82 protein-coding genes and 1 pseudogene are annotated in these 93,517 nt (G+C 36.5%); 11 read left to right on the top strand and 72 right to left on the bottom strand.

The features are described 5' to 3' along the window. On the bottom strand, positions 1–1,826 hold a 1,826-nt coding region (locus RK02_RS04070), incomplete at its 3' end, for a mucin-binding protein (protein ID WP_016182988.1). A gap of 495 nt (positions 1,827–2,321) precedes the next feature. Here RK02_RS04070 and RK02_RS04075 point away from each other — a divergent pair. Further along, the gene (locus RK02_RS04075) at positions 2,322–3,827 is read left to right on the top strand and encodes a helix-turn-helix domain-containing protein (protein ID WP_016182989.1); all 1,506 of its coding nucleotides are present in this window, start codon (positions 2,322–2,324) and stop codon (positions 3,825–3,827) included. Positions 3,828–3,887: 60 nt separating this feature from the next. Here the strand turns inward: RK02_RS04075 and dnaJ are convergent, their stop codons facing one another. From dnaJ to hemW, 6 genes are all read right to left on the bottom strand, one after another. Further along, complete coding sequence (gene dnaJ / locus RK02_RS04080; RefSeq protein WP_016182990.1) at positions 3,888–5,036, bottom strand: molecular chaperone DnaJ; 1,149 nt, start codon at positions 5,034–5,036, stop codon at positions 3,888–3,890. A gap of 129 nt (positions 5,037–5,165) precedes the next feature. Beyond that, positions 5,166–6,998: a molecular chaperone DnaK gene (gene dnaK / locus RK02_RS04085; protein ID WP_016182991.1), complete on the bottom strand. Its 1,833-nt coding sequence runs from the start codon at positions 6,996–6,998 to the stop codon at positions 5,166–5,168. Positions 6,999–7,049: 51 nt separating this feature from the next. After that, positions 7,050–7,637, bottom strand: coding sequence for a nucleotide exchange factor GrpE (grpE, locus tag RK02_RS04090; RefSeq protein ID WP_281168771.1), 588 nt, complete (start codon positions 7,635–7,637; stop codon positions 7,050–7,052). Between the two features lie 5 nt (positions 7,638–7,642). Further along, complete coding sequence (gene hrcA, locus RK02_RS04095; protein WP_016182993.1) at positions 7,643–8,680, bottom strand: heat-inducible transcriptional repressor HrcA; 1,038 nt, start codon at positions 8,678–8,680, stop codon at positions 7,643–7,645. 130 nt (positions 8,681–8,810) lie between these two features. Beyond that, positions 8,811–9,731 carry an NlpC/P60 family protein gene (locus tag RK02_RS04100; RefSeq protein WP_016182994.1) on the bottom strand — a complete coding sequence of 307 codons (921 nt, stop codon included), beginning with the start codon at positions 9,729–9,731 and terminating at the stop codon, positions 8,811–8,813. A gap of 21 nt (positions 9,732–9,752) precedes the next feature. Further along, the gene (gene hemW / locus RK02_RS04105; RefSeq protein ID WP_016182995.1) at positions 9,753–10,901 is read right to left on the bottom strand and encodes a radical SAM family heme chaperone HemW; all 1,149 of its coding nucleotides are present in this window, start codon (positions 10,899–10,901) and stop codon (positions 9,753–9,755) included. Between the two features lie 87 nt (positions 10,902–10,988). Here hemW and RK02_RS04110 point away from each other — a divergent pair, with 87 nt between their 5' ends. After that, complete coding sequence (locus RK02_RS04110) at positions 10,989–11,180, top strand: hypothetical protein (RefSeq protein ID WP_016182996.1); 192 nt, start codon at positions 10,989–10,991, stop codon at positions 11,178–11,180. Between the two features lie 17 nt (positions 11,181–11,197). On the opposite strand, the gene ribF is transcribed toward RK02_RS04110, so the two are convergent. The 9 genes from ribF to RK02_RS04155 all read right to left on the bottom strand — a co-directional run bounded on the left by ribF (position 11,198) and on the right by RK02_RS04155 (position 18,876). After that, positions 11,198–12,133 (bottom strand): riboflavin biosynthesis protein RibF, encoded by a 936-nt coding sequence (gene ribF / locus RK02_RS04115; protein ID WP_016182997.1) that lies wholly within the window; start codon positions 12,131–12,133, stop codon positions 11,198–11,200. Next, a complete protein-coding gene (gene truB, locus RK02_RS04120; RefSeq protein ID WP_016182998.1) occupies positions 12,120–13,067 on the bottom strand; it encodes a tRNA pseudouridine(55) synthase TruB in 948 nt (315 codons plus the stop codon). Before truB ends, ribF begins: the two co-directional genes overlap by 14 nt. Before the next feature lie 193 nt (positions 13,068–13,260). After that, positions 13,261–13,608, bottom strand: coding sequence for a 30S ribosome-binding factor RbfA (rbfA, locus tag RK02_RS04125; RefSeq protein ID WP_016182999.1), 348 nt, complete (start codon positions 13,606–13,608; stop codon positions 13,261–13,263). 20 nt (positions 13,609–13,628) lie between these two features. Further along, entirely contained in the window at positions 13,629–16,172 is a 2,544-nt protein-coding gene (gene infB / locus RK02_RS04130) for a translation initiation factor IF-2 (RefSeq protein WP_016183000.1), read from the bottom strand. Positions 16,173–16,190: 18 nt separating this feature from the next. Then, positions 16,191–16,490: a YlxQ-related RNA-binding protein gene (locus RK02_RS04135; protein WP_016183001.1), complete on the bottom strand. Its 300-nt coding sequence runs from the start codon at positions 16,488–16,490 to the stop codon at positions 16,191–16,193. Beyond that, positions 16,480–16,779: an RNase P modulator RnpM gene (gene rnpM, locus RK02_RS04140; protein WP_016183002.1), complete on the bottom strand. Its 300-nt coding sequence runs from the start codon at positions 16,777–16,779 to the stop codon at positions 16,480–16,482. Before rnpM ends, RK02_RS04135 begins: the two co-directional genes overlap by 11 nt. 19 nt (positions 16,780–16,798) lie before the next feature. Continuing rightward, positions 16,799–17,929 (bottom strand): transcription termination factor NusA, encoded by a 1,131-nt coding sequence (gene nusA / locus RK02_RS04145; protein ID WP_016183003.1) that lies wholly within the window; start codon positions 17,927–17,929, stop codon positions 16,799–16,801. Positions 17,930–17,950: 21 nt separating this feature from the next. Further along, positions 17,951–18,424 carry a ribosome maturation factor RimP gene (gene rimP / locus RK02_RS04150; protein WP_016183004.1) on the bottom strand — a complete coding sequence of 158 codons (474 nt, stop codon included), beginning with the start codon at positions 18,422–18,424 and terminating at the stop codon, positions 17,951–17,953. A 182-nt stretch (positions 18,425–18,606) separates the two neighbouring features. Then, positions 18,607–18,876, bottom strand: coding sequence for a hypothetical protein (locus RK02_RS04155; protein ID WP_016183005.1), 270 nt, complete (start codon positions 18,874–18,876; stop codon positions 18,607–18,609). 441 nt (positions 18,877–19,317) lie between these two features. On the opposite strand from RK02_RS04155, the gene RK02_RS04160 reads away from it, so the two are divergent. Next, complete coding sequence (locus RK02_RS04160; protein WP_016183006.1) at positions 19,318–20,460, top strand: M56 family metallopeptidase; 1,143 nt, start codon at positions 19,318–19,320, stop codon at positions 20,458–20,460. A 162-nt stretch (positions 20,461–20,622) separates the two neighbouring features. Here RK02_RS04160 and RK02_RS04165 read toward each other — a convergent pair whose 3' ends face one another. From RK02_RS04165 to RK02_RS04175, 3 genes are all read right to left on the bottom strand, one after another. Then, complete coding sequence (locus RK02_RS04165) at positions 20,623–20,898, bottom strand: hypothetical protein (RefSeq protein WP_016183007.1); 276 nt, start codon at positions 20,896–20,898, stop codon at positions 20,623–20,625. A 216-nt stretch (positions 20,899–21,114) separates the two neighbouring features. After that, complete coding sequence (gene thrS, locus RK02_RS04170; protein ID WP_016183008.1) at positions 21,115–23,052, bottom strand: threonine--tRNA ligase; 1,938 nt, start codon at positions 23,050–23,052, stop codon at positions 21,115–21,117. 525 nt (positions 23,053–23,577) lie between these two features. Then, complete coding sequence (locus tag RK02_RS04175) at positions 23,578–23,757, bottom strand: 2-hydroxymuconate tautomerase (protein ID WP_016183009.1); 180 nt, start codon at positions 23,755–23,757, stop codon at positions 23,578–23,580. A 202-nt stretch (positions 23,758–23,959) separates the two neighbouring features. On the opposite strand from RK02_RS04175, the gene helD reads away from it, so the two are divergent. The 3 genes and pseudogenes from helD to RK02_RS04190 form a co-directional block, all read left to right on the top strand. Then, on the top strand, positions 23,960–26,227 hold the full coding sequence (gene helD / locus RK02_RS04180; RefSeq protein WP_016183010.1) for an RNA polymerase recycling motor HelD: 2,268 nt from the start codon (positions 23,960–23,962) through the stop codon (positions 26,225–26,227). Positions 26,228–26,446: 219 nt separating this feature from the next. Then, entirely contained in the window at positions 26,447–26,647 is a 201-nt protein-coding gene (locus RK02_RS12515; RefSeq protein WP_016183011.1) for a hypothetical protein, read from the top strand. Between the two features lie 12 nt (positions 26,648–26,659). Further along, positions 26,660–27,892: pseudogene (locus RK02_RS04190) on the top strand (MFS transporter); the annotation flags it as partial. 53 nt (positions 27,893–27,945) lie between these two features. On the opposite strand, the gene RK02_RS04195 reads toward RK02_RS04190, so the two are convergent. The 29 genes from RK02_RS04195 to RK02_RS04335 form a co-directional block, all read right to left on the bottom strand. Then, positions 27,946–28,938: a P1 family peptidase gene (locus RK02_RS04195; protein ID WP_016183013.1), complete on the bottom strand. Its 993-nt coding sequence runs from the start codon at positions 28,936–28,938 to the stop codon at positions 27,946–27,948. A 164-nt stretch (positions 28,939–29,102) separates the two neighbouring features. Further along, complete coding sequence (locus RK02_RS04200; protein ID WP_016183014.1) at positions 29,103–29,822, bottom strand: YebC/PmpR family DNA-binding transcriptional regulator; 720 nt, start codon at positions 29,820–29,822, stop codon at positions 29,103–29,105. A gap of 113 nt (positions 29,823–29,935) precedes the next feature. Continuing rightward, positions 29,936–31,123 (bottom strand): nucleotidyltransferase, encoded by a 1,188-nt coding sequence (locus RK02_RS04205; protein ID WP_016183015.1) that lies wholly within the window; start codon positions 31,121–31,123, stop codon positions 29,936–29,938. Positions 31,124–31,174: 51 nt separating this feature from the next. Further along, on the bottom strand, positions 31,175–31,903 hold the full coding sequence (locus RK02_RS04210; protein ID WP_016183016.1) for a class I SAM-dependent DNA methyltransferase: 729 nt from the start codon (positions 31,901–31,903) through the stop codon (positions 31,175–31,177). Next, a complete protein-coding gene (gene rsfS, locus RK02_RS04215) occupies positions 31,893–32,246 on the bottom strand; it encodes a ribosome silencing factor (protein WP_051074601.1) in 354 nt (117 codons plus the stop codon). Before rsfS ends, RK02_RS04210 begins: the two co-directional genes overlap by 11 nt. A gap of 27 nt (positions 32,247–32,273) precedes the next feature. After that, positions 32,274–32,816 carry a bis(5'-nucleosyl)-tetraphosphatase (symmetrical) YqeK gene (yqeK, locus tag RK02_RS04220; RefSeq protein WP_425387155.1) on the bottom strand — a complete coding sequence of 181 codons (543 nt, stop codon included), beginning with the start codon at positions 32,814–32,816 and terminating at the stop codon, positions 32,274–32,276. A gap of 34 nt (positions 32,817–32,850) precedes the next feature. Further along, positions 32,851–33,486, bottom strand: coding sequence for a nicotinate-nucleotide adenylyltransferase (locus RK02_RS04225; RefSeq protein ID WP_016183019.1), 636 nt, complete (start codon positions 33,484–33,486; stop codon positions 32,851–32,853). A 15-nt stretch (positions 33,487–33,501) separates the two neighbouring features. Next, entirely contained in the window at positions 33,502–33,813 is a 312-nt protein-coding gene (gene yhbY, locus RK02_RS04230; RefSeq protein ID WP_016183020.1) for a ribosome assembly RNA-binding protein YhbY, read from the bottom strand. Between the two features lie 12 nt (positions 33,814–33,825). After that, the gene (gene yqeH, locus RK02_RS04235) at positions 33,826–34,938 is read right to left on the bottom strand and encodes a ribosome biogenesis GTPase YqeH (protein WP_016183021.1); all 1,113 of its coding nucleotides are present in this window, start codon (positions 34,936–34,938) and stop codon (positions 33,826–33,828) included. After that, on the bottom strand, positions 34,935–35,462 hold the full coding sequence (locus RK02_RS04240; protein ID WP_016183022.1) for a YqeG family HAD IIIA-type phosphatase: 528 nt from the start codon (positions 35,460–35,462) through the stop codon (positions 34,935–34,937). Before RK02_RS04240 ends, yqeH begins: the two co-directional genes overlap by 4 nt. Before the next feature lie 172 nt (positions 35,463–35,634). Continuing rightward, positions 35,635–37,107: an amidase gene (locus tag RK02_RS04245; RefSeq protein ID WP_016183023.1), complete on the bottom strand. Its 1,473-nt coding sequence runs from the start codon at positions 37,105–37,107 to the stop codon at positions 35,635–35,637. Positions 37,108–37,118: 11 nt separating this feature from the next. Then, positions 37,119–37,640: an acyl-CoA thioesterase gene (locus RK02_RS04250; RefSeq protein ID WP_016183024.1), complete on the bottom strand. Its 522-nt coding sequence runs from the start codon at positions 37,638–37,640 to the stop codon at positions 37,119–37,121. Between the two features lie 298 nt (positions 37,641–37,938). Continuing rightward, on the bottom strand, positions 37,939–38,670 hold the full coding sequence (locus RK02_RS04255) for an amino acid ABC transporter ATP-binding protein (RefSeq protein WP_016183025.1): 732 nt from the start codon (positions 38,668–38,670) through the stop codon (positions 37,939–37,941). A gap of 11 nt (positions 38,671–38,681) precedes the next feature. After that, complete coding sequence (locus tag RK02_RS04260) at positions 38,682–39,371, bottom strand: amino acid ABC transporter permease (protein ID WP_016183026.1); 690 nt, start codon at positions 39,369–39,371, stop codon at positions 38,682–38,684. A gap of 19 nt (positions 39,372–39,390) precedes the next feature. Further along, positions 39,391–40,215, bottom strand: a complete 825-nt coding sequence (locus RK02_RS04265) for a transporter substrate-binding domain-containing protein (RefSeq protein ID WP_016183027.1) — start codon at positions 40,213–40,215, stop codon at positions 39,391–39,393. Positions 40,216–40,450: 235 nt separating this feature from the next. Further along, entirely contained in the window at positions 40,451–41,236 is a 786-nt protein-coding gene (locus RK02_RS04270; RefSeq protein WP_016183028.1) for an acetyl-CoA carboxylase carboxyl transferase subunit alpha, read from the bottom strand. Further along, positions 41,229–42,101 (bottom strand): acetyl-CoA carboxylase, carboxyltransferase subunit beta, encoded by an 873-nt coding sequence (gene accD, locus RK02_RS04275; protein WP_016183029.1) that lies wholly within the window; start codon positions 42,099–42,101, stop codon positions 41,229–41,231. Before accD ends, RK02_RS04270 begins: the two co-directional genes overlap by 8 nt. 12 nt (positions 42,102–42,113) lie before the next feature. Next, on the bottom strand, positions 42,114–43,478 hold the full coding sequence (locus tag RK02_RS04280; RefSeq protein ID WP_016183030.1) for an acetyl-CoA carboxylase biotin carboxylase subunit: 1,365 nt from the start codon (positions 43,476–43,478) through the stop codon (positions 42,114–42,116). Between the two features lie 6 nt (positions 43,479–43,484). Then, positions 43,485–43,904, bottom strand: a complete 420-nt coding sequence (gene fabZ / locus RK02_RS04285) for a 3-hydroxyacyl-ACP dehydratase FabZ (RefSeq protein WP_026231409.1) — start codon at positions 43,902–43,904, stop codon at positions 43,485–43,487. A 12-nt stretch (positions 43,905–43,916) separates the two neighbouring features. Then, positions 43,917–44,405, bottom strand: a complete 489-nt coding sequence (gene accB, locus RK02_RS04290) for an acetyl-CoA carboxylase biotin carboxyl carrier protein (protein WP_016183032.1) — start codon at positions 44,403–44,405, stop codon at positions 43,917–43,919. A 6-nt stretch (positions 44,406–44,411) separates the two neighbouring features. Continuing rightward, positions 44,412–45,647 carry a beta-ketoacyl-ACP synthase II gene (gene fabF / locus RK02_RS04295; protein WP_016183033.1) on the bottom strand — a complete coding sequence of 412 codons (1,236 nt, stop codon included), beginning with the start codon at positions 45,645–45,647 and terminating at the stop codon, positions 44,412–44,414. Between the two features lie 18 nt (positions 45,648–45,665). Continuing rightward, positions 45,666–46,403, bottom strand: a complete 738-nt coding sequence (fabG, locus tag RK02_RS04300) for a 3-oxoacyl-[acyl-carrier-protein] reductase (protein ID WP_016183034.1) — start codon at positions 46,401–46,403, stop codon at positions 45,666–45,668. 9 nt (positions 46,404–46,412) lie between these two features. Beyond that, positions 46,413–47,333 carry an ACP S-malonyltransferase gene (fabD, locus tag RK02_RS04305; RefSeq protein ID WP_016183035.1) on the bottom strand — a complete coding sequence of 307 codons (921 nt, stop codon included), beginning with the start codon at positions 47,331–47,333 and terminating at the stop codon, positions 46,413–46,415. A gap of 142 nt (positions 47,334–47,475) precedes the next feature. Then, positions 47,476–47,712 (bottom strand): acyl carrier protein, encoded by a 237-nt coding sequence (locus RK02_RS04310; protein WP_016183036.1) that lies wholly within the window; start codon positions 47,710–47,712, stop codon positions 47,476–47,478. A 57-nt stretch (positions 47,713–47,769) separates the two neighbouring features. Further along, on the bottom strand, positions 47,770–48,744 hold the full coding sequence (locus RK02_RS04315) for a beta-ketoacyl-ACP synthase III (RefSeq protein WP_016183037.1): 975 nt from the start codon (positions 48,742–48,744) through the stop codon (positions 47,770–47,772). 11 nt (positions 48,745–48,755) lie between these two features. After that, the gene (fabT, locus tag RK02_RS04320; RefSeq protein ID WP_016183038.1) at positions 48,756–49,196 is read right to left on the bottom strand and encodes a fatty acid biosynthesis transcriptional regulator FabT; all 441 of its coding nucleotides are present in this window, start codon (positions 49,194–49,196) and stop codon (positions 48,756–48,758) included. Between the two features lie 201 nt (positions 49,197–49,397). Continuing rightward, entirely contained in the window at positions 49,398–49,628 is a 231-nt protein-coding gene (locus RK02_RS04325) for a YkuJ family protein (RefSeq protein ID WP_016183039.1), read from the bottom strand. 87 nt (positions 49,629–49,715) lie between these two features. After that, entirely contained in the window at positions 49,716–50,591 is an 876-nt protein-coding gene (locus RK02_RS04330; protein WP_016183040.1) for an NAD(P)-dependent oxidoreductase, read from the bottom strand. A gap of 126 nt (positions 50,592–50,717) precedes the next feature. Next, the gene (locus tag RK02_RS04335; RefSeq protein ID WP_016183041.1) at positions 50,718–51,956 is read right to left on the bottom strand and encodes a glycosyltransferase family 4 protein; all 1,239 of its coding nucleotides are present in this window, start codon (positions 51,954–51,956) and stop codon (positions 50,718–50,720) included. 162 nt (positions 51,957–52,118) lie between these two features. Here RK02_RS04335 and RK02_RS04340 point away from each other — a divergent pair, with 162 nt between their 5' ends. After that, positions 52,119–53,090 (top strand): dipeptidase, encoded by a 972-nt coding sequence (locus RK02_RS04340; protein WP_016183042.1) that lies wholly within the window; start codon positions 52,119–52,121, stop codon positions 53,088–53,090. An 89-nt stretch (positions 53,091–53,179) separates the two neighbouring features. Here the strand turns inward: RK02_RS04340 and ptsP are convergent, their stop codons facing one another. The 3 genes from ptsP to RK02_RS04355 all read right to left on the bottom strand — a co-directional run bounded on the left by ptsP (position 53,180) and on the right by RK02_RS04355 (position 55,529). Next, on the bottom strand, positions 53,180–54,907 hold the full coding sequence (gene ptsP, locus RK02_RS04345; RefSeq protein WP_016183043.1) for a phosphoenolpyruvate--protein phosphotransferase: 1,728 nt from the start codon (positions 54,905–54,907) through the stop codon (positions 53,180–53,182). Continuing rightward, the gene (locus tag RK02_RS04350) at positions 54,907–55,173 is read right to left on the bottom strand and encodes a phosphocarrier protein HPr (protein ID WP_016183044.1); all 267 of its coding nucleotides are present in this window, start codon (positions 55,171–55,173) and stop codon (positions 54,907–54,909) included. The genes ptsP and RK02_RS04350 overlap by 1 nt, the downstream gene beginning before the upstream one ends. 170 nt (positions 55,174–55,343) lie before the next feature. After that, entirely contained in the window at positions 55,344–55,529 is a 186-nt protein-coding gene (locus RK02_RS04355) for a hypothetical protein (RefSeq protein ID WP_016183045.1), read from the bottom strand. A gap of 304 nt (positions 55,530–55,833) precedes the next feature. Between RK02_RS04355 and RK02_RS04360 the strand changes: the two genes are divergently transcribed. Further along, positions 55,834–58,059 carry an ATP-dependent Clp protease ATP-binding subunit gene (locus RK02_RS04360; RefSeq protein ID WP_016183046.1) on the top strand — a complete coding sequence of 742 codons (2,226 nt, stop codon included), beginning with the start codon at positions 55,834–55,836 and terminating at the stop codon, positions 58,057–58,059. 261 nt (positions 58,060–58,320) lie between these two features. Beyond that, positions 58,321–58,623 (top strand): DUF1827 family protein, encoded by a 303-nt coding sequence (locus RK02_RS04365; RefSeq protein WP_016183047.1) that lies wholly within the window; start codon positions 58,321–58,323, stop codon positions 58,621–58,623. Positions 58,624–58,734: 111 nt separating this feature from the next. Here the strand turns inward: RK02_RS04365 and RK02_RS04370 are convergent, their stop codons facing one another. From RK02_RS04370 to recX, 6 genes are all read right to left on the bottom strand, one after another. Continuing rightward, positions 58,735–60,315, bottom strand: coding sequence for a peptide chain release factor 3 (locus RK02_RS04370; protein WP_016183048.1), 1,581 nt, complete (start codon positions 60,313–60,315; stop codon positions 58,735–58,737). Positions 60,316–60,441: 126 nt separating this feature from the next. Next, the gene (locus RK02_RS04375) at positions 60,442–61,812 is read right to left on the bottom strand and encodes a hemolysin family protein (RefSeq protein WP_016183049.1); all 1,371 of its coding nucleotides are present in this window, start codon (positions 61,810–61,812) and stop codon (positions 60,442–60,444) included. A 132-nt stretch (positions 61,813–61,944) separates the two neighbouring features. After that, positions 61,945–63,027 (bottom strand): AI-2E family transporter, encoded by a 1,083-nt coding sequence (locus RK02_RS04380; protein ID WP_016183050.1) that lies wholly within the window; start codon positions 63,025–63,027, stop codon positions 61,945–61,947. Positions 63,028–63,249: 222 nt separating this feature from the next. Then, positions 63,250–63,783, bottom strand: a complete 534-nt coding sequence (ntdP, locus tag RK02_RS04385) for a nucleoside tri-diphosphate phosphatase (RefSeq protein WP_016183051.1) — start codon at positions 63,781–63,783, stop codon at positions 63,250–63,252. A 105-nt stretch (positions 63,784–63,888) separates the two neighbouring features. Continuing rightward, positions 63,889–65,118, bottom strand: a complete 1,230-nt coding sequence (gene mutY / locus RK02_RS04390; protein ID WP_016183052.1) for an A/G-specific adenine glycosylase — start codon at positions 65,116–65,118, stop codon at positions 63,889–63,891. Next, positions 65,108–65,911: a recombination regulator RecX gene (gene recX, locus RK02_RS04395; RefSeq protein WP_016183053.1), complete on the bottom strand. Its 804-nt coding sequence runs from the start codon at positions 65,909–65,911 to the stop codon at positions 65,108–65,110. The genes mutY and recX overlap by 11 nt, the downstream gene beginning before the upstream one ends. Before the next feature lie 179 nt (positions 65,912–66,090). Between recX and rlmD the strand changes: the two genes are divergently transcribed. Beyond that, a complete protein-coding gene (gene rlmD / locus RK02_RS04400; protein WP_016183054.1) occupies positions 66,091–67,461 on the top strand; it encodes a 23S rRNA (uracil(1939)-C(5))-methyltransferase RlmD in 1,371 nt (456 codons plus the stop codon). A 65-nt stretch (positions 67,462–67,526) separates the two neighbouring features. Here rlmD and RK02_RS04405 read toward each other — a convergent pair whose 3' ends face one another. From RK02_RS04405 to RK02_RS04475, 15 genes are all read right to left on the bottom strand, one after another. Next, entirely contained in the window at positions 67,527–71,864 is a 4,338-nt protein-coding gene (locus RK02_RS04405; RefSeq protein ID WP_016183055.1) for a PolC-type DNA polymerase III, read from the bottom strand. A gap of 115 nt (positions 71,865–71,979) precedes the next feature. Continuing rightward, positions 71,980–73,623, bottom strand: coding sequence for a proline--tRNA ligase (locus RK02_RS04410; protein ID WP_016183056.1), 1,644 nt, complete (start codon positions 73,621–73,623; stop codon positions 71,980–71,982). A gap of 38 nt (positions 73,624–73,661) precedes the next feature. Beyond that, positions 73,662–74,930, bottom strand: coding sequence for an RIP metalloprotease RseP (gene rseP, locus RK02_RS04415; RefSeq protein ID WP_016183057.1), 1,269 nt, complete (start codon positions 74,928–74,930; stop codon positions 73,662–73,664). 325 nt (positions 74,931–75,255) lie between these two features. Further along, on the bottom strand, positions 75,256–76,062 hold the full coding sequence (locus RK02_RS04420) for a phosphatidate cytidylyltransferase (RefSeq protein ID WP_016183058.1): 807 nt from the start codon (positions 76,060–76,062) through the stop codon (positions 75,256–75,258). Further along, the gene (gene uppS / locus RK02_RS04425; RefSeq protein WP_016183059.1) at positions 76,062–76,862 is read right to left on the bottom strand and encodes an undecaprenyl pyrophosphate synthase; all 801 of its coding nucleotides are present in this window, start codon (positions 76,860–76,862) and stop codon (positions 76,062–76,064) included. Before uppS ends, RK02_RS04420 begins: the two co-directional genes overlap by 1 nt. A gap of 170 nt (positions 76,863–77,032) precedes the next feature. Beyond that, positions 77,033–79,621 (bottom strand): GBS Bsp-like repeat-containing protein, encoded by a 2,589-nt coding sequence (locus tag RK02_RS04430; protein ID WP_016183060.1) that lies wholly within the window; start codon positions 79,619–79,621, stop codon positions 77,033–77,035. A gap of 19 nt (positions 79,622–79,640) precedes the next feature. Continuing rightward, on the bottom strand, positions 79,641–81,815 hold the full coding sequence (locus RK02_RS04435; protein WP_016183061.1) for a GBS Bsp-like repeat-containing protein: 2,175 nt from the start codon (positions 81,813–81,815) through the stop codon (positions 79,641–79,643). A 217-nt stretch (positions 81,816–82,032) separates the two neighbouring features. After that, the gene (gene frr / locus RK02_RS04440; protein ID WP_016183062.1) at positions 82,033–82,590 is read right to left on the bottom strand and encodes a ribosome recycling factor; all 558 of its coding nucleotides are present in this window, start codon (positions 82,588–82,590) and stop codon (positions 82,033–82,035) included. A 1-nt stretch (position 82,591) separates the two neighbouring features. Further along, positions 82,592–83,314 (bottom strand): UMP kinase, encoded by a 723-nt coding sequence (gene pyrH / locus RK02_RS04445; RefSeq protein WP_016183063.1) that lies wholly within the window; start codon positions 83,312–83,314, stop codon positions 82,592–82,594. Positions 83,315–83,543: 229 nt separating this feature from the next. Further along, positions 83,544–84,425: a translation elongation factor Ts gene (gene tsf, locus RK02_RS04450; RefSeq protein WP_016183064.1), complete on the bottom strand. Its 882-nt coding sequence runs from the start codon at positions 84,423–84,425 to the stop codon at positions 83,544–83,546. A gap of 126 nt (positions 84,426–84,551) precedes the next feature. Next, entirely contained in the window at positions 84,552–85,340 is a 789-nt protein-coding gene (gene rpsB, locus RK02_RS04455; protein WP_016183065.1) for a 30S ribosomal protein S2, read from the bottom strand. Positions 85,341–85,580: 240 nt separating this feature from the next. After that, entirely contained in the window at positions 85,581–86,534 is a 954-nt protein-coding gene (locus tag RK02_RS04460; protein WP_016183066.1) for a CAP domain-containing protein, read from the bottom strand. Between the two features lie 117 nt (positions 86,535–86,651). Beyond that, the gene (locus RK02_RS04465) at positions 86,652–87,809 is read right to left on the bottom strand and encodes a GH25 family lysozyme (RefSeq protein WP_018451803.1); all 1,158 of its coding nucleotides are present in this window, start codon (positions 87,807–87,809) and stop codon (positions 86,652–86,654) included. A gap of 82 nt (positions 87,810–87,891) precedes the next feature. Beyond that, positions 87,892–89,118: a hypothetical protein gene (locus RK02_RS04470; protein WP_016183068.1), complete on the bottom strand. Its 1,227-nt coding sequence runs from the start codon at positions 89,116–89,118 to the stop codon at positions 87,892–87,894. A 77-nt stretch (positions 89,119–89,195) separates the two neighbouring features. Then, the gene (locus RK02_RS04475) at positions 89,196–90,350 is read right to left on the bottom strand and encodes a GH25 family lysozyme (RefSeq protein ID WP_016183069.1); all 1,155 of its coding nucleotides are present in this window, start codon (positions 90,348–90,350) and stop codon (positions 89,196–89,198) included. Between the two features lie 384 nt (positions 90,351–90,734). On the opposite strand from RK02_RS04475, the gene RK02_RS04480 reads away from it, so the two are divergent. Further along, the coding region (locus tag RK02_RS04480) for a KxYKxGKxW signal peptide domain-containing protein (protein ID WP_016183070.1) at positions 90,735–93,517 on the top strand (2,783 nt) is incomplete at its 3' end.

A 93,517-nucleotide genomic window follows, 5' to 3' on the forward strand; every position in this document is an offset into this window, starting at 1 on the left:
TCGCCTGCACCAGTATAGTGAATCGTTTGGCTCGCTTGTTTGACTAAATCTTGGTAAGTCGTTCCTTGCGGTGTTTGACTGCCAGTTGGATCTTCGGGATTGATCGGTGTTCCAGGAACTCCTGGATGTTCTGGTGTATAGGTCTGCGTTCCATGTTTGAAGATCACATCATAGACTTTGCCAGTATTGTCTTTCCCTAATTCCTTCCCGCCTTCAGTAAAGCCATCATGAACCAATTCATAGCCTTTTTTTACTAGGCTTTCAATCGTTGGCTGAGTGGAGTAAACAATCTTGTCGCCATAAGTCCCACTAATCGTTTCGCCTATACCAGTGATTTCTTGATTTTGATTATCTTGGTCAATATAACGAACGCTTAAAGTGCCAACTTCTTTGTTCCGAATATATACTACCGGTGTATCTTCTGTAGGATTTACAGGTGTGATGGTATTAATTGTTTTGGTATAACCTAAAATATCAGGTGTAGGTTCATCAGGTAACACATTTTCAGGATCGTCTGGATTAGTATGATAACTTGGGGTTGGTGCTGCTGGAATTGGTTGATTTGATTCGTCTACCGGAACAATTTTCCCAACGCGAGCATAATGAAAGATTACTTCCCCACTATCAGGAATAAATGGATTTGGGAAACGATAGCGATCGATAGCCCCGTTGGTATAAACGGCATAATCTGTATATTGTCCAGGTATTAGAGTGGTCGATTTTTGCAACAAATCATTACGATAGATATCTACTCTAAATTTTCCTTGATTATCTAGTAATGTATAGTCCGCTCTAATCTCACTATTAGTTGCCGAGTAAGTAAAATGTCTGGACCAAGTTTGATTCATTTTTTCTGAACTATAGATGGAGACACTTCCTTTGGTATTTCCAGTTGTATACTGATAAACATACCCCTCAATCGAAATTGGTCCCTGAATATCACGACTTTCTCCTGACAATGCTCTTTTTTGAACAGGGGCAACAATATCTGTTTGATTTTCATCAACATAACGGACAGTAACTATGGATTGCTTAGGTAAGATTCCCGTGATTGCATTATATACAGCATTTTTTTCAACAGATGATTTTTCGCCATCTCCTGAATAATCATAAGATAATGCATTATAAGGATGACTAATCGTGTAGGTATCTCCATAATTGATTACCACAGTATTATCTAATTGTTTTTTTGATCCAGCCAGCTGCGTTTGTCGTAAATTCCCATTTTGATCAAAAATAAATAAGACCCCATCATCTTGTTGGCGATTAACTGCGAAATAATAGACTTCTCCTGACCAATTATCAATGACGCTTTTAAAAATGAAATATTTATCTGGATGATAAGCATTTCCAAGTGGTAATGCTGGGTAATCAGCGGGTTCATCAATTGTTATGACCTTTTCAGGTTGATAATCGCTAGTTAAAATAGTCCCTTCTTTTGTTTCTGGTTGATTTGAATTACTATCATCCGTAGAACTTGCAACCGCCTCGCTCGTTTCTTCCATTGGTTGAATCGGTTGTTCTTTAGGCGTTTCCTCTACATCAGTTATAGATAATGCATCAGTGTTTGCGTCTACCTTATCATCATTCACTGACTCAACCGAATCCACCGTTGAATCAGATGCTAAATCAGCTGACGTCTCAGTTAGCGTTTCTGTGTGTTCAACTGAATGAATGCTCTCAGTTTCATCCGCCTGAATACTGCTACCTAATACTAAATATCCTAAAAGGAATAAACAACCAATCCCTACCGAAATAGCCCCCTTGTATCTTTTTGATTTTCTGATTGAATAACGAATCTTTTTTGTCATCACTTGCTTATTCATCTTTTCCACTCCATTTCCCTATCCATTCATTATGTACTTTCACAAACTATAAGAATTTTTTATTTTAAGTTATTTTATAAAATGGATATTTTTTTAAAGCAATAGATTTCTCCGTCTAGATATTTTTACTATATTTTTCTTTCTATACAAACGGCAATTTTTAAAATAACTTATAAAAAACATTTAAATTATAAAATTTATCCATATATTTTTAATACAAAAAAATAAATATATATTAACTTTATTTTTTGAAATTAAAATTTGTAATGCAACCCTCCTTTACTACTTATAAAATACATGAATAAATTTCGGTATTATAGCCTTTAATTGCATTATATAGAAAAAATTCAGAAAATTTTATCAAAAAATATATCTTATTTTTTCTTTTTTTGATAAAATATAAAAAGGCATTTTTTCATTTTTTTGCTAAAATATAAATGACAGGTTTTCGAACTTAAAAAAATAGTTTTTTACTGAAAAGAGAGGGAAATAATCATGGATAGGTATCTTGAAACAAAAATAAAATATAAAATAGAATTATGTACATTTTTATTTAATAATAAAAACGCAAATATAAATAATATAACTTTGTATTTTAATTTTAGTGAAAATTACACAAAAGATCTAATTAAAGAATTGAATATACAACTAGAAAACTTGGCAGAAATTACTATTAATAAGCAAAAAGAGATTCATATTGATTTAAAAAATAATATGACCCAACAACAAATTTTACACAAGATTTATAACGAATCAGCAATATTAAATTATCTACATTTTTTAATTAACAATCACGATCAACAAGCATTTACTTATTTTATTGAAAAAAATTACCACTCAATCGCCAATGCGTATCGAATAAAAAACAAAGCCGAAATGTATTTACAATCTTGTGGTTTAGAGATTAAAAAAAATCAAATTGAAGGACCAGAATATCGTATTCGCTTTTTAATAGCCCTTTTATATAGTAAGTACGGAATCAATTACGAAGAAATCAGACCTGAGGATACCAAATTAGCTCGGAAATTCATTATGCAGACAAATCAAATTGTCGATGAAGTTTTTCTCGAAAGCACACTAGCTGAATTTCAATTTTTTGAGATATTATTGATTTTAACTTGGAAAAGAAAAAATTATTCATTAAATTTTAGTATATGGAAAGAAAAAGAAGCATTAAAAGAGGTCTTTTTTTATCAAAGGCTTAAACAAAATGCCCAAAATATTATAGAAAAGAACTTATCAATCACTTTACAAGAAAGCGATTATGAATATCTGCTACTAACCTTTTGTGCTACTGATAATTGCTTGTATTCCGATGAATGGACTAAAGAAGATATAAAAATGATCCATAATATTGTATTTAACTGTCCTAGAATTCAATTATTAATCGATATTATTCAAAGAAAATTAAATTTAGGTAAGGATATTACCGAAACGCGTAATTTTCGAGTAGCAATTGTTTATTTATATAAACTCTTTATTTTAAACTTACATCCGTTAATCCCTACAAAATATAACGAAATCGGTAAACCACAATCGCTAACTTTACAAAAAACAAGAGATAAAGCTGAAGAAATCCTTATCGAATGGCAAAAGAAAGCAGATATCTTATATGAGATGCCCTCAGCACATGTATTTTCATTAGCATTACACCTAGAGACGATTTATCAGATATTTGTACCTGGCACACCAATAACAATTGTTACAACTACGATTACTGAATACGAGACACTTGCACTTCAATTGGCCACAAAATTTAATACCCACAAAATCAAATTAAACCATATGCTTTTAACTACGATTCAACCTCAAGAGATAGCTAATTTAGCTGGCAATATCATTATTATTAAACCTTCAATGGTCAATTACTTTGAAAAATTAACCTTATCAAAATGCAGTGCCGTCATCTGTGTTTCCATGGCCTTTTTGCCTGAACATCTAGCTCAAATAGAACAGGTTATCCAGCGTTATCAACAAGAACATCTATTAAATTTAATCTAAAAAGGAGTTATCGATATCTGTTAAAATGGATATCGATAACTCCTTTAATTCAATTATTTTTTATTTTTTCTTAAAGGCATCCTTCATTTTATCAAAGAAACCTTCACCTTGTTGCTCAGAAATCTTATGACCACTCACTTCAGCAAATTTACGTAGTGCCGCTTTTTGCTCTTCATTTAAATTCTTCGGTGTAATAATCTTCACTTTAACATGTTGATCACCATTACCGCCGCCACGAAGACGTGGTGCACCTTTTCCTCTTAAACGGAAATTCGTACCCGTCTGCGTACCAGCAGGAATTTTTAATTTTACATTACCATGAACAGTCGGTACGTTGATTTCATCACCTAAAGCTGCTTGGACAAAGTTTAATGGTAATTCATAATAAATTTCTGCACCATCACGATCAAAGATATCACTTTGTTCCACTCGGAAAATGACATATAAATCACCATATGGGCCACCGTTATAACCAGCTTCCCCTTGGTTAGCTAAACGCATTTGTTGACCATCTTCTACACCAGCAGGAACATTTACTTTAACCGTATGTGCTTTCTTTTCACGGCCAGTACCATGGCAAGTTGTACATGGATCTTTGACAATTTTACCGGTACCGTTACATTGATCACAAGCTGAACGAGTCATCACACGTCCTAGTGGCGTTTGTCTTTCAACATTGACTACACCTGAACCATGACATTTGCTACAGGTTTCAGGATGGGTACCTGGCTTGGCTCCGTTCCCACCACAAGTATGACAGAGTTCTTCACGATTATATTTAATATTTTTTTCAACACCAAAAATGGCTTCCTCAAAGCTTAATTGAATGACATATTGTAAATCTGAACCTTGTCTTGGCGCATTAGGGTTACTAGAACGTGTACCACCGCCGCCAAAGAAGGATTCAAAAATATCCTCAAAGCCACCAAAACCGCCAGAGAAACCACCGCCAAAGCCACCAAAACCGCCAGCACCAAAGTTTGGATCATTAGCAGCATGTCCATATTGATCATAAGCAGCTCGTTTTTGTGGATCACTTAAAACTTCATACGCTTCAGAAACCTCTTTAAATTTTTCTTCAGCATCTGCTTCTTTATTAATATCTGGATGGTATTTTTTCGATAGCTTGCGATAAGCCTTTTTGATTTCATCATCAGAAGCCCCTTTACTTACACCAAGGACCTCATAATAATCTCTTTTATCAGCCATGGGCTTACCTCCTAAAATATTTACTCACACTTTGGTATTCTATCATATTTCTATATAAGATACACCCTAAATTTTTCTATCGAAAAGGCCAAAGCAGCTACACTTTGGCCTCTTTAATCGCATTAATGATTATTTATCGTCATCCACTTCTTCAAAATCAGCATCTACGACATCATCTGCGCCACCTTGTGCGGCATTTGGATCTTGTTGGGCTGCTTGTTGTGCTTGGGCAGCTTGCTCATATAATTTAACCGTTAAGTTTTGAACGATTTCATTTAGAGCATCACGTTTTGCTTTCATTTCTTCAATATTATTTGCTTCAACCGCAGCTTTTAATTCGTCACGAGCAGTTTCAGCTTTCTTCACTTCTTCTGCATCTACTTTACCTTCTAGCTCTTTCAATGTTTTGTCAACAGTGAATAATAAAGTATCTACATCGTTGCGTAAATCAGCTTCTTCTTTACGCGCTTTATCTGCTTCAGCATTTGCTTCTGCATCCTTCACCATACGTTCAATTTCTTCATCAGTTAAACCAGAAGAAGATTTAATCGTGATTTTTTGTTCTTTTTGCGTTCCTAAATCTTTAGCAGAAACATTTACAATACCGTTCTTATCGATATCAAATGTTACTTCGATTTGAGGAATACCACGAGGTGCAGGTGGAATATCCGTTAATTGGAATCTTCCTAATGTCTTGTTATCAGCAGCCATTGGACGTTCACCTTGTAATACGTGAATATCTACAGCAGGTTGGTTATCGGCAGCTGTTGAGAACACTTGTGATTTACTTGTTGGGATCGTTGTATTACGATCAATTAATTTAGTAAATACACCACCCATTGTTTCAATTCCTAATGATAGAGGTGTTACGTCTAATAAGACGATATCTTTTACATCACCTGTGATAACTCCACCTTGGATAGCAGCACCCATCGCTACTACTTCATCTGGGTTAACAGATTTATTAGGTTCTTTACCAGTTTCTTTACGAACTGCTTCTACAACAGCAGGAATACGTGTTGAACCACCGACTAAAATAACTTCATCAATATCCGCTTGGCTTAAGCCTGCATCTTTTAATGCTTGACGTACAGGGATCTTCGTACGTTCTACTAAATCAACAGTTAATTCATCAAATTTTGCACGAGTTAATGTCATTTCTAAGTGTAAAGGACCAGCTGCACCAGCTGTAATGAATGGTAAGCTGATTTGTGTACTTGTTACACCTGATAAATCTTTTTTAGCTTTTTCAGCAGCATCTTTTAGACGTTGTAAAGCCATTTTATCAGTTGAAAGATCAATACCATTTTCTTTTTTGAATTCAGCAACTAAATAATCGATAATCTTGTTGTCAAAATCATCCCCACCTAAATGGTTATCCCCTGCTGTAGATAATACGTCAAATACGCCATCACCTAATTCAAGGATTGATACGTCAAAAGTACCCCCACCAAGGTCAAATACTAGGATTTTTTCATCTTTATCCGTTTTATCTAAACCATATGCTAAAGCAGCTGCGGTTGGTTCGTTAACAATACGTTCTACTTCTAAGCCAGCAATTTTACCAGCATCTTTTGTTGCTTGACGTTGGGCATCGTTGAAGTATGCAGGTACAGTAATGACTGCTTTATCAACTTTTTCTCCAAGATAATCTTCAGCAAAGCCTTTGATGTATTGTAAAATCATCGCTGAAATTTCTTGAGGCGTATATTGTTTGCCTTCTACTTCTACCTTGTAACCTGATTCACCCATGTGACGTTTAATTGATGAAATCGTATTTGGGTTGGTAACAGCTTGACGTTTGGCTACTTCACCAACTTGGATTTCACCATTTTTAAATGAAACAACAGATGGCGTTGTACGATTTCCTTCTGGGTTTGTAATAATTTTTGCTTCGCCACCTTCTAAAACAGCAACAGCAGAGTTTGTTGTACCTAAGTCGATACCAATAATTTTACTCATATTAGATTCGCTCCTTTATTCGTTCTTATTCTATAATAATCCATCTTCGCATTATTGAGAAACAATAACCATTGTCGGTCTCAATACACGATCATGTAGTTTATATCCTTTTTGCAATACTTCAACAACAGTATCCGCCGGAAATTCATCTGTAGCAGGAATTGTCTGGACTGCTTGATGTAAGGTTGGATCAAAAGGCTGACCTTTCGCAAGAATTTCTTCAATTCCTTCTTCTTTGAAAGCATTACGCAGACTTTCTAAAACCATTTCCACACCTTTTTTTAGGCTAGCCGCTTGCTCATCATGAACCTCAATTGCCATCGCACGCTCTAAATTATCTACTGAAGTAAATAATTTTTTCGCTAAATCTTGCGAACGATATTTTTGTAATTGCTCGCGCTCATTACGATTACGAGTGGTAATATTCGCAATTTCAGCAGAGGCTCTTAAAAATTTATCTTCCATTTCATCTAATTTTTCCTGGAGGACTTCGACTTCACTTTTGACTGGCTCTTCATCGATAGCTTCATCAGCAACGTCTTCAATTACTTCATCGTTAGCTACTTCATCTAAGATTTCCTCAGTCTGTTTTTCTTTTTCTGATTCTGACAATTGCGTTACGTCCTTTCTTTCTAGTATTACTATTAATGGCGATCAAGCGATCGATAATAGTCAGCTAGCTTCTCACTTAATTCTTGGCGAAAAGCATCAATCAAACCAAATACTTTTGCATATTGCATATTGGCTGGACCTAATAAAGCAATTGTTCCTTGCCCATGGCCATCGATTTGGTAAGTTGCTTGAATCAAACTCATATTTTGAAATAAATCATGACCGATTTCAGTACCGATTCTAATCTGAATCGTTTGATCTGTTGGTACGATTAAACGATTCAGTCCATCGACATCACTCATCAAAGCATACATCGATTTAAACTGCTCGACATCCTGATTCGGTTCAAAATCCAAAATGTTCATTTGACCACTCACATAAATTTTTTCTTCAAACAATTGACTCAGCATACCATCAAACAGCGTTAAAATTCCTTCCGTACTTTGATAATACTTATGCAAAGTCATTGGAATCTCCGTACGCAAGCGATGATATACCGTGAGTAAGTCTTCATTAACCAAACGATCATTAATAATATTAACCATCTTTTCCAAATCTTCACTGTGAACAGATTGCGGAATGGCAAAGATTCTACTTTGGACATTTCCTTTATCAGTGACTAAGATAGCCACAACCTGCTGACTGTTTAATGGAACAATCCGAAAGCCAGTTAGGCGACGATTTTTTACATCTGGACCTAGAGAAAAGGCTGTATAGCTAGTCAACGCCGATAAAATATCTGCAGATTCCTGAATGATTTCGTTAATTTCATGGAAATCACGATGAAATCTTTGACGAATCTTACTCCGATCTTCTTCATCGACTGAAGATGGTTTTAACAAATGATCCACATAGTAACGATAACCGGCAATCGAAGGAATTCTTCCTGAAGAGGAATGAGTTTTCGCAAGTAATCCATAATCCTCGAGAGCTTTCATCTCGTTTCTGATCGTTGCCGAGCTTGCTTCAATGCCATCATTCATCAATTTCTTCGAACCGACTGGCTGACCATTTGTTGTATAGTTTTGGATGATTAATCGCAAAATAGCTTTTTGTCTTTCTGTTAACATTTGCTCACCCCTTATTAGCACTCTTGTATCTTAAGTGCTAATACAATTATAAATATAGCATATTTCATTAGAATGTCAAGAATTTCGCATAAAAAAATTAGCACTCTAAACAAAAGAGTGCTAATCCAAACTAACTAACTACATACCAAGCAATTCCTTCATCGCGCCAGCCCAACGAAAGTAAATTATTTTTTTCAGCTAGCGAAGTCGTAAAATGATGCGCATCGGATTTTCCATTGGCAAATGGATTAAACAATCTATATACAGGGATATTCCCAAAAGATTGCCATGAAACTCCCTCAAAACGCCAACCTATTTCAGAAAGTCTCTCTCGCTCATCCGAACTTACCGTAAAATGATGCTCTCCGCTATATGGATTATACAATCTATATACAGGTGTACCAGATTCTGAAACATTGAAAGCCTCTTTTTCACCATTCCAACCAATTTTAACAAGTGAACGATATTCATTGAGACTATTTGTAAATAAATGTTGCCCATTATTTGGATTATACAAACGATATATCGTATGTACATTTGCCGGTTGCGTACTTATTAAATCATTGGCTGAGAGTACCCTTCTTGCATAATCAGGTTTAAACCACTGAACGTTTGTAACCTTAACAACATCGCCCGGTTCAGTAGCATGAATAAAATCTCCATTACCAAGATAAATTGCATCATGATAACTTTGTCCTTTTATCCCCCAAAAAAGGATATCACCTGGCTGTAATTGATCTAAAGATACCTCAACACCATATTTTTCTTGTGTACTTGTAGGTGACGGAATATTCATACCAATAGCTTGTTGGTAGACATACTGAATTAAACCAGAGCAATCAAAGCCAGCTGGTGTCTTTCCACCCCATACATAGGGAACATTTTGATATTTCAGCGCTTCAAAGACGATTGCTTTTTGTTTAGCAGACATATTTATGTCTATCTCCTCATTATCTCCAAGTGTCAAAGCAGACACAGGAATTGGTCTAAAATTGATACCAATTATAAATAAAACAAAACAAAAAAACATTAAAATAAATTTTTTCATCATATAAAAATCTCCACTATTAAACTAATCAATTAAAAATTTTTCAAAGACATCATTCCCAACAAACAAGCCTTTTTGCGTTAGTTGGATAAACTCCCCTTCATTATAACGAACATAACCATTTGCAACAAGTTCTGTTAATACCGAACCATAGACATCCACAAATTTTGTTTGAAATTTCTTTTCAAATTTTTGAATATCCACACCCGCAGACTTTCTTAATCCTAAAAACATCTCTTCTTCCATCTGTTCTTTTACTGTAAGTTTCTCTTCAGATAAAATCGGTAAGTTCCCAGCCTGTAACGGCTTAAGATAGTGCTGAATTGGTCCATAATTACGGTAACGTAAATCATCAACATAACCACTTGCACCGGCCCCCCAGCCAAAATAATGTTCATTATTCCAATAGACCAAGTTATGCTTAGAATAAAAATTGGGTTTGGCAAAATTACTCACTTCATATTGATCATAGCCTGCTTGTTTCATCGTATCGATTGCTAGTTGAAACATCATCGCTTCTTCATCTTGCGTGGGTAAAGTTAAGTTTCCTTTTCTCACCCAGTTCATAAACATGGTTTTGTTCTCTAAAATCAATGAATACATCGAATAATGAGGTAACTGATAGCTTAAAGCTTTTTTTAGGGTTTCCTCAAAATCCGCTAAGGTTTGGCCCGGTAAAGCATAAATCAAATCAATACTTACATTGTTAAAATCATTCTTAGCTAAAAAGTTTAAGGTCTCTTCAACGTCTTCTGCTGTATGCTTACGCCCAATTTTTTTTAACAGACGATTATTAAAGGTCTGAACACCCATCGAAAGGCGATTCACCCCATATTTTTGTAGTACCCATAATTTTTCTTCGGTCAAATCACCTGGATTTGCTTCAACAGTAAACTCCTCAACTTGGGATAAATCAATCCGTTGTTGAATACGCTCCAAGAGATATTCTAACTGTTCAGCAGAAAGCGAAGTTGGTGTGCCTCCACCGATATAGATCGTCGGAATCTTGATATCCTTATAGCGATCTAGCCATAATTGCATTTCTAGATCTAGCATTTTTAAATAAGTATCAACTGGCTGACCTTCAATAAACACCTTATTGAAATCACAATAATAACAAATATGTTCACAAAACGGAATATGAATATAAGCCGATATACTCTTTGTGCTCATGTACGTTTTCCTTTCAATTGTTCTATTTTATTCATTACTTCCTCCTGATTTTATGCTAGAATAAACAAAAATACGGAGGGAAATGCAATGGAAGAAAATATTTTATTTAATCTCGGCAATCAAATTGCCACTAGTAAAGATGAAAAGGAGCTGATTCGTATCGCCCAATATGATTCCGGTAAAAAACCAGACGAAATATTACCTAATCAATTACCTGCCGGCTATTTAATCATAAAATTTCCAGAAAATCAGCAATATAGCTTACTAAAATTAAGCTGATACCAAGTGTTTCAAAGTTACTCAAAATATTTACGCGTATCCGCCTCATCTTGCTTTAATTGCTCAATTAAAGGGATCGGGCCGGCAAATTTAATTTGTTCACGTAATAAATGATGCCACCTCACGGCTACACATTCTCCATAAATTTCTTGATGAAAGTCTAAAATATAGACTTCAACAGTTAATTTGCGACCTTCACCAAAAGTATCGTTATGCCCTATTGAGCCCATGGCATGATGCCAGGTATTGCCTACTTTTAATTCGCAGACATACACTCCTTCCATTGGCAAGCGAGTAGTTGGCGCAAATTGAATGTTTGCTGTAGGAAAACCTAATGTCCGTCCTCTAGCATCGCCATGCATGACCGTTCCTTCAAAAGTATAGACATAGCCTAATAATTGATTTACCTTTTGCATATTCCCTTCAGCCAACAGATTACGAATAGCTGTCGAACTGATTTTTTGATTATTTTCGGTTAATTGTGCCACTTTTACAACCTCAAAACGGTCATTTGCCAGTTCAACCAAGGTTGCCATATTCGCACTAGCATGATTCCCAAATGTATAATCAAAACCAGCCACCACGACTTTTGCATGTAAACCAACTAAATATTGATCGACAAAAGATTGTGGACTAAGCTTTGAAAATGCCGAAGTAAAATCAACAACATAAAGATAATCTACGCCTAGATTGGCAAAATGTGCGGCTTTTTGCTCAATCGTCGTTAAGTATTTCATGGTTTCTTTTTGAACTTTTTGAAAGACAATCGAAGGATGTTGATTAAAGGTCATCACCGCAAGCTTTAACTTTCGCTCATTTGCCATTTTCTTTCCTGTTTCAATCACAGCTTGATGACCACGATGGACTCCGTCAAAAAAACCTAATACTAATACTAACTCTTCATCAATAATCTGTGCTTTATTATATGGATGTCGTAATTCAATGATTTCCATGTTCATCTTCCTTTAAATTAGTTTGTAACACTTTTTTGGGCTTCAGTAAAAACGACTCAGTTGGATGAGGTTCATAAATACTTAAAACCTTATCCTGATAAAACAACGCCAATGCACGATCAGGTTGGTGCTTAAACCCTAATTGCTGATAGCTTAAACGCATCCCATTACATACTTTCTTGGCTTGTTCATAATTTAAGTCAATCCGCGGAAAATCCTTTACACCATATTCAATCGGCAAAAGAATTTCATCAATTCGCTGATTTTCATAATAATCAGCAACCTGCGTTAAAGTATATGCTTGTTCTTTGGTAAAACCAGCGCTAGCCGTTCTTGTTAAATCAGACATATGTGCGGCGTAGCCTAGTTTTTTACCGGTATCAACAGCCAGTGTCCGTACATAGGTGCCTTTGCTACAGCTCACACTAAACCGCCACTTCACTAGTTGATTTTTTTCATCATAGGATAGATCACTAATCCGTTTAAATTGATAAATTTTTACTGTACGGACTGGTCGTTCGATTGTTTCACCATTTCTAGCATATTCATACAAGCGTTTGCCATTGACTTTCACAGCCGAATACATTGGCGGCACTTGCTGAAGAGTGCCTTCCATACTTTTCATTGCCTCATCGATTTGCTCTACGGAAATTGGTGTTTGAATTGGCGTCTGCTCAACCATTTCTCCACTCGCATCTTCTGTTGTGGTCGCAAAGCCTAAGGTAATTTCACCTTCATATCGTTTACCTGAATCGGTTAAAAATTCAATCACTTTCGTTCCCTTACCAATACAGATTGGTAAAACACCATCCACATCTGGATCTAAGGTTCCTCCGTGGCCAATTTTTTTAGTATGTAAAATTTTTCTTAATTTAAAGACACAATCATGACTCGTCATGCCACGTTCTTTCCATAAAGGTAAAATGCCTTCCAATAGTCTACACCTCATTTAATCTAATAACCTATACATTATAACGTAAATTTTAAAAACTGAAAAGAATCCCTGATTTTTCTTCAAAAAATCTATTCGTAGCTAATGCGGATGGCTCAGCTGACTACAAAATAAAAAAACTTGTTCTAGCAAATAGAGAAAATCTAAAAGCTAGAACAAGTATAACCTAACATATTTAGTCTTTATTTAAATTACGCAGCATTTCATCAATTTTATTTCCGTAGTCAACTGATTCATCATAACTAAAGAATAATTCAGGCGTTTTATATAGGGTTAGCACATGTCCTAATTCACGACGAATTAAGCCAGTTGCTTTTTCCAAACCAGTTTGCGCCTTTTGACGATCAGAAGCTAGGTTAGATAAAATGGTGTAATAAATTGTTGCCTGTTGTAGATCACCAGTTACCTTGACCTCAGTAATTGTCACTTCTTGGACTCTAGGATCTCTAACCTTCTTGCGTAAAATTTGATTGACTTCTTTTTGGATTTCTTGGGCTAAACGTCGATCACGATAGTTTGCCATAATAATCCCTCCATTTGCTATTAATCAACTTTGATTTCTTCCATGATGAAGCCTTCAATTACATCATCAATCTTAATGTCATTGAATTTTTCAATCATTGCACCACATTCAAAGCCCATTTTAACTTCTTTAGCATCATCTTTGAAGCGTTTCAAGCTGGCAAGCTGCCCTTCATAAATAACGATGCCGTCACGGATAACACGCACGCCGCTATCACGACGGATGAAGCCTTCCATCACATAACAACCAGCAATGGTACCGACTTTAGATACTTTATAGGTTTCACGAACAACCATTTGTCCTGTAATTTTTTCTTCAAATTCAGGATCAAGCATCCCTTTCATCGCTGTTTCAATTTCTTCGATAGCCTTATAGATAATGCGATGTAAACGAATTTGGACACTTTCTAATTCAGCTTGTTGTTTAGCTTGCGGTGTAGGTCGAACGTTAAAGCCAATGATAATCGCATTAGAAGCAGCTGCTAAAGTAACATCACTTTCATTTACCGCCCCAACGGCTGAATGGACGATATTAACACGCACGCCTTCGACATCAATTTTTTGTAAAGAAGCTGCTAATGCTTCAGCTGAACCTTGTACATCAGCTTTAATGATAACATTTACTTCTTTTAGCTGTCCTTCTTTTAAGCTATCAAATAAGTTATCCAATGTTACACGTTGAGTAACTGCACGCTGTTGAACTAATGCACGTTTCGCCCGTTCTTCACCAGCAGCACGAGCTGTCTTTTCATCTTCAAAGACCACGAAGCGATCACCCGCTTGTGGCACATCATTTAAACCAGTGATTTCAACTGGTGTTGCAGGTCCAGCAGATTTTTCACGACGTCCTAAGTCATTGGTCATCACCCGCACACGTCCAAACGTATTCCCAACTACGATTGGATCACCTACATGCATAGTACCTTGTTGGACTAAAAGGGTAGCTACAGGACCTTTTCCTTTATCCAAACGCGCTTCAATTACCGTACCAATCGCTCTTTGTTTAGGATCTGCTTTTAGATCTTCAACCTCAGCGACCAATAAAATCATCTCTAGTAATTCTTCAATGTTTTGGCCAAACTTCGCAGAAATTTCTACAAAGATTGTATCACCGCCCCAGCTTTCTGGAATTAACTCATATTCAGTTAATTCTTGCATCACATGCTGTGGATTAGCAGCTGGTTTATCAATTTTATTGACTGCAACAATAATTGGCACATTAGCAGCCTTCGCATGATTAATCGCTTCAATCGTTTGTGGCATAACACCATCATCCGCAGCTACTACTAAAATAGTGATATCGGTAATGCTTGCCCCACGTGCACGCATACTTGTAAAGGCCGCATGTCCAGGTGTATCTAAGAATGTGATTGGCTTACCGTTAATATCAATTTGGTAAGCACCGATATGTTGAGTAATGCCCCCAGCTTCACCACTAGTTACACGTGAATTACGTAATGTATCTAATAAAGTTGTTTTACCATGGTCAACGTGACCCATAATTGTCACTACTGGTGGACGTGAAACTAGATTTTCTTCATTAATTTCTTCAGGTTCAAAGAATTTATCGATATCGGCAATATCCACTTGAACTTTTTCTTGCGCATCCATGCCATAATCAGCAGCCAACAATTCAATCGTATCTTTATCTAACGGTTGATTTTGATTGACCATTACCCCTAGCATAAACAGCTTTTTAATAATTTCAGCTGGTTCACGGTGAATCTTCTTAGCAATTTCAGCAACATTCATACCATCTGTATATTCTAAAACATCAGGTAATTCACGAAATTTACGTTGAGGAACAGCTGGTTTCTTTTCAGCTTGTTGTTTGCCTTTCCCTTTTTTCCCTTTACCTTTGAATTTATTATTTGGTTGATCAAAGTCTTTTTTCCCTTGTTGACGTTTAGGATTCTTGCCTTTAGCTAAGCGATCATCTTCAAATTTTTCACGATTTCCCTTAGCTTTTTTCGCTGATTTAGGTTTTTCTGAATCATTTACTGGAGCTGTTGCTACTTTCTCATTTTTATTTGGTGTTGCGGTTTTAACTGTTTTTTCTTCTTTCATAGATTTCTCTTGCTTCATTACCTTTTCTTGTTTTTGTGGTCGTTCAGATTGATTGGTCTTCACTTTTTTATCGTTTGGCACATTATCAACAACTTTCATTTCTTTCTTTTCTGTATGAGCTGGCGCTTTTTTAGCAATATTTTGCTCATTTTGACTTAACTTAACGTTTTCGTTCTTTTTCACAGCGGTACTTTCACTAGGCGCTTTTTGTCCAGATTTCCCCTTATTTGATCCTTTAGTGGATTGGTTGGTACGTTGATGCTGCTTTTGACGATTTTGGAAGTTAGGGTTATTTCTTTGCGTTTGGAATTTTTTATGTTCATCAGCTTGAACAGGTGGCTTCTTTTCAAATTGTCCTTTCAACTGATTAGCATCCTGATCACTTAACGCGCTCATGTGATTTTGAACATCAATTCCTAAAGTTTGAGCCTTTTCAACAAGCTCTTTGCTAGAGACGTTTAATTCCTTAGCAAGTTCATAAATTCTTTTTTTCCCCATGCAATCACCTTCCTAACCTTATATTAATTCCCCCATTTTCTTTGCAAAACCTGCATCCATTACAGCCACTACTTTTCTAGGTTTACCAAGTGCATTGGTTAATTCCATAGTTGATAACAAGTCGCAACAAGGGATTTGATAATAAGTACTTTTATCTTTTATTTTTTTTAATGTATTTTTACCAGTATCACAAGCAACAAAAACTAATTGCGCTTTAGATAACTGGATTTCTTTGGTGACTAATTCTTCACCACTAACAATTTTGCCTGCTCGTTGGGCTAACCCTAACAGATTGAGTAAACGTTGCTTATGATTCATCGCCAAATAACTCTCTTCTTGCTTTTTGGTGACTCACATAGTCAAATAATTCCTGATAAAATTCATCAGATAACTTCACATCAAGTACTCGATCTAAGATATGTTTTTCCCAGGCCAATTTTGCCTCTTCTGGCTCCATAGCGATGTAAGCACCTCTACCAGGCATTTTACCCGTCGGATCAATTGAAACAACGCCTTCTTTAGAGCGAGTAATCCGTAACAATTTTTTCTTTGGAATCATTTCACCAGTTACTACAGATTTTCTTAAAGGAATTTTTCTTTTTTTCATATGAAATTCCCCTCATTTTCTATTCTTCAGTTGATAGATTTTCATCTTCTAACATCATTTCGTCAGCAGCATCTGCCATTGCTTCTTCTTGCGCATCTAGTTGAGCATAAAACTCAGCCATTTGTGATTCTGGCTTGATATCAATTTTATGATTAGTTAATTTAGCAGCTAAACGCGCATTTTGACCGCGTTTGCCGATAGCTAAAGATAATTGACTATCAGGCACAACGACTGTACATGATTTAGGATTTTCTAAATCGAAAATAACATCGCTGACTTCAGCTGGATTTAAAGCATTCGCGATATAAACAGCTGGATCTTCATCCCATTCAACAATGTCCATATTTTCGCCTTTTAATTCATTAACAATCGCTTGCACCCGTTGTCCTTTTGGTCCAACACAAGTCCCAACTGGATCAATATCCTCATCAAATGAACGAACAGCAATTTTAGAACGATCACCTGCTTCACGAGCAATACTCATAATTTCTACTGTTCCATCATAGACTTCTGGCACTTCTTGTTCAAATAAACGACGTAATAAATCCGGATGACTACGACTTACGAAAACTTGTGGACCTTTTGAAGTATTTTCAACTCGTGAAACAAAAACTTTAATCCGATCATGTGGTTGATAAAATTCATTTAGCATTTGATCTTGTTTAGAAAGTACTGCTTCGATTTTTCCTAAGTTTACGTAGATATAACGATTGTCTTGACGTTCAACAATTCCTTGAAGGATTTCTTTTTCATATTGTGAGAATTCTTCATAGATGATACTACGCTCAGCTTCACGAACACGTTGTAGAATTACCTGTTTAGCTGTTTGAGCCGCAATCCGACCAAAATCCTTTGGTGTCACTTCAAAGCGAATTTTATCCCCAATTTCATAAGCTGGGTTAATCGCTAAGGCATCTTTTAAAGAAACCTCTAATTGACTATCCATTACTTCTTCAGTAACCTCTTTTACTGCATAGACATGGATATTTCCTTTCTTTTGATCAAATTCAACCTCAACATTTTGCGCTTGACCATAGTGGCGTTTGTATGCGGAGATTAGAGCTGCCTCTAAAGCTTCAATAACAATTTCTTTAGCAATGCCTTTTTCTGCTTCTAATGTGTCTAAGGCATTTAACATTTCTTTACTCATTTTATTTGTGTTCCCCCTGTATTAAAATTGAATCGCTAAACGTGCTTTGGCAATATTTGAACGCTCAAACGTAAGTTGTTTTTCTCGCGTTTTAATTCGAACACGTAAAGTTAATTCATTTTCATCAAAAGATTCTAGAAAACCTTCAAATTGTTTTTCATCGTTTACACTTTGATATAAGGAAATATGGATATATTCACCTAAGGCCTTGTGATAATCCGCCTCTTTTTTCAAAGGTCGTTCAGCCCCTGGAGAAGAAACTTCCAAAAAGTATGCTTGTGGAATTGGATCAGGATTTAATGAATCTAATTTTTCACTAAGCTGCTCGCTAACCCAGGCACATTCTTCAATATCAATGCCCCCTTCTTTATCAATGAAAACGCGTAAAAACCAGCTTTTTCCTTCCTTAACAAATTCAACTTCAACTAATTCAAAATTTCGTTGTTCTACGATTGGCGTAACTAAACTAGTAACCGTCTCAACCACACTACTCAATGAATGTTCCTCCTTATTTCTTGTAATTAGGTAATAACCATTGTCCATTAAAAAGAGTGAGCGATAAAACCGCTCACTCACCCTAAGTATCATCTCTATGACATGAATATACCACATTTTTTTCAGAAAAGCAAATCAACATTAAAATACAAGTTAGCTCTTAGTTTGCTATTTCCTAGCAGTCAGTCTTTTTTATAAAAAATTTGAATAAAAAAGCACGAAACAAATATCACCAAATGAACAATAGATAAATAAAAAGATAATTGAAAATCATTTAAAATATTCTCATCTGCCAAATTTCCAGCTAAAACCGCACATAAAATATTGAGTAGCAAAAACAGTATTGAAAATAAAATTTGTAAAGAAAAATCTTTTAAGAAAAAATACGAGCAACAAGTTCCAATTATGCTAAGCATTATGATGATTATAAAAATATTTTGTATCGTCAGCATCAATTTCCACTCCTTATAATTAAAGTAGCGTAATCATTCATATCCGTAAAAAAATATAACCAAAATAAAAAAGCGCGCAATATACTTTTTTATGCTTTTTTCTGTATATGAATTCAAGATGTTTACGCGAAATATTGAAGCTTTGCTATTTATATAATAAAATATATCCGTAATGAATGACAAATAAAAACTTAGGAAAAGTTTTAATAGATTTTGAACACTATATAGACTTCTATCTATGCTATGTAAGAAGATAAAATGAAAAAGATTCCCTATTAAGATGATTCCATAAGAATATCTAATACTTATTCTCACTACTATCTCCTGCATTAGCTAATAAGAAGCTATAATTAAATATCTTAAAAGAACATTTATATTCACTTTATGTAAAATGCGACAAAAGCTTGCTAAAAATCAATAAAAAGATTGGAGAAGAAGCCTATGATTATATCCTTTCCGGCAATTTTTACCTCAATAATTACAGTAAGCGTATTGATAACTGTGCTTTCTCTAATTCTCCTTATCAATAGATACGGAGTAAAATTAAAATATGAATATGTTTTATTCATTAGCGTTGTAATTATCGGTAGACTTATTATTCCTTTTGAATGGAAATGGACCCATACAATTCCATCAAAAAAAATTATGCCACCCATCTATAACTTTTTTTACCAAAAAATATACAATGATATTCGCTTAATCCATATATTTTTAATAATATGGGTAATAGGAAGTATTTATTTAACAATAAAATACCTTCTAAACATGAAAACATTGTATGCTTTAGACAAAAACTTTGATAATAAACTCGATGAATACAAAACTATTTTTTCATTCCTAAAGGATAAAAAAATTAATGGAATCTATAAACTAAGCAATATTCAAGAACCATTTGTTACCAATCCGTTTAAACCAACAATATATCTACCAAACATAGACTATACAAAAGAAGAACTAGCATTTATATTATTGCATGAAGCGCAGCATATAAAAAACAAAGATCTTTATATAAAAATATTAGTCCAAATCCTTATTATCTTATACTGGTGGTTTCCACTAATCTACGTACTAAGAAACATTATCGATTACATCTTAGAGCTAAGAGTAGACTATCAGGTTACCAAAAACTTTGAAGAAAAAGTTAAAAATCAATACTTGCTTGCTCTAGTAACCGTCACTCAAAAAATATCTGAAACAACACATATAAAACACTACAAGACATTAAAAAGTCAATTTACGCTAAGAAAAGAAAGCTTACTGAAAAAAAGAATTAACTTTTTTTACAACGTAGCAAATAGAAAAAAATATAAACTACTCATTATTATACCAGCTATATTCCTAATACTCTCTTTGCCAAGTATTGTTTTTGAACCTTCTCAGATTAGCCCTGAAATTCAAAGAAAAATAGATAATAATGAATATCAAACTGATGAAACAATGAAAAAAAGAATGTATATTCTACAAACTGCAGATGGCAAATATTATCTAGTCAACAAAATATCTCAAGAAAAAAGTACTATTCAAAATATCAACCAACCACCATTTAACCAACTAAAAATAATAAAGGAGAAAACAAATAACTGATTTGATGCTCTTAATTCACACAGAATTGATAGCTAGTGTTACATAAAGTTTCGTTGAACTATATTTCATAATAAAAGCGTTAGCATAATTGATTTTTTGATCGATTATGCTAACGCTTTAAAAATTTATAAGCTCTTCATATTATATGTTGATAGCTAATTATCAATACGAACGAATGATTCCTTTATCTGTTTGAATATCTAAATAAAGAATTTTATTATTCTCTAATCTAGCATGATCAATTATTTGACGATGATAGTTTGTCAGCTTATTTGATAGTGTTGTCATACAATCAGATAAATTGATCCAATTAATTTCAATATCAAATTCATTTGATTTGGGGGCTAATTTAAAATCAGCTGGAAGCTGCACATAGAAAAAGAAGCAAATGGAATGCTTTAATAATTCGTTATTTCGAAAATATACTATTGCCGCCAAAGATAAGGATAATCCATCTAAATCTAGATTTGTTTCCTCAATAAAATCTTCGCTCTAGCTCACGCAAACAAAATACTTATAATCAAATACTCTCCATTATTCATATTTCTTTGAAAAGTAGTTAGTATTCTACAGACCAATAGTATAAAAACAGGAAATGTTTCACGAATATGAAACATTTCCTGAGGTTTTTAATCAATGATAAAGTTAAATCGCTTAAATTCGGCTATAGTTTTGCACATCTGCTACGATTGCATCAACAAACATATCCAATAACTCAACTTGCGTTTCTTTGCTACCGTAACGGCGAATGTTTACCGAGCCATCAGCCATTTCTTTATCCCCAACAACAATTTGATAAGGAATCTTTTGGGTTTGTGAAGCACGAATCTTATAGCCCATTTTTTCATTACGATCGTCTACTTCAACACGTAAGCCTTTTTCTTGTAAGCGTCGTTTGATTTCATAAGCATAATCTCCATGTGCTTCCACAGAAACTGGAATAATCGTTGCTTGGATTGGTGCTAACCAAGTTGGGAAGGCACCTTTGTAAACTTCGGTTAAGTAAGCTACAAAGCGTTCCATGGTTGAAACAATTCCACGGTGGATAACAACCGGACGATGCGTATTTTCGCCATCTTCACCAACATAAGTTAAATCAAAGCGTTCAGGTAATAAGAAGTCTAATTGAATTGTAGAAAGCGTTTCTTCCATACCTAATGCTGTTTTTACTTGAACATCTAATTTAGGACCGTAGAATGCCGCTTCACCTTCAGCTTCAAAGTATTCTAAGCCTAATTCATCCATTGCTGCTTTTAGCATGGTTTGCGCGTTTTCCCACATCGCATCATCATCAAAATATTTATCAGTATTATTTGGATCACGATAGCTTAAGCGGAAACGATAATCTGTAATCCCAAAATCACGATAAACTGAAGTCATTAAATCTAATGTTCGTTTGAATTCATCTTTAATTTGGTCTGGACGTACGAAGGTATGACCATCATTTAAGGTCATTTCACGCACACGTTGTAAACCAGATAATGCCCCAGATTTTTCATAGCGGTGCATCATGCCAAGCTCAGCAATACGAATTGGTAATTCACGATAAGAATGAATATCGTTTTTATAAACCATCATATGGTGTGGGCAGTTCATTGGACGTAAAACTAACATTTCACCATCACCCATATCCATTGGCGGGAACATGTCTTCATGATAGTGATCCCAGTGACCAGAAGTTTTATATAGGTTCACATCTGCCATAACTGGTGTATAAACATGTTGATAGCCAAGGCTAATTTCCTTATCAACAATGTAGCGTTCAATCGTACGACGAATAGTTGCTCCTTTTGGTAACCAGAATGGTAAACCAGAACCAACTTCTTTAGAGACCATGAATAAATCAAGCTCTTTACCCAATTTACGGTGATCACGTTCTTTCGCTTCTTCACGCAAGCGCAAAAATTCTTTTAAGTCTTTTTTATCAAAGAAGGCTGTACCGTAAACGCGTTGCATCATATGATTATCGGAATTTCCACGCCAATAAGCCCCTGCTACGGATAATAATTGAAAGACTTGAATCCGGCCAGTTGAAGGGACATGTGGGCCACGGCAAAGGTCCACAAATTCACCTTGTTGATAGGCTGTAATCACTTCATCTTCAGGTAGCTCAGTAATTAGTTCTACCTTATATGGATCTTGGGCAAATAACTCCAAAGCCTCTTGTTTTGATAAAACACGACGTTCAATTGGTAGATTTTCTTTAACAATTTTCATCATTTCTGCTTCAATAGCAGGAAGATCTTCTGCTGTAATCGCGTTTTGGCCATTGTCTGTATCATAGTAAAAGCCTGAATCAATCGCAGGACCTACTCCAAAATGAATCTTAGGATATAAACGACGCATCGCTTGTGCCATTAAATGTGCGCTAGAATGACGTAATAAAGCTAATGCATCTTCATGATCAGGTGTGATGATTTCAATTGCTCCATCTTCAGTAATTTCACGAGTTAAGTCAATTAATTGACCATTCAATTTACCGGCTAAAGCTTTTTTAGCTAAGCTTTTTGAAATGCCTTCAGCGATTTCTTTTGTTGTTACACCAGCAGCGAATTCTTTTACTGCGCCATCTGGAAAAGTAATTTTAATCATTTGTCTGCCTCCATTTATTTTTATCGATGATCAAGCCACTAAGCCATCTCTTGTAAGTAGCCACCTCAACAAACAAGCGTAGCAAATCAGTAAAAATTATTTATTTTTCTACTAGATTAAAGCTTTTTAGCCCCTGTAAGCGACTGACAAGGCCCACTCAAAATAAAAAAGCCTAGCAAGAAATCCATCTGACTTCTTACTAGGACGTGAATGTATACGTGGTTCCACCTAATTTTAAGTATTGCTACTCCTTGACAGTCTTAACGGTCTGCACCGCTCCTGCATTCAACAAGAGTCTAACGAAAGTGGTCTGCCCTTGGTTTTCTCCTAGAAGGTTTTCAGCCACGACCTTCCTCTCTAACAGAAGACTCTCAAGTTTAGGTGTCTTTCTCATCGATCTATTTACGTTTTCTATTTAAACACCATTTCTTGAAAATTGCAAGAAAAAATCAAAAAGAAAGTTTCAACGCAGCAGCCATAGCAAAACCGCTAGTCTGCTGTCTTTATATGTGAATCAGAAAATGTTTATTTTTTCCATTCTCCATTCACACCGTATGTGCCTTTTTTCATCTCATTAACGATGACATGAATGTGTTCTTTCGGTGCACCAGTATTTTTATGAACCGCTTCTGTTACATCCTTCATCATATTTTCTAATTGCTCTGCACTACGGCCTTCAACTAATTCAATGTGTACAAATGGCATAATCTTCACTCCATATCTATTATTCTCTCATCATCATAAAATAAATATGAAAAAAGTCAAGCAGTTATGAAATTTTTGCTTTTAACTGCATAGATAGCACGACTCTTTTTGATAGAAAATTTGTTTTCCGGGAGTTTAGCTACTGTTGATTTTCGGCTAGATATGCTATAATTTTATGGTTAAATTTTGTGGAGGAAAATACATGTCATCAATTAAAGAGTTAGAAAAAAAGCATTTAGCAAATACCTTGCAAATGATTGAACAAGAAAAACAAATTTTGCTGAAACAAAAACAGCAATTAACCGGCCAATTTCAAAGTGATTTGAAGGAATTGGCTGATTTAAAAATTCAAACCGGCTCATCAGAGGCCTTCTATGAATCGGTGGTTGACTATCAACGACACGAACAGGATTTATTATTGAAATATCAAACCACGCAGCAGCAAGAAAAACGTTTGAATACTTTAGCTGTGATGGAAAATACACCCTATTTTGCTCGCATTGATTTCACTGAACAAAATGAAAAAGAAACCTTATATATTGGGATTGCTTCATTACGCGATCAAAAAGAGCAGCCCATCATCATTGACTGGCGAGCGCCGATTGCCAATCTTTATTATGAAGGAAAGCTCGGTGAAACCACTTATCAAACGGAACACGATCAATTTGAAGTAGATTTGCAGTTAAAACGACAATTTCAAATTAAACAGGGTCAATTACTTGCTGTTGTAGATACTTCTGAAGCAATTAATGATGAATTCTTATTAGAAATCTTAGATGAAGCGTCAAGTAATCAAATGAAAAATATTGTGGCTACCATCCAACAAGCCCAAAATACGATTATTCGTGATCTACATAGTAAAGCGATGGTTATCCAGGGAATTGCCGGTAGTGGAAAAACCTCAGCTTTACTTCAACGGGTGGCCTATATTCTTTATCATAATCGACAATGGCTAGATGAAAAAGCGGTGCTGATTTTTTCACCCAACCGATTATTTTCAGATTATATTTCAATGGTTTTACCGTCTCTTGGTGAAAGCGAGGTACCAACGAGAACGTTTAGTGACTTTTTGCAACAATTGCTGCCTCAACTAAAAATCCAAAAGGAAACAAAATTAGAAGAAGACTTTTTAACCGATCAGCATGATAAAATCACGCAGTATAAACAAGGAATTCATGCCGTTTATCAGATAAAGCCCTATCTGCAAAAAATTACTGCAAACGGACCAATCTTCCGTTCATTAAAAGCAGATCAGCAGGTCTATTTATCTAAAGAGCAAATGCGCCAATGGTATTTGGAAACGAACCCCCAATTACCACTTTATCAACGAATGCAATTACTACAAACCAAGCTACTGAAAAAGCTTGGTGGAATTCAAAAAGATGAAGCTAAACTGCCGTGGGTGAAAGAGCTAGTGGAAGAAAGACTACAGCTGGCTTATGAAGAAAATCCTCATTTAGAGGTAAATGAAAGAACCGAACGCCAGCTTCGAAAACAGTTAAAAGCAGAAATTGTTCGCAAAAAATTCAGTAAAATCAAGCGAGCAATTAAAAAATTCCAATTTGTTCATACGCAGCAACAATATTTGCATTTTCTAAAAACATTAGAACCAGTCATTACTATGCAAACGCAATGCTCTATAGCTGACTTTCAGCAACACCTATTATCGGTTAGAGAAGATTTAAAAATGAAACAGCTAGCTCTAACTGATGCCTGCTTATATTTCTTATTGGCAAAAGGACTCTATCCAATTTATGTCGAGCAAAAAGCACGGTATATTTTTATTGATGAAATGCAGGACTTTCCCCCTGCGCAAGTCGCCTTACTAAGAAGTCTTTATCCTAAAGCCAACCTCACTTTATGTGGGGATTTAAATCAAAAAGTTTTTGGAAATGACGCCATTATCGACTGTCTGCCGTCACTATTTCCGGATGTTGAAGTAACGAATTATCAATTAACAACTAGTTATCGCTCCACCCAAGAAATTACGCGTTTTGCCAATCAATTTTTAAGTGGCGCCGATCAAGTCCAGACTACTGCTCGGATGGGACAATTGCCACAAGCATATCATTTTGACCAAACGAAGCAAGCCATCGATTGGTTAACGCAACAAATTACAGCAAAAACTAAGCTACCGATTCGTAGCGCCATCATTTGTAAGACAAGTGCTGAATGTCAAGAATTATATCATCAGTTATCCGAAAGCATGCAGCAAAAAGTACAGCTGATTACTAATGAAGAAACCTTTATGAAAAAAAATTGGTTAATTATTCCTGCTTATCTAGCAAAAGGGCTCGAATTTGATCAGGTCTTTGCTTGGAAAATCGGTGAACAATATGCTAAAGCACATGACCAATTAATCTTATACACGATTTTTACTAGAGCGATGCATCAGTTAAAGATTATTACAATCAAGCAAACCAGCCCACTTTTAGCTTTAGCTAAGTCAGACACTTACCTCCAAGAATAATCAAAAAATCACCTGTGCATGATTGGTGCAGGTGATTTTTTTTAGGCAAATAATTAAATCTTTCATTTAAAAAAGCGATTTCCTCAAAAAAATATTTATAAATAAAATAAATACTTTAATTTTCGTCATTTCAGATCAAAAAACAACTTACTGAATTAGGAAACATTTTGTTACAATAACCCTCGTTGCAACATTTTTTCAATTTAAGGAGGAATTTATTTGTCACAAGTCAATAAAAGAAAAGTTTATCAGCATCCGTTTTTAATTATGTCTAGCTTGTATCTAGGCGCCTTTGTGGGGATGTTTAGCGAAACCTCACTCAATATCGCTTTACCCAATCTATCCAACTATTTCCATACACCATTAAGCTTGATGCAATGGATTGTCGTTGGTTATATGATGGTTATTGGCATTGTCTAACCTTTTGCTAGCTTTTTGATGAAAAATTATAGCATTCGTCATTTAACGTTATTTTCGCTAATTTGTTTTTTAATCGGTTCTTTAATCAGCGCCTTTGCGCCTAGCTTTAGTCTATTATTAATCGGCCGAATGATTCAAGGGATTGGTACTGGTCTGATTTTACCTATGCTCTTTGCTACGTCGATGGCCGTTTTTCCAATTCAAAAATTAGGTTCAGCGATGGGAATTGCAGCCTTAATCATTATGTTTGCCCCCGCGATTGGCCCAACTTTAGCTGGGATTTTATTAGGGGTTGGTAATTGGCGCTTGATTTTTCTATCATTTGCGCTCATCTTAATCATCGCTGTAATTTGCGCCTATTGCTTTATCGAAAGCCCCTTTGAACTAACCAAACAAAAAATCGATCGTTTAAGCTGCCTATTATCAGCTTTTGGTTTTGGGGGAATTATTTTGGCTTTTAGTAATGCCAGCGAATTTTCCTTTGCTTCTATTTTTGTCATTATTCCCTTGATCATTGGGATTGTTGCTTTAATTTTTTATACGAAACGACAATTAACGATGACTCAGCCGATATTAAATCTGAAAGCCTTGAAAAATAAAGGTTTTGTTATTGGCACACTATTAGTCATGTTAAATTTTGGCATTACATTATCTAGCATGTATCTTTTACCACAGATTTTACAAAACGCTTTAAACATTCCAGTAGCTTTAACCGGCATGATCATGTTACCTGGCGGAATTGTTAATGCGATCGTTTCTTTTGCTTCGGGTAAGCTTTACGATCAACTAGGTCCTAAAAAATTAGTTCCACTTGGTTTTGTTATCACGACGATTGGTTGTTTGGCATTTGGACAACTTACTACCCAAGCTTCCATTGTCTATATTATTGCTTGCCATCTGCTTTTAATGATTGGGATTCCCTTATCGATGTCACCTGCTCAGTCAAGCGCCCTACAAGCTTTGCCTCAAGGTTTATCTACTGATGGAAGTACGATTATTAATACTTTGCAACAAGTATTAGGGGCAGTTGCTACGGCTGTAACGACTTGTCTATTACAATTAGGGAGCAAACAGGCCAGCTTTACACAAGAAAGCAAAAATTATATGGTTGGCGCACATTGGGGTTTTTATTTCGCGTTCATTCTAGCAATTATGGGGCTAATTTTAGCCTTTAAGGTCCAAACACCAAGCTATATGCAAAAGAAAAAGAAAAACTATCAAGAAGCGACTATTGATAATCACTAAAAAAAAGACTAGTTGAAGAATGAAGCTTGGTTTCATCACTTCAACTAGCTTTTTTATTGAATCGTTTGATAGCTAGGTAAGCCATAGGCCGCTTTGGCTTGCTTAATGGCTACATAAATTGCTTGTTGCATCACTTGACTGGCCAAATTACCTAAAACATCGATGGCAACATCAGCCACTTCGCCATTAGCAAAGGTGAAGATACTATCGCCATCCACCGAGGTATGCACCGGTCGAATCGCTCTAGCATAGCCATCGTGTGCCATACTAGCAAGCTTTTTCGCTTGGGCTTTATTTAATTTAGCATTGGTCAAGATACAGCCAATTGTTGTATTTTGTCGATTAAAACCAATCGAATTTTTTTCAAATTGCTGACTTAACCATTGATCAGTAGGTAAAAATTCATTTTTCTTTCGATCAAAGCAGCCAGCTAAAACTTGATTATCTGGTGTATAAATATCTCCAAAGGCATTTACCGCAACGATTGCCCCGATTTTTAATGGACCAATTTGTACTGCGTAATGACCAATTCCTGACTTCATTGCATAATCATTTCCTAGACATTTTCCAACACTTGCACCTGTTCCAGCCCCAACATTTCCGCAAGCTAGCTTTCCCTTAAGGTTGACGCTTGCTTGACAAGCTTGATAGCCCATCTTCGCATCCGGGCGAATATGACTTTCACCAACTGCTAAATCGAACAAACAGGCCCCACAAACAATCGGAACCTTGCCCACACCGACATCAAAGCCAATCTGCTGTTCTTCTAAATACTGCATGATTCCATCGGCTGAAGCTAACCCATAAGCACTCCCTCCACTTAAAACAATGGCATGCACCTGTTCAACCGTATTGATTGGATCAAGCAAATCTGTTTCTCTAGTGGCGGGCGCACTCCCTCGAACATCCACCGCTGCTGTGGCCCCCTTTGGATGCAAAATGACCGTACAGCCCGTCGCCGCCTGTTCATTTTGAGCATGACCAATCGCAAAACCGATATCTAAAATATTGATTTCGTTTAATGCTACTTCTTTGTTTTCAATCATGATTCACACTGCCTAATCAATTATGTTGGCAGCTGCCTTCCTTTCGCATTAACAGCTCTTATTAGAGCGGCTTAAATATACATTTAAAGAGAAAAATGTATTCTCTTGTTAAAACAAAAACAGATCGCGAATCTTTGTTGATTCAACGATCTGCCAATTAAATCTTATTCGCCTAAGTCTACATTGTGATAAACGGATTGAACGTCTTCTAAATCCTCTAAAACATCAATCATTTTTTCAAACTTAGTTAAATCGTCCCCACTTAAGGTTACTTCATTTTGTGGAATCATTTGCATTTCAGCTACACTAAATTCAGTAATGCCTTTTTCTTTTAATGCTTCTTGAATCGCATGGAAATCAGTTGGTTCACCGTAAACGATGATTTGTCCATCTTCTGAAGTAACATCACGAACATCGATGTCTTTTTCCATCAAGAATTCCAAGATTTCATCAGCATCTTCGCCGGCAAAACCAAATAAAGCTGTGTTATCAAACATGTAACTAACGGCACCAGTTACTCCCATGTTTCCACCATTTTTACCAAAGGCCGCACGTACATCAGCTGCCGTACGATTCACATTGTTCGTTAGGGTATCAACAATTACCATTGAGCCATTTGGTCCAAAGCCTTCATAGCGTAATTCTTGATACTGTTCATCGCCGCCACCTTTTGCTTTTTCAATCGCACGATCAATAATATGACGTGGAACATTATATGTTTTTGCTCTTTCAATTACAAAACGTAACTTTTGGTTTGAGTGTGGGTCAGGATCACCTGATTTTGCTGCTGCATAAATTTCAATACCAAATTTAGCATAAATTCGGCTGTTATTTGCATCTTTCGCAGTTTTCTTCGCTACGATATTTGCCCATTTACGACCCATAATTTCACTTCACTTTCTATTATTTTCAATTATTTAACAAAAAGGTCCTTACTTATTATACTTTGCTTAGCAGTGATTGTGAAGTATTTTATCTATAATTCAGCAGATTTACCTTACAAATCTGCAGGCATAATCGGTAAGCGCCCAAAATTTTGTTCAGCAATCGTCGGTTTGGCTAGCTGATAAATACGATCGCTTTTGATTAATAGTGGCATTTTTAAAGCTGCCGATTGACTCATCCTGGTAATAATAGGATATTGGCAAACTTTTTTTTGCTGACGTAGATATTCTTGACCTTTTTCACTAAATCCCAGCACATGCAAGCTTAGCTGCGCATGCTGCTTTGTCATTGCTGCTTTTTGGATATTTAATAAAACATAAAGTAATAAACGCTGCAATCTAACCTGAGTATAGCGTTTTGATTTTATGGCCTGAATGAGCTGCGCAAAGCTAGTCACCTCAGTAATCACTTGTTTTAATTTATATTCTAAGCCATCGACCATTTGATAAATCTGAGCAAGTTCTTCAATCGTACTACTTAATATTCGATATTTCAAATAGGGAAAATAATCTTCCCAGTTAACCGCTTGTTCTTTTAAATCAACAAGTGAGCTATCCGGTAAAAAGTCCTCAATTGCCTGCTTAGCAAAAAAACTCTTGCGGATCGCGCTCGCACTAGCAATGTCTAACATTTTTGGCTGAGTTAAATCAGGTAGTGTTTCGTCATGATAAGCCGCCTGTAGTCGTTGAATGGGTAATAAAGTTAGCGGTCGCTTCAGCTTCGCATTCGCCTGAGCATAAGCTAAGGCTAAAATATGATTTGGTTGATTTGGCTGAAAGGTTAGCCTTGAATCAAAGCGACTAAAGACTTGCATCATTTTTTGAGCATAAGTAAGCTTTGGATCGTCAATAGCTTGAAAAATTGCATTTAATTCCTCTTGGCGTGAAGCAAGTAGTTGGCCTAAGCTTTGATAATCAAAAGCTTGTACTTGATCCGTACCAAAACATAATATTTCACAGCCTAAAGCATGCAAAAGCTTTAGGCCACCTGTAGCAAAATAATCAGCCGATTGTACCGACCATTCCACCGGCAATTCAATGACCAAATCTGCCCCATTAGCCAATGCACTTTTCGCTCGATGCCATTTATCAATAATCGCTGGTTCGCCTCTTTGTAAAAAATTGCCACTCATCACTGCAATCATCACATCTGCGTTACTTTTTTGTTTGCTCTGTTTAAGATGATACAAATGTCCATTATGAAACGGATTATATTCAACAATCATGCCACAAGCTTTCATTCAATCCTCCAAAAAAAGTGATTGAAAGCCATAGCTTCAATCACTAGCATTTTATTTATAACAAACGAAAAACCATCGACGACTCTTCTCGTTTGGCTCACTATCAATGAAATCTGCATAAGCCTCAACTTTACTAAAGCCAGCATTTTCTAACATTAATAGATATTGATTTAGCGGATAGGTCCGTTCTTGATGAATCTCATCCCGACGCTCAAAGTGCCCATTTTCATTTTGAACAAAAAAGGTTAAAAAATGCTCAATGCTGTGTTGATTTTCACCCGCATAGCTATCCCATAAAAAAGCAAAATCTTCCGTTTGATAGTGATAACTATAATTTGGAAAAACCTCATCTATTTGATAAGTTGAATGAACGTCAAAAATAAAAATCCCTTCATCTTCTAATATTTGATAGACCCCATCAAAAACTTGTTGGACCGCTTGCTCATCTTCCATATAGCAAATCGAATCTGAAAAACAAGTAATTGCCTCATAGGTTTCAATATCGGTTAAATCAAGCATATCGCCTTCAACAAATTGAATCGCAACCTGCGCGTCTTGTGCACGCTGAGAAGCAATCATTAGCATCTCCTCAGATAAATCCAAAGCAGTGACATCAAAGCCTTGTTTGGCAAAATCTACTGCCAAGGCACCCGTACCACAAGCCAGTTCTAAGATGCGCTTACGATTTCCTAAAAATTGTAACGAAAAATCTAACCATCTTTGATAAAGACTAGTATCCATTACTTCATCATAAACAAAGGCGAAGGTCTCATAGGCCATTATTATTCACAACCCACTTTTCAAGATTAACAATCGGTGCATCAGACCAAAGCTTCTCTAATTGATAAAATTCACGTTCAGCTTGATTGAAGACGTGAACAATGACATCACCTAAATCGATTAACACCCATTTAGCTGCATCCTTACCTTCCACTCGTCTTACTGGAATCTGCGCTTTTTCAGCCTGTTCAATCACTTCATCAACAATTGCTAAAATTCGACGATCCGTATTTCCTGAACAAATAACAAAATAATCAGCTAATAGTGAAATCCCTCGCACATCTAAGGCAACGATGTCTAATGCATGTTTATCGTCAATCGCCTTAACTGCTACTTCTAATATTTCTGTACTTTCGATGGTAAAAACCTCCTATTTCTTTACAACCCACTGATTGTAGGTTTCTATTGTTTTTGGATAAATCGGTAATTCTTTTTTTAATAAAAACTGCAAGGTATGCTTCGTTTCATAAGCAACGGCTGCAGCTAAATTGGTTAACGCAAGCTGTCTAGCTTCTTGTACACCTGGAAAATCACGATTAGGCTCAACATAATCAGCGACATAAATGACCTGATCTAATAAAGACATCTTAGCAGCACCGGTTGTATGCACACGAATCGCTTGGAGAATTTCTTCATCCTCAATGCCTAATTCCTGACGTACAAATTCTGCGCCCACTATGCCATGCCAAATTGCATTATCCCAGTTTAATAAATCCGGATCCATTTTCAATTTCTTAATCATAAAAATGAATGCATCATCGCTTCTTTCTTTAGCATAATCATGGGCTAAAGCAGCGATACTCGCTTTATTGGGGCAACAACCGTACTTTTTAGCTAAAGCAACAGCCATTTCCTCTACTCCAAGCACATGACGAAAACGCTTCTCGCTCATTTGCATTTGTACTTGTTGCATAAGCTGTTCACGAATGGCTGGGGTATAATTTTCACTAGATATCTTCAAGATAAAGACCTTCTTTTTGAATATATTCTCTTACTTTTTCAGGTACTAAATATCGAATACTACAGTTTTGAGCAACTTTTTTACGAATCATCGTCGAACTTAAATCCATCATCGGTGTATCCAACCAAATAATCGGATAATCCGAAGTTACTGGATAATCTGGCCGTTTTACGCCAACAAATTGTACCAACTGCAATAATTCATCAATTCGATACCATTTTGGTAAGTATTCGACCATATCCCCACCGATAATAAAATAAAAATCAGTATCAGGATAGCTTTCAGTTAATTCCTTCATGGTGTCGTACGTATAGCTTTTACCCTGGCGCTTTAATTCAATCGTTTCAATCGCTAATAATGGATTATCTTCAATAGCTAATTCAAGCATTTTTAAACGATAATGCGCCGGAATCGTCGTTTTTTCATCCACATGGGGTGGTAAAAACTCTGGCATTAAATAGACTTTTTCTAAATTTAAAGCCGTGCCGACTTGATCAGCAATCATTAGATGGAGTTGATGTACAGGATTAAAATTCCCACCTAGAATGCCCACTTGTTTGCGTTTAGGCGCAAGACTTACCTGCGGCATGGCAATAGTCTCAGTAATCAACTGTCTATTCATATAATCCTTCCTTAATTATAGTAATTTAAGCTGCTGTGTAAAGCGTTGATATTTTTCTTTTGAAGAAGCCTTGTATAAAACCAACACTCGACCAATCACCTGTACAATTTCACATTGTAAGGCCTGTGCAATCTGCTTGGCCGCATCTTCAGCAATTTCATCCGTATTTTGTAATAAGGAAACTTTAATTAATTCACGTTTTTCTAACGCTTCACCAATTTGTTTATTCATCGCATCATTTACGCCACCTTTACCAATCTGAAAAATTGGTTGTAAATGATGGGCTTGACTACGTAAAAAACGTTTTTGTTTTCCGGTTAAACTCATTTATTTTCCTCCTTAAATTAGGGCTTTGCGAATAATCACATCGACACCCTTTGGCGCCCAGCCAGCCACAATTGCTGGTTGACTGACCGTAATCCAACCTAAGCCAGCAAAGACAATATCGGTTTTTTCTTTAATTGAAAATTCAAAACGAACAAGCTCAGGAAATGCGGTGATTTCATCAGCATGTGGTGGCTGTAATAAAGCGCCCACATGTTTTTGATAAAACTCACTTGCTCCTTTTAACTTAGTTCGATGAATCGTTAAATCATTTGACACATAAGCGATAAATGATGAACGAGCACCACTAACAAAATCAAAACGAGCCAAGCCACCTAAAAAGAGGGTTTGTTCTGGATTGAGCTGATAAACCTTGGGCTTGATTTCTTTAGTCGGTGCAATTAGCCGTAAATCCTTTTTACCTAGATAATGCGCCATTTGATGACGATGAATAATCCCTGGTGTATCAATTAAAAACTGACCATCATCTAAAGGAATTTCAATTTTATCCAAGGTCGTTCCTGGAAAACGTGAGGTAGTAATCACTTCTTTTACGTCAGCAACCTGGGCGATAATTTGATTAATCAAAGTAGACTTACCCACATTAGTTACCCCTACTACATACACATCACGTCCATTTCGATAATGTTCAATCGCTTCTAGGATATCCTGAATTTCGCTTTTTTTCTTAGCGCTAGTTAATAAAACATCGACTGGCCGTAAGCCCAATTCATGTGCTCGTTCTTTCATCCATTGAATCAAGCGCCCTTTTTTCAAGGACTTCGGTAATAAATCCACCTTATTTCCAATCATCAAGACTGGATTGTTACCGACAAAGCGATGAAGTCCAGGAATAATTGAACCATTAAAATCAAAAATATCGACTACATTGACAATTAAAGCATCCGTATTGCCAATTTCGTTTAACAACCGTAAAAAGTCATCATCAGTTAGTGAAACATCTTGAATTTCATTATAGTGACGCAAACGAAAACAGCGTTGACAATAAACTTCACCACTAGCCAATCCTTTTTCCAGTGCAGCTTTTGGGGTAAACCCTAATGCTTGCTGATTTTCTGTTTGAATCGCTACCCCACAGCCAATACAATGTAATTGTTCTTCACTCATACTAACTCACCTCGCCATTTCATTTCTGGATTATTTTTTAGTAAATGACGCATCACAATTTTTTCACGCCAACGATTGATTCGTGTATTCCAAGCATCAGTTTGAACAATTGGTCGAACCAAAACTGACCTTACCTTTGCCGCATGTGCTGCGCGAATGTCAGTCATCAGCTGGTCACCAACCATTACCACTTCCTCTGGCAGCAAATCCAAAGTAGCTAAGGCTTTTTTAATACCATAGCCAAAGGGTTTCATTGCTCTTGAAATAAATGGTAAATCAAAACTGGCAACTGCTCGTGCAACCCGAGGCGCCTTGTTATTAGAAACCACAATAACTGGAATGTCTGCTTGTTTCATAGTAACTAACCAATTACGTAGCTCTTTAGTTCCATCTGGGTTATTCCAAGCAATCAAAGTATTATCTAAGTCCGTTAATACTGCTTTAATTCCATATTTTTTTAATTGATGAGGAGTAATTTGATAGATCGATTCTACCATCCAAGTAGGTTTGTATTTTGAAAACATAATTGCTCCTTTATTCCAAAAAATCGAGGAGTATCTTTTCGGACACTCCTCCATTTGAAAATTATACACTATTTTCAGTCTTTTTGCTAGCAATTCTAAAGACTAAGCTTTTCCCTTTACTTTAATCTTACAAAGGGAACAATCCACTAAACTTCAGTACATGCAACAAAAGCTAAGCCTGATATGCTTTAGGCAAAATAAAGCGCTGATTTTGCTCAAATTGCCGACCAATCATAAACAAGAGATCTTCACGACCCTTTGCGGCCATAAATTGTATGCCTTGAGGTAGTCCTTGTAAAGAAAGGCCGGTTGGCAGACTAAGCGCTGGTTGACCCGTTAAATTGGCTAATTGGGTATAAGGCGTTAAGGCTAAGCTCTTGGCAAACATATCATAGACTAATGCTTCTCTTTGAGCAAATGAAAGAGTATGGGCGTGAAATAATTGTTCATAAACCTCTGTACTAAGAAATGCGGTCTGTAAATGTGGCGCACAATCAGCTGTTGTCGGTGTTAAAAACAAATCATAAGTTAAAAACAATTGCTCCATGCTATCGGCAGCTTCATCCCAATATTCCAAGCTTTGCACATATTGACTAGCTGACATGCTTTGACCTAACTGATAGATAGCCCACGTCATCGGCTCCATATCATCAAGAGTAAAATGACGGTTAAAGGCCGTTTCCATCTGACTAAACATAGCAGCGGTATCTGCCCCATTCATACGATAATATTGAACCATTAGTTCAGGTAGATTAACTGGATACTTGATTTCTACTACTTCATGACCTTGATCGACTAAAAACTTTACAGCAGCTAATACGGCATCTTTAGCTGTAGCTGAAACATTTTTAGCTACGGGCGATTCAAGGCAATAGGCAATTTTTAACTTTTTAGGTGGCAAGGCTTGTTGGTGTCGCCATTCACATGCCGGCGCTTGATAAGGAGCGGCCCCTTGGCTGGTTCGCATTTGATAAAAAAGACTTTCCGTATCACGCATTGAAACCGTTAAAGCAAAAGAAATCGAAGCACCCTGCCAGCCACGCCAGCCATTAGGTCCTACCGGCATCGTTCCTCGTGTTGGCTTTAAGCCAATCAAACCACAAAAAGAAGCAGGGATCCGGATAGAGCCTCCACCGTCACTGGCTGTAGCCATTGGGAAAATACCAGCTGCCACAGCACTAGCTGCTCCACCACTTGAGCCACCTGAATAATAATCTAAATGCCACGGATTTTTACATATTCCATGTAAGGCAGAATCAGTAATATTTTTAAATCCATATTCTGGAATATTCGTCTGACCTAATGGAATCATCCCTAATTGTTCAATTTTATTAACAAAATGATTATTACTTTGTGCTCGACTGTTGGCTAAAAGCCTTGAGCCAGCTGTATTTAACCAGCCTTTTTTATTTTGACCTAGTCCTTTTAAGGGAATCGGTAAATATTGAAAAGGCGAACGAATCGCCTGCACTTGATTCATTTTTTGATAATAAGCCAAGGCTTCATCAGGATTAAATGAAATGAATGCATTGAGCTTAGGCTGCCAATCTTGATATTTTTGCGTAATTTCATTTAAATATTCTTCAAAGCTAAACTGTTTCTTTTGTAGCTGTTCGCTTATATATAAAGCATCTTTTATCCTCATCAGATCACCTCTTACCAGGGAATATTGGTTGATAGCTGGGCAGCAAAATCTTTATACTGCTCACGTTCGTCTAAGCGTGCGCTACGTCTTTTTTCATAACCTTCACAGACCAGTTTTTCTTCATCCGTCTCTGGGACAATTTTAGGCACGGTAAAGTCTACTTCCTCGTTCATAAAAGAAGGTACCGCTACAAAAGTCGTAAAACAAGTTGCTGCTAAATAGCGCTCACCAGTCACTAAATCTTCACCGACAACTTTGACAAACACTTCCATTGATTTATGATGGGTTCCCGATACAAAAGTTTCAATACAAACCGAATGATTCGCATGTAACGGCTTTAAGAAATTTAACGAATCAATCGAGGCGGTAACGGCACCTCGCCGGCAATGTCTAGATATTGAAATAGATGCTGCGTCATCAATCCAGGTCATTAATTTTCCACCAAATAAATAATCAAACGGATTTAAATCGAAAGGAAAAACGCGATGTGTTTGAATTACCTTTGATTCACGACAATATTTAAACTCACTCATATAATCATTCCTTTTCATTTAGTCCAATCAGCTAAATGAATTATAACATAAGCCGAATGAATGCTCGTAATATTCTGTCTAGTAACAATATCTCGATAATTATTCAAATAAATTTTATTTTAAATCATACGCTATGCATATCATTCCTTTATCAAATAAGCCTAGCTAACTAATAAAATCTTTAAGACTCTCGAAGTTTCTGCAAAATTGACACTAGTTTGCTTACAGCTGATTGACTTATAAAACTGCTTTAAACAAAAAAACCTGCAGGAAATACTCCTACAGGTAAAATTTATTCTTACAGCACCTTACTTAAAAAGTCTTTGGTACGATTATGTTTTGGATTACCGAAAACTTCTTCAGGTGTACCTTCTTCGACGATATAACCACCATCCATAAAGACAATGCGATCTCCAACTTCGCGTGCAAAACCCATTTCATGCGTGACAATCACCATCGTCATTCCTTCTTTTGCCAATCGTTGCATAACAGCTAATACCTCGCCGACCATTTCTGGATCAAGGGCAGAAGTCGGTTCATCAAAAAGCATCACATCAGGTCGCATAGCTAAAGCTCTAGCGATAGCAATCCGTTGCTGTTGTCCACCAGATAAAGATTGTGGATAGCTATCTGCTTTATCCGGTAAGCCCACTGTTTTTAAAAGCTCTTTGGCATAGCTTTGAGCAGCTTGTTTGTCTTCTTTTTTCACTTTAATTGGTGATAAGGTAATATTATCGATTACTGACATATTAGGAAAAAGATTGAAGTTTTGGAATACCATCCCCATTTTTTCACGCATCTTATAAATATCATTTTTAGGATCGGTAATGTCTGTTCCTTCAAAAGAAATCTTACCCGACGTGGGTACCTCTAATAAATTCATACATCTCAAAAAGGTACTTTTACCTGAACCTGATGGACCGATAATCACCACAACTTGTCCTTGTTTGATTTCATAATTGATATCCTTTAATACTTCATTATCACCGAACTTTTTACTCAAATGTTCTACTTTAATAATTGAATCCATCATCTATCCTCCTATTTTCGATAGCCTTTGCCAAGTTTTTTCTCCCAAGCATTCAAAATACGTGAAGTCGTGAATGTTAGAATGAAATAAATAATAGCAGCCACATATAGAGGGGTTAAAGGAATATAAGAAGTACTAATAACGATTTGCGCACTATTCATCAATTCATAAATACCAATGGTCGAAAGCAACGAAGAATCCTTAATTAATACGATAAATTCGTTCCCTAGAGGCGGTAAAATATTTCTAAGCGCCTGAGGTAAAATAACATATCTCATCGCTTGTGCTGGTCGTAAACCAAGCGAAGCTGCTGCTTCAACTTGACCTAAATCAACTGCGCTAATTCCCCCACGAACAATTTCAGCAACATATGCCCCAGAGTTTAGCGAAATAGCGATAATTCCTGGAAATAGACGACCAAAATCCAAACTTAAAACCCCAAGTGAAACAGTCGGTAACTTAAACAATCCTTGCAACAAGCCAAACGCAATCAAAATTTGCACTAACATTGGTGTTCCACGAAGCACCTCGATATAGATATTCGCTAGCCAACGTAAAGGTTTTAGCTTAGAAAGCTTCATTAAAGCAACTACTACCCCAATGATGGTTCCTAATATAACTGTGATAATTGAAATAATTAAGGTAATCATCGTACCTGAAATAAAGTACGGATAAAATTCCTTTAAGAAAGAAAAATCCATTTTAATTTAGTACTCCAATCTATTTTTTCGCTTGGCTTTCAGCTAAAGCTGAATTTTTTTCAACGAACTCGCTGATTTTATTTTCGTCTTGTAATTTTTTAATTACTGCATTAATTTTAGCTTTTAATTCTTTACTATCTTTCTTCATCGCAATGGCATAAGATTCATCGTCACTTGATTTCAAAGGTGCACTAGCAATAGCTAAATCAGGATTTTGAGCAACATAAGCCTTAGCAACTGCACTTTCTAATACTAAAGCATCGATTGACCCTTGTTTCACTTCAACGATTAAATTCGGTACCTTAGCTAAAGCCACAAGTTGTGCCTTAGGTAATTGAGATGTAACCACTGATTCTTGAATAGAGCCTTTTTGTGCGCCGATTTTTTTATCTGCTAGACTTTCAAGATCTTTAAATTTATCAACATTTTCTTTTTTAACAACGACTAATTGCTCAGGCACGAAATAGTTATCAGAAAAATCAAAGCTCTTCTTACGTTCTTTGGTTGCTGAGATACCAGAAATCGCTACATCAGCCTTTCCTTGATCTAAAGCAGTTAAGACTGCATTAAATTCCATATCCATAAATTCTACCTTTACACCTAAATCCTTAGCAATTTCATTTGCTAAATCGACATCAGCCCCAACAATTTTATCCTTACCATTGCTTACAGTATGGAATTCAAATGGTGCAAAGTCAGCAGAGGTCGCAACTTTAATCACTCCTGCATCTTGAATACTCTTTAATTGGTTCGCATCCGCTTTTTTCGCAGCATCACCATTACCACAGGCAGCTAAGCTTAAAGTTAAAGCAGCTAAACCTAAAAATCCTAAAATCTTTTTCATATCAAACACTCCTTATTTTTATGCAACTTTTATTAATAATTTGATTATATATGCATATTAACACATCATTCGCAAAAAATAAATAAAAATATTCATTTTTTTGCAAAAAAATTTATTCCAAAATATGTAAACCTTTTCAGTATAAATATAAAATGAGTATAAAAACCGGTCTAATCGCTTGAATTAAGCGCTAGAACCCTAGCTTTTATACTCAAAAAATTCATTCAAAAAAATTTTAAAATTTTCTAAAACGTGCATATCTATGCATTAATAATTCATCAATTTCTAGCTTGCATAGCTGTTTTAAGGTATAAACCAGCTCAACTTTGAGCCTTTGAATCAGTTCTTCAACATCTAATTGGTCATTTTGCATTTTCTCTTGAATGACTTTATCAACTACACCTAATTGCTGCAATTCCTTAGCGGTAATTTTCATCAATTCAGCCGCTTCTTGCGCCCGACTTCCATCTTTCCATAAAATAGAAGCAAAACCTTCTGGCGAAAGTATTGCATAAATTGAATTTTCCAACATCCAGACCTGATCACCTAAGGCTAAGGCTAAGGCACCACCACTACCACCTTCACCGATGATAATCGCGATAATTGGCACTTTTAAATCAGCCATTTCCAACAAATTACGGGCAATCGCTTCACCTTCACCACGTTCCTCGGCACCAATGCCACAATAAGCACCAGCCGTATTAATAAAAGTAATCACCGGTCTTTGAAATTTTTCTGCCTGTTTCATTAAACGTAGGGCTTTACGATACCCTTCTGGATGCGCTTGACCAAAGTTTCGCTTTAAATTTTCCGGTAGATTTCGTCCCTTTTGAATACCGATGACCGTCACTGGCTTCTTATCTAATAAGGCTATCCCACCTACCACCGCTTGGTCATCTGCAAATAGACGATCACCATGAAATTCTTCAAAACCTTCAAACAATTGTTCAAAAAAGTCTAGAGCCGTTAGTCGGTCTTGTCGTCTAGCTAGCTTCACTACTTCATGGGCAGCTTTACTCATGCGTCATCCATCCTTTCTGTGTATGTAATTTCAATAGATGACTAATTTTATCGCGTAAGTCGCAGCGATTCACAATTTGATCCACAAAGCCATGAGCTAATAAAAACTCAGCTTTTTGAAAATCATCTGGTAAAGCTTGCTTTAAAGTCTGCTCAATTACTCTGCGACCAGCAAAACCAATCAAAGCTTGGGGTTCAGCTAGGATAATATCCCCTTGCATAGCAAAGCTAGCCGTAACTCCCCCTGTGGTTGGATCAGTTAAAACCGTTAAATAAAGCAATTGGGCATTACTATGACGTTTTACCGCTGCGGATATTTTAGCCATTTGCATTAATGAAAAGATTCCTTCTTGCATTCTAGCACCACCAGAAGCGGTAAATAAGACAACGGGCAAACGCTGCTCAGTCGCTTTTTCAAATAAACGAGTTATTTTTTCACCCACAACTGTTCCCATGCTTCCCATAATAAAGCTAGCATCCATAATACCAATGGCGACTGCTTGATTTTGAATCGTCGCTTTTCCTGTTAATACCGCTTCATGTAAGTGTGTTTTGGCTTGCATTTGCTTAATTTTTTCTTGGTAATTTGGAAAAGCCAGGGGATCCTTGGTTTCAAAATCATTGTCCCATTCATAAAAGGACTTTTCATCCACGATTAATGCCAAGCGCTCCCAAGCACTAATTCGAAAATTATAGCCACAATTAGGGCAGGTTTTCTCTTGACCAATTTCCTTGGTATAAATCATTTTTTTACAGCTCGGACATTTGGCCCATAAATTATCTGGAACAGCTGGTTCATTTTGCGGAGCATCATTCCGATTGGGAGTAATTCGAATGTAATCTTTCTTTTTTTTAAATAAAGCCACTTAAATCACTCCTTATCCTTCAGGCTTCCAATTTGGTAAAAATTTTTCTTGTAAAAAGGCTGTATCATAATCACCAGCAATAACATAGGGATTACTAATTAAATCCATTTGAAATTCAGCGTTGGTTATTACACCATCGGTAACTAACTCACTTAACGCACGTTGCATTTTCATCAAAGCTTCAAAACGATTTTCACCATGAACGATTATTTTAGCAATCATTGAATCATAGTAAGGTGGAATTGTATAACCTGAATACATCGCACTATCAACACGTAGCCCCATGCCACCACTAGGCAACAATAAATTGTTTATTTTACCAGGTGATGGTGCGAAATTAAATGCAGGATTTTCAGCATTGATTCTACATTCAATTGCATGACCTTTTAATTGAATATCTTCTTGTTTTAAAGTTAGTATTTCCCCAGCAGCGATTTCGATTTGCTTTTTAACTAAATCGACACCAGTTACCATTTCAGTAACGGGGTGCTCTACTTGAATACGTGTATTCATTTCCATAAAATAAAATGAACCTTCTAAATCCATTAAAAATTCTATCGTACCCGCATTTTGATAATTCACTGCTTTGGCTGCACGTACCGCAGTTTGCCCCAAAGCTTCACGTTTTTCTTTAGAAATCACTACTGAAGGTGATTCTTCTAAAACCTTTTGATTATTCCTTTGTAATGAACAATCTCGTTCACCAAAATGTAAGACATTCCCATATTGATCGCCTAGTATTTGCACTTCAATATGTCTGGCTGGATAAATGATTTTTTCCAAATACATTTCATCATTTCCAAAAGCAGCTTTTGCCTCTTGCTGTGCTGATTGAAAGGCTGGGGCAAGTTCCTCTTTAGTTAAAACCTTGCGAATTCCTTTACCACCGCCACCAGCAGCTGCCTTTAGCATAACAGGATAACCGATTTTATCTGCAATGGTTAAGGCTTCTTCAACAGTAGAGATAGCTCCGTCACTGCCAGGAATAACCGGTACTTTTGCCTTTTGCATTAATTGTCGTGCATGAATTTTGTTGCCCATTGCATCAATAGTCGCACTTTTAGGACCGATGAATTTAATGTTGCATGCTTCACACATTTCTGCAAATTGGCTGTTCTCAGAAAGAAATCCGAACCCCGGATGAATCGCTTCAGCCTTTGTTAAAATTGCCGCACTTAAAATCTGTTGAGCGTTTAAATAGGAATCACTGGCTTTCGCTGGTCCGATACAAACTGCTTCATCGGCTAATTCTGCATGCATGGCTTCTTTATCTGCTTGTGAGTAAACTGCAACGGTCCGAATACCCAATTCTCTACAAGCCCGGATAATTCTTACGGCAATTTCTCCTCGATTAGCAATTAAAATTTTTGAAAACATTCACATCTATCCAATCATAAAAGTTAGTTCTGCTTCTGCCACTTTTTTGCCGTCTACTCTAGCAACGCCTTTACCCATACCGGCATTCGCACGAACCTTTAAAATTTCTACTTCAAGCATTAAAGTATCACCAGGTGTGACTTTTTGACGGAATTTTGCTTTATCAATTCCACCAAAATAAGCCGTTTTTCCTTTAAAATCAGGTAAGGAAAGTAAAGCCACTGCCCCTGCTTGTGCCATCGCTTCAACAATTAATACACCCGGCATCACTGGTTCATGAGGAAAATGACCTTGAAAGAATGGTTCGTTAATTGTTACATTTTTTTTGGCCACAACCTTTTGACCTGCTTCAAGTTCTTCGATTCGATCAATTAACAACATCGGATAACGATGAGGAATAATTTCTTTAATCTGTTGTATATTCATTAATGACATACTCTAGCCTTCTTTCACTTTGAATAATGGCTGATTATATTCAACCATCTGCTCATTTTCAACTAAAATTTCAACAATTTCACCACTAACATCACTAGTGATTTCATTCATTACTTTCATCGCTTCAATAATACAAACCACTTCGCCTTTTTGCACCCGATCTCCCACTTGCTTAAACTCAGGCTTATCCGGTGCGGGTTTTAAATAAGCTACCCCAACTAAAGGTGAAACAATTGGCGTACCACTTACTTCTTTGGCTACTTCATCTTTTTTCTTTTCGACAACAGCCTGTGCACTCGTTGACACTTCTTGCATTTCAGCTACAGGCATCGCTTCATTGTAACTTAGACCCGTTGGCAAAATAGACTGTTGTCCACGGTTTTGTTTATTTTTACTTAAATACAATTCAAAAGAACCTTGTTTTAAATCAAATTCTGTTAGAGCTGATTGTTCAAACATTTGAAAAAGTTCTTTTACTTCATTTAGTTGCATGTCTGTTTACGCCTCCCAACGCTTCATCAATAAGACTGCGTTATGGCCACCAAAGCCTAACGAATTACTCATTGCATAGGTTAATGGGGCTTCAATTGCTTGGTTTTTTACCACATTTAATTCAATCGCTGGATCTTGTTGCGTGACATTAATGGTCGGTGGAACAAATTGATGTTGTAAAGCAAGTAAAGTCGCTACTGCTTCAACCCCACCGGCAGCACCTAATAAATGACCAGTCATTGATTTTGTACTACTTACATAGGTTTGCATATAACTTTCACCCAAACCATATTGAATAGCAGTAGCTTCTGCCACATCATTAGCAGGAGTGCTTGTTCCATGCGCATTGATATAATCAACTTGGCTACCAGTAATATTCGCTTCTTGCATCGCTAATTGCATCGCCTTACCTGCACCGGAACCATCTGGATTTGGCGCAGTCATATGGTAAGCATCACAATTAGCCCCATAACCAACTACTTCAGCTAAAATATTGGCACCACGCGCTTGTGCATGGTCAAGTGATTCTAATAATAATACACCAGCACCTTCACCCATTACAAAACCACTACGATTAATATCAAAAGGAGTAGAAGCTTTATTAGGATCACTTTCTGTTGTTAGAGCAGTTAAGGTAGCAAAACCAGCAATCCCAATTTCACAAATGGTTGATTCTGAACCACCGGCTAACATAACATCAGCATAACCATGTTTAATGTTTCTAAATGCTTCACCAATTGAGTGCGTACCAGATGCACAAGCCGTAACCGTCGTTGTACAAATACCTTTTGCACCAACACGTAAGGCAATATTTCCAGCAACCATATTGGTAATTGACATCGGTACAAACATAGGAGAGACACGTTTTGGTCCTTTTTGATTCATGCGTAACACTTGCTCTTCAATTGTAGGTAAACCACCAATTCCTGAGCCAACCATTACACCAAAGCGATCAGCATCAACTTTATCCAAAGCAAGTCCAGCCATTTCAATAGCATCTAAAGCAGCATGAACCCCGTAAATTGAAAATAAATCCATTCGTTTGGTGTCTTTTTTTATAAAATATTTATCTAATGGAAAATCCTTCACTTCAGCAGCTACGGAAATACCTGTTTCTGTAGCATCAAATTTAGTAATTGGCCCAATTCCATTTTGACCTTCTTTTAGACTAGTTAAAAAGCTTTCTGCATCATTACCAATGGGCGAAACAATTCCAAAGCCGGTAACTACTACTCGATTCATTTGATTTCCTCCTAATTATTATCCATGCATTACTAAGCCACCATCAACATTGATGACTTGACCAGTAATATAATCATTTTCAGCCAAAAAGATAGCAGCTTGAGCTACTTCTTCAGCCTTGCCAAATCGTTGTAACGGAATTGATTTAGTCACTTCTTCTTTTAATTTATCAGCTAATACTTCAGTCATATCTGTTTGAATAAAACCAGGAGCTATTGCATTACAGGTAATTCCTCTTTGCGCTACCTCACGAGCAACTGATTTAGTAAAACCTACCAAGCCAGCCTTACTTGCTGCATAGTTGGCTTGACCGGCATTACCCATCAATCCAGAAACACTAGAAATATTGATAATCTTTCCTGCTCTGGCTTTTAGCATTGGTTTTAAAACTTGCTGGGTCATATTAAAAGCGCCGGTTAGATTAATTTTTAATACTTCTTCAAAGTCTTGTGCAGACATCCGTAATAGTAATTTATCATTTGTAATCCCAGCATTATTGATTAAAATGCTGATTGCGCCAAGCTGTGTTTGCGCTTGTTTTAACATCTCACCAGCTTGATTAAAATCAGCAATATCACCACTAATGCCAATACACTGCACACCATAACTTTTAATTTCATCAATCAAAGTATCGCTAACTGGTTTACGACCATTCAAAACAATATTGGCTCCTTTTTTAGCAAAAGCTTTCGCCATCGCTAAGCCAATACCACGAGTACTTCCTGTAATAAAGACATTTTGTCCATTAATTTCCATTATATCCTCCTAAAAGCTGGCTAATGTTTCACTCAAAGTGCGGCTATCTTCTACCCGCAAAATAGCAAGCTGTTTATCAATCTTCTTCACAAAACCACTCAATACCTTACCAGGTCCGACTTCAACAACTCGCTGAATTCCCAATTCCTTCAAAGTAGCGATACTATCATAAAAACGAACAGGTGACATTACTTGTTTTTCTAGTAAAGTAGCAATCTCTTCTTGTAGCATCACTTTGGCTGTTGTATTGCTTATCACAGGTATTTTAGGCTGATTAAAAGTTACTTGTTCAAAAAGCTGCTTTAATCCTTGTGAAGCTGAAGCCAATAGAGCAGTATGGAAAGGGCCACTTACATTCAATGGAATCATCCGTTTGACATTATTGGCTGTCAAATATTCTACCGCTAAATCAACAGCCTGACTTTCTCCACCAATAACAATTTGTTGTGGAGTATTGTAATTTGCTGGTGCAACAATTCCTTGGCTGCTTGCTTTTTGACAACATTCTTCAATCAACTCGATTGGTGTATTCATCACCGCGACCATTTTCCCCGTTCCAGCAGGAGCAGCTTGGGTCATCAGTTGCCCACGTTGATTGACAATTTTCAAAGCTGTTTCAAAATCTAACACCTCAGCAGCCACCAAAGCTGAATATTCACCTAAGCTAAGTCCCATAACAGCATCTGGTAAAATTCCTTTTTCTTGTAAAATACGATAAAAAGCAACACTTGTTGTCAAGATTGCTGGTTGTGTATAAACAGTAAGGTTTAATTGATCATTTTCTTCAAAGCATAACTTAGTCATATCATAGCCTAAAATTTCACTAGCTTGTGCAAATGTTTCTCGAACAATTTCATATTGATCGTATAGTTCTTTTCCCATACCAATATATTGGGCACCTTGACCACTAAATAAAAATGCTGTTTTCATCTTTTTCTCCTCTACTTACTTCAACTTCATAATCTAAAATAAAAAGACAAGGTAAACTCACCTATAAGCTCCTTTACACATGTTGCATATGTTTTTTACTTATTTTATAGTGAGCTTATCCCTTGTCTTATACTCGCCTTAATTAAGCTTGGCTTTTAGCAACAAAGTCTACTAAATCACCAACTGTTTTAATGCCTTCTTCTGTTTCGATTTTTACATCAAAAGCATCTTCAATTTCATTAATTACTTGGAATAAATCTAAGCTATCAGCTTCTAAATCTTCTTGTAAATTTGTTGTTAAAGTTACTTTTTCTTCTTCTACATCTAATTCTTCCACAATAATTTCTTGAATTTTACTTAAAATTTCTTCTTTAGTCATGTTTATTTCCTCCAAAATACATACAAATATTTAAATTTTCATTTATATCTAAACAGGTTATAGTGTTAAAAGTAGATGGCCGTAAGCCAGCCCCCCACCAAAACCTGAAAGAACCACTTTTTGTTTGCCCTCTAACGACAATGTCTGATCAGCAACCTTTTCTGACAATAACAACGGAATTGAAGCTGCTGAAGTATTACCGTAACGATCCATATTTTGCAAAAAGCGCTCGCGATCTACATGCAACTTTTTAGACATTTTGTCTAAAATACGCGCATTTGCTTGGTGTAATAGAAAATAATCGATATCTTCTAAATCATTACCAACAAATTCACTCAATGATTTGGCTACATCTCTCGTAGCAAAATCAAAAATATCCCGACCATTCATACGTAAACAACGCTGTGAATCATCTTTTGATAGAATAAATGGTGAATTTTGAAGATTGCCACCTGAAGTTAAGGAATTTGATCTTGTGCCATCAGCTAGGAGTTGATCACGAATAATCCCATATGTGCTCTGATTGGTTAACAAGACACCTGCTGCTGCATCGCCAAACAATACGCAAGTGCTACGATCTTGCCAATCGATCACTCGACTCAAAACTTCGCCACCTATTACCATTCCATACGATTGATTTGTTTTAGCTTTCAACAACTTGTCAGCAGTTGATAAAGCGTAGACAAAACCAGCACAGGCCGCACTTAAATCAAAAGCAAAAGCATTAACTGCCCCAATTGCTCCCTGCACTTGACAGGCAACAGATGGACTCTGATAATCAGGTGTCATTGTAGCCACGATAACAAAATCCAGTTGCTCTGCAGACACTTGACTTTTAGCTAATAAATCTTGCGCAACTTTTATACATAAATCAGACGTATTCTCAGTTTGGGCAATCCGGCGTTGTTTGATACCGGTCCGACTAAAAATCCATTCATCACTTGTATCGACAACTTTTGCTAAGTCATCATTCGTTACGATCTTTTCAGGTACTGCATGGGCTACTTGCATAATCCGATTATAATTTGTCATAATGCCAACTCTCACTTATATTCTTGTAAAAAGGCATGTAAGTTACCTAGTGCACGTAATAATGCGTCGGCTTCAGCTTGATCCATTCCACCTAGCACGGCTTTAATCATTTCGCGATGAAAATGCTGATGCACTCGATAAATCAATCGTCCTTTTTTCGTCAAACCCAATTTAACTACCCGTCTGTCATCTTCGCTGCGGATTCTTTCAACATATCCTTTTTTAACCAATTTATTGATAGCAATTGTCAGCGTACCTACTGTAATAGCTAGCTCTTTAGCCACCTCAGAAGTCGTCTTCTTTTTATACATACTAATTGCTTCAATCGTGTGCATTTCAGTAATTGATAAATCCTTAAATTGCGATTTTTTCAATTCAGATTCTTCAATGACCAAAATATCATTAAATACATCGACTAATAATTGATTAATTTGTTCAAAATTTGTTTCCATATTTCCCACACCTAGATAGTTTGATAGTCAAAAGATTTGATAATCAAACTATATCTAAACTCCCTTCATTTTGCAAGCAATTTTTTATTTTTCTTTATATTTTTTTAATAAATTTTCTTTTTATATAACAAGAAAGCACGATCAACCAAATTTAAATATTGGTAAAATCGTGCTTTTCTCTTGTTAAAAAAACTAAAAAAATTATTGAATTAAATCATAAATTTCCATCGCTACGATATCAATATTATCAAATTGATATGGTTGATTTGATTCAGATTCGGTTAATTCAAACGTTTCAGTTGAGCTATCGTAGGTTACGATACATTTCTCAACTCCTTCTTTTTCAAAACGACGTACCTGCACCTCATTATCTTGTGCTTCAACCATCGCTTCTAAACGTCTAATAATGGCGACTAATTGCGAACTTTTCATCCGGCAATCCTCCCTTTAATCATTTCTGTTACATTGTATCAAAAACCTTGTCATATTGCATTGGTTTTGCTAAAAAAAATTATTTTTTTAATCTTTTTTTCCTTCTGACCACCATAATTTAATCAAGGCTTGGGTACCATTATTTTCATAACCAGCTTGCGCTAAAGATTCGTATAAGCGACACGCCTCTTTTGTCGCCGGTAAATCTAAATCCATTTTTTGGGCTTCATCTAGCGCTATTTTTAAATCTTTAATAAAATGTTTCACAAAAAAGCCAGGTGTAAAATCTTCTTTTAAAATTCGAGGGCTATAGTTAATCATCGACCAGTTAGCAGCACTTCCACCAGCCAAAGTCGCTAATACACTTTCTAAATCTAAACCAGCCTTATTCGCATAGACTAGCATCTCAGTCATTCCAGTCATTGTCCCTGCAATCATAATTTGATTAGCCATTTTAGTATGCTGACCGCACCCGGCAGCTCCTTGGTAATTATAGGTTTTACCAACTAGCTTAAATAATGGTAAAACGCGATCATACACTGCTTTATCGCCACCAACCATAATCGTCAAGGTCGCATTTTGCGCGCCTAAATCCCCACCAGAAACCGGTGCGTCTAAGCTGTCAGCCTTTAATTGTTTGGCTGTTTGATACAAACGTTGCGCTAATGAAGGCGTACTGGTAGTAAAATCAACCACTGTTTTGCCAGTAATCGCTGCTTTAAAAATACCAGATTGACCATAGTATACTTCCTCAACATCGCTTGGATAGCCCACCATCGTAAAAATCACTTCAGCTTTGTCAGCGACTATTTGTGGGGTATCACACCAAGTGGCACCTAAATCAACCAATTCATCTGCCTTAGCTTTTGTACGATTATATATATACAACTGATGACCCGCTGCCATTAGATGTTTAATCATCGATTTTCCCATGACACCCGTACCAATAAAACCTAAATTCATCACATACACACTCCTTATCGCTATTCTATTGTTATTATACTATATTTTTGCTAAATTCCTATTCATTTGCAAAAAGAAAGCCATCGAAATCATCCGATTAAAGATTTTCGACAGCTTTCTTCGCTATTAAGAACGATTCAACGGTGTGCGAATCGAACGTAATTTTACTTTTATTTTTTCAATAGGTGGCGATGCTTTTTTCTCAGCTAATCGGGCATTGTAATTTACAATAACTTCCTCATAACAGGCTTCGATTGCTTTACCAAAACATTCCGCTGATATCTCATAAAGCTTAGCAGCTAAAATCTCCTCATTCTTAGGATTATTCGCAGCGATATACTGCATTAATGTCTCAGCGAAATCTTCGTCGTGTTTAAAGGTAACACCTAAACAAGGATGACTCACTAAAGCGTCTAGATATTCATTTCCTTCTACAACGATAGGAATCCCAGCGGCCATCGCTTCAGTATAGGTTAAACCTTGCGTTTCAGAAGTCGAACAGCTCACAAAATAATCGGCCGCATGATAATAATACGCCACTTGATCATTAGGAACTTCCCCAACAAATTGGACAAACTCTCTCAAATTTAGCGTAGAAACCAACGCATCCAATTCGTCAAAATAAGGTCCCTTCCCAACAATAACCAATCTAACATTCGGTAAACTTGCTACAACTTTAGGCATTCCTTGAATAATTGCTTGAATATTCTTTTCATATGAAAGACGACTTAATGATAATAGCATCACTTGATTAGTTGCAATGCCTAGTTGTTTACGCAACTTTTGGTTATCTTGTTCAGTAATATCTTGTCTGACAAAACGGTCTAACTCAATACCAGTCGGGATTACCTTCATAGCCTTTTCTACACCATAGCTTTGTAACTTTCGGCTCACCCGTTTACTTGGGCAAATCACTGCATCAATATGATTCGTATACATCTTTGTCAAAAATTTAACATGACTTGGGCGAATAACCTTCCCTTTTGCAATATAGTGCAGATAATCCTCATACATGGTATGATAGGTGTGTACAACAGGAATTTTTAATTTTTTAGCAACTATTTTCCCCAGCAAACCAACACCGAATTCTGTATGGGTATGGATCAAATCAATTTCTAAATCCTTAGCAAGTTGATAAGCTTCATACATCCCTCTGACAACAATTCGTCGATCAGTAAAGGAAATAAACGGTACACTCGGCATCCGGATGATTCGTTCTTGCGTTTCTTGTACATTTGGATCAGTTGTAGTAAAAATATACACTTCATGATTCAAAGATTCTAATTGATCCTTCAAGGTCTTAATCGAGGTTGCTACTCCACTCACTTGTGGAAAATACGTATCGGTAAATAAACCTATTTTCATCTTTTCACCACACCTTCAACATCAATATTCCTTTATACACATCTTGTTTCATTATAACATAAATAGCAAAAAAATACGCTCATTCTTAAGTCGCATCTTTCACTTACCTAGATTACTATGCTATAATACAGCTAATTATTTATCTCAAAGGAAGCGATTCTTATGCATCTACCCGTTATGGATTTACATTGCGACACCATTTATCAACTTTATCTTCATCCACAAAGCACCCTAGCTCAAAATAATTACCAGCTAGATTTAGTCAAGATGAAAAAAGCCAATTATTTATTACAAAATTTCGCAGTTTTTATTGATAAAAATGAATTTACTCAGCCCTATCAAACTGCCCTAGCTATGATTCATCTTTTCAAAAAAGAATTACAAAAAAATCAACAGACGATCAAACAAGTTTATCGTTATGAAGATATTGTAAATAATCAAAAGGAAAATAAGATTAGTGCCTTATTAACTTTAGAAGGTGGAGAAATCATTGAGAGGAAATTGGAGAATTTACAGCATTTAGCTCAGCTTGGTGCTAAAATGTTAACTTTAACGTGGAATTATCCCAACCAAATCGGTTTTCCTAATAGTATCTATTGGGATGCAAATCATAAACAGCTAAATCATTCGCAGGCTGGCCTCACTCCCTTTGGCATCGAAGTCGTTGAAGAAATGAATCGTTTAAAGATGATTATCGATGTGTCACACGGCTCAGATCAATTAATTTTAGATGTATTAAGCCATAGTAAAAGCCCCATTGTCGCCAGCCATTCTAATGCACGGAGTATTTGTAATCATCCACGCAACTTATCAGATGACTTATTGAAAAAAATTGCTAATACTAACGGTCTAATCGGTTTGAATTTTTACGAGCAATTCCTTCGCGAAAATAAGAACCAGTATTCCTTAAAGGGTGCGCTTATTGCTCATTTAAAATATATGATCAATTTAATTGGGACAGAACATATTGCCTTTGGATCTGATTTTGATGGCATACCAGTCCACCCAGATTTAAAGGATGCGACTGTTTTTATTGAATTAGCCGAAACCCTACAGCAAGCCGGTTTTAAAGCGTCAACTATTGAAAAATTATTTTATCAAAATGCTTTAAATTTTTATCGCGAAAATCTATAAAGAAGAAGACAAAACGGATAACCAAAATCTGGTTATCCGTTTTGTCTTGCCATTAAAAAGGAGCAGGCTAAGCCTACTCCTTAAAATACTTATTTTACATATTCGTTGATTAATTCAACAACTTCTTCCATTGTATCACAATCGTTTAATGCACGATCAGCTAATTCTTGCATCTTAGCAGAATCTAAACGTTTCATTAAACTACGTGTTTTAAGAACAGAAGTCGCACTCATAGAGAACTCATCTAAGCCCATACCTACAAGCAACGGTACAGCTGTTTGATCGCCAGCCATTTCTCCACACATACCAGCCCATTTACCTTCAGCGTGTGCTGCATCAATAACGTTTTTGATTAAGCGTAAAATTGATGGGTTATATGGTTGATATAGGTAAGAAACCTTTTCACTCATACGGTCAGCAGCCATTGTGTATTGAATTAAGTCATTTGTACCAATACTGAAGAAGTCAACTTCTTTAGCAAATTTATCAGCTAAAACAGCAGCTGCAGGAATTTCAATCATAATACCCACTTGGATACTATCAGAAACAGCTACACCCTCTGCAACTAATTTTGCTTTTTCTTCTTCAAACATTTGTTTAGCAGCTCTAAACTCTTTTAAGGTTGCAACCATTGGGAACATTACGCGAAGTGTACCGTAAGCAGAAGCTCTTAGCAACGCACGCAATTGTGTTCTAAACATTGCATCACCTAATTCAGATAGACTGATACGCAATGCACGGTAACCTAAGAATGGGTTCATTTCATGTGGTAAATCAAGATATGGTAATTCTTTATCTCCACCGATATCCATTGTACGTACAACAACCGGTTTACCTTCCATGCCTTCTAATACCGCTTTGTAAGCTTGGAATTGATCTTCTTCAGATGGGAAATCTGGAGAATCCATGTATAAGAATTCTGTACGGTATAAACCAACTGCTTCAGCACCATTCGCATGAACACCTTTTAAGTCTTTTGGTGTACCGATATTAGCAGCCAACTCAAAATGTTTACCATCAGCTGTCACAGTTTGTGCGTTTTTCAATTTTTCCCATTCTGCTTTTTGAGCAGCATATGCTTCACCAGCTTTGATAAATTCAGCTTGTTGTTCAGCAGTTGGATCAACAATTGCTTCACCAGTCAAACCATTTACCGCTAGCAACTCTCCAGCTTTTACTTTTGAAGTAATTGATTCAGTACCAACTACCGCTGGAATTTCTAATGAACGCGCCATAATTGCAGAGTGAGAAGTACGTCCACCAATATTAGTGATAAACGCTTTTACATATTTACGATCTAACTGCGCAGTATCACTAGGTGTTAAATCGTGCGCAACAACGATTACTTCTTCATTAATCATTGCTGGACTTGGTAAAACTACATTTAACAAGTGCGCTAATACACGTTTAGTAACGTCACGGATATCCGCAGCACGTTCTTGCATGTAGGCATTACCTTCCATACCTTCAAATAAAGTAATGAACATATCTGTTACTTCTTTTAAGGCAGCTTCAGCATTCACCTTATTTGTTTTGATTGAATCTTTAATTTGACCAATCATTTCTGGATCAGATAAAACCATCAAGTGAGCATCAAAAACTTGTGCTTCTTTTTCACCTAGCGTACTAGCTGCTTTATCTCTAATTTGTTGTAGCTCAGCTTTTGATTGTGCCAAGGCATCGTCCAAGCGAGCGAATTCAGCCTCGATATCTTCAACTGTCACTTTGCTAAATGACAAATCTGGCTCAACTAATAGATAAGCTTTAGCTACGGCTACACCATCACTTGCGGCAATTCCTTTTAGCATTTCAACCATTAGTTAGACAAACCTTCTTTAACCATTGTTTCAGTAATAGCTGCGATTGCTTCTTTTTCGTCAGCACCTTCAGCTGAGATTGTTACGTCAGCACCTTGGCCAACACCTAAAGACATAACGCCCATGATTGATTTAAGGTTTACAGATTTACCTTTGTATTCTAAGTTGATATCTGAAGCAAATTTGCTTGCAGTTTGTACTAATAAAGTTGCAGGACGTGCGTGAATTCCTGTTTCAGCAACTACGTTAAATGATTTTTTTTCCATATGAATCGTTCTCCTTTGTAAAGAAAATATTTTTGTTAGGGTTTTCTTCAAATAAATAGGACTGACTAAGTCGTTTAATACACCCTTTCAATTGATAAGATTACCATTTTTTTCATTTTAAGACAACCATTTTCCAGCAATTTATTTAGAATGTTAATTGATATTTTATTTCAATCCTTCATTCGATAAATAATTTCTCCATTTAAACCAGCTTCACCTACTACATCATTCCGATTTTCCAACACTAGCCACGCCTCACGAAAGCTGAAAAATTCATCATGTTTAACAATAATCTCTTGAATTTCACCTGCCTGCAAGCTTTGAAGTAGGTTGGTAAACTCTTCTTTTGTTTTCATGAAAATTTTCATCTCCAGTTTTCATAAAATTGTTATTATATACTTCATTTATTATAGCATATCCTTTCTTATCTTACTTATAGAATATTAATCTTTTAGTAACTTTATTTCACCCCCTAAAAATCTCTTTAGCAATAAGCGACTTTCTTGCGTAAATCAAAAAAAATAGTATAATGAACTCATAGGTCAATTTTGGTCAAACATTCTCATTTAATGAATAGCCATCATTATTGAGCCAAAATAGACGACGAGTTTTATGAGATTCTCCCAAAATCTTAAATAACTTACTGCAAGGAAGATGTCTATGAATTGTCAAAACTGCGGAAAAAATGAAGCAACCATTCATCTATATGCCAGTTTGAATGGTCAAAAACGTCAATTTGATCTTTGCCAAAGTTGTTATCAGAAAATTAAAGCAGCTCAAAATGGTTTCAATCAAAATATATATCAAGACCCTTTTGGATTTAGTAATTTTGATGATATCATTCGTCAATTTTCTCGACAAATGCAAGAAGGTCCAAAAGAGCAAACCCCACCTACTCAAAATGGTTTTTACGGTGGAAATCGTCCACCACAAGCCAATCAACGCGGTGGTTTACTTGAACAATTTGGTATCAATATTACCCAACAGGCACGTGAAGGCAAAATTGATCCAGTTGTTGGACGAGACCAAGAAATTCAACGCGTCATTGAAATCTTAAATCGCCGAAATAAAAACAATCCGGTTTTAATTGGTGAACCAGGTGTTGGTAAAACAGCAGTCGTTGAAGGGCTTGCCCTTAAAATTGTCGCTGAAGAGGTACCACAAAAGCTTCAAGGGAAAGAAGTGATTCGCTTAGATGTTGCCTCTTTGGTTCAAGGAACTGGGGTGCGCGGACAATTTGAAGAACGAATGACGCAATTAATCAATGAAGTCAGCCAAGCCAAGGATACTATTTTATTCATTGATGAAGTTCATGAAATCGTTGGTGCTGGCTCTGCTGGTGAAGGCAATCTTGATGCAGGAAACATCTTAAAGCCTGCGCTGGCTCGTGGCGAACTACAAATGATCGGTGCGACGACTTTAAATGAATATCGAATTATTGAAAAAGATCCCGCTTTAGAACGTCGGATGCAACCAGTCCAAGTCAATGAACCTAGCGTTGAAGAAACGATTACTATCTTAAAAGGAATTCAAAAACGCTATGAAGACTACCATCATGTTCTTTATACGGATAAAGCAATAGAACAAGCAGCAATTTTATCCAATCGCTATATCCAAGATCGTTTCTTACCAGATAAGGCAATCGACTTACTTGATGAAGCAGGATCTAAAAAGAATCTAACCATTCCATATGTTGATCCAAAAAACATCGAGAAGAAACTAGCTTATGCGCAACAACAAAAACAAGAAGCTTCTCAAGAAGAGGATTTTGAAAAAGCGGCCTACTATCGTGATCAAATCACTAAATTAGAAAAATTAATGAAAAATCAAGTGGACGATGAACAAGCCCCTACTATCACTGAAAAAGATATGGAAGTCATTGTTGAAGAAAAAACAGGTATTCCAGTCGGTGAACTAAAAGAAAAAGAACAAACCCAATTACGAAATCTTGCTGACGACTTAAATAAACACGTTATTGGTCAAGCCGAAGCTATTGAAAAGGTCAGCAAAGCCATTCGACGTAATCGGATTGGATTAGGTAAAGAAAATCGTCCGATCGGCTCCTTCTTGTTTGTCGGACCAACTGGTGTCGGAAAAACAGAATTAGCTAAGCAATTAGCCTTAGAGCTATTTGGTTCTAAAGAGGCAATGATTCGTTTTGATATGTCTGAATACATGGAAAAACATAGTGTAGCGAAATTAATCGGTTCACCCCCAGGATATGTTGGTTATGAAGAAGCTGGTCAATTAACCGAAAAAGTGCGCCGTAATCCTTATAGTCTGATCTTATTAGATGAAGTTGAAAAAGCACATCCCGATGTCTTGCATATGTTTTTACAAATCTTAGACGATGGACGCTTAACCGATGCAAAAGGACGAACGGTCAGCTTTAAAGATACTCTGATCATTATGACAAGTAATGCCGGTGCTGGCAAAATCGAGGCAAGTGTTGGTTTTGGTGCCGCTCGTGAAGGTCGAACACGTTCCATTTTAGGTCAGTTAAACCAATTCTTTACCCCAGAATTTCTTAACCGCTTTGATGGCATTATCGAATTCCAAGCATTATCACGCGAAAACTTATTAGTGATTTTAGATTTAATGCTAGCCGAAGTCAATCAACAGCTTTCAAGACAACAAATTCATGTAGAGGTTAGTCCTGAAGCAAAAGAAAAATTAGTCAGTCTTGGCTATAATCCAGCGATGGGAGCTCGCCCATTACGTCGAACAATCCAAGATCAAATTGAAGATCAGGTAGCCGAATATTATCTTGATCATCCTAAAGCTAGCCAGCTCTTCGCCCATTTAAATGATCAAGATGAAATTGTGATTTCAACTCAAAAACAGTTATCTGAGCAAGTCGAAGCAGTTGCTGACGAAAACGAATAATAGTAAAAAAGTCTAAAAATTAGTTATCTAATTTTTAGACTTTTTTTATTTAAAACATTTGTTATCAACAAATGTCTAAAAAAATATCAAGCGGTTACTCGAAATAAAACTTTTGATTAACACGCTAAACATAAGAAAAAGTTAGCTTTCCAACTACTAAAAAAACATTGCATAATCCATAAAATATTCAATACTTTTAGTTTTATTTTATAAGGAAATACATTATAATATAGATAGGGAAAAGAATTCGAGGTGAGAGCAATGAAATTAGTCAATGTAACCAATAGTCATTCTCGTCTGGTACTGAGTCAACTAGAGAGTACCGATGCTGAAATGGTTAAGGTATATACTGCCGGTGACACCCTAGTCATCTATACCTTAGCACCAAATCACGTGGAAATTTTGTTGTACAACGAGAAACGAACCATCCGCAATAGTGAAGTTAAAGAAATTTTGCAGCATTTTTTAAATAAACTACCAGCTAACGTCTATAATGAAGATCAAATCCAAACTTTAGATTCTGAAGGCTTAATTGAAATCTCCATTCCAAAGAAAGCCAGCTAGTAGCTTATCATGATTCATTTAACATAAAAGCAAAGGTACACCCGGCTGATTTACCGAATGTACCTTTGCTTTTTTACTTATTCATAACATATTGAAAATAAGCTCGCTATATTACATCAATGATTTTAATTCTACATCTGGATATTTATCCGCAAACCAGCGCATCGCAAATTCATTTTCAAATAGGAACAACGGCTGATCAAAACGGTCTTTCGCCAAGATGTTTCGACTTGAGCTCATCTTTTCATCCAAATCTTCAGGATTAATCCAACGAGCAATTTTATTGCCCATTGGTGTCATGACTACTTCTGCATTATATTCATTCTTCATACGATATTGGAAGACTTCAAATTGCAATTGACCGACAGCCCCAATAATATACTCATCAGTTAAATAGGTCTTATAAAGCTGAATCGCACCTTCTTGAACTAATTGATAAATGCCTTTATGGAAAGACTTTTGCTTCATTACATTTTTTGCAGTGACACGCATGAAAATTTCCGGCGTAAATGAAGGCAGTTCTTCAAATTGAACCTTTAATTTTCCTTCTGTTAAGGTATCACCGATTTGATAATTTCCTGTATCATATACACCGATAATATCACCAGCAACGGCTTCTTCGATATTTTCACGAGTATCTGCCATAAACTGGGTTACATTACTTAGCTTCATCTTTTTACCTGTGCGTTGTAAGGTAACATCCATCCCTCTTTCAAAAGTTCCGGAACAAATACGGACAAAAGCAATTCGGTCACGGTGCGCCGGATTCATGTTCGCTTGAATTTTAAAGACAAAACCTGAGAATTCTTCAGTTAATGGATCTAATAGTTCACCTTCTACTGTTTTATGTGCATGAGGAGCCGGCGCAAACTGTAAGAAGGTTTCTAAGAAGGTTTGTACACCAAAATTAGTTAAGGCAGAACCGAAGAAAACGGGCGTCTGATCTCCACGAGCAATTTTTTCTTCATCAAAGGCATCGCCTGCTTCTTTTAACAATTCCACTTCTTCTAAGACTTGTTGATAAAGACTATTTTGCGTTAATTTATGATCAGATACAATTTCACCATTTTCATCTAATGGTACAAAACGCTCATTATCATAACTTTCAGGACGATATAATTCTACGCGATGATTAAAGCGATCATATAGACCTTCTAAACCTTTTCCCATACCGATTGGCCAATTCATCGGATAAGATTCAATATTCAGTAATTCTTCTAACTCTTCTAATAAATCTAAAGGTTCACGTCCATCACGGTCTAATTTATTAATAAAAGTAAAAATTGGAATACCACGTTTTTTTACAACCTGGAATAATTTTTTCGTTTGGGCCTCAATCCCTTTCGCGCTATCGATAACCATCACTGCACTATCCACAGCCATTAAAGTACGATAAGTATCTTCAGAAAAATCCTCGTGTCCTGGAGTATCTAAAATATTGACCCGTTTGCCATTATAATCAAACTGCATCACCGAACTAGTTACCGAAATCCCACGTTGCTTTTCAATTTCCATCCAGTCCGATTTGGCAAAATTACCGGTTTTCTTTCCTTTAACCGTGCCGGCTTGCCGAATTGCGCCACCAAAAAGCAGTAATTGCTCAGTAATTGTAGTTTTCCCAGCATCCGGGTGGGAAATAATCGCAAAGGTTCGTCGGCTATTCATTTGTTCTTTTTGTTTTGGATTATGCATTCCGCTCTTTCTTCCCTTTCTTTAAAGTTCATACCAAAATAGTATAGCACACATTGCTTAAGCTTGGCTATCGATTGCCAAAAAGAAGTTGTAACTAAATAAGCTACAACTTCCTTAAATGACTATTTATCTTCTAGGTTCATCGTCTTCAAACTCTTTACGAAAAAGCCGACGTTCCTCATCTGGTTCTACTTCTTTATTTTCATTAAAAATCGCACGTAGCTTCACTAAACGTGTGCCTTCCATCTCTTCAGCAACCAAGGTCAATTGATCAATTTCAAAAGACATCCTATCCCCTTGATCTGGAATCGTCCCTAAGGCTGTAATCAAATAGCCTGCCATCGTATCTACATCTGACATATGCAGATTTGTTTGAAACACATCGTTAAAATCTTCAATTAACATGCGACCATAAACAATATATTCATTTTCACTGACTTTTTCATACAAAGTTTCTACTTCATCGGATTCATCATCAATTTCCCCAACGATTTCCTCTAGCAAATCTTCTAGAGTCACTAAGCCAACAACGCCACCATATTCATCTAATAAAATAGACATTTGGTTTTGCGTTTTTTTCAACTCATATAATAAATCATCGATAAAAATCGTTTCTGGCACAAATAATGGTTCCTGCAAAATATTGCGTAAGTTTAGCTTTTCAAAGCCAACTTTATAGGCACCTTTTAATAAATTCTTGGTGTGTAAAATCCCAATCACTTTATCTTTATCATCATCGTATACAGGAATACGCGAATAATTTTCTGATAAGATTTCTGTAATAATCTCATCAATTGGTCGATTAACATCCACCATAAAGGCATCCGTTCTTGGTACCATTACTTCACGCGCTACTTTAGTATCTAAAGAAAATACCCCTTGAACCATCTCTAGTTCATCATCTTCTAAAACGCCCTCGTTTTCTAACATATAGCGCATCTCATCACGGGTCATTTTATTATCTTCATCATCAAAATCCATCGGTGTTAATTTAGCCAATAGTGAAGTTGAGGCTGACAATAACCAAACAAACGGCTTAGCCACAAAGCCTAAAATCCGAATCGTTCCAGAAGTAAAATTAGCTACCTCTTCAGATTTATTCATCGCAATGCGTTTTGGATACAATTCACCAAACACAATCGATACATAGGTCAAAATCCCTAAAACGATAATATTTGCAATACTTTTCGCAGTAGCCCCACCACCAAAGACTGGCGCTAGACGAGTAGATAAAGTATCCGCTAAAGATGCCCCTGATAAAATATTTACCAAGGTAATCCCAACTTGAATGGTAGACAAAAAGTTGGTTGGATTTTCAATAATTTTTAAAAGTTTTTTTGCTTTAACATTGCCATCATCAGCTTTTTGCTCCAAACGATTACGGTTCACCGATACTACCGCAATTTCTGAAGCTGCTAAAAAAGCATTAATCAAGGTTAAAACAATTAGTAATAAAATTTGCGCAATAAGCGACTGACTCTCGGGGTCAGCATTCATAGTTGCATTCTCTCCTTATTCATCAATCTTATTTTATATAGAAAAAAAGCGTGGATAAATCCACGCTAAAATCGTAACACAAAACAAAAAAGTTTGCAATCTGTAACTACTATTATTTAACCCGTAGTTTTTTTATGCTTCTTTAATCATTCGATAGATAAAGGCAATGACTGTTTTAGCAATTGCATATAATGGTACCCCAAGGAAAATACCCAATAAGCCGGCTAAATTACCTGCTACCAGTAAAATAAAGATAATCGTCAATGGATGAATGGATAGTGACTTACCAATAACATTTGGATAAATGATATTCGAGTCAATCTGTTGGACAACTAATACCACACCACAACAAATTAAACTTTGAATAGGATTGGTAAAAATCGTTACAAAAATAGCTGGCATTAAGCCTAAATAAGGGCCTAAATAAGGAACCAAATTTGTTAGTCCAGCAATGACCCCTAGTAAAAAGGCATAATCTATCCCAAATAATAAATAGCCTAAAAAAGTAAAGGTCCCAACGAACAAACATTCAATCATCTGTCCACTAATATAACTAGCCAATGTGCGATTCATTTCTTTACATAAATTAGCCACCTGATCTTTACGTTTTTCAGGAACAAATTTTAAGATTCCTGGTAATACCTTTGGCCCATCTTTCATCATATAAAATAGAATAAATGGAACAGTAATGATTAATACAATTGCTGAGGTCAGCGTTGAAAAGACTGAGCCTAGACTATTGGCTAAACCACTCATGAATTTTTGAATAATTGTACCATAGGATAAATCCCATTTAGCCAGCTCTTGATTAATATCAAAATGTTTAAATGTTGGTGATTTGGCCAATTCGCGAATAAAATCTTCTATTTGTTGAATCAAACTAGGAATACTCGCCGCTAATTGGGAAAGCTGTTTAATTAAATTAGGTAAGACCGTCATAAAGACTAAGGCGATAATCGCAATCAATAATAAAAAGACAATAATGACTGCAAAAATTCTCTTCAGATGGAATTTTTTCGTCAATAGTTCGATTAACGGATTTAACATATAATATAAAAAACCAGAAATTAAAATAGGTGCAAAAAGCGTCGAGAAAAAGGTTCCTATCGGATGAAATAAAAAACTAACCTTAGTTAAGACAAAAGCTAAAGTTGCTAGGACTAATAGCTCGACTGACCAAAACAATAGCCTAGATTGGCGAATTTTTTCAAACATATTCTTCCTCCAAATTTTTTATGCCTTTATTATAACCCATTTTGAATAACTTTCCCAATCAGAACCTCTACCTTGTATAGCACTACTCTGTCAATAAACTGAGTTACTTGTAAATATTTTATAAATGTCAATTTTACTGCCAAACTAAAGTAAGTTTGCCGATTACTCAGCAATTTAAAATTATACAAAAAAAAGAAGCAGATAAAATCTGCTCTTTTTACATCATTTCTGCGACAATTGCTTGTAGCGATTATACCAAATATCAACGTAACTATCTGAGAAAGGGCCTTTACTATTATTAATCCAATCAACTAGAATCTTAACATTTTCCTTGAGAATAAAGTCTACATCTTGTGGATAATGCATAATCTTACTGTGTAATTCGTATTCATCCACATCTAGTAAACGTTTCTCCCCATCCGGAAAAACCTTAATATCTAAATCATAATCAATGTACTTCAGTGCTTCCTCATCTAATAAAAATGGTGAAGCTAAATTACAATAATACGACACTCCCTTTTCTCTAATCATCGCTATTATATTGAACCAGTATTTTTTGTGAAAATATACAATTGCTGGCTCGCGGGTTACCCAGCGTCTACCATCTGATTCTGTCACTAGTGTATGATCATTTACGCCAATCATTGAATATTCACTGGTCTTTAAGACCATTGTATCACGCCACGTACGATGCAATTTGCCGTCATGTTTGTAGCTTTGAATGCTAACAAACTCTCCTTCTTTCGGAATTCGCATCTTAACCCTTCCCTCAGCAGCTTTTTTGTGCATTTGTTCGGGTGCTATACACCTACGTCAAGAACTATTATAACAATAAACTGCGATAAACGCTAGAAATCTTTATTAAAGTTTGTCATTTTTCTTTAATTGTTCAAACCATTTATGTTGAATTTTAGGAATTGGTAGTCGATTTAAGTCATTTTGTGTATAGAGATATTGATTTTGAGTAATCGTCTCTTCTACCATCCGACCATAAAATAATAAAGTATGCCATTTTAAATGGGTAAATATATGTTTTACTTCACCAAGTGAGCGTTTTTGCCAAATAATTTGTCTTGTTAATGATAATTCATTTTCTAGATATTCATTATATAGCTGCGTTAACCGTTGACTTAATTCACTAAATTGTGTTAATGGATAAACCGCTGCCTCTTCAGCTACCTTATCTTCAGCAAATAAAGTTAACTGTTGATTAACTTGATCGTTTGGATAAACATTTAGCTGTTGATATAAAGTCTCACTGACTTCAATTAATGGAAAATGAAGCATATCAGCTAACAATCGTTCATCATCGCGTTTTTCAAAGACAAATGCCCCTTGGTTATTTTGAATCGCTAGGGCAATAAAATATTTATGCTTTGGTTTCATTTTTTTAGATTTCACTGGAAAAGCTAACTGTTGATTAGTCTGTTTAGCTAAACAAAAATCAGCTAATGGACAACGATTGCACTGAGTTTGCGTAGGTAGACAAATACTTGAACCTAAATCCATAAAAGCTTGATTAAACTCACCTGGATAATTAGTATCAATAATTTTACGGACTGCTTGATCAAACACTTTACGACTACTTGCCTTAGCAATATCGTCTTCAATTAAAAATAAACGACTAACTACTCGCATAACATTGCCATCAATAGCTGGTTCAGCCAAGCCAAAAGCAATACTACTGATTGCCCCTGCAGTATATGGACCGATGCCTTTTAACTTAGCAATATCTTTAGGCTTGTCCGGAAACTTTCCATTAAAATCTTGCATAATTTGTTGAGCAGCAATCTTTAAATTTCTAGCTCTAGAATAATAACCTAGGCCTTCCCAGGTTTTTAGCAATAAATCATCATCAGCATTCGCTAGATCAGCAATTGTTGGAAATCTTTGCATAAATCGTTCAAAATAGCCAATAACTGTATCTACTCTTGTTTGTTGTAACATGATTTCTGAAATCCAAATACGATATGGATTACGATCGAGCCGCCAAGGAAGTAGCCGATGATTTTGCATGTACCAATTGACAAATACCTCTTGTAGTTGCTTAATTTCAGCTAAAGTAAGCTTATCCCAATTATTACTCGTCATCTATTTCCACCTGTTCAAGATATTGTTGAATCAAATCAAGCTGGTAGCCTTTTTGATATAATTTTTGTTTTAGTTTTTGTTGAAATTCATAATTATTTTTCGCTTTGATTCGTCGCTTGCTTTTTTCCGCTTCTTTAACCAATCGATCCCACTCCTGTTCTTCATCGATCGTTGGCGCAATTGCTTGCATGGCCTGATCTATCAAACCATAACTAAAGCCTTTTTGAACAAAAGCAAGTTTGATTTTTTGCAGCTGCTGATAATGACTTTTTTGACTGGAGCGTTGTAACATTTTACTCATCGATTTTTTTAAGATTGTTAACTGTATTTCTGGCGTATAATCTAGCAATACTTGTTGAATAATTGAATCACTTACGCCTTTTGTGCTTAATTTTTGGCGAATAACCATTGGACCTTTATCGCTTAATCTTAAAGAAGTTCGCAAATAGCTTTTGGCATACGCCAAATCATCTAAAAGCTGTTGAGCTTTTAAATATTGACAAATTCTTGTAATATCTGCATGACTAATTTCTTTTTTTAATAAATAATCAATAATTTCTTTTTCAGTGCGTAATTGATAACTCAAATAATTTAAAGCTTGTTGCAAACCATAATCATACATCGAAGCTTGTTTAATCTGCTCAATTTCTTCAGTTGTCAATTCCTTACCTTTTAACAAGCGAAATTTAACCAAAACATCTTCTGATACTTGTAATTGTTGTTGATTATCTAAATCTAGCTGGTAAAGACCTGACTTTAATTGCTTAATTTTTTCAATTTGCACCACGATCACTACCTTTCCTTTATTTCCTAACCTATTCATTTTAACATAGCAAAGCTAAAATTGCAGAACATTTGTTCCATTTTTAACAACTATCTATCTAAATTCCTTGTTTATCTCACTAAAAGATATTTGGCAAACTATCATAGAATATGATAGTATGAAGCGAATGTAGTTAACGGAGGGAAGAAATGGTTTTATTACAACCAAAACAAAAAATACAATTAACCATAAAAAAATTAGGGATTAACGGCGAAGGAATCGGCTATTATCGCAAATTAATTATTTTTGTACCTAAAGCCTTACCTGAAGAAGAAGTCTTAGTTGAAATCGTCCAAGTAACCCCAAAATATGCTGAAGGCAAACTACGAAAAATCATCAAAAAAAGCCCTCAGCGAATCACACCCGCTTGTAAGTTTTATGATGAGTGCGGGGGCTGTCAATTACAGCATCTAGCTTATCCAGCACAATTAGATTTTAAGCGTGACCTACTAAGACAAGCCCTAAATAAATTTAAACCAGCTAATTACCAAAGCTTTGAACTACGACCAACTATTGGGATGGATGAGCCTTGGCATTATCGGAATAAAGCCCAATTTCAATTGCGCTTTAATCAAAAAAGTAAACGGATTGAAGCTGGTCTTTATCGGGAAAATTCCCATCAACTTGTAGCTATTGATGATTGTTTAGTTCAGGAAAAAACCACGCAAAAGGTGTTAAATACTATTGTTCGTCTACTTAATCGTTATCAAATACCGATTTATGATGAACGGAAAAAAACTGGCTTACTCAAAACCTTAATGGTCCGTATTGGAGTGAAAACTGGTCAAGTCCAGGTTGTCTTGATTTCAGTAAAAGAACAAATACCACAATTAGCCAGTCTGATTCGTTTAATCAACCAGCAATTACCTGAAGTTACTTCAATTATGCTAAATTTACAGCCTAAAAAGACCTCGCTTGTCATGGGCGATGAAACGAAATTACTCTGGGGTAAAGCAACAATTGATGAACAAATTAATGAAGTGCATTTTCATCTATCCGCACGTGCCTTTTTCCAATTAAATCCTCAGCAGACGGAAATCTTATATCAACAAGCAATTGATGCACTTGATTTGACTGGACAGGAAAAAGTCGTCGATGCTTATTGTGGAGTGGGAACAATCGGTCTTTCTTTAGCAAAATATGCTAAAGAAGTGCGTGGAATGGATATTATTCCTAGCGCTATTGAAGATGCCAAGGAAAATGCTAAAAAACTTGGGTTAACCAACACTCACTATGAAGTGGGGACTGCTGAAAAGCTGCTACCAAAATGGTTGGCAGAAGGCTTTAGACCGGATGCGATTGTGGTTGATCCACCAAGAACCGGCTTGGATCCAAAACTTTTAAAAGCACTTTTAGCTTATCCTACTAAAACATTAGTCTATGTTTCCTGTAATGTTTCTACTTTAGCGCAAAACCTAGTGGAGCTTAGCAAAATCTATCGAGTGGAATATTTACAATCAGTCGATATGTTTCCACATACTGCGCGCTGTGAAGTTGTCTGCAAATTGACCTTAAAATAAAGTTAAACATGCCAAGAATGCTATCTATAGTACTCTTGGCATGATTTATAGTTAATGAATTAAATTTACAGCATGTCAAATAAAGATAATTGATTCTCATCTGGTAGGCCATCTAGTACCCCATTTTCACTCATGTACTCAATTAATGTTTTAGACACCTTGCCACGAGTAGCTAAATCTTCTTTAGATAAGAATTTTCCTTCTTCGCGTGCAGCCACAATTTGTTTGGCAACGTTTAGCCCTAAACTTGGTACTGCTCTAAATGGCGCAATTAATTTATTTCCTTCAATAACAAAATTCACGGCATCTGATTTATACAAGTCAATCATACCAAATTCAAACCCACGTTCGAGCATTTCATTGGCTAATTCTAACACCGTTAATAAGTTTTTCTCTTTAGCCGAAGCTTCCAATCCTTTATTATTGATTTCTTCCATACGAGCCTTCACCGCAGCCTTCCCACGAGTCATCGCAATCAAATCAAAATCATCTGCACGAACTGAAAAATATGCACAGTAATAAAGTATTGGGAAATAGACTTTGAAATAGGCCACACGTAGAGCCATTAAGACATAGGCTGCCGCGTGCGCTTTAGGGAACATATATTTGATTTTTAAACAAGATTCAATATACCATTCTGGCACCTCTTGTTTACGCATTTCTTCTTGCCAATCATCAGGAATTCCTTTCCCTTTACGAACGCTCTCCATAATTTTAAAGGCAAGCCCGTTATCTAATCCAGCATGCATCAGATACACCATAATATCATCACGACAACCAATTACCTCAGCTAGGGTGGCCTTGCCTTGACTGATTAATTCTTCCGCATTACCTAGCCAAACATCCGTACCGTGAGAAAGACCGGAAATTTGTAATAATTCGGCAAAAGTGGAAGGATGCGTTTGTTCTAACATTCCTCGTACAAAACGCGTACCGAATTCGGGTATACCTAGGGTTCCTGTTTTAGAACCAATTTGCGCTTCAGTCACCCCTAAAACCTCAGTTCCTTGGAAAATTTCCATCACTTTAGGATCATCAGTTGGAATCGTCTTAGGTTCGATACCGGATAAATCCTGTAGCATCCGTATAACCGTCGGATCATCGTGACCAAGGATATCTAGTTTTAAAATATTATCGTGAATGGAATGGAAATCAAAGTGCGTTGTCCGCCATTCAGCATTTATATCATCAGCTGGATACTGAATCGGTGTAAAATCATAGACATCCATATAATCAGGAATAACAATAATCCCACCCGGGTGCTGACCAGTTGTCCGTTTTACTCCAGTTGCTCCTTTAGCTAAGCGATCAACTTCGGCTGAACGATAATTCAAATCATTATCCCGTTCATAGCCTTTAACGAAACCATAAGCTGTTTTATCAGCAACCGTACCAATTGTTCCCGCACGATAGACATAATCTTCACCAAACAAGACCTTAGTATAATTGTGCGCTTGTGGCTGATATTCACCAGAAAAGTTTAAATCGATATCAGGGACTTTATCCCCATGGAAGCCTAAGAAGGTTTCAAATGGAATATCATGTCCATCTTTTTTCAGACGTGTCCCACATTCTGGACAAGCTTTTTCCGGCATGTCAAAGCCCGAGCCGTAGCGACCATCATCATAAAATTTTGAGTACTGACAATTAGGACAATAATAATGTGGGGCAAGTGGATTTACCTCGGTAATTCCGGTCATTGTCGCAACGAAGCTAGAGCCAACTGAGCCACGAGAACCAACCAAATAGCCATCTTCATTGCTCTTATGCACTAATTTTTGCGAAATTAAATAAATCACGGAAAAACCATTACCGATAATCGAATTTAATTCCTTTTCTAATCGTTTTTCCACAATTTCAGGCAAAGGATCCCCATATAATTCTTTGGCTCGTTTATAACTTAAATCAGTAATTTCTTGCTCTGATCCTGGAATTTTAGGGGTATATAATTCATCCTTAACCGGAATGACCACTTCACACAAATCATTTATTTTATGCGTATTTTCAACAACGATTTCATAAGCTTTTTGTTCACCTAAAAATTGAAATTCTGTCAACATTTCGTCTGTTGTTCTAAAATGGACTTCAGGTAAGCTGTGTCGATTCAAGGGATTTCCTGGTCCCATTGAATTAATTAAAATTTTACGATAAATCGCATCTTCTTTATTGAGATAGTGGACATTTCCAGTAGCAACGACTGGTTTATTTAATTCCTCACCAATTTTTACTAGATTAGCGATAATTTCTTCTAAATCTTGCTCATTTTTAATTAATTCCTGCTCAATTAAAGGAGCGTAGACAGGTTTTGGCATCACTTCAATATAGTCATAAAAACGGGCAAGTTCTTTGGCTGCTTCATAGCCTTTTTGCATCATTGCCACAAAAACTTCACCCTTATCACAACCAGTACCGACTAACAAGCCTTCTTTTAGCTTAACAAGCTCCGTTCTCGGAATACGAGGAACCTTATCATGAAAGTATTTTACATTTGATAAAGAAATTAATTTAAACAGATTCTTTAAGCCAGCTTGCGTCCGTACTAAAATCGTAGCATGAAATGGGCGAGCTAATTTATATGCATTTTCACCACCTACATGTCGATTTAAATCCTGATGTAAAAACATATCATGCTTTTCCATCGCTTCTTTAATAAAAATCCAAGCTAAATGCGCGGTTGCTTCAGAGTCAAAGATCGCCCGGTGATGCTGCTCTAATGCTACATTGAATTTTTTGGTTAAGACACCTAAACCAAACCGTTTAAACTCTGGATATAAAAAGCGCGCTAATTCCAAAGTATCGATAACAGGATTGGTCGCTATCGGCATGCCTTTTTTCTGATAACTAGTATTTAAAAAGCCAATATCAAATGAAGCATTATGGGCAACTAAGATTGCATCGCCGGTAAATTCTTTAAACATTGCTAAGACTTCAGCTTCAGATTTTGACCCTTGTACCATATCATCAGTAATACCGGTCAATTCAATCGTTGTATTTGAAAGTGGATGACCTGGATCGATAAATTCATCAAAGGTATCAATAATATTGCCTTTATGCATCTTCACGGCAGCTAACTCGATAATCGTATCATAAACCGCAGAAAGGCCAGTAGTTTCCACGTCAAAAACAACATAGGTCGCATCATCTAAAGCTACAGGCTGTGGATTATAGGCAACTTCTACCCCATCATCAATAATATTTGCTTCGACACCATAAATAATTTTCACGCCAGCCTTTTTCCCAGCCTGGTGCGCTTCTGGAAAGGCTTGTGCGCCGCCATGATCAGTAATCGCAATCGCTGGGTGTCCCCATTTACCTGCTTGCGCGACCAAATCAGTAATCGAATTGGTGGCATCCATCGTTGACATATTAGAATGCAAGTGTAGCTCGATTCTCTTTTCATCTTCTTTGGCATAATCTTTACGCGTTTCATGACTGACTTCCATAATGTCTTGCGCCTGAATCGTTAACTCATGAGAGAAATTATCCTCTTTGACACTACCTCTTACTCGTACCCACATCCCTTTTTTCAAGGCATTGAACATCTCAACATCCTTATCATTGTTTGAAAAACGTTTAACAATAAAAGATGAGGTATAATCGGTAATTTTAATCTGCAATAACGAACGTTTCGAGCGTAATTCACGAATTTCTAAATCAAAAATATAGCCTTCAAACACCTTTCGATTTTCTTCTTCGACAATCTCAATCATCGGTGTGATTTCTTCATTGTTGGCAATTTCACGACCTAGTAAAATCGGTCCGGTAATCGTAGGTGTTTCATTTGCTTTTTCTTGCTTGCGTTTTTCAGAATGAATAATCGCCTGAGTGGCTTGTTCCACTAAGAGCGCTGTTTGCTCCTCTTGATGCTGGGCAAAGGCAATTTGTTCTAAACTAGCTAATTCTTGATCTAATTGCAAATGCATCCGTAAATTGGGAAACCCATATTGTCGATAATTTTGACTAATTACTGGTATATATTGTTGTTCTAATAAAGGAATAATTGACTCATTGCTTACAGATAAATAAATTTTATCCTCTTGAATATAAGGCTTTTGCCCTTTTAAAGCTTGCTGAATCATTGGTGTTTCACAATTCGCATTCTGTAATGCAGTATACCAATAATCTTGAAGTAAGGCTTGGTCAAATTGACTTTGATCCACTTGAATAGTTACCTTAATTTGAGCAATTGCTTGAAACGCCATAGATAAATGATTGATAAAATCATGATACAAAGCATAGGGTAAAATTTCAGGAAAATGAAACTCAAAAGCCCAGCATCTTTGTTTCTTATGTACAATTACCTGCTTAATTTGGCCGGCTTGTATTGCAGGATGATTCTGCCATTTAGCCGGCAATTGGATGTGTTCTAATAGTATTGCAAATTTTTCTTTTTCTTGTGACAAAAAGCAAACCTCCTGACTGAATGCTCACTAGCCTTCATTATACCAAATTTTCTAGATATAGCCTATTAAATAACACATAAAAGCTGTGGCTTTACTAAAAAACCACAGCTTCGCACTACATTTCACCAAGTAAAATCGCCAAGGTTGACAATAAATCATCCTTGCGCACTTCGACTTGAACATTTTGATTGGTCAAAAACAATTCAACGACCCCTTCAATCGCCTTTTTACCAACGATAATTCGAATCGGACAACCAATCAAATCCGCCTCAGCAAACTTCACACCCACACGCTCATCTCTTTGATCGAGCAAAATATCATATTGCTTTGGTTGTAAAATTTGATAGATTTCTTCCACTAATTGACTCTGATGATAATCTGCACGATGCATTTGCAATAAATGAACATCATAGGGGGCAATCTCAGCAGGCCAAATAAATTGATTTTGCTTACGACACTGTTCAGCAATTAACGCAAAAATTTCCGATAAATTCATCGCATAATGACCAAGATAAACCGGAATCTGTTCATTCTCATCATTAGTGACCTTTGAGAGCAATTCACTAGTTGCCAAAAGCTGATAGGTTTCAATTTGAGCCAAACGATTGCCCATTAAGCCGACCAATTCGCCTTGATTTTCCGGAGCTGCATCGCCAATTTGCACCAAATGTAAATCAGCATATTCGCTAACTGCTAAATCAGTGGGTAGATTAATTGGATAAAAAGCCTCTGGTAGTATAGGAATTAAATCCAAATAATAGTTAGCAAATTGCTGCGTTTTTACATCAGCTATCACGCGAAGCTTCCCTAATAATGCTGATAAATCGGCTACGTTGCCAATGATTTCATGTGCTTCTTCTATGGAAAGCTCACGCATTTCATCCGTCTGAAAATAATGCTTCATTTTTGAAATACTTAGCTGGTCTTCAGCTAGATAAAACACCATAACCAGTTCATCATTTGCTTGATAAAAGCGATAGGCTAAAGCTGGCACTTGTCGCTTTTGAAGTTCATCCGCCTGTTTAGCCGAAACCGTGGCTAAAGGTAAAAAAACTTCATGTGTTTTATGTATTTGTAGATAGCTCTTTGCCATCGATCTCAAGGCTGCGTAATCACCTTGGTTAGCAATAACTAACGCTTCTTTCCCTAAATGGGTTTCACCAATAAACACCCTTGACTTGCGACAAGCCAAGCTAGCCTCATCAACTACACTACGATACTTTAATTGACAGCTTTGTAGAAAAGTTGAAAAAACCGCTAGCAAACGTTGATACATCTCATCTAAGCCAGCCTCATCAACATGCATGAAATAACCATCCACAAACAGCGCATGACTTTCATGAAGTAACGTCTTGGCTTGCTTTTCTTCGCTGACTTTGACCGTTTGAATTTGAAAAAAAGTCAAAGGTAATTGCCGATAGGATTGAATTTCTCTACTCAAAAACTGGATAACCGACAAATCAGTTAACGTTAAATCGGTAATTAATTGGCGATGATGATCTGTTAAGGAATAAGCACTAGCTTTAACTAGCTCATTAGTCACCGAAAAACGCAATTCATTGGCGTCAATTTTTTGTAATTCCTCCCTAAGCATCGTTTCTAATTTTTGTAAAATCCGATTCGCTAAGGGCAAATAAGCATACTCGCCATTAGCCATTGGTCGAAGGTAGCCGCCTTTAATGAGTAAATCTGCTAAGCTCGTGCTGTTTACCTCTTCAGCTGACTTTTGCGTAGGAATAAACAATTTCATCTGTTGCATACATTAACTCCATTCATAATCAATCCATCCCCAACAACTTATCTAAAAAACATGCGCTGAATATCATTCCACGTAACTAAAACAAACAAGATTAAAATTAAGCCTACGCCAATCATTGTAATCAAACCTTCATGCTCTGGTTTCATCGGTTTACCACGTAAAAGCTCTACAATATTTAACACTAATTTTCCGCCATCCAAAGCAGGAATAGGTAATAAATTAAAAATCCCAATATTAATCGAAATCAACGCCATGAAATAAAGAATCGTCTTTAAGCCTTGACTAGCCACAATGGAAGATTGTTGATAAATAGCTACCGGCCCCCCTAATTTATCGATATCCGGATGAACAATCATCGAACCCAGGGCTTTAAAAATCTGGGTAGCCATATCCACCGATAATTGAAAGGCCCCAGTGATGGCCACCCCAATGCCTGATTTTTGTGCCATATTTACCCCAATTTGGCCAACCTTTTGCGTACCGCTATCGACTGCATCCGGCGTTAAAGTGGTTTGATACTTCTTACCTTTACGCTCATAGGTAACGGTTAATTTTTCTTTTGGATGAGCCTGGATAACACTTACTAAATCATTCCAATCATCCACCTTTTTGCCATCAAGTGATAAAATACGGTCACCTTGCTTTAAACCAGCCGCTTGAGCTGGACTATCCGGTAAAATACTACCTAATTTACTAGTCGAAGGATCGCCTACTCCGCCCTGTAAAACAATCAAAACCGCACATAAAATAAAAGTCAAAATAAAATTATTCATGGGACCAGCGAAATTCGTCAGCATACGACGACTCAATTTCGCTGATTGAAATTGTACATCTCTAGGCGCAATTCGAATCTTCGTCCCATCGCTTTCAATCAAGGTCGCATCATGATCGACTGAATAAGTGACCATGTTTTGATCATCACCATTAACATACCCACTAACAGTCAAAGCATCAACCAAATCACTTTGCGCCACCTCAAATGGGATTGCATTGGTTAGCTGAAGTTTTTGACTCGTATTAATCGTCTGAACAACCTCATGTTCATCTAATACCAATGAAACAAACATTCCCGGTTGTAAATCCTCGCCCTCATCGGCACCAGCCATTCGCACATAGCCACCTAAAGGCAACATCCGAAGGGTATAAGCGACGCCATCTTTTCCTTGCCATTGTAAAAGCTTTGGTCCCATTCCAATTGAAAATTCACGAACCAAAATCCCTGACCTTCTAGCAAAATAAAAGTGTCCAAATTCATGAACAATAACTATGACTGAAAAAATAATGATAAAAACTAAAATTGTTTTCATAAACTCTCCTTGATTACTAAAATATTACACATGCTCTAATTTTATCACAACTCATAATTATGACAACTTTTCTGTTAGTTTGTAACAATAATTTAATCGAAAATTGGTGATTTTTACTTTAGCTTTATCTTCTTTCATTTTTCTTTTAAAAATAATCCGTGCTAACAAGCAAGATAAACAGAAAAGTTGCTCCATTATTTAAAAAATTGAAAGCGAACTTTTTTTCATACAGCGCGTATTCCTCAATTCTTCTCCTAGCTTACCGAATGCTTGAGCACTCCTTTAATCTAAAAAAACGTGGTGAAAAATCACCACGTTCATCTTTTTAAATCAATCCTAGCAAATGCATGATTGGAAAAACAAATAGCATACTGTCAAAACGATCTAAAATTCCGCCATGTCCTGGCAGTAATTTGCCTGAATCCTTTACACCAAAGTAGCGTTTAATAGCTGATTCAACCAAATCACCAAATTGACCAACGATAGATAGGACAATCGTCATACAAGCAACCACAAATAAAGAATGGTTAAAATAGGTTTGCGCATTAAAAATCAATAAGTAAATAACAGCAACAACTACCGCTGATAAAATCCCACCTAACGCACCTTCAACTGTTTTATTGGGTGAGATTTCTGGCCATAATTTATTTTTTCCATATTTACGACCAATCATATAGGCACCAATATCCGTTGCCCATACAATGAAAAAGGCAAACATTAAAACAATTAAACCATCATTATCCATACGAGCGGAGACAAAATTACCAAAGCCTACCCCAACATATAGACTAGCTAATATCGGAAAACCGGCTTCATCGATGGTATACATATTTTTTGAAATAACAGATAAGCCCAAGATAAGCATAACCACTAGGTAAAAAAGCATCCACTTATCGGTATTAATTGGTAAAAAACTAAACCAAGGATTCCGTGGTAAAACCAAAATTACCGCACCTAATGCTGATAAAATTCCTTCAAAACTAATTAACTTCAAGCCTTTCATCCTAAAAAGCTCATAAACTCCAATCACTGCCAAAATCGCTGCGGCTAGCTGTAAAGTAATCCCACCGACATAAATAATCGGAATAAAGACAGCCAAAGCAACGACGGCGGTAATGACGCGTTTTTGCATTATTTATTCTCCTCCTTTTGATTTAAGCCCCCGAAGCGTCGATCACGTTGCTGATAGCTTGCAAAAGCCAGCTCTAAATCCGCTTCATTAAAATCAGGCCAAAATTTGGGTGTGAAGTATAATTCACTATAAGCAATTTGCCATAGTAAAAAATTACTAATTCGTTCTTCGCCACTTGTTCGAATCATTAATTCAGGGTCACGATAATCTGCTGGTAAAAAGCTTGTCATCAAATGATTAGATACCAGTTGTTCATCAATTTGACTAGCCGATAATAACCCTGCCTCTTGTTTTTCACAAATCTTTTGAATTGCAGTTAATATCTCAGCTCGTGAACCATAATTAATCGCAAAGTTTAAAATCATTCCTGTACAATGCTTAGTCTGTTCCATCGCTCTTTTAACCGCATCGAAAGTATGACTAGGTAAATCTTCTAAATAACCCATTGCATGAACCTTTACATTTGCTGCAATCAAATCAGGAACAAAACTTTCAAAAAAATCAACAGGTAGCTGCATCAGATAGTTGACTTCATCATTTGGCCGTTTCCAATTTTCAGTTGAAAAAGCATATAAGGTCAATACTTTGACGCCTAAATTGGAAGCATGCTTGGTAATTTTTTTGACATTATCCATTCCAGCTTTATGGCCAGCAACCCGTGGTAAACGCCGATTTTGCGCCCAACGACCGTTTCCATCCATAATCACTGCTACATGCTTAGGAACCCCAAGCTGAGGATTAAAAGTAACAGTAGCGTCTACTTGCGCTGATTTTTTCTTTTCAGGAAAAAAACGAAACACCTAGTTCGCCTCCTATCAAAATTCAATCTTATCTTCCCTATTATACCATAGTATGAAAAAAATCATATGAAATTTTCTAAAAGCTTCTGTATCCCCTTTCGATAAAAAAAAGCGCTCACTTCACCCTAAATTCTAAGGCAAAATGAACGCTAAATCGCTAAATAACTATTTTAAATAAATGGTCGGCCGACTCCTAAAACATAAGGATGTTGCCAATCGACAATCGGTGAAATCATCACCCGATTTGGCCATGACTCAATCACTTGATTATTGCCTAGATAAATAGCCACATGAATGACTGTTCCACGACCATCATGATAGAAAATCAAATCTCCACGTTGTCTAGCACCATAAGGAACTTTCATCAATTGTGGTGAAGCCCACATATTTCTTGATTCATACTCATAACCTGGTAAAGCATGACGAATCGGATTAATTGGCGACATATCTAAGCCAGCAGCATACAACGCTTGCATCGCTAAACCACTACAGTCTAAACCTAAGCCTGGTGCACCAGATGCCCCAATGACATATGGATCACCTAAATAATCATAGGCACGACTAATCATCGCTTCAATATGATCGCTGCGACTACTTTGTCGATTGACTCTAAGTGGACTTACATAAGCGCCTAAATGATACCAATCATACTCCGACAAGCCCATTGCTTTCCAAGTACGTAAATCAACTACCCCATTAACCGGTAGTCCACTTCTAGCTTGGAATTGACGAACAGCAAATTGGGTCCGTGGTCCATAATGCGCACCGCCCATACCAATATAACTACCCGCTCCTAAGCGTTGAATCACCTTAGCTACTTTTAAGCCTTCATAGCCATAGGATAAATTATAGCCAGAATCACCAATATTGATTTCATCCTTGATTTGATAATATGGCGCAGGATTTTGATATCTACGTGGATTCACTTTCACATTGGTTGTAGTGTAGGCAATTAATTGACTACTACCATTGGTATAATCAACATAAACATGGACATAATACAAGCCGCTTTCATAATGATGATTTTTGGTATTCACATTTAATACATAATTATGATTTTGTTTGGTCGTATTATACCATTTCAAATCATCTTGACCATTATGGTCAGTCCAAACAGCCATTCTTACACCTTTAACTGCCCCATTTGCTAAAAGATTATTTAAAGTTGCTGTAAATGTCCCAGCATTAGGATCTTGATTTGAAAATGTAATGAAATTAGCTTTAATATCAGTAATATTAAACTGCGTTTGTCCTAAAATCTGTAGCTGATTATTTCTTCTCGAATAGGCGTGAGCATTATAGGTACCTAATTCCATATGATTACCTAAAGGAACGACGGTTTGCCAAGAAGAACGACCTATTTTATTGGCAGCATACCACTGAATATCATTTTGGCCGTCCTTTTCACCCCAAGTTGGCAAAAGCACTTCTCCACCTTCAGACCAATGTTTTAACTTCAAAGTAACAGTTTCTTTATCTGGATTTACAGTCGCTAAAAGCTGTGGAGCAGCCTTAGATTCAGTTACATTCAAGGTAGTATGTCCAACAATTTGGAAAATTCCTCGTTCGTCACTAGTATACGCATGCACAAAATATTTACCGATACTGTCTTTATGATTGGCTGTATCCACTTGATAGGTATATTGATTTCCATTTAATTTGGCATCATACCACTTAAGATCGTCTTGTCCTGACGCTTCACTCCAAACCGCAAATTTCACACCAGTTAAAGCAGCCGGACTTTGGGGAGCTGATAACTGGATATCAAAAGTTTGATTATTGTCATCTTGAGCTGTGATGACCGGACTTGCCTCAGCAATCGGCTGAATACTAAAAGTCGTTGTGCCGACTAATTTTGGTTTTCCGCCTTTGAAATCATACACATGAACTTGATAGCTTCCACTTTCTCGATGATTGTTAGTATTTACAGTGAATTGCCAATTATTGCCTTGTTGTGTCGGACTATACCATTGAATATCATTTTGCCCATTTGCTTCACCCCAGACTGCAAATTTCAAGTCCGGTTGAACCACACGATAATTCTGTAATTGAATCTGGGTCGTTTTTTGCGTATTATCAGCAGTTGCGGATAACTTAAAAGCTGTATCGGCAGTCACTTGCTGTGTTTTTTCAGCCATAAAATGTAACTGACCAGTTAAATCACGGACATAAACATGGGTACGATATTGACCTGTTTCAAAATTATGCTCACTTGATGCAATGGTTGCTTGCCAATTATTACCTACTTTTTTTGCCATATGCCAAACAATGTCATCTTGCCCATTTTGATCGGTCCAAGTAGGAATGAGTACTTCTTTAATTAAATTAGCGTTTTTGTTTGGGGTAAAAGTCACTTGATAGTTACCACCAATCGAGTCAACTTGATCAATTACTGTCTGACCTTCAATGGATAAATCAACACTAACTTGTGTGGCTGCCACAAATTGTGGGTGCTGATTTTTAAAATCATAAATATGAACTTGATAGACTCCATTTTCATGGTGATTCAACAATTGTGTCGTTAAGGTTGCATTGGTCGTTTGATTATTTAAATCATACCATTGGATATCATTTTGCCCACTTGCTTCACCCCAAATAGCTGCTTTATAAACGCCATCATGATTGACATCAGCTACTGATAACTGTAAATTACCTTCATTTACCGTTGTTGAAACTTGATCTGCTTGCGCTTGGCTAACAACGCCCAAAGAAGCCAAGGAAAACCCAATACCTAAAACTACACTCGCTACTTTTCTCATCTCTATTCTCCTCTCATCCTTATCTAACAACCACGGCCATTTTTCGGGCTTCATATATGCTAGCAAATTTACTTGCTGGCATCCAATACTGACCGTCAATTGGATCTGTGACAAAAACCGTTCCATTATGCTTATTAAATCCCGAAAGAGTCACTGCATGATTATTATTTGGCACTCGACCAAATTGCCAAATTCCCCAAGCAAGTGGTGTCATATGCACTGTTACATAAGCAACAACTGGATTTCCTTGCCAAATCTGATCTAATAATTGACTAGTTGAACTACCCGAAATATTGCTCACATTCCCATACCTTTGTCCCCATTTGGTTAATGCTTGGTCAAAAATTGCGGTAAACTGCCAATTATTAGCAATAAACGGACTACCAACAAAACCTGTATAAGGCGTACCATCTGTCGAATGTGGTATTTCATTTAAAAAGCTTCGTGGATTATATTGTTTAGCATAGCCTTTTGCCTGTAATGCTTGTAATAAAGCCACGCCTTCACAACCAACCGGTGCCCCCCAAGCATTTTGATTATAATAAGGAACTGAAAGCACACGTTGTTGATAATCACCAGATAATTGAACCGGATTTAATGCAACCATTGTTTGATGGTTTGCATAATTTGTCAAATAAACATGCACCTGATAAAGACCATTTTCATAATTATGATTAGCCACATTCATCTGAACCTGGTAGGTGTCGTTATTCACTTTTTTTGCTTCGTACCAATGAATATCACTTTGATTACTACGGTGCCAAATTGGAACTCTAATCTGTTTGATACCCTGATGTGTCTTTGCATGAATCGTGACAATAAAAGAACCCAGATTTTGATTTACCTGTTCGATATTGGCTTGGATAGTATCAGGATATGTCTGAAAAGTAACATCAGGTAAAACGGTCATCATTGGTATATTCTTTTTTGTATAGGCATAAGCATGAAGATGATAAGTTCCACGATAAAACTGATGCTTAGCAATATCCATTTGCGCCATATAACTACCATCTGCTTGTTTTTGCGCTACATACCACACAATGTCACTTTGATCTGCCCTACTCCAAATCGGTACATACACTCGATCAATCCCTTGAGTAGAGAAAGCCTGCACACGTACATTTAAACGACCATTTTCATCATCGAAATTTTGAACCTGCGCATTGATCTCATTTGGATAATTATCCGAAAAATGAACATCATCCAAAACTTGAACCTTAGCTTGATTCAATTGATTATAAGCATAAACATGGAGATGATAGTTGCCGCGATTTTCCTTATGGTTTTGAATATTCATATGGGCTAAATAGCTACCGTCCGTCTGTTTTTGTGCTACATACCAAACAATATCGCTTTGATCTGCTTTACTCCAAGTAGGAACATAAACTCGCTTAATGCCATGAACTGATGATGCTAGCACCCTTATATCCATACTACCAGCTTTATCATTATAATTCTCAATACTTGCTTGCACCTCATCAGGATATTCATTAAAGGTTATATCTGGAGAAACTTGTACAAGTGGTTTGGAACTATTTTTAAAATAAACATAGGTATGGATATGATAGTTACCACGATGATACTGGTGCTTGGCTAGGTCGATTGATGCATGATAATTGCCATCATTCTCTTTTTTAGCCGCATACCATTGAATATCACTTTGATCATCAGCGTGCCATATTGGAAGATACACTTGCTGTATTTCACGAGCAGTATTGACTTTTACTGTTAAATCTGCCCGCCCAAGTTTATCTTGAAAATTCTGAATAGTAGTTTCAAGATTTTCTTCAGGCAGAGTATAATGCTGATCATTTAAAACAGCAGTCACACAACTACCATCTTCAAGATAAGCATAGACATGCATATGGTAAATCCCTTCATGATATTGATGGATCTTAGGGTCAAAATTCACTTGGTAAGTATTTTCTGCTATTTTTCCAGCCTGATACCAATGAATATCACTCTGATTATCCATATGCCAAATAGGTACATAAAGTTGTTTTATTTTTAACTGACTAGCAGTATTAATAGTTAACTGCCAGCGATTTTGCTCTACACTAGTTATTTGTGTTTGCAATGGTGAAGCTACAGCTATATTTGACAATTCATCAGCTTGTAGCCTAAATGGCAATAAGCAAAATAACACCCCAATAATTCCCAACAAAAATAGCTCTATGATTGGTTTCTTTTTCATTTTTTTACCGTTGAATCCAAACACTTATCCTTGTAAATTCACTATATAAACCTTAAATATGAAGGTAAAGTTTCTATTGATATCAACGATTTTTTCGCCCCCTTCTATTAGTACCATTATAACTACAATTATTTAATCTCGTCTAGTTATTTGTAAAGTAAAATGTAAACCTAAATAGAAAAAAAGGCAGTCAAAACGACTACCTTTCATGCAAAAATTATACTTCTAATAATTCTTTTTCTTTGTCACTAGCAATTTTATCTAGTTCTTTGATGTTACGATCTGTTAAATCTTGAATTTCTTTTTCAGCAGAACGCAAATCGTCTTCGGTAATTTCACTAGCTTTTTGTTGTTTTTTATATTCATCGATTGCATCACGACGGATATTACGCACAACAACCTTGGCTTGTTCAGCTTCTTTTTTCACTTCTTTAGCTAATTCTTTACGACGTTCTTCTGTTAATTGAGGAATCACCAAACGAATCACATTGCCATCGCTAGTTGGTGTAATACCTAAATCTGAAGCTAAAATTGCTTTTTCAACTTCTTGAACCATTGATTTATCAAATGGTGTAACCATCAAAACGCGCGCTTCTGGAATTGAAATTGAAGCCATTTGATTTAATGGTGTAGGCACACCATAATAAGTCACGCTCACACGATCAAGTAGTGAAGCATTCGCGCGTCCTGCACGAATTTGTCCTAATGAACGTTGTAAGCTTTCTTGTGCTTTATGCATTTTGTCTTTTGCTTCGTTAAAAATTAAGTCAGCCATGTTATTTCCCCCTTACAGTGGTTCCAATATTTTCTCCTAGAATTGCACGACGAATATTTCCTGGCTCATTTAAATTAAAGACAACTAATGGAATATCGTTATCCATACTTAATGAGCTTGCAGTTGAATCCATGACTTGTAGCCCTTTGGCAATGACTTCTAAGTGTGTTAATTCATCAAATTTCACTGCATTTTGATCTTTCTTAGGATCTGCAGAGTACACACCATCTACATTGTTTTTAGCCATTAAGATAACATCTGCATTGATTTCAGCAGCACGCAACGCAGCGGTTGTATCTGTTGAAAAGTAAGGATTACCTGTTCCACCAGCAAAAATCACGATTCTCTTCTTTTCTAAATGTCGTTCCGCACGACGACGAATATATGGTTCAGCGATTTGACGCATTTCAATCGAAGTCTGTACTCGTGTTGGTACGCCTTCATTTTCTAATGTGTCCTGTAAAGCCAATGCATTCATAACTGTTGCCAACATTCCCATATAATCAGCTTGCGCACGTTCCATCCCCATTTGAGCGCCGATTTGACCACGCCAAATATTGCCACCACCGACAACAATTGCCATTTCAACACCTAAATCATAAACCTCTTTAATTTCCTTGACAATTTCTTTTATTGTAGGTGGATTGATGCCAAAGCCAGTTTCCCCAGCCAAAGCCTCGCCACTTAGTTTTAATATGACTCGTTGATATTTTGGTTCAACCATAACAAATCCTCCGTGAATTCTTTTCAGTTTTATTTTATCATATTTTTACATGAATACCAGTTTTGTTTCTTGAAAAAGCACAAAATAAGTAATTTTTTATTTTAGATAGAAAATTATTGATTGCTTTCTGAAAAACATCAGTGACTTAATTTTCTTGTTTGATAACATTTTTGAAAATTCCTAAAAAAAAGGAGCGCATTTTCATGCGTTCCTATTTATTTTACAGTGCTTATTTTTTCACTTGGCTCATAACTTCTTCTACAAAGTTATCCACGCGTTTTTCGATACCTTCACCAACTTCAAAACGAGTGAATGAAGCAACGCTAGCACCTTTAGTTTCAACAAATTTACCAACAGTCATGTCAGGATCTTTAACGAATGGTTGGTCAACTAAAGCAATTTCAGCTTTAAATTTCTTCAAGCGACCTTCAACCATTTTTTCAACGATATTTGCTGGTTTGCCTTCATTTAAAGCTTGTTCAGTAAGAATTGTTTTTTCGTGTTCTAATTCTTCTTGAGGAATTTGGCTTTCGTTTACATAACGAGGGTTGATAGCAGCAACGTGCATTGCAACGTCACGAGCAACTGCTTCATCAGTTGTACCTTCTAAAACAGTTAATACAGCAATACGTCCACCCATGTGTAGGTAGCCACCAAATGCATCGTTGTCACCTTTTTCAACAACATGGAAACGACGGAAGCTGATTTTTTCTCCGATAACTTGTGTTGCTTCGATTAATGTTTCGGCTAAAGTGCCTTTTGAAGCTTGTAATTGTAATGCAGCATCCATATCAGCTGGACGGTGTTCTGCAACTAATTCAGCGATTTCTTTTACAAGGTTTTGGAACATTTCGTTTTTAGAAACGAAGTCTGTTTCAGAGTTTACTTCAACGATTGCAGCAACATTTCCTTTCACTGCAACTGAAGCTAAACCTTCTGCAGCGATACGGTCATTTTTCTTAGCAGCTTTAGCCATACCTTTTTCACGTAATAAATCAATCGCACGGTCCATATCTCCTTCAGTTTCGACTAAAGCTTTTTTAGCGTCCATCATACCTACGCCTGTTTTGTCGCGTAATTCTTTAACTAATTTAGCTGTAACTTCTGCCATTTTGAGAATTGCCTCCTAAAAAATTGGTTTAATTTTCAAAAAAGAGCTGCTTCAAAAGGAGAGTGAGGCTTCTCACCTAGCCCTTTAAAACAGCTCCATTTAAATTCTTTGGTTTGAAAGATTTAATTATTCAGCTGATGCGTTGTCGCCTTCAACAACTTCAACGATTTCTTCGATTGAAGTAGCAGCTTCTTCAGTTGCTTCGAATAAAACTTCTTCAGCAGCTTGGTCTTCACCTTGGTTACCTTCGATGAAAGCATCTGCCATTTTAGCTGTGATTAATTTAACCGCACGAATTGCATCGTCGTTAGATGGAATCACTACATCGATTTCATCTGGATCACAGTTAGTATCCACCATCGCTACGATTGGGATATTTAATTTGCGTGCTTCTTGAACAGCAATGCGTTCTTTACGAGGGTCAACAACGTACATTACGTCTGGAATTCTTGGCATTTCTGCGATACCGCCTAAGAATTTTTCTAAACGTTCACGTTCTTTGTTAAGACCTGCAACTTCTTTTTTAGGAAGTACGTCAAAAGTACCGTTTTCTTCCATTTCGTTGATAGCTTTTAAGCGAGAGATACGTTTTTGGATTGTTTCCCAGTTAGTTAACGTACCACCTAACCAACGATGGTTTACATAGTATTGACCAGCGCGGATAGCTTCGTCTTTAATTGCATCTTGTGCTTGTTTTTTCGTACCTACGAATAATGCAATACCGCCATCTTCAGCGATTTCTTTCATGTATTCATAAGCTGCATCTACTAACTTAACGGTTTTTTGTAAGTCGATGATGTAGATACCATTTCTTTCAGTGAAGATATATTTCTTCATTTTTGGGTTCCAGCGACGAGTTTGGTGACCAAAGTGTACGCCGGCTTCAAGCAATTGTTTCATTGAGATAACTGCCATGTTAAAATTCCTCCAATTTGGTTTTTGTTTTCCTCTTCTTATCTTTAACCTTGCTGGCAAACTATTGCTAGCACCTACCAACAATCCAATAAGAATGTGGGATATTGTGGTGTATTGTGCTGTACACACAATTGTCATTATACACTGAAAATTAGTCACTTGACAAGTATTTTTACTTAAATATTTCTAATTTAACCAAAATAATATCCTCATGGTCTAAACCATGAGGATAATTCTTACTTAAAAGGTATAGAAATTTTGTGAAGCGTAGATAATGCCATTAGCGTAAGCAAAGCCACAACCGATTTCTTGATAATTTGGTGAAACCATATTTCGATAATGTCCATCAGAAGACTTCCACATATCAAAAAATAATTTTGCAATTTGCTCATTAGATACTGAGACATAGCTATGATAAGCAATATTTTCACCAAAATAGCGATAATTTCCAGAAATCATTCCTTCATCATTCACTGTTTCTAGCTTGCTACCATCAGGACGCACATGATTAAAATTCAACATAATTTCCCACGCTCTTAAATCTGCTATTTGAAAAGCTTGCTCATTCCATTTTAACGGTGCTAAACCTTTTTGCTGTCGCTCTTGATTGACGAACTGCAAACAAGCCAAACCAATTTGACGACTATCAAAATTGGTTTGATTAATCGGTCTGGCCCAACCTGTCAACTCAACAGATTGACCAGCCTTTAAAGCATACCAACCAATTTTTTCATCCTGCCAGCCTTTTTGCAACAAAGCCTGATGTTCAGCCAGACTAGTCGTATAATGATGACTACCTGCTTTAGCATTGCGATTATAGCTACGATAAAGTGGAATCTGTTGGTTATCAGCCGAATACCAACCTATTCCTTCATCACGCCAACCAAGACGTTTTAACCAATTTCGCTCACCCACACTTGTTGTATAATGATGATCCCCACTTTGCACACTATACAAACGATACACTGGGGTTGAACTACTGCTTGGAGCAATCCAGCCCACCCCTTCATAATACCAACCACTTTGAGCTAATAATGATCGCTCAACGGTATTTTTAGTGTATAAGTGTTCTCCACTATTGGGATTATATAAACGATACATTGAAATTTCAGCCGCCTGCAAAGAACCAGCTAAAGACAAATACAGCAAAATCCCACCTAGGAACATCACAAATTTTAATTGCCACTTTTTCATATCTAACCCTCCAATCTTAGTTTTTTACTGCATATTTCAATACAATCAAAAACTAATCCTAACCTACACTAAAATACAGAAAATTTGTTTTTTATCTCTAAGATAATTTTACCACAATTATGAGAATAGTTGTGCAAAACTTACTTGACCTGATAAACGATTTAAATCTAGAGAGCCATCGTAGCCTTTTAATCTAGCGGTCGACGTGTACTGATGAAGTGCAAAATTCTCCGTTGAATCTGGAGCGTTATTTTCATAGTAGCCTGAATTATCTCCGTAAGTAGGTACCCAAATTGCTTGGAATTTAGTGGTATCTAAGTTAAAGGTCGCAAAACGATTATTAGCAATATAAGCGCCAATTTTACTTGCACCATTTGTAGCTAAAGTCAGCCGATAACTTTCCATCGCATCACGAATAGAGGTCCCATCAGTTAACCCACCAGATAAATACTCATCCTCCACATCAAGCCAATAAAACTTTGGCTGAAAGGAGCTTGCTAAATGATAAAATTGCGTCGCTTGTGCATTTATTTCGGCAAGCGTATCACTAGGTGCCACATAAGCATAGACTGCTACAGGTACGCCACGTTTTTGTAACTCAGTGAGATGTCTTTGATAATTATTATCAGCTCGATAGCCCGTATAGACTCGAACGATTGCCCCATCAATTTGATTGGCTAAGGTATCATAATCAATCTTGCTAGGTGATTGCCATTCTGATAAGTCGACAATTAATGGACTAGGTAGATTCACCCCATACCAAGCAATCGCTTCATCCTGCCAGCCCAGAGAAGTTAAATAAGTTTGCTCAGCTTTATTTAACGTATAATTATGGCTACCAGCTAAAGCATTAGGGTTATATGCACGATAGAGTGGTTTAGCATAATCCGCATTACTTGGTGCAGAATACCAACCAACTCCTTCATAACGCCAACCTTTAGCAACTAACGCCTCTTTTTCTCCTGCACTTAACGTGTAATGATGGTCACCTGCATTAGGATTATATAACCGATAGACTGCCTCGCCTGTCACTGGGGCATACCAACCAGTCCCTTCATCCTGCCAGCCTAGAGCAACCAACTGTTGTTTTTCCAATCTTGCTTTGGTGTAAAAATGCTCACCTGAATTTGGGTTATACAGTCGATACAAACGCTCCGAAGCGATGGTACTCGCATGAACAGACTGAACATTCCTTTCAGACCATAAACCAAAAAGAGCAAAGGAAAAAAGTAAGAGTAATAATTTCTTCATAGATAATAGGGTTCCTTTAAACATTATTTCCCAACATCCCTAGCTCTATTGTAAAGAAAATGGCAAGAAAGTGCTAGCCCTTCTTGCCATCAAAAATATTAAGTCATTAATAAGCGCCGTGAATTAACCACGCATCGCTACCAGCACGTAAATCAAATGAGGTACCTTTCGTTTCAGGCTTCTTATTAACCTGCATATTAACAGCGCCTTTCATCGTCACATCAACCCCATTCATCAACACTTGCAAATTACGGATAGATAAAGTTGCCACATTCTTTTGCCAATCTTCAATTTGGGCATGTAAAATATAGCGTTCATTAGTAGTTAATTTGGTTTGATACATACCAACAACTTGGTCATTCACACGAGTAACCACATACTCCCCTTGAGGCAATTGATAGTATTGAACGGTCAATTTTGCACTATCATCCATATAAGCTGCTGTATTCACGCTATAATATTGTTGACCATGATCGTCTGAGCCAGCTGGGAAATTCACCGTTTTCACCGCTAAACGCCCTTGGGCAAATTCGATAGAGCCTCCATCTTGATAACCAATATCTAAGCCAACTTGACCTGAGGCATCCCCATTTCCAGCGATGATAAACTGCAGACCATAAAAATCACCATCTAGCTGTGAACCCTTCATCGTTACATCAGCAGAAAATTCAATAAATGGCACTGCTTGCGTTTCTGGCATTTGATCAAATGGTTTTTGTGAATAAAGCAGGCGATAAGATCCTGGATTATTTCCCTCGCCTCCACCATTTGCTGTAATGTTTTCATCTACCTTACGTGGAGTAGCACTATCCGTAACGATTGGTCGATTAGACATCTCACTATCACCTAATGCATACCAACCTAGATTTTCACCACGCCAGCCTAGCGCGATTAATTGATGATATTCGTCGCGACTTAACGTATAGTGATGGCTACCTGCTCCTTTGGCGTTAGGATTAAATAAGCGATAAACCGCATGACCACCCTTAGAATACCAACCAATATTTTCATATGACCAACCCACCTTAACCAAATTATTCTTTTCGGCTAAGCTAGTTGTGTAATGATGATCACCTGAAGTCTTACTATACAAACGATAGACTGGACGGCCACTTGTTGGCGCAGTCCAAGCGCCGCCCTCATTCTTCCAACCAACGGAAACCAAATGATCACGTTCAGCTACACTTGACGTATAAAAATGTTCACTACTGTTAGGATTATACAATCGATACATCTTAATCCCTTCATCCGCATGAACTTGTGAAGCAACCACTCCACCTAGCACCAGGGCTGATGCTAAAAATGCCGATTTCAACCAAAAACTCTTTTTCACAAAAATGCCTTCTTCCCAAAATTAGTGCTTAATGATAACATAAGCCTACTTATTTATTCGGCTAAAGATTTATTAAATTAACCAAAAAGATAAGAAAAATCTTCCGGATGCACCAAACGACTCAAATCTAAATTACCAGTATAACCAGCCAATTCTCCTTTTGATGTATATTGATGCATATCGTAGTTTTTAGTTGCATAAGGATAGCTTTTCACTTCATTTGGATCAAACAGACCGTTATTATAAATACCATACGTTGGTATCCAAATCGCATCAAATTGATCTACATCTAAATTAAATTGCGCATACAAATGATTGGCAATATACGCACCAACTTTTTTTGCACCAAGCGCTTTTAATTGACTGCGAAATGCCTCTGCACCCTCGCGCATCGTACCTGTTGTCATCGTATTTTTTTCAAAATCGCCCCACCAAAAAGTTGGTTGAAAACCTTGCGCTCTTTGATAAAACAGGGTAGCCTCTCGTTTCATCTCACTAACCGAATCGCCCATCACAAAAGCATAAACAGCAACTGGAATCCCGCGTTTTTGAAATTCACGAATATGTGTTTGATAAGCCTTGTCTTCACCTGATAGATACTGTGCACCATTTTCAATATTTTGCTTTTCCGTACCATGCTGCACACGAACAATCACACCATCCACATCACTCGCTAACTCATCATAATTAATCTTACTTGGTGATTGCCAACCTGAAATATCTAAAATAACGGGCTGAGGAATAAAAATTGGCTCTTGATAAAAAGCCACCCCCTCATCACGCCAGCCCAAACTCACTAACTGATTCCGCTCATTTCCGTTTAAAGTATAGTGATGACTGCCTGCCCCACTTTCATTTGGATTAAACAAACGATAAACCGCAGCTCCGGTATCTTTAGTCATCGAATAACCAGAAATCGACTCATAGCGCCAGCCCTTAGTCATCAACCAATTACGTTCATAAACACCGGTGGTAAAATGATGCTCGCCTGAATTAGGATTGTATAACCGATAAATCGGCTGTCCCCCATCAGCTGCCTTCCACGCTCGACCTTCATAACGCCAACCAGCATCCATCAGCATCGTCTTTTCTACCCGATTTCCCGTATAAAAATGCGCACCATCATTTTCATTGTACAATCGATAAATCGCCTCTGCTTTAACGTTGGTAGCTACACCAAACAACAAACCAGCACTTAACACACCTAGACCTAAACTTTTTAAAAATTTCATCCATAATCCCCCAAAAGATAATTCAAGTCATACTTACAAAATATTTGTGCCACTAACCATACTTAATTGCTATTTTTTAGACATTGTTTTGTTTTTTATCATCAATTAATATTCAAAAAGACACAAAAATTGGATAACCTGTTTGATTATTTAATCTAGTAAACGAATTTGTATCCTGATATTTTTTGCAAGTTACTTCATTTACATGATAGCACAAAATGAATAAAAGACAGATATTTCCTTTCATTTTTTCTTATTTCTATTCAGAAAAAAATTCAAGTCAAAAAGACAACCTTTGCACATATCTTTAATATTGGTCCGTTTTCTAGTGAATGAAAAGACAACCTTTCTCCAGTAGAAAACGGATCAAAACGTATCTACAAAATGTACAAATCTAAAAAGAACTGGGTTGTTGCACCGGTTGTATTATTAACTTTATTAGGTGCCGTAGCTCCAGCTCCAATCGCTTTAACTAATGTGGTTAATGCGGAAGAAACAACTGTTGTAGCAGCAACAGATACAACAAAACAAGATGCTTTATCTAAGTTAAATACTTTAAAAGGTTATGGTTTTGATGTTTCTGCACAAGAAAACTCAATTAAAAGTGCGACAAACCAAGCTGATGTTTATACAGCTGTACTTAATGCTTATAAGTTAGTTACTACCGACACTGCTAAAAAATTAGTAAGTAATTATGACAATATCAAAAAGGCAGTAGAAGATGCTGCAACTGCTGGTAAAGTCACTTCTACAGAAAAAGATGCATTGTTGGGAGCTTTAAAATCTTCTGCTACTACTGAAGCAAATACTTATGTAACTACTGTAGGTGGATATACTTCTTCTACGACTGATTTGTATAAAAATCTAATTGATCAATTTACTACATTAGAAAATGCTTCAAAAAAAGTTGAAGCTGCAAATAATGATGTAAAAACTTTATTAGATTCTTATGTTACAGGTAATGTTTCTGCTGATGCAAAAGTTACGGCAGCAAACGCTATTGTTGATGGCTTGAAAAATCTAAGTGAAGCACAAAAAGCTGCATATGATGCAAGCATTGTAGCTGCTCAAAACACATATACTCAAGCTGATAAATCTACTGATGTAAATGCTAAAAATGCGCTAGATACTTTAATTAATGCAGTTGATACAGCTCTATCTACCGCTAAAGAAGCAGATGCTACGAATTTATCAAATGATGTTACTGCAGTAAAATCTCTATCTGCATATACTGGATTATCTAGTGAATTACAAAAACAATATTCAGATAAGCTAGATGCAGCAAAAACATTAGATGCTGTTAAAGCTATTAAAGATGAGTTAGTGGCTAATGAACTAGCAAACAAACGTCAATCTGCTTTAGATGAAACCATCAATGTAAATTACGGTTCTTTTGGTGCTTACTATACAACAGGTACAGCTACTGAGACACTTGCTAAGAAACAAGCAATTGTTGATTACTTTAAAGGATTAGTTAATAAAGCAGATACAACTGATAAAGTTACTTCTGTAACCAATGACTTCGAAACATGGGCTGGTTATGCTAACATGACTGCTGCTAAAGCAGTGGTGACTGTTTCAACAATCATTGGGGATACTCCTACTCCAAACTTAGATGCAACAGCTCGTGCAGAATATACTTCAAAATATGAAAGATTAGCTACAACAGCATCTCCATTAGAATTGAAGAAATTAGTTGATGAAATAGTGGCAGCAAATACTAAAGCGTTAGAAGATGCTAAAACAGCTGCTGAAACAGAAGTGAAAGGTTTAGCAAACTTACCAAAAGCTGATTTAGAAAAAGCATTACAAGATATTAAAGATGCAGCAAATGTTTCTGGAGTGAAAACTGCTATAGATAATGCTAAAGCAGCTGTAGTTGATCCTGAACTAAAAGCTGCTAAAGATAAAGCAACTGAAGCTATTAAGACTTGGAAAGCTGCTGATGAAGCAACATACATTAGTGCTGTTAATGCTGAAACCACTGTAAATGGTGTAAACAAAGTATTTGCCGAAAAAGCTAATGCTTATCTAGGAACTTCTAATACTTCTGCCTTTGGAAAGAATGATGTAAAAGATATCAAACCAATTGCTTTAGCAGTATTGGATACTCTTGGTTTAAGTGATTCAGATTTAGCAAAAGCAAAAGCCGTGGTCAATGCAAGCGATGCAACAGTTGCAACTATCTATGATGGATTAAAACCATTCTTTACAAAGACAGTGGACATCGCCCAAAATGCTATTACTCAAGCAGCGTTAGTAAAAGCTCAAGAAGATGCGAATAAAGCCATTGATAGTTTATCATATTTAAGTGATGCTCAAAAAGCTGACTTCAAATCTCAGGTTGCTAAAGCGACAACAACAGCAGCAATTGGTGCACCTACAGATTTAGCTACAGCTGATACTATTGTTGGTAAAGCTAAAAAAGCAAATGAAACAGCTAAAACATTAGCAACTGTAACTAAACCTGAAGCTGTACGTAAAGTGCTTGCTCTTGAAAACTTAACTTCTGCCCAAAAAGCTGATTATCAAGCTAAGATTTTAGCTGCTAGTGATTCAGCTACTGTTGACTCATTAGTTGCTCAAGCTCAATCACTTGATTTACAACAAGAAACTGATTTAGCTACATTTAAAGCTAAAGCTGCTACTGCAGATACTGGTGCAATCGCCAAATTACCTAATTTAACCAATGATGAAATAACAGCATACAATAATGCTGTAAATGCTGCTACTACTTTAGAAGCTGCTAAAGATGCCTTTAATAAAGCAGTGGTACAAAGTAACAAAGCAACTGATGCTGAGACGGTTAAAAGTTTGAAATCTTTATACGATAACGGTAAGTTCAATGAAGGTCTTGCTAAAGCTGCTTCATTAAATGATGAAAAATTAAAAGCTGAATGGACAGAAAAATTTGCTGACGCAGTTAAGTTAGAAAATGCTAAAACTGCAGCAATCGATACTATTCGTAAGGCTGATTACTTAACAGAAAAACAAACGAATGACTTTGTTAAAAATGTTAATGCAGCAACTTCTACAGCTGACGTAGATAAAGTTTTAGATGAAGTGAAAGCTTTAGCTCCTGCAACAGCAGTACAATTATACCGTGCTTACAACCCTAACTCAGGTGAACACTTATACACAGCTGATAAAGCTGAATATGATCACTT

Source organism: Enterococcus columbae DSM 7374 = ATCC 51263 (assembly GCF_000406925.1).
Taxonomy (GTDB): domain Bacteria; phylum Bacillota; class Bacilli; order Lactobacillales; family Enterococcaceae; genus Enterococcus_E; species Enterococcus_E columbae.

Excerpts from the sequence above, each read along its gene's own strand:
- RK02_RS04225 (WP_016183019.1), bottom strand. The coding sequence starts at position 33,486 with ATGAATAGACAGTTGATTACTGAGACTATTGCCATGCCGCAGGTAAGT.
- RK02_RS04280 (WP_016183030.1), bottom strand. The coding sequence starts at position 43,478 with ATGTTTTCAAAAATTTTAATTGCTAATCGAGGAGAAATTGCCGTAAGA.
- RK02_RS04135 (WP_016183001.1), bottom strand. The coding sequence starts at position 16,490 with ATGAATCATAAGCAACGTTTACTCAATCTGTTAGGGTTAGCCCAACGA.
- RK02_RS04430 (WP_016183060.1), bottom strand. The coding sequence starts at position 79,621 with ATGAGAAAAGTAGCGAGTGTAGTTTTAGGTATTGGGTTTTCCTTGGCT.
- rlmD (WP_016183054.1), top strand. The coding sequence starts at position 66,091 with ATGGTTTTATTACAACCAAAACAAAAAATACAATTAACCATAAAAAAA.
- RK02_RS04205 (WP_016183015.1), bottom strand. The coding sequence starts at position 31,123 with ATGAAAGCTTGTGGCATGATTGTTGAATATAATCCGTTTCATAATGGA.
- rseP (WP_016183057.1), bottom strand. The coding sequence starts at position 74,930 with ATGAAAACAATTTTAGTTTTTATCATTATTTTTTCAGTCATAGTTATT.
- rpsB (WP_016183065.1), bottom strand. The coding sequence starts at position 85,340 with ATGGCAGTTATCTCAATGAAACAATTGCTTGAAGCCGGCGTACACTTT.
- rbfA (WP_016182999.1), bottom strand. The coding sequence starts at position 13,608 with ATGGCAAACTATCGTGATCGACGTTTAGCCCAAGAAATCCAAAAAGAA.
- RK02_RS04200 (WP_016183014.1), bottom strand. The coding sequence starts at position 29,822 with ATGGGTCGTAAATGGGCAAATATCGTAGCGAAGAAAACTGCGAAAGAT.
- RK02_RS04460 (WP_016183066.1), bottom strand. The coding sequence starts at position 86,534 with ATGAAAAAGTGGCAATTAAAATTTGTGATGTTCCTAGGTGGGATTTTG.
- RK02_RS04340 (WP_016183042.1), top strand. The coding sequence starts at position 52,119 with ATGCATCTACCCGTTATGGATTTACATTGCGACACCATTTATCAACTT.
- RK02_RS04365 (WP_016183047.1), top strand. The coding sequence starts at position 58,321 with ATGAAATTAGTCAATGTAACCAATAGTCATTCTCGTCTGGTACTGAGT.
- RK02_RS04380 (WP_016183050.1), bottom strand. The coding sequence starts at position 63,027 with ATGTTTGAAAAAATTCGCCAATCTAGGCTATTGTTTTGGTCAGTCGAG.
- RK02_RS04240 (WP_016183022.1), bottom strand. The coding sequence starts at position 35,462 with ATGTTTTCAAAATACAAACCTACTTGGATGGTAGAATCGATCTATCAA.
- fabD (WP_016183035.1), bottom strand. The coding sequence starts at position 47,333 with ATGAAAACAGCATTTTTATTTAGTGGTCAAGGTGCCCAATATATTGGT.
- rnpM (WP_016183002.1), bottom strand. The coding sequence starts at position 16,779 with ATGAAAAAAAGAAAAATTCCTTTAAGAAAATCTGTAGTAACTGGTGAA.
- RK02_RS04360 (WP_016183046.1), top strand. The coding sequence starts at position 55,834 with ATGAATTGTCAAAACTGCGGAAAAAATGAAGCAACCATTCATCTATAT.
- RK02_RS04370 (WP_016183048.1), bottom strand. The coding sequence starts at position 60,315 with ATGCATAATCCAAAACAAAAAGAACAAATGAATAGCCGACGAACCTTT.
- RK02_RS04475 (WP_016183069.1), bottom strand. The coding sequence starts at position 90,350 with ATGAAATTTTTAAAAAGTTTAGGTCTAGGTGTGTTAAGTGCTGGTTTG.
- accB (WP_016183032.1), bottom strand. The coding sequence starts at position 44,405 with ATGCAACTAAATGAAGTAAAAGAACTTTTTCAAATGTTTGAACAATCA.
- dnaJ (WP_016182990.1), bottom strand. The coding sequence starts at position 5,036 with ATGGCTGATAAAAGAGATTATTATGAGGTCCTTGGTGTAAGTAAAGGG.
- RK02_RS04260 (WP_016183026.1), bottom strand. The coding sequence starts at position 39,371 with ATGGATTTTTCTTTCTTAAAGGAATTTTATCCGTACTTTATTTCAGGT.
- infB (WP_016183000.1), bottom strand. The coding sequence starts at position 16,172 with ATGGGGAAAAAAAGAATTTATGAACTTGCTAAGGAATTAAACGTCTCT.
- fabZ (WP_026231409.1), bottom strand. The coding sequence starts at position 43,904 with ATGAATATACAACAGATTAAAGAAATTATTCCTCATCGTTATCCGATG.
- RK02_RS04330 (WP_016183040.1), bottom strand. The coding sequence starts at position 50,591 with ATGAATTTAGGTTTTATTGGTACGGGTGTCATGGGAAAATCGATGATT.
- yhbY (WP_016183020.1), bottom strand. The coding sequence starts at position 33,813 with ATGAGTTTAACCGGAAAACAAAAACGTTTTTTACGTAGTCAAGCCCAT.
- ribF (WP_016182997.1), bottom strand. The coding sequence starts at position 12,133 with ATGGAAATCATTGAATTACGACATCCATATAATAAAGCACAGATTATT.
- helD (WP_016183010.1), top strand. The coding sequence starts at position 23,960 with ATGTCATCAATTAAAGAGTTAGAAAAAAAGCATTTAGCAAATACCTTG.
- frr (WP_016183062.1), bottom strand. The coding sequence starts at position 82,590 with ATGGCTGACTTAATTTTTAACGAAGCAAAAGACAAAATGCATAAAGCA.
- tsf (WP_016183064.1), bottom strand. The coding sequence starts at position 84,425 with ATGGCAGAAGTTACAGCTAAATTAGTTAAAGAATTACGCGACAAAACA.
- RK02_RS04160 (WP_016183006.1), top strand. The coding sequence starts at position 19,318 with ATGATTATATCCTTTCCGGCAATTTTTACCTCAATAATTACAGTAAGC.
- hemW (WP_016182995.1), bottom strand. The coding sequence starts at position 10,901 with ATGAGCACAAAGAGTATATCGGCTTATATTCATATTCCGTTTTGTGAA.
- RK02_RS04355 (WP_016183045.1), bottom strand. The coding sequence starts at position 55,529 with ATGAAAACAAAAGAAGAGTTTACCAACCTACTTCAAAGCTTGCAGGCA.
- RK02_RS04410 (WP_016183056.1), bottom strand. The coding sequence starts at position 73,623 with ATGCAACAGATGAAATTGTTTATTCCTACGCAAAAGTCAGCTGAAGAG.
- dnaK (WP_016182991.1), bottom strand. The coding sequence starts at position 6,998 with ATGAGTAAAATTATTGGTATCGACTTAGGTACAACAAACTCTGCTGTT.
- RK02_RS04245 (WP_016183023.1), bottom strand. The coding sequence starts at position 37,107 with ATGAGGATAAAAGATGCTTTATATATAAGCGAACAGCTACAAAAGAAA.
- fabG (WP_016183034.1), bottom strand. The coding sequence starts at position 46,403 with ATGGAAATTAATGGACAAAATGTCTTTATTACAGGAAGTACTCGTGGT.
- yqeH (WP_016183021.1), bottom strand. The coding sequence starts at position 34,938 with ATGAGTGAAGAACAATTACATTGTATTGGCTGTGGGGTAGCGATTCAA.
- pyrH (WP_016183063.1), bottom strand. The coding sequence starts at position 83,314 with ATGGTTGAACCAAAATATCAACGAGTCATATTAAAACTAAGTGGCGAG.
- hrcA (WP_016182993.1), bottom strand. The coding sequence starts at position 8,680 with ATGTTAACAGAAAGACAAAAAGCTATTTTGCGATTAATCATCCAAAAC.
- yqeK (WP_425387155.1), bottom strand. The coding sequence starts at position 32,816 with ATGCAACAAGTACAAATGCAAATGAGCGAGAAGCGTTTTCGTCATGTG.
- fabF (WP_016183033.1), bottom strand. The coding sequence starts at position 45,647 with ATGAATCGAGTAGTAGTTACCGGCTTTGGAATTGTTTCGCCCATTGGT.
- RK02_RS04210 (WP_016183016.1), bottom strand. The coding sequence starts at position 31,903 with ATGGCCTATGAGACCTTCGCCTTTGTTTATGATGAAGTAATGGATACT.
- RK02_RS04255 (WP_016183025.1), bottom strand. The coding sequence starts at position 38,670 with ATGGATTCAATTATTAAAGTAGAACATTTGAGTAAAAAGTTCGGTGAT.
- RK02_RS04315 (WP_016183037.1), bottom strand. The coding sequence starts at position 48,744 with ATGACAAATTATAATCGGATTATGCAAGTAGCCCATGCAGTACCTGAA.
- nusA (WP_016183003.1), bottom strand. The coding sequence starts at position 17,929 with ATGAGTAAAGAAATGTTAAATGCCTTAGACACATTAGAAGCAGAAAAA.
- RK02_RS04100 (WP_016182994.1), bottom strand. The coding sequence starts at position 9,731 with ATGATGAAAAAATTTATTTTAATGTTTTTTTGTTTTGTTTTATTTATA.
- RK02_RS04435 (WP_016183061.1), bottom strand. The coding sequence starts at position 81,815 with ATGAAAAAGAAACCAATCATAGAGCTATTTTTGTTGGGAATTATTGGG.
- RK02_RS04310 (WP_016183036.1), bottom strand. The coding sequence starts at position 47,712 with ATGACTAAAGAAGAAATTTTAAGTAAAATTCAAGAAATTATTGTGGAA.
- ptsP (WP_016183043.1), bottom strand. The coding sequence starts at position 54,907 with ATGGTTGAAATGCTAAAAGGAATTGCCGCAAGTGATGGTGTAGCCGTA.
- RK02_RS04175 (WP_016183009.1), bottom strand. The coding sequence starts at position 23,757 with ATGCCATTTGTACACATTGAATTAGTTGAAGGCCGTAGTGCAGAGCAA.
- RK02_RS04420 (WP_016183058.1), bottom strand. The coding sequence starts at position 76,062 with ATGCAAAAACGCGTCATTACCGCCGTCGTTGCTTTGGCTGTCTTTATT.
- RK02_RS04265 (WP_016183027.1), bottom strand. The coding sequence starts at position 40,215 with ATGAAAAAGATTTTAGGATTTTTAGGTTTAGCTGCTTTAACTTTAAGC.
- RK02_RS04110 (WP_016182996.1), top strand. The coding sequence starts at position 10,989 with ATGGAAGAAAATATTTTATTTAATCTCGGCAATCAAATTGCCACTAGT.
- fabT (WP_016183038.1), bottom strand. The coding sequence starts at position 49,196 with ATGGAAACAAATTTTGAACAAATTAATCAATTATTAGTCGATGTATTT.
- thrS (WP_016183008.1), bottom strand. The coding sequence starts at position 23,052 with ATGATTAAAATTACTTTTCCAGATGGCGCAGTAAAAGAATTCGCTGCT.
- RK02_RS04270 (WP_016183028.1), bottom strand. The coding sequence starts at position 41,236 with ATGAGTAAAGCTGCCCATGAAGTAGTGAAGCTAGCTAGACGACAAGAC.
- RK02_RS04325 (WP_016183039.1), bottom strand. The coding sequence starts at position 49,628 with ATGAAAAGTTCGCAATTAGTCGCCATTATTAGACGTTTAGAAGCGATG.
- RK02_RS04155 (WP_016183005.1), bottom strand. The coding sequence starts at position 18,876 with ATGCTGACGATACAAAATATTTTTATAATCATCATAATGCTTAGCATA.
- RK02_RS04375 (WP_016183049.1), bottom strand. The coding sequence starts at position 61,812 with ATGAATGCTGACCCCGAGAGTCAGTCGCTTATTGCGCAAATTTTATTA.
- RK02_RS04465 (WP_018451803.1), bottom strand. The coding sequence starts at position 87,809 with ATGTTTAAAGGAACCCTATTATCTATGAAGAAATTATTACTCTTACTT.
- RK02_RS04250 (WP_016183024.1), bottom strand. The coding sequence starts at position 37,640 with ATGAGTGAGTTTAAATATTGTCGTGAATCAAAGGTAATTCAAACACAT.
- RK02_RS04195 (WP_016183013.1), bottom strand. The coding sequence starts at position 28,938 with ATGATTGAAAACAAAGAAGTAGCATTAAACGAAATCAATATTTTAGAT.
- RK02_RS04335 (WP_016183041.1), bottom strand. The coding sequence starts at position 51,956 with ATGAAAATAGGTTTATTTACCGATACGTATTTTCCACAAGTGAGTGGA.
- RK02_RS04350 (WP_016183044.1), bottom strand. The coding sequence starts at position 55,173 with ATGGAAAAAAAATCATTTAACGTAGTTGCTGAAACAGGAATTCACGCA.
- mutY (WP_016183052.1), bottom strand. The coding sequence starts at position 65,118 with ATGACGAGTAATAATTGGGATAAGCTTACTTTAGCTGAAATTAAGCAA.
- ntdP (WP_016183051.1), bottom strand. The coding sequence starts at position 63,783 with ATGCGAATTCCGAAAGAAGGAGAGTTTGTTAGCATTCAAAGCTACAAA.
- RK02_RS04075 (WP_016182989.1), top strand. The coding sequence starts at position 2,322 with ATGGATAGGTATCTTGAAACAAAAATAAAATATAAAATAGAATTATGT.